We start from the raw sequence: 109,439 nt of genomic DNA on the forward strand, positions 1-109,439 counted from the left end.
CGTGCCGGAGAGGGTGGGCAGGGCCGTCGGGGCGCTCCAGGTGGCGAAGGTGTCGTAGCTGTCGCTGTAGTAGTACCTGCCGTCGCCGTAGCCGTCGAAGAAGATCCGCCAGGCGCCGGTGTCCAGTCGGACCAGGGACGGGCCTTCGCGGTAGCTGCCCCAGCCGGCCCAGTCGCCCGTCCGGCTGATGGTGTACGGGCCGTTGAGACTCGGCGCCGTGGCGTACTCGATGTACTTCGTCGTCTCGTTCTTCGTGAAGGCGTGGTAGACCGAGCCGGTCCTCACCACGAACGTGTCGATGTGGTTGGCGCCGAGGCCGGACAGGGCGACCGGTGAACTCCACGCCGTGAGCGCGGAGTCGGTCGCCGTCAGCCGGTACGGCGTGAAGATCCACTCGTTGTCCGTGGTGGAACAGGACACGATGACGTGGACGCTGCCGTCGCCGTCGACGAACCACTCGGGCGCCCAGGCACGGGACAGGCCGGCGATCGGGACGGTGTGGTCGTACAGGAAGGTCCAGTCGACGCGGTCGGCGCTGCGGGCGAAGCCGATGGTGGTGCTGACGTCCTGCCAGGTGTGCGTGGTGTAGGTGAGGTAGTAGAAGCCGTCGGTGTGCCGGAAGAGGCTGGCGTCGCGGATCCGGTTGCCCGGCGGTGTGTAGGCGGAGGCCTGGGCGAGGCGGAAGTCGGTGGCGTCGTCGGACTGGTAGACGTCGACCGTGCCGTCGTCGCTGTTGCGGAACGGCACGATGGTGTACCGGGTGGCGGAGCCGCCGGCGGGTGCGGCAGCGGCGGCCGTGCCGAGCAGTCCGGGCAGCGTGGGCAGGACGAGCGCCGAGACGGGGACGGCGGCCGCGGCGCGCAACAGGCTGCGCCGGGACGGGGTGGAGGGGTGGGGGGTCACGTGCGGCTCCTTGGTGCGACCGAATACCGAGGGATGAACGTTCGTCATGTCGAACATGGTTCGCCAAGTCGATCAGACGGTAGGGGTGGGGCAGGTGTGCGTCAATGGTTCGGACAGCGGTCCGGCAGTCCGCACGTTCCGCGCCAACTCCCTTGGGAGCAGATGACGTTCGCCGTCCCGTACCGGAGCGCGCCGCAAGACGTTACTGTTCGGTAGACAGCGCGCTCCCGGAGGTGTCCCGCATGCTGCCCGACCGTTCCCCCGGCCTCGCGGAATCCGCCCGTGCGCTGGCCGCCGGGGAGGTGACCTCGCGGGCGCTGGTGGAGGCGGCGCTGGCCCGGATCGAGGCGACACAGCCGACCGTCAACGCGTTCCGGATCGTGCGGGCCGAGGCCGCCCTCGCCGAAGCCGACGCCGCCGACGCCCGGTTGGCCGCCGGGGCCCGCGCACCGCTGCTCGGGGTGCCGGTGGCCGTCAAGGACGACATGGACGTGGCCGGCGAGCCGACCGCGTTCGGCTGCGACGGCGCCTTCCCGCCGGTCGCCGAGGACGGCGAGGCCGTACGGCGGCTGCGCGCGGCCGGAGCGGTGATCGTCGGCAAGACCAACACCTGCGAGTTCGGGCAGTGGCCCGTCACCGAGGGGCCGGCGTTCGGCGCGACCCGGAACCCGTGGAGCCTCGCCCACACCCCCGGCGGGTCGTCCGGCGGGTCGGCGGCCGCGGTCGCCGCCGGTCTGGTGCCCGCCGCGCTCGGCTCGGACGGCGCCGGATCGGTCCGCATCCCGGCCTCCTGGACCCATCTCGTGGGTATCAAGCCGCAGCGCGGCCGCATCTCCACCTGGCCGCGCGGCGAGTCCTTCCAGGGCATCACCGTCAACGGCCCGCTGGCCCGCACCGTCGCCGACGCCGCCCTGCTGCTGGACGCGGCGAGCGGCAACCACCCGCGCGACCCGCACCGGCCCGCGCCCGTCGACGCCCGCGCGGCGGCCGGCCGCAACCCCGGCCGGCTCCGGATCGCCCTCTCCCTCAAGCCGCCGTTCACCGCCCTGCCGGCCCGGCTCCAGCCGGACGTGCGGGCGCGGGTCGTCGAACTCGCCGGGAAACTGGCCGGCCTTGGTCACACGGTCGAGGAGGCCGACCCGCCCTACGGGCAGATCGGGCTGGCCTTCCTCCCCCGCGCCACCGTAGGCATCGCCGAACACGTGCGGGGCGCTCCGCACCCCGCGCTGCTGGACCGGCGCACCCGCGACGCCGCCCGGCTGGGCCGGCTGCTGGACGGGGCGCCGCTGCGGGCGGCCCGGCGGGCGGAGGCGGTCCTGCAGCGCCGTGTCGGCGGGTTCTTCCGGTCGTACGACGTCGTCCTCGCGCCGACGACGGCCGCTCCCCCGCCGCGCATCGGCGCGCTGCTGTCGCTGAGCGGCTTCGCGACCGACCGGGCGATGATCGCCGCCTGCCCGTACGCCTGGCCGTGGAACGTCCTGGGCTGGCCGGGCGTCAGCGTCCCGGCCGGCTTCGTCGCCGGCGGCCTGCCGGTCGGCGCCCAGTTGCTCGGCCCCGGCGGCAGCGAGCCGCTGCTGATCTCGCTGGCCGCACAGCTGGAGGCGGAGCTGCGCTGGCACGAGGCGTGGCCGCCGCCCGCCGCCCTCGACGCCGACTCCCCGGCCGCGTGAGCGAGTTCGGCCCATACCCGGCGACCCGCAACGGGTGACCCGTACCCGTTGACCCGCAACGGGTGACCCGTACCCGATGACCCGTACCCTGTGACCATGGACGATGCGTCGATGGTCGGGCTCGTGGGGCGGGTCACCGGAACGGTCGGACCCGGGCTCGTCGGCGAGGTGATGGTGCGGGTGCGGGGCGGGGCCGAGCACTTCCTCGCCCATCCCGCCCCCGGCAGCGGCCGTATCGAGCCGGGCACGGTCGTGATGGTCGTGGAGTACCTGCCGCCGCGGACGGTCTACGTCACCGAGGCGTACGACGGCTGAGCCGCGGACCGGCCGTCGGACGAGCCGGCTGCCGCCCGGGTGAGGGCGGCGCGCGGGCCCGTGCGTGTGGCCGTGTGTGCCTGCGCGTGTGCCTGCGCGTGTGTCTCTGCGTCAAGATTGCTACAAGGGTCCTTCGGTGTCTTCCGCCCCGGCCTCAAGCGGGAGCACACTCCCCCTCGTTCGGTGCCGACAGGGCACCATGCAAAGGGGGCGTATGCCGATGATCGTCGGCGTCGTGGCGGGGGTGGCGGCAGGCGCCGTCCTCGTCCTGATCGGTCTGTTCAAGCTCATGTGGCGGGTCGCGGAGCCCAACGAGGCTCTGATCATCTCGGGTTCCAAGCACCGCACCGAGGGCCTCGAGGAGGGCATGGGATTCCGCATCGTCACCGGGCGCGGCACGCTGGTGCTGCCCGGGGTGCAGGCGGTGCGCAAGCTCTCGCTCGACCTGAACGAGACCGAACTGCACGTGGACTGCGTGACCCACCAGGGCATTCCGCTCAAGGTGCGGGGCGTGGTCATCTTCAAGGTGGGCGACGACTTCGTGTCGATCGCCAACGCGGCCCGCCGCTTCCTGGACCAGCAGAAGCTGATGGCGGAGCGGGTGCACAACGTCTTCGCCGGTCATCTGCGGTCCATCGTGGGCGGGTTGACGGTCGAGGACATGATCCGCGACCGGGAGAAGCTCACCGGGCAGACCCGGGCCGCCTGCGGCACGGAGATGGAGAAGCTCGGCCTGATCGTCGACTCGCTGCAGATCCACGAGATCGAGGACCCGACCGGCTACATCCAGAACCTCGCCATGCCGCACGCGGCGGCCGTCCAGCGGGACGCGCGCATCGCGCAGGCCGAGGCGAACCGGCTCGCCACCGAGGCGGAGCAGCAGTCGTTCGCACGGATGGCGGAGGCCACCCGGGACAGCGAGATCCTGCAGGCCGGCTACCAGGCCGAGCGGGACAAGGCGGCGGCGAAGGCCCGGCAGGCGGGCCCGCTCGCCGAGGCCGGCGCCCGGCAGGAGGTCGTCGTCCAGGAGACGCGGGTGGCCGAACTGGAGGCGCACCGGCGCGAGCAGCAGCTCCAGGCCGACGTCCGCAAGCCCGCGGACGCCAAGGCGTACGAGAAGCGCACGCTGGCCGAGGCCGAGCGTGACGCGCGCATCTCGGCCGCGCAGGCGAAGGCGAAGGAGACGGAGCTCGCGGCGGCGGCCGAGGCGACCCGGGTCAAGGCGGCCGCGGGCGCCGAGGCGGAGGCGACCAAGGCCCGGGGTGCCGCCACGGCGGCGGCGACCCGCGCCACCGGTGAGGCCGAGGCCGCGGCGGCGCAGGCGAAGGGCCTGGCGGCCGCCGAGGCGACGAAGGCGCGGGGGCTCGCGGAGGCGGAGGCCATCAAGGCGCGGGCCGCGGCCCTCGCCGAGAACCAGGAGGCCGTGGTCGCCCAGCAACTCGCCGAGAACTGGCCGGAGATCGTCAAGGCCGGCGCGTCCGCCTTCGGCAACGTCGACAACATGGTGCTGCTCAACGGCGCCGACGGCATGGCCGACATGTTCGCCAAGGCGCTCACCATGGGCGGCACCGGACTCGGCCTCGCCCGCCAACTGCTGGCCTCGATGAACCAGAACGGGCAGCCGGCGAACGGCACTTCGGCCCTGAACGGGACCGCGTCCCCGCCCGCACGGAAGGTGCCGGTGGACTCCGACGAGGAGTGACGGAGCCTGACCTACGGGGACACCGGCGCACAGGTCACGGGGGCACCCTCTAAGGTGCCCCCGTGACCGCGTCTATCGATGAGAACGTCCCCGGCCGCCACGGCCCCGCCGCCACCACCGAGGCCGACCCCCGTCAGGTCGGCAGGGTGCGCACCGAGTACTCGCCCGCGCACGACGGCGACCCCGACCCCGGCGAGATCGTCTGGACCTGGGTGCCGTACGAGGAGAACGACGGCCGCGGCAAGGACCGGCCCGTGCTGGTCGTCGCCCGCGAGGCCGCCGGCACCTTCCTCGCCGTGCAGCTCACGAGCAAGCGGCACGACGGCGAGCGGGAGTGGGTGGCGATCGGCAGCGGGCCGTGGGACCGGTCCGGGCGGGACTCCTGGGTGGGCGTGGACCGGGTGCTGCGGCTGCACGAGGACGGGATGCGCCGGGAGGCCTGCGCCCTGGACCGGATGCGGTTCGACCTGGTGCGGCACCGGCTGCGCGAGCGCTACGGCTGGAGCTGACGCCCGATCACCATGGCTGAGGCTCGTCACGGCTGGAGCTGACGCCCGATCACGGCTGGAGCTGACGCCCGATCATGGCTGGAGCTGACGCTCCGGGAAGGACCGGACGAACGCCGCACGGACCGTCCGGTCCGGCGTGCGGTCCAGGATGCCGAACACCACGTGCTCGAAGGCCCCCGCGAACCGGCCGCCCGGCCCGAGCAGCGCCCGGAACGCGCCCGCGACCTGCGCCGGGTCGTTGCGGAACACCCCGCAGCCCCAAGCGCCCAGCACCAGCCGCCGGTAGCCGTGCGCGACGGCCGTCTCCAGCACCCGCCCGGCCCGCACCGCCAGCGCCCGCGGCAGTTCACCGGCCCGCTGCGGCGCCCTGCGCAGGACGACTCCCGCGTTCGGCGCCGCGGCGGTCAGGAAACCCGCGGTGTACGGCTCGTCCAGCAGGCGGCCGCGGTCGTCCCGGAAGACGGGCACGGCCGGTGAATGGATGACCCGGTCGGTGTAGAACGGGTCACGGTGGGCGCGGTGGTGCTCGTAGTACTCGGGCGCCCGCAGCAGGCAGGTGTACAGCGCGGACGCCCGGCACAGGGCCTCCTCCTGCGCCTGCGCGCCGCCCAGGTAGCCGCCGCCGGGGTTGCGGGCCGAGGCGAAGTTCAGCACGGCCGTGTCCGCGCCGAGGCGGCGGGCGGCCTCCAGACTGCTCTCGCCCGTGACCTCGACGAGCGTGCCGGTCCCGGCGGCCGGCGCCACCGGCACGGGCCCCGGGCCGTACATCCGGGTGCCGGCCCGCGCGGCCTCGACGGCCGCGGCGAGCGGCACCTCGTGCCCGCCCTGCGCGCGGTAGGCCCCGGCCGCCACGATCTGTTCCGTCTGCCGCGCGATGCCGCGCAGGCGCGCGCTCATGGCGCCACCCCCGTGGACGCCATGACCACGCCCCGCGCGCGCTCCCCCGTCGTGCTCATGCAGGCATCGTGGGTGATGCTGGTGATGCGGGGCAACCGGGTTTCCGGGGCCCCGAGAACGCCGGGGAAAGGCGTGGGAAACGGCGGGAAGGCGGAGATTACCGGGCCGGAAACACACGGGGACACACTCTTGTGCGAATAGACGCGACGGTTTTGGGTAGGACGGGTGCCGCCACCCGGACGCCTCACGGGGTGATCGGTGGCACCGTGGAATCTCAGGAGGAATCCCGACATGTCCGACTCAGTGAGCGACTGCGGTGACTGTCCGGAAGACCGCATCGCAGTCACCGACGCCGAGGTGGAGGCCCTGGTCCGGGGCATCTGCTTCAAGACCGGCCCACCACGTGTCCTCGGGGTCGAGGTGGAATGGCTCGTCCACGAGCTGCGCGCACCGCAGCTCCCCGTCACACCCGAACGACTCACGGCGGCCTACGCCGCACTGCGGACCGTGCCCCTCAGGTCGGCGTTCACCGTCGAACCCGGCGGCCAGCTGGAGCTCAGCTCGCCTCCCGCCGGCTCGCTGACGGAGTGCATCGCCACCGTCTCCGCCGACCTGGACGCCGTTCGCGCGGTCCTCGCCGAACACGGCCTCGGTCTCTTAGGCATCGGCCACGAGCCCTGGCACCCGCCGCGCCGGTTCCTGCGCCAGCCGCGCTACGACGCCATGGAGGCCTGCCTGGACCGGGGCGGTCCGGCCGGCCGCGCCATGATGTGCGCCTCCGCCTCCGTCCAGGTCTGCCTGGACGCCGGGTACGAGGAGCCCGGCCCGCTCGGGCACGGGCGGCGCTGGTGGCTGGCGCACCAGCTGGGCGCGGTCCTGCTGGCCGCGTTCGCCAACTCCCCGCTGGCCGCGGGCCGGCCCACCGGCTGGCGGTCGACCCGTCAGCTGCGGTGGATGGAGATCGGCCCCGGCCGGGCGGGCGCGCCACGCCTGAACGGCGACCCGCGGGACGCCTGGGCCCGGCACGTCCTGGACGCGCCGGTGATGTGCGTACGCCGCGACGGCGGGCCCTGGGACGTCCCCGAGGGACTGACGTTCCGGGAATGGACCAGATCCGGGACGCCGACCCGGGAGGACCTCGACTACCACATCACGACCCTGTTCCCGCCGGTCAGACCGCGCGGCCACCTGGAGCTGCGGATGATCGACGCGCAGCCCGGCGACGACGGGTGGATCGTCCCGCTCGCCGTGACGGCCGCGCTGTTCGACGACCCGGAGACCGCCGAGACCGCCTACCGGATGGTCAAGCCCCTGGCCGAACGGGCCACCGCCCGGCCCGCGCCGCACAACCCGCTGTGGAGCGACGCGGCCCGCCTGGGCCTGGCCGACCCGGAACTGCACGAGGCGGCCGTCGGCTGCTTCACGGCGGCACTGGAGGCCCTGCCCCGGCTCGGGGCCGGCGCCGAGGTGACGCACGCCGTCACGGACTACCTGGAGCGCTATGTCGCACCGGGCCGCTGCCCCGCCGACGACCTGCTCGACCACCTGCACGGCACCGGCCGTCGCAGCCACGGGAAGGACAGCCGCACATGACCGACCCCTCCCTCGACGCCGACGCGCTGCGGGAACGGACCCTGCTCACCCTCACCACGGCCCGCGCCCGCACCACGCTGCTGACCGGCTGCGTCGACGAGCCCGACCTGACCGCACAGCACTCGCCGCTGATGTCGCCGCTGGTGTGGGACCTGGCGCACATCGGCAACCAGGAGGAGCTGTGGCTGCTGCGGGCCGTCGCCGGCCGGGAGGCGATGCGCCCCGAGATCGACAGTCTCTACGACGCCTTCGAGCATCCGCGCTCCGAACGGCCCAGGCTGCCCCTGCTGCCGCCCGCCGAGGCCCGCGCCTATGCGGCCGAGGTGCGCGGCCGGGTGCTGGACGTGCTGGAGAACGCCGACTTCCACCGGACCCGGCTGACCCGGGCCGGCTTCGCCTTCGGGATGATCGCGCAGCACGAACAGCAGCACGACGAGACGATGCTGATCACCCATCAGCTCCGCAAGGGCCCGCCGGTCCTGACCGCCCCCGACCCGGACCCGTTCCCCCCGTTCACCGGACCGGCCGAAGTCCTCGTCCCGGGCGGCCCGTTCACCATGGGCACCAGCACCGAGCCCTGGGCGCTGGACAACGAACGCCCGGCGCACCGGCGGGAGGTGGCACCGTTCTGGATCGACACCACGCCGGTCACCAACGCCGCCTACCAGGCGTTCATCGAGGACGGCGGCTACGACGACGAGCGGTGGTGGACGGCCGACGGCTGGGCCCACGTCCGCCGGACCTCGCTGCGCGCCCCGCTGTTCTGGCACCGGGACGGCGGGCAGTGGCTCAGGCGCCGCTTCGGCGTCACCGAGGTGGTGCCGCCCGACGAGCCGGTCGTGCACGTGTGCTGGTACGAGGCCGACGCCTACGCCCGCTGGGCCGGGCGGCGGCTGCCCACCGAGGCCGAGTGGGAGAAGGCCGCCCGCCACGACCCCGCCACCGGCCGCTCGCGGCGCTACCCGTGGGGCGACGCGGACCCGGCGCCCGAGCACGCCAACCTCGGCCAGCGGCACCTGCGCCCGGCTCCGGCCGGCAGCTACCCGGCGGGCGAGTCGCCGCACGGCGTACGGCAGTTGATCGGTGACGTGTGGGAGTGGACGGCGAGCGACTTCCTGCCGTACCCGGGCTTCGAGGCGTTCCCGTACATGGAGTACTCGGAGGTGTTCCTCGGGCCGGAGTACAAGGTGCTGCGCGGCGGTTCGTTCGCCGTGGACCCGGTGGCCTGCCGGGGCACGTTCCGCAACTGGGACTATCCGATCCGGCGGCAGATCTTCAGCGGCTTCCGCACCGCCCGTTCGGAGACCGCCTGATGTGCCGTCACGTGGCTTACCTGGGACCGGAGGAGCCGCTCGGCCGACTCCTCGTGGAACCCCCGCACAGCCTGTACCGCCAGTCGTGGGCGCCCCGGCACCAGCGGTACGGCAGCGTCAACGCCGACGGTTTCGGGGTCGGCTGGTACGCCGACGGCGACCCGGTGCCCGCGCGGTACCGGCGGGCCGGGCCGATCTGGGCCGACCTGTCCTTCGCCGACCTGGCCCGGGTGGTGCGCAGCCGCGCCGTGCTGGGCGCCGTACGGGACGCGACGCTGGCCGGGGCCGACGCCGAGGCCGCGGCGGCGCCGTTCGCCGCGGGCACCTGGCTGTTCAGCCACAACGGCGCGGTCGCGGGCTGGCCCGGCTCGCTGGCGCCGCTGGCCCGGACGCTGCCCGCCGAGGACCTGCTGTCGCTGGAGGCCCGCAACGACTCGGCGTTCGTGTGGGCGCTGGTCCTCGCCCGGCTGCGCGGCGGCGACGACCCGGGCGAGGCCATGGCCGGCACGGTGCTGGAGGTCGCCGCGGCGGCCCCCGGCTCCCGCCTCAACCTGCTGCTCACCGACGGCGAGACGATCACCGCGACCGTCTGGGGCGACGCGCTCCACTACCTGTGGACGCCCGGCCGCGGCACCGTCGTGGCCTCCGAGCCCTACGACGACGACCCGCACTGGCAGCAGGTCCCCGACCGCACCCTGCTCGCGGCGACCCGCACCGACGTGCTGCTGACCCCGCTCAAGGAGCCGAGTGACGCCGTGACACCGGCACCACAGAAGGAGCCCAGTTCGTGAGCCCGTTCCTTGTCACCCGCACCCTGCCCGAGGACGCCACCGAGGCCGCCCTGCGCGCCGACGTCCAGCGCGGCCTGACCGCCACACCCAAGACGCTGCCGCCGAAGTGGTTCTACGACGCCCACGGCAGCGAACTGTTCGAGCAGATCACCGAGTTGCCCGAGTACTACCCGACGCGCGCCGAACGGGAGATCCTCCTCGCCCGCTCCGCCGAGATCGCCGCGGCGACCGGCGCCCGCACCCTGGTCGAACTGGGCTCGGGCTCCTCGGACAAGACCCGCCACCTCATCGACGCCCTGACCGGACTGCGCACCTACGTCCCGGTCGACGTCAGCGAGAGCGCGCTCACCCAGGCCGGCCAGGCCCTCATCGCCGAGCACCCGGCACTCGACGTGCACGCGCTCATCGCCGACTTCACCGCCCGTCTGGCCCTGCCGGAGACACCGGGCCCCCGGCTGCTGGCCTTCCTCGGCGGCACCATCGGCAACCTGCTGCCCGTCGAACGGGCCGCCTTCCTCGCCTCGGTCCGCGCCCTGCTCTCGCCCGGCGACGCGCTGCTGCTCGGCACGGACCTGGTCAAGGACGAGCGGGTGCTGGTCCGGGCGTACGACGACGCGGCCGGGGTGACGGCCGCGTTCAACAAGAACGTCCTGGCCGTCGTCAACCGCGAGCTGGGCGCCGACTTCGATCCCGGCGCCTTCGCCCATGTGGCTCTGTGGGACGCGGAGAACGAGTGGATCGAGATGCGGCTGCGCTCGCGCCGCGCGCAGACCGTGAAGGTGCCCGCGCTCGACCTGGCCGTCGACTTCGCGGCGGGCGAGGAACTGCGCACCGAGGTGTCGGCGAAGTTCCGGAAGGAGGGTGTGCGCGCCGAACTCGACACCGCGGGGCTGGAGCTGTCCCACTGGTGGACGGACGGCGAGGGCCGCTTCGCGCTGTCGCTGAGCCTGGCGCGCTGAGCCGGGCGCACTGAGCCCGCTGCCCCGCGCGGCCGCGCCGAGGACGCCCTCGGCGCGGTCGCGCCCGGTCGCGCCGTACGGCACGGTGGAATCAGGCGTGGCAGGTCCGTCACGCGGCGGAGAGGAGCAACCCGCATGTCGAACCACACCTACCGGGTCACGGAGATCGTCGGCACCTCGCCGGACGGAGTCGACGAGGCCGTCCGCAACGGCATCGAGCGCGCCTCGCAGACCCTGCGCAACCTGGACTGGTTCGAGGTGACGCAGGTGCGCGGCCGGATCGAGGAGGGGCAGATCGCGCACTGGCAGGTCGGCCTGAAGGTGGGTTTCCGGCTGGACGAGACGGACTGACGGAGGCGACCGGGAGACGGCTCGACGAGACCGACCGACCAGACCGACGGACCAGACCGGCCGACCAGACCGGCCGACCAGACCGGCCGACCAGACCGGCCGACCAGACCGACGTACCACACGGACGGACCAGACGAACGCCCCGGACGGACCGACCAGGGCCGACGACCCGGGCGAGCCAGTCGGACGAACGGACCAGACGGACGACCGGGCGGAGCGGTGAGACCGGTCGGGGCCGTCAGGTGCGTCCCTCCTGCTCCTGCGCCGTCTCCAGTTCCGCGGAGGGCGCGACCCACCGCGCCCGGACGACGGTGAAGCCCGCCCGCTCCGCGTCCTCGCACACCAGCTCGTCGTCGTCCACCAGCACCCGGATCTCCCGGGTGCCGGCGAGGCGGCGCAGGACCTCCAGCTTGGTCCGGCGGGCGGGCCTCCGGTCGCCGTCGCGCCGCATGTGGACCCGCCCCTCCGGCAGCCCGTGTGCGGCGAGCCAGTCGAGCGTGTCGCGCCGGAAGCCCTCGGGCCGGCCGGTCAGATGGACGACCTCGCACTCCTCCGCGCTCTCCCGCGCCAGCGCGACGCCCTCCGGGATCGGCGGATCCTTGGGCGCGGCGGCGAAGAAGCCGTCCCAGTCGCGGGGTCTCCGCTCCAGGTAACACTGCCGGTGTGCCGTGTCCGCGAGGGTGTTGTCCAGGTCGAACACGGCCAGTGGGCGTGGGCTGCTGTCGGTCACGGCGCCCACTGTAGAACCGCCCGGTGCGTCACGCCGACATACCCGTCGACGGCAGCGCGGGCGGCGCGGGCGCCCCGGCCGCCACCGGATCGTGGCGGATGCGGTCCGCCGGCAGCCCCAGCCCGGCCAGCCGCCGCACGGCGGCCGTGACCAGGCCGGGCGGCCCGCTGACGTACGCCGTGTGGCCGCTGAAGTCGCCGTGCGCGGCCAGCGCCTCGGTGACCGGCGCGTGCCCGGACAGGCCGGGGCCGTCGTCGATCACCGGGATCACCCGCAGCCACGGGCAGCGGCCCTCCAGCCGGGTCAGCGCCGGCGCGTCGTACAGGTCGTCGACCGTGCGGGCGCCGAGGAACAGGTGGACGGTGCGGCCCGGCCCGCGCCGTTCGGCCATGTCCTCCACCAGGGCTCTGGCGGTGGCCCAGCCGGTGCCCCCGGCCACGATGAGCACGTCGCGCGGGACGCCGTCGTCCAGGGTGGTCGTCCCCTGGGCGGGTCCCAGCCGCACGGTGTCGCCGACGCCGGTCCCCGTCACGAGGGCGTCGCTCACCCCGCCGGGGCCGGTACGCCGGACGTGGAACTCCAGTTCGCCACCCGCGCCCGGCAGGCCGGCCGGCGTGTACGGGCGCCAGGTGTGCGGCAGCAGGGGCGTCTCCAGGGTCGCGTACTGGCCGGGGCGGTACGGGTACGGCTCGGCGGGCCGCACGCGCAGCACCGCGAGGTCCGGGCGGCGGCGCTGGTGGTCGACGACCGTGCCGCTCCAGTAGGCCGGCTCCGCCAGCGCCTCGTCGGCGCCCTCCGCCATCGCCGTGGTGGCGAAGCGGACCATGCGCAGCCACGCCTGCTCCACGTCCACGCCCAGCCGGCCGCCCGCGGACCGGTGCAGCGCGTCGGCGAGTGCCTCCTCGAACACCCGGTGGTGCACCGGCAGCACGCCGAGTTTGCGGTGGCCACGGCCGAGCCGGGTGCAGAAGTCGGCCACCTCCTCGGGGCGGTGCAGGTTCTCGATCAGGTACCACAACGCCCGTTCCAGGTGGACCCGCTGGAACTCCATCGAGTCGGGGAACAGCTTCCGCAGATACGGGTGCCGCTCGAACATGACCTCGTAGAGGTGGGCGATGAGGCGGTCGAACGGCGTGACGTGCACCAGGTTCCGGGTGATCACCTCCTGGTCGGCGGCCCCGTCGTAGGCACAGGACCGACGGGCGGCAGGGCGCGGCGCGGGCGTCCGCGATCCCCTGGCGGCACGTGCCGCGCCGGGCGCGGGAGCGAGCAGCCGGTCACGCAGGCGCATGGCCTCCCGGCGCGCGAGCAGGGCGTGGTAGTCGGCGCTCATGCGCAGACCTTCTTCACGCAGGTGCCGCACGCCCCGCCGTCCGCCCCGCCGTCCGCCCCGCCGCCCGCGCAGGCGCCGGCCGCGACGGCGGCCCGCGTCGCGGACCTGGCCCGGCGGGCGTAGGAGAGGGCCATGTTGGACGTCAGCCCGGCCAGCAGCAGCCAGACCACCCCCAGCCAGGATCCCCGTGCGAAGGACACCGCCGCGGCGCCCGCGGCCAGGGCACAGACGATCGGGGTGATGACAACTGGGCGGAACATCGGCACTTTTCCTTCGGCTCCGGGGGTGCATACGCCATCGGGACGAGGCCAGAGGGCGTGATCGCATCACATCACCCGAAAGGATGGCCGGGGCGCTGCCGACAGACCCTGCGAAAGGGAGCAAAGCACCTTCGGAATGGTGCCGTTCGGCCCTGTCCGGGAATGGAATTCCGTGCTGTCAGCTCGCGCGGGCCAGCGAACGGGACCAGTCGACGGACAGCCGGTCGCCCTCGTCGGTGACGCGGGTGCCCAGCTCGGCGCAGGCTTCGCCGAGCCGGTCGGCGATCCAGGCGTACTCCGCATCGTTGGCGAGGCGGGTGTGGCAGTAGTCCAGGGCGACGGGAACGGCCTCCGTGCGCACGGGGCCGTGCTCGTCCAGGGTGACCAGCCAGAGCAGGCCGAGGTCGTTGCGCAGGGCCGGGTGAACGGCGTAGTCGTCGATGAAGTCGCCCAGGTCGTACAGGACGTGCCGGGTGAAGCCGTGGAAGACGTGGGCGGAGTGCCCGACGACGAGATCGGCGCCGGCCGCGGTGAGGACGGGTGCGGCGCCGCTGACGTGTGCGACGGGCCGGCTGGTCATGTTGGGGCCCCAGTGCACGCTGACCAGGACCAGGTCGGTCCGGGCGGCCAGGGCCCGGACGGCGTCGCTGAGCCAGGCGGGCACGTCCTCGTCCCACAGGTTCGCGTACGCCACACCGGGCCGGCCGGGGCCCGCGGCGTACTCGGGGGGATGGTCGGTGAACGCGAGGATCCCGATGCGCAGCCCGCCGGCCTCCAGGACGAGCGGGGCGCGGGCCTCCCCGACGTCGGCGCCCGCGCCGAGCGTCCGGATGCCGGCCCGGCCGAGGTGGTCCCGGGTGTCGAGGAGCGCCTCGGGGCCGTAGTCGAGGGCGTGGTTGTTGGCCAGGGACGCCACGTCCACGCCCAGGTCGGCCAGCACGGCGGCGGCCCGGGGCGGGGCGCGGAAGAAGAACGGCTTGCCGGGCACGTCGATGCGGGACCCCCGGTCCGACACGCAGCACTCGAGGTTGAGCAGGAACAGGTCCGCGCCCCCGGCGATCCGCTCGATCGCCGGGCTGAACAGGTGGTGCGGCTTCTTGTGGGCGAGTGTCTCGGCGACCCCGCGGCCCAGCATGGTGTCGCCCGCCAGGGCGATGGTGACGGCCATGGCTCCGCCTCCCGCGTCCGGTCCTCTCCGCGGGCCCGCCGCGACGCCGGAACGCGAAACCGGCGTGCCGAACGGCGTGCGCGCGGCCCTCCGCACCCAGTGTCACTCCAGACGGGCGGGAACGCGGCCGGACCGAAGGGGGCTGGCGCACCGGGCGCCCGCGCCCTGCGCCTGCTCCTGCTCTGGCGTCCGCGCCCCCTGGGCGGCAGGGCGACGCGGCCCCACTCGGCGAAAGAGCTCCCGCGCCGCCCCCCGCCGCGAACCGCGAGTCGACGCGGTCCCGTTCCGCGGAGGAGGCCCGCGCCGACACTGCGCCCGGCGCAGGACGCGGAACCCGAGACGCGTCGCGCCGGCCTCGCGGTGCTCGGCCACCGGGTGGGGTCCGGCACCGGGTCCCGGCTCGGCGCGGTCGTCGACTCCGCCGTACGCCACGCGGCCTGCCCGGTGTTCCGCGTCCCGCGGGCATGACGGCACCACGGCCCCGGGGCCCGTCTCCTTCCCGGTCCGGTTCCCGGACCGGCGACGTCGCCGTCACGCCTGGTGGCGCCGGTGGCCGGGGGCCGGCCGGCCCGCCAGGACGTGATCGGTGTTCAGATGGACCAGCCGGGGGCCGGGCGGCTGTCCCGCTCGTTCCCGGACGCGCCCATGCCCTCGACGTCCCGCTCGGCGATGGCCACCAGTTGCCGGCTCAGGTCGCCCAGCGCCCTGCCGACCGCCAGTTCGTCGCCGATCTCCGGCACGTCCGTGTCCGCGGGGTTGCAGTGCGCGGTCCCGCGGCCGGTGAGTGACGTGGTGCCGGTCTCCAGCACCGCGTGCGCCTTCGTCGTCCCCGCGTCCTCGAAGAGGTGGAGACGGACCTTCCATTCCTTGGTGTGCGGCATGGTCTCCTCCTGATGCCGACACGGTCCGATGCCGACACGGTCGGGGCCGAACCCTGATCCGGCCCGGGAGCTTCGGCTCTCGCTCCCGTATTCATGATCGGACGGCGGCGGCCCCGCGTCACGGGGCCGTTGGTCCCACACGGCCGGCGACCGGGACGCGAAGCCCCTCGGACCTGGGCGCGAAGCCCCTCACATGTGGCCGGGGGAGAACCCGGTCGGCTGCGGCTGGGTGTCGTCCAGGCTGTACGCGAGGCCGTCGACGACCGCCACGACGCCGTCCACGCCACCGGCGACCCGTGCCGCGAGCGCGGCGTCGCTGCGCCGCTCCAGCTGTCCGGTGAGGGTGACCACTCCCCCGCGGACACCGACCTCGACGGTGGCGGGGGGCCGGGAGAGCGCGCCGGCCACCTGGTCGCGCACGTCGCGCCGGAGCTCCTCGTCCGGGCGCAGGAAGACCCGGAGCAGGTCACCGCGGGTGACGATGCCGACCAGGCGGTCCTGCGCGTCGACCACGGGCAGGCGTTCCACGCCGTGCCACTGCATGGTGTGCGCGGCCTCCCGCACGGTCTGGCCGAGGGACGCGGTGACGGCGGGCCGGGTCATGAGGTCTTCCGCGGTCCGCGCGCGGGCCTTGACCGCCGCGGCGCGCGCGGACCGGGTCAGCGGCGGCAGGCGGAAGCGCCGGCCACGGCGTTCCCGGTCCTGCGCCGCTTGGTGCTGGAGCAGGTCGGTCTCGGAGATCACCCCGAGGACCCTCTCCTCGTCGTCCACCACGGGCAGCCCGCTGATGCGATGGTCCGCCAGCAGGCGGGCGACCGTCTTGAACGGCGTGTCGCCGGTGGTGCGCACGACCTCGCGGGTCATGACGTCGGTGATCCTGCGCTGCCTCATCGTCGTGTTCGTGTTCCTTCCGGGTCCGGGTCGGAGTCGGGGTCCGGGTCGGAGTCGGGGTCCGGGTCGTGTCGGGGTCCGGGTCGGAGCAGGAGCCGGTCCGGGTCGGAGCAGGAGCCGGTCCGGGTCGGAGCAGGAGCCGGTCCGGGTCGGAGCAGGAGCCGGTCCGGGTCGGAGCGGCGGCGGACGCCGCCGCGCTCAAGGGGCGGGCACCAGGAGGACCGGGCAGTGCGCGTGGTGCAGCAGGGCGTGCGTCACCGGGCCGAGCCGCGGACCGAGCCGCCGGCCGTGCCGCCGGTGCGCCGTGATCACGACCGCGTCGGCGGCGCGGGTGGCCTCGACCAGCGCCTGGGTCGCGCCGCCCCACACCGTGTCGGTCTCCACCTCGACCTCGGGGTACTTCCCGCGCAGCGCGGCGACGGCCCGCCCCGGCACGGCCGCCCGCCTCCGTACGACGGCGTCCGCGCCGGCCGCGGGAGCGGTTCCCGCGGGCACCGGCACGGCGCACGCGTGCAGGACCCGCACCCGGGCGCCCCGCAGCCGCGCCTCCTCGAAGGCGAATCGCGTGGCCTCGGTGTCCAGGTCGGTGGCCACGCCCACCAGCACGGTGCCGTGTTCCGGCCATCCGTACGCCGCCTCGCCGCGCACCACCAGCAGCGGGCTCGCGCAGTGGGCGGCGACCCGCCAGCCGACGGACCCGGCCGTCAGTCCGGTGATCTCGCCCCCGCGGCTGCCGATGACGGTCAGCGCGGCGTTGCGGCCCCGGCGCACCAGTTCCGCCGCGACGGGCTGCGGGCTCAGGGTCGCCGTCACGCGCTGCCCGGGAGCGCGCTCGCGGGCCTGCGCCACGGCGCTCTGCAGCACACCGTGGGCCCGGTCGAGGAGGGAGTGCGTGCCCTCGTCCGCGCCGGGCGGCGGTTCGGGGGTCCCGTGCCTGGCCCACGGCCAGCCGTGCAGGATCTCCAGCGGCGCCCGGCGGACCTGGGCCTCGGCGACCGCGCGGTCCAGCGCGCGTGCCGCCTCGGCCGATCCGTCGACGCCGACCAGGACGTGTCCGCTCAAGGGCGTCCGGGGGGCGTACTTGCCGTAGTCCCAGAGGGTCTTGTGCTCGTACGTCATGTCCACTCCTCGCCCCGGGCCGTCGCCGCCGCCCGTGTCGTCGCGGCTCCCGGTGTGCTGGTCCACCCCTCCCGTCACGTCCAGCCTTGTGCGGCGCGACCCGGGTTTCATGGGTCCAACGGGCACAAGCCACGCCGATCGGCCCACCCGCCCCCGTGCCCGTCGTACTCCCGTCCCAGTGGGTCTACGCGCCGCCCTCCGAGTGGGGCGTCGTATTCGAGATACTTTGACCGGGAAATTGGTCCGGACTTTTCACCGGGAGTCGCCCCGCGGACAGCCGGAAGGTCATCCAGGAATCCCCGTCCCGCACTCGGACATGCCAGATGCCCAACAAATTGACCCCCGCTGTTGATTGCGCAAAGACGTCACTGTCATACTCCGCTTCCGGCCTCGTCCTCACCCTCCGACAAGGCCCCGGGATCTTCACACCAAATCCCCGAGAACACCCCCGTGAATTCAGAGACCGAGTAATTCGGATTCACGGTCCCCCGACTGAGCCCGCACCTCACCAGCGCGTCCGTCCCTTCCCACCGCTCAGGGAAGCAGGACGCCCGACGGCTCCCCCGGAGCCGGTGCGGGCACGAAGCAGCGAAGAAGGTGCTTTTGTGCCCGAGCAGTCCGCATGGCCCGACGACTCGCCCGCCTACCAACGCGCACACGGCGGCCGGGTGGACCCGCCCCCTATTTCCGCCCATCCCGAATTCCGCTCGCTGCGCCATGCGCACCGGCGGTTCGGCGTCCGGGCGACGGTGTGGTCGGTCGGCGGTTTCCTGCTGTACGTACTGCTGTCGAGTTTCACGCCGGGCCTCATGAACCAGCCCCTGGCGGGTCACCTCACCCTCGGACTCGCCCTGGGACTGGGCCAGTTCGCCGTGATGGCGGTGACCGTGTGGGCGTACACGCGGCACATGCGCACCCGCGTCGACCCGCTCGCCCGCGGCGTGCGCGCGCACCTGCACCAGCACACGGCCCGCCGCGCCCACACGGCCGCGGCGCACGAGGCCGCCGGGCAGCAGCCGGACCAGGGGCCGAGGGGGTACCGCACGTGGTGACCACTTCCGCGGGCGCGGTCGACCGGTTCAGCATGCAGCTGACGTTCCTGCTGTTCCTGTCCGTGGTCGTCGTCACGCTGTTCATGGCCCTGCTGACCGCCCCGCACCGCGACGAGATCAGCGAGTTCTACCTCGGCAACCGGGGCATGTCCGCGCTGCGCAACGGCCTGGCCATGTGCGGCGACTACCTGTCCGCGGCGACGCTGCTGGGCACCACCGGACTGGTCGCCCTGACCGGGTACGACGGACTGCTGTACCTGGGCGGGACCACCGTGGCCTGGATGATGGTGGTGCTGCTGATCGCCGAACCCCTGCACCACGCGGGCAGGTTCACGCCCGGCGACATGATCGCCCTGCGTCTGCCCCGGATGCAGCGGCCGGTGCGGATCGCCCTGGCGGTGTGCACGCTGACCCTCACCACCCTCTACCTGGTGGCCCAACTGCTCGGCAGCGTGGCCCTGCTGACCCAGTTCACCGGCGAACCCGGCGCCACCACACGCACGTTGTGCATCGTCGTCATCGGCACCATCGTCATCGCCTACGCCTCCATCGGCGGCATGCCGGGAGCGACCGTCATCCAGATCATCAAGGCCGTGATGCTGCTGGCGGGGGTGGCGATCACCACGGTGATGGTGCTCCACCACTACCACTGGAGCCCCGGCGCCCTGCTCTCCGCGGCCGCCGACGGCAGCGGCGACGGCCGGCGCTTCCTGCAGCCCGGACTGCGCTACGGCGCCAGCACCTCCAGCAAGCTGGACTTCTTCAGCCTGGAACTGGCCATCGTCCTGGGCCTCGCCGCCCTGCCCCACGTGCTGATGCGGCTGCTCGCCCCGCGCACCGGCGCCGTACTGCGCACCTCCGTGGTGTGGGCCGTGGCCCTGGTCGGCCTGGTCTGCCTGGCGGCCGGCGTGCTCGGCCTCGGCGCCACCGCCGTCGTCGGCCGGGACACCATCGCCGCCACCGACCGCAAGGGGGACGCGGCCATCCTGCTGCTCGCGCACGCCCTGGGCGGCGGCGTCCTCACCGCGCTGCTGTCCTGCCTGGCGTTCGTCACCCTGCTCGCCGTCGCGGCCGGGCTCACCCTGGCCGCCGCCTCCTCCCTCGCCCACGACGTGTACGGCGAGGTGATCCGCAAGGGCCGGGCGACCGAGGCCGAGGAGCTCACCGTCGCCCGCCTGTCCGCGGTCGTCATCGGCGTCCTCGGCATCCTGCTGTCGCTGTTCTCCTGGCAGGCCAACACCGCGAACCTCGCCTTCCTCGCGTTCGCCATCGCGGCGTCCGCGATCCTGCCGACGATCGTCTACAGCCTGTTCTGGCGGCGCTTCACCGGGCAGGGCGCGCTGCTCAGCCTGTGGGGCGGACTGGCGTGCTCCGTCCTCCTCGTCGTGTTCTCCCCGGTCGTCTCCTCGACGCCGTCCTCGATCTACCCGGACGCCGACTTCGCCTTCTTCCCGCTGCAGAACCCCGGCATCGTCTCCATTCCGGCCGGTTTCCTGCTGGGCTGGCTCGGCACAGCGCTGACGGCGCGTCAGGAGGCCGTCGTGGAGGAGGAGTTCGAGGTGAGGATGCTCATCGGAAGCGAGTGACCCGGAAGCTCTTCGAAACATTCGAAAGATCGAATTCGTCAAACGATCCCACATCGACGCACCCCTCCTCGCCCTCAATGGCCGGATCACCACAACCACCCACCTGACCAGCGGAAAAGATCTCAGAGGAGAACAGGTCCGCCCCCCGCATCTTTCGCAACAGCTTCCGAAACTGTTGACAGTTGACAGGGGCAGACCAACACTGTTCGCCACTGGCAGAGGGCCCCGGCACCTACGGCCTCACCACCGGCCCCAGAGGACGAGGAGGAAGCACGCCCATGAGAGACGTACGCTTACGCAGCCGCTTCCGGCTGCTCCTCAGCAGCGTCTGCACCCTGCTGCTGGTCGCCGTCGCCGCGCTGGTCCTGCCCGGCACCGCGCAGGCGGACACGGTCGTCACCAGCAACCAGACCGGTACGAACAACGGCTACTTCTACTCCTTCTGGACCGACTCGCCCGGGTCGGTCTCGATGAACCTGGGCTCCGGCGGCGGCTACGGCACCTCCTGGAGCAACACCGGCAACTTCGTCGCCGGCAAGGGCTGGAGCACCGGCGGACGCCGGACCGTGAACTACTCGGGCAGCTTCAACCCGTCCGGCAACGCCTACCTCGCGCTGTACGGCTGGTCGCAGAACCCGCTCGTGGAGTACTACATCGTCGACAACTGGGGCACCTACCGGCCCACGGGCGCGTACAAGGGCACGGTGACCAGCGACGGCGGCACCTACGACATCTACGAGACGACGCGCTACAACGCCCCCTCCATCGAGGGCACCAAGACCTTCAACCAGTACTGGAGCGTGCGTCAGACCAGGCGGACCGGCGGCACCATCACCACCGGCAACCACTTCGACGCGTGGGCCGGTCACGGGATGAACCTCGGCAGCTTCAACTACATGATCATGGCCACCGAGGGATACCAGAGCAGCGGCAACTCCAGCATCACGGTGGGCGACACCGGTTCGGGCGGAGGCGGCGGGGGCGGGAGCAGCGGCTGCACCGCGACGCTCTCCGCCGGCCAGCATTGGAGCGACCGCTACAACCTCGACGTCTCGGTCACCGGCTCCGACAACTGGACCGTCACCATGAACGTCCCCTCCCCCGCCAAGATCCTCTCCACCTGGAACATCACCGCCAACTACCCCAGCGCCCAGGTACTCACCGCCAAACCCAACGGCAACGGCAACAACTGGGGCGTCACCATCCAGCACAACGGCAACTGGACCTGGCCGACCGTCTCCTGCACCACCGGCTGACCCCGCGGCGCGGCGCCGGCCGCCGCATCGCCGGCCGCCGCGCCGCCCGGCGCGGCGCCGCCGGACTCCTGCCGGCGGCTGGCCGGAATCGTGCGGGGGTCACCGCCGGCGCCTGGACGGCCCAGACCCCCTATGTAAGAGTCTTACCGTGCCCCCTGTGCGAATGACCGTCGCCGTGGCGACCGTGCTGCGGGTCTTCCTCGAAGACGTCGGCCGGCCCCGCTACGGCTACGAACTGATGCGAGTGACCGGCTTCCCCAGCGGCAAGCTGTACCCGATCGTGGCCCGGCTGCAGGCGGCCGGCTGGCTGGTGAAGGAACAGGAGGACATCGACCCCTCGGTGGCCGGCCGTCCTCCACGCCGTATGTACCGGCTCAGCCCCGACGGGACCGAGTCGGCCCGGCTGGAACTCGCCGCGCTCAGCGAGCGACTGCGTCCGCCCGTCGAGGCGGGCCGCGCTCTCCCGCACCCGCAGGGAGGTCACTCGTGAACGCGGCCCCCGCCGCGGCCGGTTTCGTGGTCGCCCTGGTGGGGGCGCTCGCGTACCTCGTCGTGTGCGACCTGTTCAGCCAGGAGATCCGCGCCCGTCTCTTCCGGCTGCCGTTCCTTTTCCTGCGGTTGGCCGCCCGCCGGCTGCCGCCGGACCAGCGTGCCGACATCTACGAGGAGACGTGGCTGCCTGATCTGCACTACATCCTGCGCGACGAGGAAGCGGGTCCGCTCACCCGGCTGGCCAGGGCCACCGGACACGCCCTGTCGCTGTGGCTCAGGCGCGGCGGTGTGCAGATGGCCGAGGCGCTCGCCGCGGTCACTCCCGTCCGGCTGGACGGCTTCGAGGACGTCCGGGCGCTGCCCCCGGGCCGCCGCCGGGAGTTCGCGGCGCTGACCGCGCGGTTGCGCGAACAGCTCGAGCGTCCGGCGGACCCGGACACCGCAGTGGGACTGCTCACGGCCGCGGTGACCGCCTGCGAGGCGTGCATCGACGACCGGGACGAGCACACCGCGAAGGAACTCGCGGTCGCCGCACGCCCGTTGGCGCACAGCCTGGATCCCGGCCATCCGGCCGTGCTCGGCATCCGCCGGGCCCATGCCCACGCCCTGCTCCAACTGGGCCGCTTCCGGCGGGCGGAGGCGCTGTTGCGTGAGCTCGGCGCGGACGAGGTCCGGATCTTCGGCCCCGGTGCGCCCGAGACGTTCCGGACGCGCCGCCTGCTGGGCTGGGCCCTGGTGGGCGAGGGCCGCTTCGCCGAGGCGGAGGCGCGGTTGCGGTCACTGGCGGCCCAAGTACCCGCCGACGAGCTGCCGTTGCGGCTGCACATCGAGTGCATGCTGTCCTGGACGATGGCCTGCCAGGGCCGGCGTGACGAGGCGGAGGACGCCTACGACTCGGTGATCGCCTTCAGGTCGCGCGAGCTGGGCGCCGGCCATCCCGACACCCTCGACGCCCGGCACTCCCAGGGGAAGATGCTGGTGCGGTCCGGGGACGCGGCAGGAGCGCAGGCGGTTCTCCGGCCGTTGCTGGCCGACCGCGCACGGATCCTGGGGCGCCGCCATCCGGACACCCTGGAGACCCGCAAGTACCTCGCCGTCGCCCGCGCCCTGGCGAGTCCGGGCCGCAGCGGCCTCGCGCACCGCGGGGCCGTCCGTGAACTCCGGCGCGTGGCACGGGCGCAGACGCGGCGGCACGGCCCCGGCCACCTCAACACCGAGGACACCCGGCAGTGGCTGGCGACGCTCACCGGATCGGCGGCGGGCCGGTGAGACTCGGACTCCTCACCGCGTGCCTGCCCCGGCTCTCCCTCGACGAGGTCGCGGCCTTCGCCTCCCGCACCGGCTACCAGGACCTGGAGGTGGCGGCCTGGCCGGCCGGCGGCACGCATCCGCATCACGCCGCCCATCTCGACGTCGCCGGTTTCTCCGGCGACGACGCGGCGCGCGTGCGCGAGCTGCTGGACCGGCACGGCCTCACCGTCTCCGCGGTCACCTACTGCGACAACAACCTGCACCCCGACCGCGCCGAACGCGACCGCGTCCACCGGCACCTGCGGGCCTGTGTCGACGCCGCGCGAGCCCTGGACGTCCCGTACGTCAACACCTTCGTCGGCCGCGACGTCACACGGCCCGTCGCCGACAGCGTCGAACTGGCCGAACGGATCCTGCCGCCGCTGCTGGACTACGCGGCCGAACGCGGCGTCCGGCTGCTCGCCGAGAACTGCCCGATGGAGGGATGGCATCCGGACGGGTATCCGGGCAACCTGGCCTACTCCCCGGAACTGTGGGACTGGATGGCCGACCTCGGCGGCGAGGGCCGCGGTTTCCTCCTCACCTACGACCCCTCCCACCTGGTGTGGCTGGGCATCGACCCGCTCGCCGCTCTGGACCACGCCCTGGACCGGGGCATGGTCGCGCACGTCCAGGCGAAGGACGTCGAGATCGACGAGGCCGCACGCACCCGCTACGGCGTCTTCGGCCGGACGGTGGGACGCCGCTCGCCCACGGACGTGGGATGGTGGCGCTACCGCGTCCCGGGGCGGGGCTCGATCGACTTCAACCGCCTCGTCGACAGGCTCCACGAGGCCGGTTACGACGGCGCCGTCGCGGTGGAGCACGAGGACCCCGTGTGGGGCGGCACGCCCGACCGGACGAAGACCGGGCTGCGGATCGCCGCCGATCACCTGCGGCCCTTCGTCGCCCCGGAACAGCCACGGCCGCCGTACGGCTGAGGGCAGATGACGACGGCCCGGCGACGGTGACGCCGCCGCCCGGTCCGGCGCCCGGCCCGCCGCTCCGGGTCAGCCGAACTGGCCCACCTTGTAGTCGCCGGCGGGCTGCCGGACGACGACGTTCAGGCGGTTGTAGGCGTTGATGACGGCGATGAGGGACACCAGGGCGGCCAGCTGGTCCTCGTCGTAGTGCTCGGCGGCGTTCGCCCACGCCTCGTCCGTGACACCGCCGGCCGCGTCCGCGATACGGGTGCCCTGCTCCGCCAGTTCGAGCGCGGCGCGCTCGGCGTCGGTGAACACCGTGGCCTCCCGCCAGGCCGCCACCAGGTTCAGGCGCGTCTGGCTCTCCCCGGCGTGCGCCGCCTCCTTGCTGTGCATGTCGGCGCAGAACCCGCAGCCGTTGATCTGGCTGGCGCGGAGCTTCACCAGTTCCTGCGTCGCGAGCGGCAACGGCGAGTCGGTGACGGTGCCGCCCGCCGCGTTGAGGTGCTTGAAGAACCGGCCCGCGACCGCGTTGGAGAAGAGGTTCAGGCGAGCTTCCATGATGAACTCCCTTGTAATGGTCGGTGCTTGCACTTCTCTGACGGAACGGCCGGGCGCGGTGTGACGCGGGCGGGTGTGACCTGCGTCTCCACTTCACGCAGCGCGGCCTTAGACTTGAAGAGTTCTTCAATTCACTAGGTGACAGGAGGGTGACCGGGATGCCGGTTCCGCTGTACGAGGCGAAGGCCGAGTTCTTCCGGATGCTCGGCCACCCCGTCCGCATACGCGTGCTGGAGCTGCTGCAGGACGGGCCGAAACCGGTGCGCGAGCTGCTCGCCGCGATCGAGGTCGAGCCGTCGAACCTGTCCCAGCAACTCGCCGTGCTGCGCCGCGCGGGCATCGTCACCGCCACCCGCACCGGGTCGACGGTGGTGTACGAGCTGGCCGGCGGCGACGTGGCCGAACTGCTCGCCGCCGCCCGGCGGATCCTGGCCACCCTGCTGACCGGGAGGCAGGACCTGCTGGACGAACTGCGCGCGACGGGACCGGCGCGTTGACCGTCGGCGGCCGGTTCCGGCTGCCGTGGCGGCAGGGCGGACAGCGGGCGGCCGTCGCACCCGCGCCACGGGCGGTCCACCGGCACGTCGCCTCCCTCACGCCGGGCCCGGAGACGGTGCGGCGCGCCCGGGAGGCGCTGACCGGGCATCTGCCCGCGGTCGGTGTCGCGCCGCGGTCGGCGTTCGCGGACGCGGTGCTGCTGGCGGCCGGCGAGCTGGTCGCGAACGCGCTGCGGCACGCCCCGCACACCCCGGTGATCGACGTGGGGCTGACGGTCGCGGCCGGGCAACTGGTCGTCGGCGTGGCCGACGCCGAGCCCCGGCTGCCGGACCTCAGCGAGGAGGGCATGGGCGCCGGGCTGCGCCTGGTGGCCGAGCTGGCCGCCGGTCACGGCGGCAGCGTCGGCGCGGAGCCCGCCGTCGACCACGACGGGAAGATCGTCCTCGTCCGCTTCGGCCTGCCGGCGGAGGCGGGAACAAACCCCTGGGGGTAGTGCGGGAACAAACCCCTGGGGGTAGTGCGGGAACAAACCCCTGGGGGTAGTGCGGGAACAACCCCCGGGGGTAGTGCGGGAACAACCCCCAGGGGTAGGGCAGGCACAAACCCCCGGGGGTAGGGCCGACCGGCCCTGGTGCCGGTCGCGTGCGGTCTGGCACGCTGTGCGGCGTTCAAGGGGGACTCTCCCCAATTGGACAATTACCGCCACCCGCACAAGCCCGGAAGGACTGCCCGAAGTGATCGCTGTGGTGGGACACTCCGACCTCACCGCGCCCACGCTGGCGATGCTGGAGGAAGAGCTGCGCAAGCGGCTGTCCGGTTTCGCGAGGGCGGGCAGGGCCGGGCTGGTGCGCGCCGGGCAGGGACTGCCGGTCGCCTTCGGCAGGGCCGCCCGCGCCGCGGGACTGGCCCTGGTGACCGTCCTGCCCTCCAGGAACGGCGTGCCCGAGGTGCTGCGGCCGGGCGATCGCAAGGCGGCCGGCGAGTTGCTGCTGCTCTCGGAGCAGGTGCGGCTGCTGGAGTACGACCCGTCCGACCGCGACGCGTGCGTCGGCGCGGACGAGAGCCTGCTGCGCTCCTGCGGGCGCCTGCTGGCGGTGTGGGACGGCTCCCCCTCCAGCGGCCGTGACGCGACCGCCCATCTGGTGGCCTTCGCCCGCAGCAGCGGCATGGACGTCGAGATCCTGTGGCCCGAGGGAGCCTGTCGCGTGGCGCAGGGCGCGAGGGCGTGGTGATCCCGCAGCTCCCCGCGTCCGGTTCGTCCCGGCGCATGGTCGAGCTGAGCCACGAGGAGGCGCTGAGGCTGCTGGGGACCGTCCAGCTGGGGCGGGTGGCGTTCAGCGAGCGGGCGCTGCCCGCGATCCGTCCGGTGAACCACCTCGTGGAGGGCGGCGACCTCATCGTGCGCACGCACGGCGGGGCCGCCCTGCTGGGGCGTGCGCTGCTGTCCGAGGTGGTGGCCTACGAGGCCGACGAGATCGACGCGACGACGCGGACCGGATGGAGCGTCGTGGTGACCGGGACGGCGACCCGGGTGGAGGACCCCGACGCGCTCGCCCGCTACCACCGGCTGCTCATGCCGTGGCTCGACGCGGAGTCGGGTCAGGTGATCCGCATCCGCCCGGTGATCGTCACCGGGTACCGGGTGGTGGGAGCGGAGCGCGGCTGATCCGCGACCGGTGGAGGGAGCGGGCCCGCGCGAGCGGCTCACCGCCGCCGCCCGGTGGGCAAGCGGGGGCCGGCGGGTTCGGCCCCCCATATGGAGTCACGCTCGCCCACCGGACCGGCGTACCGGTGCCGGAATGCAGACGGGACCGCGCTCTCGGCACCCCCACCGGGGGTCACGCCCACCGGTGAGCCGGGGCGCGGATGACCCGGCGCCGTACCGATGCCGGAGCGCGGACGGACGACCGTGGGCCCGGCGCACGCGGGAGAGCGGACCGGCGGCCGCGCGCTCGCGCTCGCTCGGCCGGGCGGCGCGGCGCGGTGGTCCGGGCGGTCAGGCGCCCGCGTGGTCCCCGGACGGCCAGCCGGTGGTGCACCACTCGTGGCGGCCCTCCACCTGTTCGCCGGGGTCCGCGCTGTGCGCGGCGCGGGCGGCGGCCAGGTCGGCGTGGACGGGGATCGGCGGGCAGTCGCCGGCCGGGACGAGGGAGCCGTCGGCCGGGATGGCGGCCAGCTCCAGGCGCCGGCCCGCCCGGGCGAGCCGGACGGCGGCCTCGGTGATCGCCAGCTGCCCCTCGGGCGACCAACTGCGCAGCTCCGTCAGGTCGACGACGACCGGGCCGGTGCCCCGGGCCAGCGCCCAGCCGACCGCGCCGCTGAAGCGGCGGACGGCCTCCGGGCCGAGGTAGCCGGCGACGGACAGGATGCCGATGTTCTCCTCGACGGTGTAGCGCCAGTCGATGGTCATGGTGATGAACTTCCTTGCGGGGGTTGCCGGTCGGGGTCTGCTGTCCGGTCGGTCAGAGCGGCAGGGTGATCCAGATGCTCTTGCCGCCGCCGTCCGCGTCGGCGCGGATCACGGCGGTGCCGCCCAGGCCGAGCGTGAGTTCCATGACGGTGGCGAGCCCGCCCGCGCCGTCGCCGGTGGCCGGTCCGGGCAGCGTGGGCCGGTGGGGGTGCCGGTCGTGGACGGCCAGGGCCAGGCAGTCGGCGCCGGCCGCGTAGATCACCGTGACCTGCGGGGAGCGGTCGGCGGCGTGCCGGACGCTGTTGGTGACCAGCTCGCTCAGGATCAGCAGGGCGGGGTCCACCGTGGGATGGTGCGGGTTGATCCCCCACTCGGCCAGCGCCAGTTCGGCCGTCTCCCGGGCGAGCCGGACGGCGGAGGGTTCCGCGGGCACCGTGAGGACGTGCCGGAAGGGCAGGGCCGCCAACTGCGCGGTCATCGCACGGCTTCCTCGTGGGAGGCCCCGCCCCGCCGGGCGGAGACGGCGGGCAGCACTCCGGAGAACTCCAGCAGGTGCCGGGCGCCCCGGATCGCCTCCGGGGTGGTGGCGTACTCGCGGCCGCCGGGGCACAGCAGATCCAACGCACCGACGGAGTCGAGGACTTGGCGCTGTTCGGCGCGTATGCCGGAGGCGACGACGAGGATGCCGCGCCGCTTCAGCTTCTCCACCGCGTCCTTCAGGACCAGCGCGCCGGTGGCGTCGATGGTGGACACCCGCGACATGCGCAGGATGACGACGCGCACGTCGGCGACCTCGGTCAGCTCCAGCAGGAAGCGGTGCGCGGCGGCGAAGAACAGGGGCCCGTCGATGCGGTACGCGACGATGTGCTCGGCGAGCAGGGCGTGTTCCTCGGCGCTGTGGTCACCGCGGTCGAGGGGGACCTGGTCGAGCCGGGCCTGCGCGGCCACCGCGCGCAGGGCGAGGGCGCCGGCCACGACCAGGCCGATGATCACCGCGTACACGAGGTCGAGGGCCAGGGTGGCGACGGCGGTCAGGACGAGGATCAGCGCGTCGGACCGGGTGGCCCGGGCCATCGCCCGCAGGGAGCCGACCTCGACCATCCGGATCGCGGTGGCCAGCAGGACGCCGGCCAGCGCGGCCAGCGGGATCTTCGAGACGAGGGGCGCCGCCGCGAAGACGATCACGGCGAGGATCGCGGCGTGGGTCAGCGCCGCCAGCCGGGAGCCCGCGCCGGTGCGGACGTTGACGGCGGTACGGGCGATGGCGCCGGTCGCGGGCACGCCGCCGAACAGCGGGGCGACGATGTTGGCCAGCCCCTGGCCGAAGAGTTCGCGGTCGGGGTCGTGCTGCTGACCCACCGTCATGCCGTCGGCGACCGAGGCCGACAGCAGCGACTCCAGCGCGGCCAGCGCCGCGACCGCGACGGCGGGGGCGAGCAGGGTCCCGAGCGAGCCGAGTTCCAGGAAGGACAGCGACGGGGCGGGCAGCCCGGCCGGCAGGTCGCCGATCGGCTTCGCCGCGTCCAGGTGGGCCAGCTGCGCCACGACGGTCGCCGCGATCACGGCGAGGATGGAGAACGGTACGGTCGGCCGCAGCCGGGCGCCGACCAGCATGACCGCGGCCACCGCGACGGCGAAGCCGGCCGCCGTCCAGTTCGGGGAGCCGACGAACGCCTCGACCGCCCGCCAGGTCACCACCAGCACCCGGTCGCCCTCCGGCTTCGGCACGCCGAGCGCGTTGGGGACCTGCTGCAGGCCGATCACGCAGGCGATGCCGAGGGTGAAGCCCTCGACGACGGGGGCGGGCACGTACCGCATGTACTTCCCGGCCCGCAGCAGGGCCAGGCCGACGAGCATCAGGCCCGCCATGAGGCCGACGGTGAGCACGCCGCCCGGCCCGTACCGGGCGACGATCGGCACGAGGACCACGGTCATCGCGCCGGTCGGCCCGGACACCTGCAGGTTGGACCCGCCGAAGACCGCGGCGAGCGCGCCGGCCACCACCGCGGTGGCCAGTCCCGCCTCCGCGCCGAGCCCGGAGGAGACGCCGAAGCCCAGGGCGAGGGGCAGGGCGACGATGGCGACGGTCAGGCCCGCCAGGAGGTCCCGGCGCGGGTTGCGCCGCATCTGCGTCAGATCGTCACGGCCGGGCAGCAGTGCGGCGAGCCGGGCCCACGTCCGGCCGGTTCGCGTGGGGGTCGTCATCGCGCGGCGACCTCGGCTTCCCGCAGCTCGGCCAGCAGTTCGTGCTGCCCGGACAGCATCTCGGTGAGGATGCGGCGGGCGGCCTTGAGCAGGTCGGCGACGTCGCCGCCGGCCAGTTCGTAGACGACCGTCGAGCCCTCCCGGGTGGCGGTGACGATGCCCGACCGGCGCAGCACCGCCAGCTGCTGGGAGAGGCCGGACGCCTCGACCTCGATGGCGGCGAGGAGATCCCGTACCGGTTTCGGCCCGCTCTGCAGCAGCTCCAGCACTCGGATACGGACCGGATGTCCGAGCATCCGGAAGAACTCGGCCTTGGCCTGGTACAGCGGAACGGACACGAACCCTCGGCTTTTCTGCGACGCCCCGTCTCGGGGCCGGTGCGTAAGAAGGCTGTGCCCGCGGCTACTACGAGCACAGCGAATACAGTATCTAACGAATTGCGAAATTTTGCAACTCTGCATCCCGGCGTTGCGCTTCCCGGAGGACCCCCGGCGTGCCGGGGCACCGTTCCTGGGAACAGGCCTATGTGACCGCGCTCACCGACGGCCGTACGCCGACGGGCCCCCGCGGCTGCCCCGTCCGGCCCAGGACGGGCCGGACGGCGGGGTCTGGAATGAGCACAGCACCAGAACGGCAGGACGAGAACACCGACGACACCAGGAGGCCTTCGTGCAGTTCGACGTGATCGTGGAGATTCCGCAGGGTTCCCGCAACAAGTACGAGATGGACCACCGACTGGGCCGCATCCGCCTGGACCGCATGCTGTTCACCTCGACCCAGTACCCGGCCGACTACGGCTACATCGACGGCACGCTGGGCCGGGACGGCGATCCGCTCGACGCCCTGGTCCTGACCGCCGACCCCACCTTCCCCGGGTGTGCCGTCGAGTGCCGGGCCGTCGGCATGTTCTGCATGAAGGACGAGCACGGGCCCGACGAGAAGGTGCTGTGCGTCCCGGCCCACGACCCGCGCTACGCCGAGGTGCAGGACATCGGCGACATCGCCGAGTTCGACCGGCTGGAGATCACCCACTTCTTCGAGGTCTACAAGGACCTCGAGCCCGGCAAGTCCGTCGAGGGATCGCACTGGGAGGGCCGGGACGCGGCGTACGCGGAGATCGAGGCGTCCCGGGAGCGGGCGGCCGGCGCCCACTGACGCTGTCCGGACGCGACGAAAGAACCGGGCTGCGGAAAATCGTGTCTTCGCGCCGGAAAATGTCGCTCGATCGGACGGCGGAAAAATCGTCCGGAAACAGCCCAGGGGCCCGCACCTAGGTGCGGGCCCCTGGCTCGCGACCGCGCGCCGAGAACTCAGGCGCGCGTCACGACCGTCCCTGGTGTCAGGCGGGAAGGATGTTCTCCGCCTGCGGGCCCTTCTGGCCCTGCGTGACGTCGAAGGTCACCTTCTGGCCTTCCTGCAGCTCACGGAAGCCCTGGGTGGCGATGTTCGAGTAGTGGGCGAAGACGTCGGCGCCGCCGCCGTCCTGCTCGATGAAGCCGAAGCCCTTTTCCGAGTTGAACCACTTCACGGTACCGGTGGCCATGTCAAATTCTCCTAAGGCAAGTGCTAGGGTGCCCGCACCTCGCGGGCCTCCTCATCGCTGTGATGATCACCTGCCCGAAAAATGGCAAGAATGGCAACCACGACTGCAACTGACGCCGAGCCTAGCACGGAACGAATCGGCGCCGCGGAAAATCCCCGGCCGGAAAAACCGGCCACGAAGCCGGGCCCCCTTTTCCCCCACCGGATTTTCTCCACTCCCGCGCCGTCAGGATTTTCCCGCCGCGGCTGCTCCGTCCGGCGGCCCGGCGGCGGCCGTCGTCCGCCCGCCGTCGTCCGCCCGCCGTGGGCCGGGTCCGGTGCGGCCGGCGGGTCCGGCTGTGCGGCACGGGCCAGGCCGCGCCGGTCGGGGTGGCTGCCCGGGGGGATGACGGCGCGTATCTCGACGTCGGCCACCAGTCCGCGCGTCGACACCACCCGCCACACCGAGGCCGCCAGCGCGTCGTCGCCGACGAAGGCGGGCGCCGTGCTGGCCGTTCCGGCGGCGCTCCGGTAGCGCAGCCGCACCGGCTGCACGGGGACCCGGGCGTCGAGCGCGGCCTGGAAGGCGGCGCGGCGGAAGGGGCCCTGGGCCCGCCCGCACCAGGTGCTGCCCTCGGGGAACACCGCGACCGCCCGGCCGTCACGCAGGGCGTCCGCGATGCGGGCGACCGTGCCGGGCAGCGCGCGCAGCCGGTCGCGTTCGATGAACAGGGCGCCCCGGGCGGCCAGCCGGCCCACGACGGGCCACCGCCGGATCTCCGCCTTGGCCAGCGTCCGGGCCGGGCGGACGGCGGCCAGCAGCGGGATGTCCAGCCACGAGATGTGGTTGGCGACCAGCAGCAGTCCGCCGGTGGGCGGGGCGGCGCCGGTGACCCGGACCCGGACCCCGGCGGCCCGCACGACGCACCGGCACCACCACCGCACCGGCCCGGCCGGCAGGTGCCCGCCGAGTGGCGACAGCGCGACGCCGGCGAGGACCAGGGCGAGGACCGCCGCGAGCCGCAGCGCGGCCCGTGCCGCGGCCACCGGCCGCGCCGGCTCCAGGCACGCCCCGGGAGTGCAGGGCGCGCTGGGCAGCCAGACGCTCATCAGGCCGGGACGAGGGAGAGGAAGTGCCGCAGATAGCGCGGGTTGACCCGGCGCATCGGCAGCAGCACGTACAGGTCGGCGACCCCGAAGTCCGGGTCGTGCGCGGGCCGGCCGCACACCCAGGCGCCGAGGCGGAGGTAGCCGCGCAGCAGCGCCGGCAGCTCGGCCGGGGCGGCGGGCGTCGCCTCGTCCGGGATCCAGGGCAGCAGCGGCCGTACCCGGTACTCCTCGGGTGCCAGGTGCTTGGTCCGCACCCGGTCCCAGGTCGCGGAGGCGAGCGCGCCGCCGTCGGCGAGCGGGACGGAGCAGCAGCCGGCCAGCCAGTCGTGGCCGCGGTCGACCATGTAGCGGGCGATGCCGGCCCAGATGAGCCCGATGACCGCGCCGTCCCGGTGGTCGGGGTGCACGCAGGAGCGGCCCACCTCGACCAGGCCCGGCCGGATGGCGTCGAGCGGGCCGAGGTCGAACTCGCCCTCGGCGTAGAGGCGTCCGGCGACCGCGGCGCGTTCCGGGGGCAGCAGCCGGTAGGTGCCGACGACCTGCCCGGTCGTCTCCTCGCGCACCAGCAGGTGGTCGCAGTAGGCGTCGAAGGGGTCGATGTCGAGGCCGGGCTCCGGGCCGGTCAGCAGGGCGCCCAGTTCCCCGGCGAACACCTCGTGCCGCAGCCGCTGCGCGGCGCGGACGCCGGACTCGTCGCGGGCGAGGGTGACGGTGTAGCGGGCGGGGGCCGTGGGCTGCGGGGGAAGGTCGAGTGCGGTGGCGCCGGTCATGGCTGTCTCCTGGTCGCGGGCCGGGTCGGCGAGGCGGGGAGCAGACCCGGGGCGTGCGATCTGCCGCCCCTGTTCTTCCGAGGCCGGCTGACCTTCGCGTGATCGGCGCCAGGAGTGCCGGTGTGAGGTTGTTGAACGGCTCGCGCGGTGCCCTCGGCGACCGCCGGAGGACGTCGAACCGCCCCCGCGAAACCCTCGGCAACCGCCAGAAGGCGTCGAACCGCCCCCGCGAAACCCTCGGCAACCGCCAGAAGGCGTCGAACCGCCCGCGCGGAACCCTCGGCGACCGCCGGACGTGCGAGACGGGGCCGGGGAGCACCACTCCCGGCCCCGCCCGTCCGCGCCCTCGGCGAACGTTCAGTGCGTGGCTGCTAGCGCCTCGCCGCCTTGCGGGTGGCGCGCAGCCACTCCTTGTTCATGCTGGTGATGGACATCAGCGGGATGCCCTTGGGGCAGGCGGTGGCGCACTCGCCGGTCAGCGTGCAGCCGCCGAAGCCCTCCTCGTCCATCTGCGCGACCATGTCCAGCACCCGCGTCTCCCGTTCGGGCGCGCCCTGCGGCAGCACGTTCAGGTGGTTGATCTTGGCGGAGGTGAACAGCATCGCCGCGCCGTTGGGGCACGCGGCGACGCACGCCCCGCACCCGATGCACTCGGCGTGCTCGAAGGCGAAGTCGGCGTCCGGCTTCGGCACCGGCGTGGAGTGCGCCTCCGGCGCGGAGCCGGTGGGCGCGGTGATGTAGCCGCCGGCCTGGATGATGCGGTCGAACGCCGACCGGTCCACCACCAGGTCCTTGATCACCGGGAACGCGGACGCGCGCCAGGGCTCGATGTCGATGGTGTCGCCGTCCTTGAAGGACCGCATGTGCAGTTGGCAGGTCGTGGTGCGCTCCGGCCCGTGCGCCTCGCCGTTGATGACGAGCGAGCACGCGCCGCAGATGCCCTCGCGGCAGTCGTGGTCGAAGGCGACCGGGTCCTCGCCCTTGAGGATGAGCTCCTCGTTGAGCGTGTCGAGCATCTCCAGGAAGGACATGTCGGAGGAGATGCCGTCCACCTCGTACGTGGACATGGTGCCTTCCGCGCCGGCGTTCTTCTGTCGCCAGACGCGCAGGGTGAGCTTCATGCGTAGCTCCGCTGAGTGGGGTGGACGTACTCGAAGACCAGGTCTTCCTTGTGCAGGACGGGAGCGTCGCCGGTGCCGGTGAACTCCCAGGCGGCGGCGTAGGCGAACTCGTCGTCCCGGCGGGCGGCCTCGCCGTCGGGGGTCTGGGACTCCTCGCGGAAGTGGCCGCCGCAGGACTCGGCGCGGTGCAGCGCGTCGAGGCACATCAGCTCGGCGAGCTCGAGGTAGTCGACGATGCGGTTGGCCTTCTCCAGCGACTGGTTGAACTCCTCGCCGGTGCCCGGCACCTTGATGCGCCGCCAGAACTCCTCGCGGATCTGCGGGATGCGCTCCAGGGCCTTGCGCAGCCCGGCGTCGGTGCGCGCCATGCCGCAGAACTCCCACATCAGCTCGCCGACCTCGCGGTGGAAGGAGTCGGGAGTGCGGTCGCCGTCGACCGAGAGCAGTCGCGTCAGCCGGTCCTCGGTCTCGGCCAGCACCTCCCGTACGACCGGGTGTTCGTCGGTGACCTCGCCCTGGTGCGGGTTGCGGGCGAGGTAGTCGTTGATGGTCGCCGGCAGCACGAAGTAGCCGTCGGCCAGGCCCTGCATCAGGGCGGAGGCGCCCAGCCGGTTGGCGCCGTGGTCGGAGAAGTTGGCCTCGCCGATCGCGAACAGGCCGGGGACGGTGGTCTGCAGGTCGTAGTCGACCCACAGGCCGCCCATCGTGTAGTGCACGGCCGGGTAGATCCGCATCGGCACCCGGTACGGATCCTCGTCGGTGATCCGCTGGTACATGTCGAAGAGGTTGCCGTACTTCGCCTCGACGGCCTTGCGGCCCATGCGCTCGATGGCGTCGGCGAAGTCGAGGTAGACGCCCTGTCCGCCGGGGCCGACGCCCCGGCCCTCGTCGCAGACGTTCTTCGCGGCGCGGGAGGCGATGTCGCGCGGGACGAGGTTGCCGAAGGACGGGTAGATGCGCTCCAGGTAGTAGTCGCGCTCGTCCTCGGGGATCTGGTTCGGCGGCCGGGTGTCGCCCTTGGCCTTGGGCACCCAGATCCGGCCGTCGTTGCGCAGCGACTCGCTCATCAGCGTCAGCTTGGACTGGTGGTCGCCGGTGCGCGGGATGCAGGTGGGGTGGATCTGTGTGAAGCACGGGTTGGCGAAGTACGCGCCGCGCCGGTGCGCCCGCCAGATGGCGGTGGCGTTGGAGTTCATGGCGTTCGTCGACAGGTAGAAGACGTTGCCGTAGCCACCGGACGCCAGGACCACGGCGTCGGCGAAGTAGGTGGAGATCCTGCCGGTGATCAGGTCCCGGGCGACGATGCCGCGGGCCCGGCCGTCGACGACGATCAGGTCGAGCATCTCGGTGCGCGGGTGCATCTCGACGTTCCCGGCGGCGATCTGCCGGCTGAGCGCCTGGTAGGCGCCGAGCAGGAGCTGCTGGCCGGTCTGGCCGCGGGCGTAGAAGGTGCGGGAGACCTGGACGCCGCCGAAGGAGCGGGTGTCGAGCAGGCCGCCGTACTCGCGGGCGAACGGTACGCCCTGCGCCACGCACTGGTCGATGATCTCGACGGAGATCTGCGCCAGGCGGTGGACGTTGGACTCGCGGGCCCGGAAGTCGCCGCCCTTGACGGTGTCGTAGAAGAGGCGGTGGACGGAGTCGCCGTCGTTGCGGTAGTTCTTCGCCGCGTTGATGCCGCCCTGCGCGGCGATGGAGTGGGCGCGGCGCGGGGAGTCCTGGTAGCAGAACTGGACCACGTGGTAGCCCTGTTCGGCGAGCGTGGCGCCCGCGGAGCCGCCCGCGAGGCCGGTGCCGACGACGATGACGGTGTGCTTGCGCCGGTTGGCGGGGTTGACCAGCTTGGCCTCGAAGCGGCGCTTGTCCCAGCGCTCGTTGATCGGGCCGGACGGGGCCTTGGTGTCGGCGACCGGCTCACCGGTCGTGTAGGCGGTGTAGGTCATGTCAGCTCACCACTCCGGTCATGACGCCCACGGGGACGGCGATGAAGCCGGCCGTGAGCAGCAGCGCGAGGACGTTCGCGACGGTCTTCAGGGCGCGGTCGCGGGCGCGGCTGCCGACGCCGAGGGTCTGGGCGGCGCTCCAGAGGCCGTGCCGGATGTGCAGGCCGAGCGCCAGCACCGCGACGATGTAGACGGCGTTGCCGTACCAGGTGGAGAAGGTGTCCACGACGTTCTGGTACGGGTGGCCCTCCTGGAAGCCGCCCGGGTGGGCGGTGCCGGTGGTCAGGTCGAGGATGTGCCAGACGATGAACAGGCCGAGGATGATCCCACCCCAGCGCATCGTGCGCGTCGCGTAGCTCGCCCGCGGCCTGGAGTGCACGTACTTGCTGGGTCGCGCCTTGATGTCGCGGCGGCTGAGCTGGTACGCGGAGACGGCGTGCGCCACGACCGCGACGACCAGGACGACGCGGATCAGCCACAGCGTCCACTCGTAGTGCATGAACGGTTCGCCCACGGTGCGCAGCCAGTGCGCGTAGTGGTTGAACTCCTGCGGACCGAAGAAGATCTTCAGGTTGCCGATCACGTGGGCGACCAGGTACAGGAGCATGATCACGCCGCTGACGGCCATCACCGTCTTCTTGCCGACGGAGGAGTCCCACACGGTGCGTGCCATGGACGGCCGTCGGTCCGTCCGCGTTGCCAGAGCCATGAGTCCTGACGTTAGGACCGAAAGACCCCATCGGTCCAAGACATGGTCCGCCTTGTTTCCATAGGCTGGCGCTATCGTACGAGTATGCAGCTCCAGCAACTCCAGTACTTCGTGGCCGTCGCCGAGACCCGGCACTTCACCCGGGCCGCCGAACTGGTGCACGTCGCCCAGCCGTCGCTGTCGCAGCAGATCAAGGCGCTGGAGCGGGAGCTGGGGGCCGACCTGTTCCTGCGGGCGCGCGGCAACATCAGCCTCACCGACGCCGGCGAGGCCCTGCTGCCGCTGGCCCGGCGGATCCTCGCCGACGCGGAGACGGCCCGCTACGAGGTGCAGGAGCTGGTGCAGCTGCGAGGCGGCCGGGTCCGTCTGGGCGCGACGCCGAGCCTGTGCACGGGCCTGCTGCCGGACGTGCTGCGCGCGTTCCACGACCGCTACCCCGGCATCCGGCTGCTGATCGAGGAGGGCGGCTCGCACGACCTGGTGCGGGAGCTCGCCCGCGGCGCCCTCGACCTCGCCCTGGTGGTGCTGCCGCTGCCCACGCCGTCGCCCGCGCTGACGACGGTGGAGCTGCTGCGCGAGGACCTGGTGGTGGTCTCCTCACCGGAGGCGTCGGCCCCCGGCGGAGCAGGCCGGCGGACCGTGCGCGTCGCCGACCTGGAGGGCGAGCGTCTGGTGATGTTCCGGCACGGCTACGACCTGCGCGAACTGACCGTGGCCGCGTGCCGCGCCGAGGGGTTCGAGCCGGACTTCGCGGTGGAGGGCGGCGAGATGGACGCGGTCCTCGGCTTCGTGCGGGCGGGCCTGGGCGTGGCCGTCGTACCCCGCATGGTCGCGGCCCGCTCGGGCCGCGGTCTGCGGGTCACCCCGCTGGCCCGCCCCGGCCTGCACCGCACCATCGCCCTGGCCCACCGCAGCGACGTGGCCCCGCCCCGGGCGGCACGCGAGCTGCAGCGGATGCTGCTGGAGCGGTGAGGCGACACCGGCCCGCGCGAACCCGGCGCGCTTGCCGGCATCCTGCCCCTCGCCGGACTACTGCCTCTCGCCGGACTACTGCTTCTTGAAGGAGCGGATCTGGTAGCTGCCCTGGAGGTTGCCCCCGTGTCCGGCGGGCGTCGATCCGACGCGCGCGTGGTAGTTGGTCTGCTTGTAGTACTGAACCCGGTGGCCGGTCCCGTTCCACACGGACAGCACCTTCTTGCCGTTGCGGATGAAGGAACACCGGTCGGCGGTGTTCGCGACCCTCTGCGCCGTCCACTGGCAGCGGCTGCCGCCGCCGCTCCAGCCGCTGTAGATGCAGAAGTGCCCCGGATCGCAGCGGAAGGCTGCGGCGCTGTCGCCGGTCGCCGGGGCGGCCGGAGCCGTGGCGGCGGATGCGGCGGGAGCTGTGCCGAGGGAGGCCGCGATGGCGAGCGAGGCGATGGCGAGCGCGGTGACACGGTGCATGGAGATCGTCCCCTTTCCATGGGATCCATGGGATCCACGGGATCCATGGGATCCACGGGTTTCGTCGATTCCGTCGGTGTCCCCGGCGGCACCCGGGCGACAGTCGCCAGTCTCGTGCGCCGGAAACGGCGGCCGTCAGGGCGTGCGCAGGGGCGCGAGAGGCACCCGCGGAGGCCGCCGCCACCTCCCCTCCGCCACATGAGCCGGGGCCTCCGGTGGCATCGGCGGCGGACCGCCCGCTCCCCCGAGGCGCCCGGCTCGCGCACCCCCACCCCACGCGCCGCCCGCCTGCTCCGGTGCCTCAGGCGAGGTCCGGCGCCACCGGTGTGCCCTGGTGGTAGTACAGGCGCCAGCCGGTCTCCTCGTCCTGCTTGCGCCACAGGGAACTGCGGCGGGCACGGCGGCCGTCGAAGACGGTCTCGTACGTCAGGTGCACCAGGCCGGGAGCCAGTACGACGCCCGTGATCGCCGACGGCTCGTAGCGGGGGCCGTCCGCCGAACTGCCCGGCATGTCGGGCAGCTCGGCGAGCGTCTCCAGGTACGTGTAGCGACGGCCCGAGGCGCCCACCTCCACGAACTCGGGGTCGAGCAGGCCGGCGGCCCCGGCGCGGGAGCGGACCGCGGGGTCCAGGAGGCTCAGTTCGCCCGCGATCGCCTCGCCCACGTCGTCGTCCGGTTCATACGTCACCCGCCCATGATCGCGTGCGGCGCCGCGGCGCGGGGCGGTGCGGGGCGTGGCGTCAGCCCGTCGCGTCGACCAGGGCCAGTTCGTGGAGGCGGTCCGGGGGGCCCGGACGCGCGTAGTACCAGCCCTGGGCCGTGTCGCAGCCCAGGATCCGCAGCTGCTCGGCCTGGGCGCCGGTCTCCACGCCCTCCACGGTCACCGCGAGGTCCAGGCTGTGGGCGAGCGAGACGATCCCCTCGACGATCTTCAGGTCGACGGGGTCGGCGGGGAACTGCTGCATGCTCTGGGTGAAGGAGCGGTCCAGCTTGAGGACGCTCACCGGCAGCCGGCGCAGGTTGGCGAGGTTGGAGTAGCCGGTGCCGAAGTCGTCCAGGGCGATGTCGACGCCCATCTCGGCCAGCCGGCGCAGCGGTTTGAGCAGGTCGTCGTCGGCGCCGATGAGCGCGGACTCGGTGACCTCCAGGCACAGCGCGTTCGGTTCGACGCCGGCCCGTTCGAGGATGTCCACGGTGTCCTGGACCAGGCCGGGATGCGTGAGCTGGCACGGCGAAAGGTTGACGTTGATGCGCAACGGCCCCGCGTCCGCCCCCGCCCCGTGCCGTTCACGCCACGCGCGGGCCTGCCGGATGGACTGCTCCAGCACCCAGCGGCCGAGCGGCACGATCAGGCCCGTGTGTTCGGCGAGCGGGATGAAACGGTCCGGGCCGAGGACGCCGTGCTGCGGATGCAGCCACCGCACCAGCGCCTCGGCACCGCGCACGCTGCCGTCGCCGAGGTGCACCAGCGGCTGGTACTCGATGAAGAACTCGCCCCGGTCCAGCGCCGTCGGCAGCGCGGTGGTCAGCCCGTGCCGGGTGATGACGCGGGCGTCGGCCTCGAGGTCGGCGAGCTCGAAGCGGTTGCCGCCCGCCGACTTGGCCCGGTACATGGTGATGTCGGCGCTGCGCAGCACCTCCGCCGGGCTGCGCTCCCCCGCCGGACCCTCGACGATGCCGATGCTGCCGCGCACGGTCAGCTCCCGGCCGTCGACGCTGATCGGGGCGATGAGGGCGTTCATGATGCGGGTGGCGAGCTCGTCGACCCCGCGCTCGGTGTCCGGGCCGGTGGTGAGCGCGACGAACTCGTCGCCGCCCAGCCGCGCGACCATCTCGCCGGGCGCGGTCGCACACGCCTGCAGCCGGTCGGCGACCTCGACGAGCAGCCGGTCGCCGGCCGCGTGGCCGAGGCTGTCGTTGACGGTCTTGAAGCCGTCCAGATCGAGGTAGCACAGCCCGAACCGCTGGCCCTCGCGGGCGCCGAGCGCCTTCTCCAGGCGTTCGAAGAAGAAGGTGCGGTTGGGCAGGCCGGTGAGCGCGTCGTGCGTGGCCTCGTAGCGCAGGCGCAGGTTGAGCAGCCGCCGCTCGGTGGTGTCCTCCATGAGGGCGAGCTGGTACTGCGGGTTGCCGTCGGGGTCGCGCAGCAGGGAGACCGTCAGGTTCGTCCACAGAACCGTTCCGTCAGACCGGTTGAACGCCTTCTCCACGTGGTAGTGCTCGCGCTCGCCGCGCACGAGTTCCTCGTAGAGCCGCCAGGTCTGCGGCGCGTCCTCGGGGTGCGTCCACTCCATGACGTTGCGGCCGCGGAAGCCCTGCGGGGGCTGGCCGAACATGCGCAGCAGCGCGCCGTTGACCTGCAGGATGTTGCCCTCGAGGTCGGCGATGCCGATCCCTATGGCCGCGCCTTCGAAGACCGCGCGGAACCGGGCCTCGCTGGCGTGCAGCGCCTGCGCCACCACGCCCTGCGCCGTCAGGGCGGCCGCCGAGATGGCCTCCTGCTCGGCCAGGGTCCGCTCGCGCAGCGCCTGCGCGAACCCGGCGGCCATGGCGTGCTGCAGCCGCGCCGAGCGGGCCCGCAGTTCCTCCTGGTCGCCGTCCTCGCCGCAGTACAGCACCAGGTAGGCGTCGACGCAGTCCAGGGTGCGGCTGAGGGCCTCCGGGTCGGTGCAGTGCGCGGTGACGAGGGCGGCGCCGACCGCCTTGCCCTGGTCCGCGTCGAGGGCCCGGGTGTGCAGGGCCTGGCTCAACCGCCGCGCCAGCGGCAGGAGCTGCTCCTCGAACTCGGGCCGGGTCAGCGACGTGGAGGTCACCGGGAACACCGCCCGGCTCCATATCGTCGCGAACCGGCGCACTCTGCCCTCCGGGCCGTCCGGTTCCTCGATCACGCCGTACGCCCCACGCCCGCGAAACCGGAGAAGGCGAAGGGGTCCTCGTCCTCCGGCGCCGTCTCCGGCCGCCAGAGCGGCATCGGCACCAGTCCCGGTTCCACCATGTCGTACCCCTCGAAGAACCGCGCGATCTCGTCGCGCGAGCGCATGATCAGCGGGTTGCGGATGTCCTTGTACACATCCACGGTGCCCGCGGCCCGCTCCTCCGGGAGCGGTATTCCCTCGTACGAGGCGTGAGTGAGGATCAGCAGACTGCCCGGCGCGAGCGCGTCGCGCAGGTGGGCCACCGCCTCGTACGGGTCGTCCTCGTCTTCCACGAAGTGCAGTATGGCAACCAGAAGCAGCGCCACCGGGCGCTTCGGGTCGATCAGCCGCTGGACTTCGGAACTTTCGAGTATCTCGTCGGGCTTGCACAGGTCGGCGGCGACGACGCCGCAGTCCTCGTTGCCCTGCAGCACCGCCTGGCTGTGGGCGACGGCGACCGGGTCGTGGTCGACGTAGACGACATGGGTGCCGGGAGCCGCCGCCTGGGCCACCTCGTGGACGTTGCCGAACGTCGGGATACCGGACCCGATGTCGAGGAACTGGGTGATGCCCTCGGCGGCCGCGAAGCGCACCGCGCGGCGCATGAACGCCCGGTTGGCCTGCATGATCTTGGGGAGTCCCGGCAGGAACTCCATGGCCTTGCGGGCCGCTTCCCGGTCGACCTCGAAGTTGTGCGAACCGCCCAGGTAGTAGTCGTAGATTCGCGAAACGCTCGGCACCGAGATGTCGATGCTCCGTGGGGCCCAGGCGGGACGCTCCATCTATCTCTCCAGGCGTAGGCGATCCGGTGTTCGAAGTGAGGCTACTGATCGCCTGCCAACAGGGCGAGAGGAAACGGAAATTGACCGTCCGTTCCCGGTCACTGCCTGCGGCATGTGCCGAATTGGCATACCACACACTCGCGACGAAAGATATCGGAGCCTTCCGCAAGATTCCGGTCCAGGACGAAGCGATACCACCATGTCCGGGCATGACGCACAACGGTCCGCCCCCTCCGTGCGGCGCGGAGGGGGCGGACGGTGGGTCGGGCGCGCTGCCCGGCGATCAGCCGTGGGGAGGCGACCGCTACTGCTTCGGCGCGCCGACCGGCTTTCCGTCGGGCGCGACGGCGTACCACGTGCCGCCGATGCCCTGACCGTTGGTGTCCCCGGGGTTCTTGTCACCGGAGAAGGTGTAGACGGGCCAGCAGTTGAGGGTCTGCTGCTTGACGCCGTCGGGCCGGGTGAAGCTCATCAGGCCCTTCTTCTGCACGCCCTTGGTGTCGTTCGTGTCCACCGGGCCGACCGCCGGCCACTTCTCCAGGCAGGAGCCGGTGCATGCGGACACGGGCTTGGGCCAGGCCTCGTCCTTCATGAAGCGGTAGACCGTGTGGCCGTTCTTGTCCACGACGATCTCACCGAGCTCGGGGTCGTTGCGGGTGGACAGTCCGGGCAGGGAGGCGAGCGTGGCCTTCTTGCCGTCCGGGGCCAGCGCGTACCACTTGCCGCCGACGCCCTGTCCGGCGATGTCCCCGGCCTTGGTGTCCTTCGCGTAGCGGTACGCGGGCCAGCCGCCGATGGTCAGCTGCTTGGTGCCGTCGGCCCGGGTGACCTCGCCGAGCAGGGACTTGTCGACTCCGGCGCCCGCGGTGGCGTCGTCCGCGGGCACGGGCGGCCAGGTCGTGGCACAGGCTCCGTCGCAGTTGGACTTGGGCGGCTCGGCGGTGTCCGCGTCGAAGCGGTAGAGGGTCAGGCCGGCGCCGTCGGTCAGCACCTTGCCCAGTTCCGGGTTCTGGGCGACGGACAGCTTGCCCGCGGCGGAGGTCTGGGTCGCGGAGCCCTGGCCGTCCGCACCGTAGCCGTTGCTGGGGCTCGCGCTCGCGGCGGCGCCCACGCTCCCGTAGTCCCCCGCCGCCGCCGTCGCGCCGACGTTCTGGGTGCCCGCCGACGTGGCGTTTTCCTGACCGCACGCCGTCGTCAGCGCCAGCACGGCCGCAGCGCTTGCCACGAGTGAGGCGCTCCGCCAGGAGGTCTTCATCGTCAACTCCCCGAAATCACATGGGTGTTGCAGCGCCCTGCTGCGCCGCCGCACGACACTGGGTACGCATGGAGCACGCGGTTGTGTTCAACCGCGGCACGAATTTCTTTCCGGGATCCGTGAGCCGGTGCGACATCCCGCGCAAGTGTCCACGACGAAGACATGTGGGCATGACCACCGCCAAACCGGTACAGCCCACGCATCCTCCCTTCGGGTCAACCCGCCCGGCGCGGCCGCATGCGACACCCCGCGGCGGCTCATGCTCTCCGTCGTGCATCGACCCGAACCGTCCCGATCCGGCCGCGCCGCGCGGACGTTGGCGTCGGCGACGCTGACCTGGCTGCTGCTGGGCGCCCCGGCCGGCGCCGCGTCCGCCGACGCCTGCGCGTACGCGTCGACCGGGCCGGGCGGCACCACCGCGGTGGCGGTCGCCGGAAGCGGCACCTGGCCGACGGCCTGGCCGACGCTCCCGGCCTGCCCGAAACCCCCGCCGACGCCCGCGCCGACCACCCCGAGCCCGACGCCGACACCCACGCCGACCAGGAATCCGGCCCCGCCCCCGAAGCCCCCGCCGACTCCGCCGGCCCGGCCGGCGCAGCCGCGGCCCCAGCCGCCCCCCGCTCCTCCGCCACCCACGCCCACGCCAACGCCACCCGCACCCGCGCCGCACCCGTCGGCGCCCGCTCCGAGACCCGCCCCGCGGCCCGCGGCCACACCGGCCCCGCGCCCGTCCGCGACTCCGGTGAGCTACCCCCGGTACCGGGCGCAGCCGCCCCGGCGGCCTCCCCACCACCGCCGGTCGCCCGTCACCTACGTCCTGCTCATCACCGCACCCGCCGTGATCGCCGTCGCCGCGCTGCGGCCGCGCTGACCCTCAGGAGGCACGTCTTGCCGGATTGGCTCGTTCTCACCCTCGCGATGCCGGCCGCCTGCGTCGCGGTGGTCGCCGTCACCCTTCTGCGCCACCGCACCGCCGCCGTCGACGAGGATCCCAGCGAGACCCCGGACGTCATCGAGTACATGACGATGTGGATCGGTGTGGTGTACGCCATCGTGCTGGGCCTGGCCATGGCCGGCGTGTGGGAGTCGCGCAGCGCCGCCCAGGACCATGTCCGCAGCGAGGCCGTCGCCCTGCACGAGATCTCCGAGCGCGTACGGGTCTACCCGGCCGGCGTCCGCGACCGCATCCGCGGGGACGTCGACGCCTACGTGGGGTACGTCGTCGGCACCGAGTGGAAGGCGATGGCGGACCACCACCGGGTCACCGGGCGCGGCAGCGAACTGCTCGGCCGCGTCCGCCGGGACGTCACCGACTACCGGCCGAGGACGGACTTCGAGGCCCAGGCCTACCAGCCCCTGGTCGACCAGGTCGCCGCGGCGGACGAGGCGCGCAGCGCCCGCGCCGACTCGCAGGGGGCGACGATGCCGGGGGTGGTGTGGTTCGGGCTCATCGGCGGGGCCGTGGTCACCGTGGGGATGGTGTTCGCGCTGCAGATCCGCAGCACCGCCCGCGAACTGGCGCTGGCCGGGCTGTTCTCCGCGCTGATCGCCTTCCTGCTGTTCCTCATCTGGGACTTCGACGCGCCCTACAGCCGGGGCCTGCCCGCGTCGGCCTCCCCGTTCCTGCACCTCTTCCCCCACGTCTCGGGCTGACGGACCCGCCCCGGCGCACCACGGGCACCCACGCGCACACCGAAGCACCACGGGCACCCACCCCCGCACCGGCACCCGCCCCGGGCGGGCACGCGGCCGGACACTCCGGCCGCGTGCCCGCCGGACGCACCGGACCCCCGGTCCCTCGAAGGGGAGCGGGGGTCCGGGGGTCCGGTGCGCCGGAGGGTTCAGATCTGCCGCTCCGAACGGCGGCGCATCCAGAACAGCCCGCCGCCGATGACAGCGGCCGCCACCAGCCCACCGCCGATCGCCAGGTCGGTCGGCGTCGCCCCACTGGAGCTGCTGCCGCCGAGGCCGCCGCGGACACCGCCGATGACGGTGAACGCGGCCGGGTTGGTCAGGGTCTTGCCGCCGCAGTTGACGGTGATGCTGTGCGTTCCGGTCCTCGCGTTGTTGCTGATCGTCGCCGTACCCTTCGCGGTCGTGCCGTCACGGCGGAAGCCGTCACCGTGCATCGAGCCGTCGTCGCGAATGGGTGTCAGCGTGACCGGCTGGACGAAGGCGTCCGAGGTGGCGGTGCCGCCGGTGGGGCAGCCGTCGACGGTGATGGTGAGCTGTCCCCCGCGGGCGATGACGCTGGGCAGGGCGACGATGTTGCTCGGGTTGATGTTCATGCCGTCCCGCGCGACCGCCGCCGGTGCGGCGAGCCCGAGGGCGGCGACCGCGGCGGCAGAGGCAGCCAGGGCACGAGTAGTACGCATGTGATCCTCCGCGGAAGACGCCCCGGGGCCCGTCCCCGGTGGATCGGCGAGAAAGCGCCTCCCGGAAATGACCCTCAGTTGCCGCGTGCGCGCCCGCATTTCGGGGATGGTCCGTCCTGGTGAGACAACACGCCGGGCGATGACCGCGCAATCGGATATCGGCGCAGGTCACGGACCGTCAGAAATTTCCTGTGCTCGGCAACTCGGATGGCTCACCGGGGAAGTGCGGGGCCACCCGTTCGCCTCTCCCCCGTCGCCGGTTCCGTGCGGCGGACATAGCTTTCTCGTATGCGCGAATGACGCGGCGACGGCCGCGTCGAGAGGGGAAGTCGAATGTCTGCGTTCGAGCTGGCCGAGGACGAGGAGGAGCTGCGCCCGAAGAGGCGTGCTCCTTGGGGCGTGATAGCGCTGGTTCTGCTGACCGGCCTGGCGCTCATTCGGAATGGTTCGGGGGAATTCGACATGGGTCCGCCGCAGCCCGCCTCGGCGGCCGCCGCGGACGGTCGCGTTCCCTCCGCCGCCCCCGCCTCGGTCCAGCCGCTGCCGTACTCCGCCCCCGACCGGGTGCGGATCCCGGCCATCCAGGTCGACGCCCCCGTCATGCCGGTCGGGCTCGACGTGGACGGCTGGGTGGCGGCACCGCCGCCGGAGGATCCCAATCTGGCGGGCTGGTTCACCGGCGCGGTCACCCCCGGCGAAAAGGGCACCGCGGTCGTGGTCGGCCACGTCGACAACCTGCAGGGCCCCGCCGTTTTCTACGGCCTGGGGGCCCTGAAGAAGGGAAATCACATCGAGGTCGCCCGCCAGGACGGAAAGACGGCCGTGTTCGAGATCTACGGCATCGAGGTCTTCGCGAAGAGCAACTTCCCCGGCGACCGCGTCTACGCCTCCAAGGGCACCCCGGAACTGCGGGTCATCACCTGCGGGGGCGGCTTTTCCAAGCAGAACGGATACGACGGCAATGTCGTCGTCTTCGCCCGCCTGACCGAGGTCCGCTGAGCGTTCCCCCGGCCGGGCGGGCGGAATCGGGATCACACGGCGTGCCGTCGCGGCACGGTGATGTGATAGCCGGAATTCAGCAGGTACGGCAGATAGTCGCGCAGCGCGCGGACACTCTGCGAGCGGTCGCCCCCGGCGTCGTGCGAGAGCACCACGACGCCGGGGGCGGCGCCGTGCTCGACCCGGTCGACGATGGCGCGCGTGCCGGGAGTGGTCCAGTCGAGGGTGTCGATGCTCCAGGCGAGCGGCTCCATGCCCAGTTCGGCGCCGATCTGGAAGACCGCGCGGTTCCAGGCGCCGTAGGGCGCCCGGAACCAAGCGGGCCGTTCTCCGCAGGCATCCTCGATGACGGCGCTGGTGCGTTCCATCTCCGAGCGGATCCCGGCGCGGCTCAGCTGGGTCAGCTGGGCGTGCGACCAGGTGTGGTTGCCGATCACGTGACCGGCGTCCGCCATCCTGGCCAGCAGATCCTTGTTGTAGGAGGCCATCTCCCCGCACACGAAGAACATCGCGTGCACGTCGTGCTCGGCCAGCACGTCCAGGACGCGCGGCGTGTACCGGGGGTCGGGTCCGTCGTCGAAGGTCAGCACCATGGTGCGGCCGGGTCCGGGCAGCCGCAGGAACGGCTCGTGCCGCACCACGGTCGGGCGGGGCGCGGCGCGCGGCGGGCCGTATCCGGTCAGGGGTTGGAGGCGGTAGGCGGACGGCTTGAGCGCCTCGCGGGCCCGCCGGGCCTGGGGGCCCGCCGGGCCGGCGACGGGAGCGGTGGACCCGGCCGGCGAGTCGCCTCCGCCGAGGGTGAGCACGCCGACCGTGCCGGCCGCGCCCAGCGCGGCGGCTCCGCCTGCGAGCAACAGCCCTCGTCGGGTGAGCAATTGATCCTTCTTCATGACTCATCAGTCGACCGGCCGTAGCCGGGCGCACCCCACCTACACCGATGCGGCGGTAGGAAAGCACTCACCCGGCTCAAGTATTCGGGTCATACGACGAACGCCGTCTTCCGTTCGGGTGAGGCGGGTTGGCCACACCCGGGAGGCGGAGGCCGCGCGGGGACGGTGACGAGGGGGCCGGAGACGGTGACGAGGGGGCCGGAGACGGGCAGTTCACGCGGGCCGGGGAAGGGGGCGTCGACGCCCGGTCTCGTCCCCTCCGGCGAGGCCGCGCGCCGACGGCGACGGCAGGCCCACGGTGATAGCGGGCCGCGGCGCGGTCTACGGGTGCCCGTTTCACCGGAGTTCGCGCATGGGCGGGGCGACGGGCCCCGCCGGCGGTTCTCCGCGGCGCAGGGGCGTACGGTCCGGCGGCCGGCCCCCGGTCCCCTGGCGTCCCGGTGCGCGCCGCGTGTGCCCCTCCTCCGGGGAGGATCCCGCGTGGCGGCCGGACCTGCGGCTTCCGCTAGCCTCGAAGCCGTGACGGAACAGCACTCGCACCAGTTCGAGCGGGGCACGGACGGGCCGAAGGTCATCGTGGTCGGCGTCCACGGCTCCGACTCCTCGCTCCGTGCCGCGGCGTACGCAGCCGGTCTGGCCAGGCGGCAGCACGCGCTGCTCGCCGCCGTGTACGTCCAGCCGGTCATGGCGGCGGGCGCGGCGACGGGGGCGCCGGTCGCCGACACGACCGACGAGATCGCGGAGGACCTGGTCAAGCAGATCCGGGAGGCCTCCCAGCGGCTCAAGGGGCTGTACGAGGTGCGCTGGGAGTTCCACACCTTCCGCGGCGACCCCTACACCGGCCTGGTGAAGGCGGCGGACGACCTGAAGGCGGACGCGGTGGTGGTGGGCGCCTCCGAACAGGCCGGCCACCGGATCATCGGCTCGGTGGCGGTACGGCTGGTGAAGGCCGGGCGCTGGCCGGTGACGGTCGTGCCGTGACCGGGCGCCGCGGAGCGTGGGCGGGAAGTCCGGCACGATCCGGCTGGACTCCTCCGGTCGCTCCATGTCCCCGCCGCACGGCCCCGCCGCCGCCCCGCCTCGCGGCCACCCCCGCCCAGCGGCCCCGCTAACGCGCCATCACGAGCCCGTCCTTCGCGGCGCCCCGGCTGAGCACCACGTCCCGGATCCGGTCCCGTACGCCCTGCAGCCCGGCGCCCTGGGCGATCGCCCGGTTCAGGTCGACCACCCGCCCGGCGTCCACGTCGAACCACTGCGGGACGAACTCCGCCTTGGTCACCTCCCAGCGCCCGCCCGGCCGGGCCGGCGGGGCGAAGGTGAAGCGGGCGACGCTCGACTGGTTGCCGCGCGGGTCCTGGGCGCCCTCGTGGTTGACCATCTCACCGGCGATCTGGTCGCCCATGCCGTAGACCACCCAGGTGCCGTTGACCTTCTCGTACGCCTGCGGGACGTGGGCGTGGGTGCCGAGGACCAGGTCGATGTCGGGGCGGCCGCCGGTGCGGGCGGCGGTGAGCTGCCGGGCCACGGTGAGCTGCTGCAGGTCGGGCTCGTCCTGCCACTCCGTGCCCCAGTGCACCGACACCACGACCACGTCGGCGCCCGCCCGGCGGGCGGCCCGGGCGTCCGCGACGATCCGGTCGCCGTCGATCAGGTTGACCGCCCACGGCTCGCCCTGCGGCAGCGGAATGCCATTGGTGTCGTAGGTGTACGAGAGGTGGGCCACCTTCGCCGTGCCCGCGCGCAGGACCGTGACGGCGTGCGCCTCCTCCTCGGTGCGGGCCGAGCCGGCGTGCCGGACACCCGCCCGGTCGAGGGCGTCGAGGGTACGGCGGATGCCGTCGGCGCCGTCGTCGAGGGTGTGGTTGGAGGCGGTGGAGCAGCCGTCGTAGCCGGTGTCGGCGAGGGCTTGGGCGACCTCGGGCGGGGACTTGAAGGTGGGGTACCCGGTGTAGTCGCCGTTCGCGCCGTACACGGTCTCCATGTGACACAGCGCCAGGTCGGCGCGGGAGACGACGGGCTTGATGCCGGCCAGCATCGGACGGAAGTCGTAGGCGCTGCCGCCGCCGTCGAAGCGGGCGCGCTCGATGATCGAGCTGTGCGGGAGGACGTCGCCGGAGGCGACGAGCGTGAACCCCTTGGTGACGGCGGACGGGGCCGGGCGTCCGGCCTTCACGGCCGGCGTGTGGTGCTGGGACTGACAGGCGGCGCCCGCGGCGAGCAAGGCCGTGAGGGCCAGGGCAACCTGTCGTCTGCGTGCAATCATCAGCTCACCCCACTGTGGTCATATTTACCCACGAATAGGTACGAAGCTGGCGGCCTTCCCAAACGGCCCGCGCCCCCCGATTAGCCCGTCCGGCGCGCGGACGGGGGTGCTCCGGGGATGCCCCGGAGGTGACCGGAACCGAACGGCCGGAGCGGAGGGAACCGTTCATCGAACCGTTCGTCGACGCGATCGACCGTCCGTCGCAGATCCCGGTACGGACCCTGTCCCGCGACCGCGCCCTGCGGTGCCATACGCGCATGACGGCCGTAACCACAATGACGAACGGGACGACCGCCGAGCACGAGATCGCCGCACTGCAGCGCGAGCACGGCCGGCCCCTCTTCGCCCTGCTGACAAGGCTCTGCGACGGCGACCGGCAACGCGCCGAGGACCTGGTGCAGGAGACACTCGTCCGCGCCTGGCAGCATCCCGAGGCGCTGCGCGCCGACGCCTTCGAGTCCGTACGGCCCTGGCTGCTCACGGTGGCGCGCCGGCTGGCCATCGACGCGCGGCGGGCCCGGCAGGCGCGGCCCGCGGAGGTCGGCGACGCCATCCTGGAGAACGCCCGGGTGTGCGCGGATCACGCCGAACGGGCGGCCGCGGCCCTCGATGTGCGGGAGGCTGTGAAGACACTCACTCCCGAACACCGTGAAGTCCTGGTGCTCGTGTACTTCCAGGGGGCGAGTGTGGCGGAAGCCGCCGAAACCCTCGGGATCCCGCCCGGTACCGTGAAGTCCCGCGCGTACTACGCGCTGCGCGCCCTGCGCCGGGTGCTTCCGGGTTACGCGGCCGACCTGCGCTGAAACCGAAGCCTGGGTCAAACCTCGGTAAAGCGCCTTGCTGAGGACCCCGGTTGAGTAATCGGCTGTCTTCATCCGTGTTCCGGACTGGGGGGGCCACGGGTTCCCGAGGGGGCCCGCGGCCGGGCGACGCGCACGCACCGGAGGAAGGCAGGAAGGGATGCTGCACAGAGGTCAAGAGGGCACGGACGGCACCGGCGACGGCGAACTGGCCGTCCCCATGGCCTGGTTGTACGCCGAGTACATCGCCGACGAGTTGTTGCGGACCGGCGATCTGATGCCGCCCACGTCCTTCGAGTTCCGCGCCGGACGCGACGCGCTCGCGCTGACCATCTTCCTCTCGGACACCGACCGCGAGCTCTGCGGCATCCGGGTGGTCTCGCAGCTGGAGACCTGGATGTCGCTGACCGCGTACGACCAGCCGTGGCAGGACTGGGTGCGCGAGGGCATGGCGCGGCTCGCCGCCGAGGCCGCCGAGCCCGGCGGCCCGGCACCCGACCTGGAGCTCGCGGAGGCGGCCTGGCGCTGGCTGGAGGAGACCGAACTGCTCGCGCCCGACCTGAACGCGGTCCCGGGCGGCGCCGCGGGGGCGGGTGAGGACGAGGGCCCGAAGGTGTGGACGAAGGCGTGGCAGCTCGGGCTGCCCCTCGGCCACCTCGCCATCCATCTTTTCTAGATTTTTTCCGCCCGGGACCAATCCGCGGGCCGGACCGCTCCGAATACCGGGGTTCTGCGATTCCTCGTGTGCCTTGAGTGATTCGGCGGTCTGGTCCGTACCGATGGGAGCAACGAGTAACCCCACCCGCACCCAACGGCACGAGGATTCGGCATGAGGTCCCTGGAGAGGCATCGCGACGTCGCCGCGTACGCGCTCGGCGTGCTGGACGAGGCGGATGCCTTCCGCTTCGAGGACCACCTCATGGAGTGCGCGCGCTGCGCGACTCACGTGACCGAGTTCGGCCCCGCCGCACGGCAGTTGATGCTGTACCGGCGGGCCACTCCGCGTTTCGTGCACCCCATGGCCCAGCCCGGTCCCCAGCTGCTGAACCGGCTGCTCGGCGCGGTGGCCGCCCGCCGCCGGGCCACCCGCCGGCGCCTGCTGTACGCCGTCGCCGCCTCGGTGGTCGCCGCCGTGGCCGGTCCCGGCATCGTGATGGCCGCGGCCGACGGCAACGACGACGACCAGGTGCGGATCGCGGCGACCGACCAGCGGTCGGGGGTCTGGGCGCAGGTGACGGTCGCGGACGAGGAGTACGGCACCGAGCTGGAACTCCAGGTGAAGGACGGCGCGGGCCCGCACTCCTGCCGCCTCGTCGTCGTCGCCCGCGACGGCTCCGAGCAGACGGTGACGAGCTGGACGGTCCCCGGCCCCGACGCCCGCCCGAACACCGTGCAGGGCACCTCGCCCCTGCGCAGCGACGACATCGCCCGCTACGAGGTGCGCACGGCCCAGGGCGAGCACCTGGTGACGCTCGAGCCGCGGTAGGCGCTCCGCTGGAGGTGCCGCGCCGTGCCGGCGAGCGGGCCTGCGGCGGGGCGGGCGTGCCGCACCGTCGTGGCCGGCCGCGCGGTTCCCGCGCCCCTTCAGCCGCTTCGGCTACTTCAGCAGCCGGGACATCCTCCGGTCCGCCAGTGGTCTGCCGCCCGTCTGGCAGGTGGGGCAGTACTGGAGGGAGGAGTCGCTGAAGGAGACCTCGCGGACGGTGTCGCCGCAGACCGGGCAGGGCTCGCCGGTGCGGCCGTGGACGCGCAGGCCGCCCTTCTTCTCCGCCTTCAGGCGGCCGGCCGCCACGCCGCGGGAGCGCTCGACCGCCTCGGTGAGGGTGGTGCGCAGCGCCCGGTACAGCCGCGCGGTCTCCTCGGGGGTGAGCGAGGCGGCCACCTTGTACGGCGACATCCTCGCGGCGTGCAGGATCTCGTCGCTGTAGGCGTTGCCGACGCCGGCGACGAGGCTCTGGTCGCGCAGGGCGCCCTTGAGTCGGCGCCGTTCGGACGTCAGCAGGGCGGCGAACGCCTTCTCGTCGAAGTCGGCCGCCAGCGGGTCCGGCCCCAGGCGCGCGATGCCCGGGACCTCGCGCGGGTCGCGGACGACGTAGACCGCCAGGCGCTTCTGGGTGCCCGCCTCGGTGAGGTCGAAGCCCTCGCCGGTCTCCAGCGCCACCCGCATCGCGAGCGCGCCCTTGCCGGGGCGCGGCGGCCCGTCGGGGAGCCGGTCCCTCCACTGCAGCCAGCCCGCGCGGGCCAGGTGGGTGACGAAGTGCGGTCCGCCGTCGGTCTCCAGGCCGAGGAACTTGCCGTACCGGTGCACGGCCGCCACCTCGCGGCCCTCGACGGCGGCGAGCGGCGGGTCGTACGTCTTCAGGACGCTGACGGCGACCGGCAGCACCCGGACGATGCGGCGACCGGACAGGTGCTGGGTCAGGAAGTCCTTGAGCGCTTCGACCTCGGGAAGTTCCGGCATACGTCCAGAGTGCCACCCAGCCCCGAGGCCGCCAGGCGGGCCCGGTCGAGGCGCCGACCGGGCCCGGCCACACCGCCAGGCAGACCGGCCACGGCACCGGACGGGCCCGGCCACACCGCCAGGCGGCAGGCGGGTCCCGCCGCGACATGGGACGGACCCGGCCTCACCGCCAGGCAGATCCAGCCACACCGCCAAGCGGCGGGTTCAGTGGTTGTCCCGGACCGCGAACTCGCACCACACGCACTTGCCGCCGCCCCGTGCCTCCACCCCCCACGCGTCGGCGAGCAGGTCGACCAGGAGCAGGCCGCGCCCGGAGACGCCGGACTCGCCCGCGTCCCGGCGGCGCGGCAGGGCGCTGGAGGAGTCCTCGACCTCGACGCGCAGCCGGCGCCCGCTGCCGATGAACACCCGCAGGGTGACGACCGCGGAGCCCTCGGTGTGCATGAGGACGTTCGTGATCAGCTCGTCGCTGACCAGTTCGATCTCGTCGGCGCGGTTCCGGCCGCCCCACACGCGGACCGCCGCCCGGATCATGCGCCGCGCCTCGGTGAGGGCCCCGGGGTCGCCGGGCGCCACCTGCTGCTGGAGCCGGCCGCCCGACTGCGGGGTCTCCAGGCCGCGGCGGCGCAGCAGGAGCAGGGCCACGTCGTCGTCGCCGCCGCGTTCCTCGGCGACGTCGATCAGGCGGTCCGCGAGGTCCCGTACGTCCTCGGGGCCGCTGCCGACGAGGGAGACCAGCGTCCGCATGCCGTCGTCGAGGTCCGCGCCCGGCTGTTCGACCAGGCCGTCGGTGCACAGCACGAGCGTGGTTCCGGGGTCCAGTTCCAGCGTCCCGACGGGGTACGCGAGGCTGTGGAACTCGGCGGACAGGCCGAGCGGCAGGCCCCCGTCGACGAAGACCCGGCGGCAGCCGCCGTCGGCGTCGCGGATCAGCGGGTCGATGTGGCCGGCCCGCACCACCTGCACGACCCCGGTCGACAGGTCGGCCTCCGCGTACAGGCAGGTCGCGAAGCGGTCGGTGTCCAGTTCGTGCAGGAAGACGGAGGCGCGGGCCATGACGGTGGCCGGGGTGTGGCCCTCGGCGGCGTACGCGCGCAGCACGATCCGCAGCTGGCCCATCACGGCGGCCGCGTGCGTGTCGTGGCCCTGGACGTCGCCGATGACGGCGCCGACCCGGCCTCCCCCGGAGGGGGTGCCCCCGGGCAGCGGGATCAGGTCGTACCAGTCGCCGCCGATGTCCCGGCCCAGCGCGGCCGACCGGTAGCGCACGGCCACGTCGGCGCCGCGCACGCTGGGGATGGTGCGCGGCAGCATCGCCTGCTGCAGTCCGGTCGCGAGGTCCTTCTCCCGCTCGTAGAACATGGCCCGCCGCAGGCTCTGCGCGATGCTGCTGCCGAGGGCGAGCAGGACGTTGCGGTCCTCGGGCGAGAAGCCGCTCCGGCCGCTGTAGAGCACGCCCATGACGCCGATCGGGCGGGCCTGGACGATCAGCGGGAGGTACGCGGCGGCGGTGATGCCCAGGCCGGCGATGTGGTGCCACAGGACCGGGTAGCGCTCGGCGAACTCCTCCGGCGACTCGATGAACCGGGGGGTGAGGGTGCGCACGACCTCACTCGTCGGACAGGGGTCGTCGAGACGGACGACGCGGGCCTCGGGCACGGCGCTCTCCGCGGGACCCTCGGCGATCACCCGGACGTGGTCCGCCTCCACCAGTCCCATCACCAGGCTGGTGGCGCCGAGGTGGGTGAGGCCGTGGGTGTCCTTGACGACGTCGATGACGTCCTGGACCGTGCGGGCGTGGGCGAGGGCGGCCGTGGTGAGCTGGACGACGTTGGTCTGCTCGCGCCGGGCCGCGTCCCCGGCGGTCTGCTCGCGGCGCGCCTCGCTGTCGGCGAGTTCCTCGGTGGCGTCGCGGACGATGCCGACGATCCGGCGCGGGCGGCCCGTCCCGTCGCGCCTGATGTAGCCCTGGGTGTGCGCCCAGCGCAGGCTGCCGTCCCGGCGGCGGATGCGGAAGTAGGCGCCGTAGTTCTCGCTGCCGTCCTTCATGGACCGGGCGACCAGGGCGTCGAGCCGGTAGGCCTCGACCGGCGGGACCCGGACGGAGAGGCTCTCGGGGTGGCCGTCGTACTCGTCGGGGCGCAGGTCGAAGACCTCGTGGGCCTGGGCGTCCATGTGGAGCAGACCGGTGTCCAGGTCCCAGTCGAAGCCGCCCATGCGGTTGAGCGCCAGGATCGGGTCCGGATGAGCGGGCCAGTCGTCCGGAAGGGAAAGGGCGCTCGCTCCCCGATCAGCCATGAGGCCACTTTGCCAGTATTCGCCCGTTTCTTCGACCGGGTGGAGGGCTTCGCCGTCATTGCCCTTCCCCTGCGCCCGCCCCGGCCGCCCCGCCCACCGGGTTACGCGGGCACGCCCCGGTCACACGGACGGTGACAGCGGGTTCGGACGGGACAATGGAGTGAGGAGCGCACGGCCGTGGACTGGTTCACCGCACCCGACTACTGGCTGAGCCGGCTGGTCTTCCAGCGGGCTCTGGCCGGCGTGTACCTGGTGGCGTTCCTGACGGCGGCGCTGCAGTTCCGGGCGCTGCTCGGCGGGCGCGGCATGCTGCCGGTGCCCCGCTTCGTCGCGCGGGTGCCCTTCAAGCGGGCCCCGAGCCTCTTCCACCTGCACTACTCCGACCGGTTCTACGCCTCCTGCGCCTGGACGGGGTGCGCGGTCTCCGCCGCGCTGGCCGCCGGGCTGGACTCGCTGCTGCCCCTGTGGGCGGGGATGCTGCTGTGGCTGGTGCCCTGGGCGCTGTACCTGTCGATCGTGAACGTCGGCCAGACCTGGTACGCGTTCGGCTGGGAGTCGCTGCTGCTGGAGGTCGGTTTCGTCGCCGTCCTCCTCGGCAACGACGAGGTGGCCCCGCCGGTCGTGGTGCTGTTCCTGCTGCGGTGGATCCTGTTCCGCGTCGAGTTCGGCGCGGGTCTGATCAAGATGCGCGGCGACGAGTGCTGGCGGAGGCTGACCTGCCTGGACCACCACCACGAGACACAGCCGATGCCCGGCCCGCTGAGCTGGTTCTTCCACCACCTGCCGAGGCCGCTGCACCGGGTGGAGGTGGCCGCGAACCACGTCACGCAGCTCGTCGTGCCCTTCCTGCTGTTCACCCCGCAGCCGGTCGCCACGGCCGCGGCCGCGCTGATGATCGTCACCCAGTTGTGGCTGGTGCTGTCGGGCAACTTCTCCTGGCTGAACTGGATCACCATCGTGGTCGCCCTGCCCGCGGTGCGGTTCCCGGCGCACGCGCCGTCCGTGCCCGGCGCCCCGCTGTGGTACGAGGTCGTGGTGCTCGCGGTCGCCGCGCTCCTGCTGGGCCTGAGTCACCGCCCGGCCCGCAACATGCTCTCCCGCCGCCAGGTCATGAACCGGTCCTTCGACCCGCTCCATCTGGTCAACACCTACGGGGCGTTCGGCAGCGTGAGCCGGGTCCGCCACGAGGTGGTGATCGAGGGCACCGCCGACGACGTGCCGCGCGAGGACTCGGACTGGCGGGAGTACGAATTCCGGGGCAAGCCGGGCGACCCCGGGCGCTGGCCGCGCCAGTTCGCCCCGTACCACCTGCGTCTGGACTGGCTGATGTGGTTCGCCGCGCTCTCCCCGGCGTACGCCGGCTCGTGGTTCGGCGCCCTGGTGGAACGGCTGCTGGAGAACGACCGCGACACCCTGCGGCTGCTGCGCCGCTCCCCCTTCCCCCCGGACCGGCCGCCCCGGTTCGTCCGCGCCCGCCTCTTCCGCTACGAGTACACGGACTGGCGCGAGTTGCGGAAGACGGGCGCGTGCTGGCGGCGGACGTACGTGCGGGAGTACCTGCCGCCGACGCGGCTGGCGGAGGCGGCGCGGAGATCCTGAACCCCGGCGGGACGGTGACCGGGTGCGGGCTGTGCGCATGTGTCGGCTGTGAGCGTGAATCGCCGGACATGACCGGGCAGTTCGTGTGAGGCTTTGCCCATGTACTCCGAAGACCCGCTGGCCGACCGGCTGCAGCTCGACCGGCCGCACTCGGCCCGTGTGTGGAACTACCTGCTGGGCGGCAAGGACAACTACGCCGCCGACCGGCAGGCCGGTGAAATGATCCTCCAGATGTTCCCGGACATCGCCCTGCTTGCCCGGCTCCAACGGCGCTTCCTGGTAAGGGCCGTACGCCATCTCGCCGGCGAGGCCGGGATACGCCAGTTCCTGGACGTGGGCACCGGCCTGCCCACGGTCGACAACACCCACGAGGTCGCGCAGCGCATCGCCCCCGAGAGCCGGATCGTCTACGTCGACAACGACCCCCTGGTCCTGGTGCACGCGCAGGCGCTGCTCACCAGCACGCCGGAGGGCGCCTGCGCCTACCTCGAAGCCGACGTGCGCGACCCCGAGGGCATCCTCGAGGCGGCGTCCCGAACCCTGGACTTCAGCCGACCCGTCGCGCTGACGATGCTCGGCATCCTCGGGCAGATCCCGGACTCCGACGACCCCGGTTCGGTCGTCTCCCGCTTCCTGGACGCCCTCCCGCCGGGCAGCTACCTCGCCCTCGCCGACGGCACCGACACCAGCGAGGCGCTCAACCAGGCGATCGCCGTCTACAACGCCAACTCCGCGAGTTCGTACCACCTGCGCAGCCCGGAGCGCATCGCGGGCTTCTTCGACGGCCTCGAACTCGTCGAGCCCGGTGTGGTCCCCACCTCGCAGTGGCACCCCGACCCGGTCGACGTGGGCCGCGCCCCGTCGGACGTCGACGCGATCTGCGGCATCGGCCGCAAGATCTGAGAGTCGCGCAGAGCCGCGCGCGGAGGGGCGCCCGCGATACGGCGCCGCCCCTCCGCCGCGCCTCCCCCGCCCGGGCGCCGTCCGGCGACGACCTGTCACCGGGGCCGTGCGGCGCGGGTGCCCCGGCCGGAGGCAGCGGCGCCGGGGCGCCGTCGGGTCACAGGCGGAACAGCGCCCACACCACCTTGCCGCCGCCGGTCCGCGGGCTCCACCCCCAGGTGTCGCTCAGCGCCGAGATGACCTGCAGGCCGCGCCCCGACTCGGCGAACTCGTCCGGCTCGGTCGGCATGGGGACCCGGTCGCTGTCGTCGGTGACGCCGCACACGGCGCAGGACAGGCGCTCCCACACGGCGACCCACAGCAGCGGTTGCGGGTCGGTGTCGCGGCCGGGCGGCCGGCCGTAGCGGAGGGCGTTGCTGACCAGTTCCGACACCGTGACCGTGACGTCGTCGAGGCGTTCCGCCGACGCGTTGTGTTCGAGCGCGGACCGCGTGAAGTCCCGCGCCACGTGCGCGGACCGGGGCACGGGCGGCACCAGGAGTACCGAACACCGGGTGGGGACGACGGCGTTGCCGGGCGCGACGGAGAGCGGATGCGGCTCCCCCGGCGCCGGGCGTCCCATGTCGTCGACGGCGTGGCACAGCCATTGCCAGGTCGCCTCGATCCGCAGCGAGTCTGCCGGTCGTACGACTTGCTCAGCGGACATCGCAACCCCTGAAACCGTGCCAAGAGAACTACGGAACGCGTCTACTCCCGTGCGAACTATCGTGCTCCGTCCGTTAGTTCGAATGCAAGTGCATCGGCAATTACCGCTGCAATTGCAGATGATCTTGCGAGCGTCATCGCCGTGGCGCTATCGTCCCGCACGACACCCCTTGGATGCAATTGACGATGCAATTGCATCGGATCTTGGGTCCACCGCCTGTGACTTCATCTCGAAGAGGCTTTGGATGCACCACGTGAGCAACGGCATGCCGGCGACCCTGCTGAGCGGAGTGGCCTGGCGCAAGAGCCATCACAGCAACCCGGAGGGCAACTGCGTCGAGCTCGCGGCACTCCCGGACGGCAGCGTCGCCATGCGCAACTCCCGCCACCCCGAAGGTCCCGCGCTCGTCTACACCGGCGCCGAGATCTCCGCCTTCGTCCGCGGTGTGAAGGACGGCGACTTCGACGGGCTGCTCCCCGGCCACTGAGGACGGCCGGCTCCGCGGACGGCCGGCTCCGCGGAGGGCCGCCTCCGCGGACGGCCGGCGGAAGCCCGGCCCGAACTCCCGGCCCGCTTTCGGCCCTTCACTCCCCGCAGCCGTACGGCCTCAAGGTGCTACCCTTCTTGGTCGAGTCCCGGACCATGCATATGCCAGCCGGTACGGCGGCCGAGGGGATGGACATGACTGCAGCTCAGCCGGAACCCGTTCCCTCCGGCCAGGAGGTCCTGAGCCTTCGGCGGGGCGGCCCGACCGTGCAGCGCGTCGTGCTGGGCACCCGCCTGCGCCGCCTGCGCGAATCCCTCAACATCAGCCGGGACGCCGCCGCTTCGGCGATACGCGCCTCGGACGCCAAGCTGTGCCGTATGGAGCTGGGGCGGGTCGGCTTCAAGACGCGCGACGTCGCCGACCTGTTGACCCTGTACGGCGTCCACGACCCCGGCGAGCGGCAGGAGTTCCTCGACTCGGCACGCCGCGCCAACGAACCCGGCTGGTGGCGCGCGTACGGCGATGCCTATCCGAGCTGGTTCGAGCAGCACCTGGGCCTGGAGGAGGCCGCGTCCCTCATCCGGACCTACGAAGTCCAGTTCGTGCCGGGCCTGTTGCAGACGCCCGAGTACGCCGAGGCCGTCGTCCGGCTCGGCCCCCGCGTCGCCGACCCGGACGCCGTCGAGCGCCGTGTCGCGCTGCGCATGAGCCGGCAGGAACTGCTCACCCGTCCCGACGCGCCGCGGCTGTGGGTCGTGGTGGACGAGGCGGCACTGCGCCGGCCCCTCGGCGGGACCGAGGTGATGCGCGCCCAGCTGGAGCGCCTGATCGAGGCCGCCGCGCTGCCGAACGTCACCCTGCAGGTGCTGCCCTTCCACGTCGGCGGGCACGCGGCGGCCGGCGGGCCGGTCACCGTGCTGCGCTTCCCGGTGCCCGACCTGCCCGACATCGTCTACCTCGAGCAGCTCTCCAGCGCCCTGTACCTGGACAAGCCGGAGGAGGTCGACCACTACCTCGCGGTGATGGACCGGCTGAGCATGGTGGCGTCCCCGGCCGCCGAGTCGGTGGCCTTCCTGGAACGCGTCCTGAAGGAGATGTGAGCCCGCGACCTGCGGCATGACTCTCGACGCGGAGGCCGCGGCGGTGCAGAGTGCTGTGCGTACTCACGAGTAACGCAAGCACCGCACCCCGAGGAGTTCCCGTGACCAGCTGGGCCGGGCGGACCGCCGCCGAGATCGCCGCCGCCGTACGCGAGAAGCGGGCCACACCCAGGGAAGTGGTGGCCGAGCACCTGGCCCGGATCGAGCGGCTCGACGGCCGCGTCGGGGCGTTCCGCGTGGTGCGGGCCGAGGCCGCGCTCGCCGAGGCGGACGAGGTCGCCGCGCGCGCCGATCTCGCCGAACTGCCCCTGGCGGGCGTGCCGGTGGCGGTCAAGGACAACCTCGCCGTGCGCGGCGAGTCCAACCGCGTCGGCTCCGCCGCGACCCCGGACACGCCCGCCGCCGAGGACCACGTCACGGTGGCCCGGCTGCGGGCGGCCGGCGCGGTCGTCGTGGGGCTGACGAACGTGCCCGAACTGTGCGTCTTCGGCACCACGGAGGGCGTCCACGGGACCGCCCGCAACCCCTGGGACCTGTCCCGCACGGCCGGCGGCTCCTCCGGCGGCAGCGCCGCCGCGGTCGCCGCCGGGATGGTGCCCCTGGCCCTCGGCAACGACGGCATGGGCTCGCTGCGCATACCGGCCGCCAACTGCGGCCTGGTCACCATCAAGCCCGGACACGGCGCGGTGCCCGCGGGCGTCAGCGACGGCGACTGGTTCGGCATGTCCGAGAACGGCCCGTTGGCGACCACGGTCGAGGACGTGCGCCTGATGCTCGCGGTCCTCGCCGGCGCCGAGGAGACGCCGTCGGCCACGCCGGGCACACGCAGGATCGCCGTCTCGCTGCGCTCCCCGCTGACCGGCATCGTGATCACCAAGCCGTACGCGGACGCGGCCCGGGAGGCGGCCGGCGTGCTGATGAAGGCCGGGCACCAGGTGCGGCGCGCCGATCCGCCCTACCCGCTGTCGCTGAGCACGATGTCGCTCGCCCACTGGACGGCCGGCACGGCGGTGGACGCCCAGGGTCTCGATCCGCGGCTGCTGGCCAGGCGCACCCGGGTGCACGCGGCGGTCGGCCGCCGCTTCCTGAAGGGCGTCCGCACCGGCGACGGCCGGGACCGGCTGCGCCGCCGTCTGGAGCCGTTCTTCGCCGAGCACGACGTGCTGCTCACGCCCGCGCTCGCCCGGCGCTCCCCCAAGTCGGTCGCCTGGCACGAACGGGGCTGGCTGCCCAACCTGCTGGCCAACACCAACTACTCGCCGCTGACCCCTCCGTGGAACCTCACCGGCTGGCCGGCGATGGCGGTCCCCTTCGGCACGCTTCCCTCGGGCGCCCCCTGTGCCGTGCAGCTGGTGGGCCTGCCGGGCACGGAGGCGGATCTGCTGGCGCTGGCGGAGCAGTTGGAGAAGCTGCACCCGTGGCAGCGCACGGCGCCCCTGGCGCGGGAGGCGGACGAGCCCGCCGCGGCCGGCTGAGGCGGCCGGTCCCGCGGGCCGGGGCAGGCGGCCGGTCCCGCGGGGCAGGCGGTCGGAAAGGGGTGGCAGGCCGCGAGTACGCCGTGCTTGCATGACCGCATGATGTCCACCGACCGCCTGTTCGCCTTCGCGGCGCTGTCGCTGCTGTTGATCGTGGTCCCCGGGCCGAGCGTGCTGTTCGTGATCGGCCGGGCGCTGGCGCAGGGGCGCCGCGCCGCGCTGACCACGGTCGTGGGCAACACGCTCGGCGCCTATCTGCTCGTGGTGGCCGTGGCCGTCGGCATCGGGTCCGTCGTGGAGCGCTCGGTGCTGGTCTTCACGGTGCTGAAGCTGGCCGGCGCCGCCTACCTGGTCCATCTCGGCGTCAAGGCGTGGCGGCACCGCGGTTCCCTGCGGGCCGCGTTCGCCGGTGACGGGGACGGGGCGGTGGCCCACGGCGGACTGCGCACGTTCTGGGAGGGGTTCGCGGTCGGCGTGACCAACCCGAAGACCATCGTGTTCTTCGCGGCCGTGCTCCCGCAGTTCGTCGACCGTGACAGGGGTCACGTCGCCCTGCAGATGCTGCTGCTCGGGCTGGTGTTCAACGCCATCGCGCTCGCCTCGGACAGCGTCTGGGGCCTGGCCGCGGCCACCGCCCGCGACTGGTTCGCCCGTTCCCCGCACCGCCTGTCCATGGTCGGCGGAGTGGGCGGCCTCACCATGATCGGCCTGGGCGTGACCGTCGCCGTGACGGGCCGCAAGGACTGACCGCTGCCCGGACGTCCGCGGCGGCTTCTCCGACCCGCAGGGGCGTGGTACGGCACGCCCGTGCGGTCGGCGATCGCGAGGGTCCTGCCGGAGTCAGTCGACGCTGGGCAGGATGTGGGGCTCGGCGAGGTCGTCCTCGTAGCCGGCCAGGCGGATCGGGGCGGAACGGGCCCACACGTCGAGGCTGCCGAGCTCTCCGGGCCGGCGGCCCGCCCGCTCCGAGCGTTCCTTGGGACGTTGATCGCGATTCGTCTTCTCCGGTGTCACCGCGCACTCCTTATGTGTCGGGTCACCCTCGGGGCGGGCCGGCCGGTCTACGGTCCGGCGCTGGACGCCCACTCGGGTTCGTTGGGAAAGCCGTTCGGACGCGGTGGCGCCGGTCTTTCGTAGGAGATCAGGCCGTTGTCGACCCGCTTGCCCCAGGGACGGACGTGGGTGTGGATGGGACCCGATGGTTCTGCCCGTCAGCACTAGATTAACCAAATGAGCAGGCGCCTGCTCGATGGGGCTGAAAACTTGACGTTACTGTCTGAATTCGTCCCCGTTCATCCAGCGTTCCATCACTCGTCGGGAGTACATCTCCGCCGCCAGGGCAGCGCCTGTCCGGTCGTCCGGCAGTTCAGGTCCCGTTGGCCGGACCGCAAGCCGGCCATGCTCTGCTGACGGGCGGCAACGGCTTGCCCGGCGGGAGGACCGACGCATGGAGCCGCGGAGTGTCGAAGAGCTGATGGATCTGCTGTACGCCTGCCGGAGCGACGTACGCCGGCACGCGCTGCGGACCGCCGCGCTGCTGCGCCGCAGCCGGCCCGCCGACAAGGAGCTCCAACTGGCCGGCCTCCTCGGCGCCGTCGCTCCGCCGCCGTGGCCCGGCGAGGCGTCGGCCCGCGCGGACCGCGCGGCCGACGCGGTGCGGTCGCTGCTCGGCGAGCGGGTGGCCCGTCTCGTGCGCGGCCGGCACGGGCCCGAGGCCGGGTGGGACGACGACCTGCCGCGCCTGCGCCAGGCGGACGAGGAGGCCCATGGCGCGGTGTTCGACGCGGGCGTCCTGGAGGACTGGCGTACGGTCCTGGAACTCGTCGCCGCACGCAACTCCCGCCTCGGCGCGTATGACTGACGGCGCGCCAGAATTGCGGGACCGTGAGTTGCGAGCGCCGCGGACGGCGGGAGACGGGGACGGACGGCGCGTTCGCGCGAGCGCGCCGTCCGTGACCGTCCGCCGGCCGGGCCACCGCCTCGCCCTCGGCGGTGGCGGCGGCCGGCTCAGGGGAACAGCGCGATCCCGACGAGGATCACGAGAACGATGAAGGCGATCAGCCCGGCCGTGGCCCACGGGCCGCGGTGCTTGATCGGGCGGGCCGGCCCGCCCCCGCGCGGCCGGTCCTCCGGCAGCACGGGGTGCTCGGGCCGGTCGCTGGCGTAGAACTCCTCGTCCGTCGGGTAGCGGTTTCGCGGGTCGTCGAACGCCCGCGGATCGATTTCACGTGGACTGGCCATGACTCACTCCTGGCGGGGAGGTTGCGCAGGCCGGGTTCCCGCCGGGCGCCGGAGCCACACGTCGGGTCGGCGGATCACCACTTCCCGGGCGCGTAGTCCTTCAGGAAGACGCCGTACAGGTCCTCGCCCTGCTCGCCGCGCACAATCGGATCGTAGACCCGGGCCGCGCCGTCCACCAGGTCGAGCGGAGCGTGGAAGCCCTCCTCGGCCAGACGGATCTTGTCCGGGTGCGGGCGCTCGTCGGTGATCCAGCCGGTGTCGACGGCGGTCATCAGGATGCCGTCCTTCTCGAACATCTCCTGGGCGCTGGTGCGGGTGAGCATGTTGAGGGCGGCCTTGGCCATGTTGGTGTGCGGGTGGCCGGCGCCCTTGTAGCCGCGGTTGAAGACGCCCTCCATCGCGGAGACGTTCACGATGTACGTCCGCCGGGCCGCGGCGGCCGCCATCGCCGGACGCAGACGGCTGATCAGGATGAACGGCGCCGTCGAGTTGCACAGCTGCACCTCCAGCAGCTCGACCGGCGTCACCTCCTCCACCGTCTGTATCCAGCTGTTGGTGTCGTGCAGGTCGGGGACGAGCCCGCCCGCGTCGATGGCCGTGCCGGCGGCGATCCGCTCCAGGGACGCGGAGCCCGAGACCAGAGCCAGGTCGGTGACGTCCTGCGCGGTCAGCGCGCCGCTGCCCGCGACCGGCAGCGCGGCCACGGCGCCGGAGCCGAAGGTGCCGATCACCTCGGCGGCGGGCAGCTCGCCGGCCGGCAGCGGGGCGGACTCTGCGGCGACCAGCTCGCGGTAGGCCTGCGGGGAACGCCGTACCGTCTGGGCCGCGTTGTTGATCAGGATGTCCAGCGGGCCCTCGGCGGCGACCGAGTCGGCCAGCGCGACCACCTGGGCCGGGTCGCGCAGGTCGATGCCGACGATCTTCAGGCGGTGGATCCACTCGTCGCTGTCGGGCTGCGCCTTGAAACGGCGGACGGCGTCGTTCGGGAAGCGCGTGGTGATGGTGGTGTGCGCGCCGTCGCGCAGCAGCCGCAGCGCGATGTACATGCCGATCTTGGCGCGGCCGCCGGTGAGCAGCGCGCGCTTGCCGGTGAGGTCGGCGTGGGCGTCGCGGCGGGCCCGGTTCTCGGCGGCGCACTTCTGGCAGAGCTGGTGGTAGAAGTAGTCGACCTCGACGTAGCGCGCCTTGCAGATGTAGCAGGAGCGGGGGCGCTGGAGCACCCCCGCGATCCTGCCCTCCTCGGTGCGCGAGGACGGCAGGATGCCCTCGGTCTCGTCGTCGATGCGCTGGGCCGAGCCGGTGGCCGTGGCCTCCGTGACCGCCTTGTCGTGGGCGGTCTTGGCGGCCCGGCGCTCCTGGCGGCGGCGCTGCTTGACCGTGCGGTAGATACCGGCGGTCGCCCGGCGCACGGCGATCGCGTCGGGGTGGTCGACGTCCAGCTTGTCGAGCTCCTCCAGCACGCCGAGGCAGACGGCCAGCCGCTCGGGGTCGATGCCGGGCCCGTACCCGGCCTCGTCCATGGTCGCCGAGCCGTCCTCTGTCACCGTCATCGCGCTGCCGTTCCCTGTTTCACCCGCGCAGCGCTCCGACCGCGCCCGCCTCCGAACGGAGGATTTTACTTCAGCGCCGGGCCATTCCCGCAAACCGGTGACGGTCAAGGGCAGCAGGCGTCGTTGAGGCTCGCCACCTCCTCGGACACGGCCGCGGCCAGGCGGTCCAGGTCCCAGACGGCCTCGGCGTCCGCGACGAGCCCGTAGTGGACGTGTCCGCGGTACGTCGAGATCGCGACCGCCAGCGACTGGCCGCGGGCGAGCGGGGCGTAGGGGTAGACCTCGGTGACCGGGTTGCCTCCGAGCTTCAGGCCGAGGCTGGGCAGCGGCACGCTGGTGACGAGGATGTCGAACCAGAGCCGGGCGGCCTGGCCCATCAGCGGTCCGCCGAGCCGGTGGCCGAGCGCGGGGACGTGGTCGGCGAGCAGCGCGACGGCGCCCGCGCCCCGGTGTGGGCCGGCGTCCTTGTTGCGGTCCATGGCCGCGCGGACCGCGCCGAGCCGGGCGAGCGGGTCGGGGTCGCCGACGGGGAGCCGTATCAGGTAACCGGAGAGCCGGTTGCCCTGTGGGTGCGCGGTGCGCGGGCGGCGCCTGGAGACGGGGATCAGGGCGCGCGGCGCGACGCCCTCGCTGCCGTCGCCGCGCTCGTCCAGCCAGCGCCGCAGGGCACCCGCGACGACGGCGATGAGGACGTCGTTGACGGTGCCGCCGACGGACTTGCGCACCTGGTGCACGTCGTCGAGGTCGATGCGCACGCCGGCGGTGCGGCGGGTGCCGGTGGGCCGTGCGGTGAACGCGGACGAGGACCGGGTGGCCAGCGTCGACAGGGCGACCGAGGCGCCGATGTCGAGGGCGCGGCCCGCGTCGGACAGGACGTCGCGCATCCGGCCGGGCAGATCGCGCACGTCGGGCAGCAGGCGGCGGCCGGGCTCCTCCGGGCGGGGCCGGGGCGCCGGGAGGTCCATCGGGTCCAGGACGGCGGCGGCGAGCGTCAGCGCCCGCAGGCCGTCGGCGAGGGCGTGGTGGAACTTGAACAGGACCGCGAAGGAGACGCCGTCCTGCCCCGGCAGCACGTGGGCCTCCCACGGCGGCCGACCCCGCACCAGCGGGCGTTCCATGAGCCGGCCCGCCACGGCCTGGAAGTCGGCGGTGGGGGCGTGCAGCCGGACGTGGTTCAGCGGGTCGAAGCCGGGGTCGGGCTCACGGGCGGCGCCGCCGAAGGAGAGCGGCTGCCAGACGTCCCGGATGCGCATGCGCAGGCCGGGCACCGCGGCGGCCCGGGCGGCGAGCAGGTCGGCCGCGTGGGCGCCGGCCGTGGGCGAGTGGGCCGAGAAGACGCCGAGCGCGCCGAGGTGCATGGGGTGCTCGGCGGACTCCATGTTCCAGAACGCAAGATCGAGAGGAGCGAGCAGGTCAGAAGTCAATGGCTTGCCTCGCATCGACGAAGGGTGGACCAGCAGTCAAGCCCCTCACCGTGATTACGGTCAAGTACGATCACGCTACGCTCAGTTAACACCAGATTAAGTCCGGCCCCTCCGAAAGGGGCGGGACTCATGAGGTACCTGTGGTGACTTCGGCGGCGGAGGGGCGTGCCCGGGGTGACGAAACCCACTCCGACGGGTGCGGGCCGACCGTGGAACCGGGCGGCCGCGCGGAGCGGGGTTCCACCGGGCCTACGGCACCCGCTGTCCCTTGCCCAGCGCGATCACGCCGCCCTTGGAGACGGTGTACAGCTCGGCGTCCCGCTCCGGGTTGACGCCGATCGTCGCGCCGGGCGGGACCTCGACGTTCTTGTCGAGGACGGCCCCGCGCACGATCGCGCCCCGCCCGATGTGCACGTTGTCGTGCAGGATCGAGCCCTGCACCACCGCGCCCGGGTCGACCACGACGCCCGGCGACAGGACCGACCGGGTGACCTGCCCGCGGATCAGGCAGCCCGCGCTGATGATCGACTCGCTGGCGATGCCGCCGGCGTTGAAGCGGGCCGGGGAGAGCTGGTTGGAGTGGGTGTAGATGGGCCACTGCCGGTTGTACAGGTTGAAGGCGGGACGCTCGGCGATGAGGTCCATGTGGGCGTCGTAGTAGGCGTCGAGGGTGCCCACGTCCCGCCAGTAGCCCTGGTCCCGGGTGGTCTCGCCGGGGACGTGGTTGGCGCTGAAGTCGTACAGGTGCGCCTCGCCGCGGTCGGTGAGCTGGGGCAGGATGGAGCCGCCCATGTCGTGGACGGAGTTCTCGTCCTCGGCGTCCCGGTGCAGGGCCTCGATGAGGGCCTTGGTGGTGAAGATGTAGTTGCCCATCGACGCGAACACGCACTCCGGGTCGTCCGGGAGGCCCGGCGGGTCGGCGGGCTTCTCCAGGAACCGCTCCACCGTCTGCCCGTCCGAACCCGGGCTGATCACGCCGAACGAGGACGACTCGGTGCGCGGCACGCGGATCCCCGCGACCGTCACGCCCGCTCCGCTGTCGATGTGCTGGGCGAGCATCTGCCGCGGGTCCATGCGGTAGACGTGGTCGGCGCCGAAGACCACCACGTAGTCGGGCTGCTCGTCGTGGACCAGGTTCAGGGACTGCAGGATCGCGTCGGCGCTGCCCAGGTACCAGCGCGGGCCGAGGCGCTGCTGGGCCGGGACCGGCGTGACGTAGTTGCCGAGCAGGCTGGACATCCGCCAGGTCGTGGTGATGTGGCGGTCCAGCGAGTGCGACTTGTACTGCGTGAGCACGCAGATGCGCAGGATGTCGCCGTTGACGAGGTTGGAGAGGACGAAGTCGACGAGACGATACGTGCCGCCGAAGGTGACCGCGGGTTTGGCGCGGTCGGCGGTCAGCGGCATCAGACGCTTGCCTTCTCCGCCCGCCAGGACGATTCCGAGCACCGAAGGACCACCACGACGCATGGCCGCTCCCCTCACACCGGTTGACCCATGCCTGCCCCTGAGCAGGGCACAGTAAGCCTGTTCGAGGATCTTCCCGCCGTTGTGTTCCGGCTTCGGGTCCTGCCTATTCCGGCTTCGGGTCCCGCTTCAGGATCTTCTCGTACAGCCCGACCGTGCGCCGGGCGACGGCGTCCCAGCCGAACTCGTGCACCGCGCGCTCCCGCCCGGCCTCGCCCATCCGCCGCGCGGCCTCCGGGTCGCCCAGCACCGAGTCCAGCGCCCGCGCGAGGTCCGCCTCGAAGTCGTCGCCCGGGGAGACGAGTACCCCGGTCCTGCCGTCCTCCACGACCTCGGGGATGCCGCCGACCCGGGAGGCGACGACGGGCGTGCCGCAGGCCATCGCCTCCAGGTTGACGATGCCGAGCGGCTCGTAGACCGAGGGGCAGACGAACGCGGCGGCGTGCGTGAGCAGCTGGATCACCTCGGGGCGCGGCAGCATCTGCGGGATCCAGTGCACGTGTTCGCGCACCCGGCTCAGCTCCGCGAACAGGTCGCGGAACTCCCGGTCGATCTCGGGCGTGTCCGGGGCGCCCGCGCACAGCACCACCTGCGCGGCCGGGTCGATGTCGCGTACCGCCCGCAGCAGGTGCGGCACGCCCTTCTGCCGGGTGATGCGGCCCACGAAGAGGAGGTAGGGGCGGCCGCGGTCGAGGCCGATCCGGTCCAGGACGTCGGTGCCGTGGTCGGGCCGGTAGAGCGTGGTGTCGATGCCGTTGTGCACGACGTGGACCCGGGCCGGATCGAGGGCCGGGTAGCAGGCGAGGATGTCGTCGCGCATCGCGCCGGAGACCGCGATCACCGCGTCGGCCGCCTCGATCGCGGTGCGCTCGGCCCAGCCGGACAGCGCGTATCCGCCGCCGAGCTGCTCGGCCTTCCAGGGGCGCAGGGGCTCCAGGGAATGGGCGGTCATCACGTGCGGGATGCCGTGGAGCATCTTGCCGAGGTGGCCGGCCAGGTTGGCGTACCAGGTGTGGGAGTGCACCAGTTCGCGGCCCTCGACGGCGGCGGCCATCGCCAGGTCCACGGAGAAGGTGCGCAGCGCGTCGTTGGCGGTGTCGAGGGCGCCCCAGGAGCGGTGGCGTACGACGCCCACGCCGCGGCCCTCGCCCCAGCAGTGCACCTCGAGGTCCACCAGGGAGGCCAGCTCCCGGGCGAGGAACTCGACGTGGACACCCGCGCCGCCGTACACGTCCGGGGGGTACTCCCGGGTCAGCAGTCCCACTCGCACCCGCAACCCCCTGGTCTCAGCGGCCGGTCCCGTTCATGGTCACTCATGAGGTGCCGCGTGCGGAAGAGCGCGGGGCTCGTGGGAAGCAACAGTCACCGCACACGCCCGCTCCGGGTACCCGGTAGTACAGGCAGCAGCTCCGCCGCCGGAACGCGGTCCCGGTCAGGGTGCCGGTGCCGGCCAGCAGGGGGTGGGCGAGCAGGCCGGCGGTGAGGGAGCGGGCGCGGGCCGCCGCGTCGGGGCGGCCGTGGGCACGGGCCCACCGGTCCAGTTGGCGGGCGGCTCCCGCCAGGGCGGAGGCGGCGTTGCCGCGCAGCAGGCCGGACGCGATCCGGTGGCGGGCGCGCAGCGCCGCGGCCAGCGGTTCGAGGTGGGCGCGCAGCACGGCGTCGGCGACGGTCGCCGGGTCCGCGGGCAGCGGGCGCGCCTCCCGCAGCCACAGGTCGTCGGGGACGCCCGCGGCGGGGTCCCAGTGCAGCAGCCGCGGGTCGGGGTCGGGTATACGCCCGTACAGGGCGGCGCAGCCCAGTGTCACCGACCACAGCCGGGCGGCGAGCCCCTGCTGGGCCACCGAGGCGGCGACCCGTGGCTCGGGGGCACGCAGCGCGTTCCTGACCTTCTCGACACGGAAGTCCAGGGGGTCGCCCGACCGCACAGGCCGGTTCGCGTAGACGTCCGCGAGCGGCGCCGGCGTCCCGGGCGGTGTGCCGCCCGCGCGCAGGACGAAGTAGCCGCCGAGCGGCCGGAGCGCGGTGAGTCCGGGGTCGAGGTCCACGACACGCAGTAGTACCAAGGCCCTTAGGGGACGCCACCAGGGGGGCCGCACCTGGTGTCACCCACCTGAGGGAGGACAGGGTCCGATTCGTACTCCATCGGCAGTAGGACCCAATGCGTGCTCAGGGACGACGACGGGAAGAGCCGGAGACGGCATCGTGTTGGTCATGATGGCCGACCGTTCGTCGCGCAGGGGTCACCGCCCCCGCCTCACGCAGAGGAGCAGCTGATGAGCGCCCTCGCGTTGTCCGTGCTCCTGTCCTTCGTCTCCGCCGTCGCGTACGCGGGCGGGGCGATCGTGCAGGAGCACGTCGCGGTGTCCTCTCCCGAACGGCAGTACGCGCCGCTGCGCCGGCCGGGCTGGTGGGCGGCGGTCGCGCTGAACGGCCTCGGCGGACTGCTGCACGTGGTGGCCCTCGCCTACGGGCCGCTGAGCCTGGTGCAGCCGCTGGGCGCGCTGACCATCGTGTTCGCGCTGCCCATGGCCGCGCTGTTCGTCGGCCGCAGGGCCGGCTCGGCCGCCTGGCGGGGCGCGATCATGGCGACCGTGGGCCTGGCCGGGCTGCTGTCGCTGGTCGGCGCCTCGGAGGCGCAGTCGCTGAGCACCGCGCAGCGGGTGACCGTGGCGGTGGTGTCCGGCGGCGCGGTCGTGACGCTGATGATCGCGGGCCGGGCCGCCCACCGGCACCCCGCGGTGCGCAGCATGCTGCTCGCCACCGCGTCCGGCGTCGCCTTCGGCATGTCGTCGGTGTTCACCAAGACCGTGGCGGTCGACTGGGCCGGCGGGAGGTCCCTGGCGGAGCTGCCGACCCTCGTCCTGATCGGCGTCCTCGCCACCGCGGGCGTGCTGCTCTCGCAGGCCTCCTACCGGGGCGCGGGTCTGGCGGCCCCGCTGGCCACGCTGACGGTGGTGAACCCGGTGGTGGCCGCGGCGGTCGGCATCACGATGTTCGGCGAGACGTTCCGGTACGGCACCACGGGCACCGCGCTCGCCCTGAGCTGCGGCGTGGTGGCGGCCGGCGGCCTGATCCTGCTGACGACGGAGCGCCTGACGCGCACCGCCGCCGAGACCGAGGCGCCGCTGCCCGAACCGCCGCTGGCCGAGACGCGGCTGCCCGAGACGCGGCTGGCCGAACCTGTCGGGCCGGTGTCGGCGCAACCGGCTCCCGTCCGGCCGGTCCTCGCGGAGCCGGTGCCCGTCGAGCCGGTGTCGGCGGAACCGCTCGTGGCAGGACCGGTCATGGCCGAACCACTCGTGGCGGAGCCGGTCGTGGCGGAACCGGTCGTGGCGGAGCCGGTGCTCGTCCGGCCGCTGCCCACGGAGGAACTGCTCGCCGTGCTTCCCGAACAATCGGCGCCGGCGCTGCGCGAGGACGTCGCGCTTGCGGCGGAGCCGGCCGCGTCCTCCTCCGCCGCCACCGCGGACGACGCCGTCGTGGCCGTGGCGGCCGAGGGTGCCGACGACACCGCTGCGGGCTCCCGCTACCACGGCCCCTTCTACGGAGGCGCCTACATCCCGATGCTGCCGGTCCTGCCGGTCCGGGAGCGGCGCCGGGAGCGCGTCAGATCCTGACGCCGCCGGCCCTGAGATAGGCGAGCGGGTCGACGTCCGAACCGAAGCCGGGCCCCGTCCGCACCTCGAAGTGCAGATGCGGGCCCGTGACGTTGCCGGTGGACCCGGAGCGTCCGATGCGCTGGCCGCCGCTCACGCTCTGCCCGGCCTTCACGGAGATCGCCGACAGGTGCGCGTACTGGGTGTAGCGGCCGTCGGCGTGCCGGATGACGACCTGGTAGCCGTACGCGCCTCCCCACCCGGCCGTGACCACGTGGCCGGCCGCGACCGCCTTCACCGACGTGCCGGTGACCACGGGGAAGTCGATGCCGGTGTGGTAGCCCTTCGACCAGGAGGAACCGGCCACGCGGTACCCGGTGCCGATGTGGCCGCTGACCGGGGCGACCAGGGAGTGGCCGGCGGTGGTCTTCTCCTCGGTGGCCGGTGACGCCTTCTTCGCCTTCTTCGCCGGGGACTTGGTGCCGTCGTGGCTGGTGTGCGTGGCCGGCGCGGCCTTGGCGTGCAGGTTCAGCCGCTGGCCGGGCAGGATCAGGTCGGGGTCCGCGCCGATGGTCCGGCGGTTGCCGGCGTACAGCCGCTGCCAGCCGCCCTCGACGTGCTCGGTCTCGGCGATCGTGGAGAGGGTGTCGCCGCGGACCACGGTGTACATCTCCGCCGTGCCCGCCCGGGACTGGGGCGTGGTCTGCGGCCGCACGTCGGAGGTCTTGCTCGTGGACGGATGCGCCTGCTTCGCCTCGGTGGAGCCGCCGAGGACGTGGACGTCGGGGGTGTCTCCGCCCCTGGCCAGTCCGGCCCGCACCGAGCACGCCGGCCAGGCGCCGGGGCCCTGTCCGTCCAGCACCTTCTCCGCGACGGCGATCTGCTGGTCCTTGGTGGCCAGGTCGGCGCGCGGGGCGTACTTCGCGCCGCCGTACGCCTCCCACGTGGACTGGGTGAACTGCAGTCCGCCGTAGAACCCGTTGCCGGTGTTGACGTGCCAGTTGTTCGTGGACTCGCACGCGGCGACCTTGTCCCAGGTGGCCACGTCGGCGGCGTGCGCGGTGCCGGTGCCGATCAGCGGGAGCGCCATCCCGGCGCCGCCCGCGGTGACGGTGAGTGAGGCGCGGTTGATCCTGTTCGGCTGGTACCGGCGGTGCCGGCCGCGTACGGCCATCAAAAGCCCCCTACGACTGCGTCAGGAGGGCCAAAAGTAAGCGCCGCGAACTGGCCATGACAAGACGGCAAATCGGCCGCTCTGCCGCCCGAGCGCCCGGAAATCGACCCCGGTCGGGAAACGGCTGAGGCGAGTGGGGCCCGCGTTGCGTATCTGGGGGAAGCCACGAACGGCCGGTACGTGCGGTCGGCCTCGCCGCAAGCCAGGATGTCCGTGCGGCGATACTTGGCGGGCAAGGCCGGCAACACCGGATACGAATGCCGAATACAGGATCCTCGAGGAGCCAACCGAATGAGCAGTTCAGCGCAGATCGGCGTCACGGGTCTCGCGGTCATGGGCCGCAACCTCGCCCGCAACTTCGCCCGCAACGGATACACCGTCGCGGTGCACAACCGGACGGCGGCGCGCATGCACGCCCTGGTGGAGGAGTTCGGGAGCGAGGGGGACTTCGTCGCCGCCGAGACCGCGAAGGAGTTCGTGGCGGCGCTGGAGCGGCCGCGGCGCCTGGTCGTCATGGTGAAGGCCGGCGAGCCGACCGATGCGGTGATCCGGGAGTTCGCGCCGCTGCTGGAGCCCGGCGACATGATCATCGACGGCGGCAACGCGCACTTCGCCGACACCCGGCGCCGGGAGCGCGACCTGCGCGAGCAGGGCATCCACTTCGTGGGCATGGGCGTCTCCGGCGGTGAGGAGGGCGCGCTGAACGGGCCGAGCATCATGCCGGGCGGGCCGAAGGAGTCGTACGACTCGCTGGGCCCGATGCTGGAGAAGATCTCCGCGAAGGCGGCCGACGGGGCGCCCTGCGTCACGCACGTCGGCCCCGACGGCGCCGGCCACTTCGTGAAGATGGTGCACAACGGCATCGAGTACGCCGACATGCAGCTGATCGGCGAGGCGTACCAGCTGCTGCGGGACGTCGCCGGGTACTCCCCCGCCCAGATCGCGGAGATCTTCCGCACCTGGAACCGCGGCCGCCTGGACTCCTACCTGATCGAGATCACGGCCGAGGTGCTGTCCCACGTGGACGCGGCGACCGGCAAGCCGTTCGTGGACGTGGTGGTCGACCAGGCCGAGCAGAAGGGCACCGGACGCTGGACCGTCCAGATCGCCCTCGACCTCGGTGTGCCGGTGTCCGGGATCGCCGAGGCGGTCTTCGCCCGCTCCCTGTCCGGCCACGCGAAGCTGCGCGAGGCCTCGCGGGGGCTGGCCGGCCCGAAGGCGTCGCCGATGGGCGAGTCGGAGGCGGCCGCCTTCGCCGACCGGGTGGAGCAGGCGCTGTACGCGTCGAAGATCGTGTCGTACACGCAGGGCTTCCACGAGATCGCGGCGGGCAGCGAGGAGTACGGCTGGGACATCGACCTGGGCGCGGTCTCCGCGATCTGGCGCGGCGGCTGCATCATCCGCGCGGCCTTCCTGGACCGGATCCGCGCCGCGTACGACGCCCGCGCCGACCTGCCGAGCCTGCTGTCCGACGAGACGTTCGCGCGGGAGATCGCCGAGGCGCAGGACGACTGGCGCGAGGTCCTGATCGCCGCGACCCGCCAGGGCGTGCCAACCCCCGGTTTCGCCGCGGCCCTCGCCTACTACGACGCCCTGCGCGCCGACCGCCTGCCCGCCGCGCTCACCCAGGGCCAGCGGGACTTCTTCGGCGCGCACACCTACCGGCGCACGGACCGGGAGGGCTCGTTCCACACGCTGTGGGGCGGGGACCGGTCGGAGGTCGAGGCGTAGCCGAGGCGTAGCCGAGGCGTGACGGCCGACGGGCCGGGCGCGGCGGGCGGCGTGGCGCCGTCCGCCGCGCCCGGCCCGGTCTGCCTCGGCTCGGCTCGACCCAGCTCAGCTCAACGGGGGTCCGGGCTCCGGGTTCGGAACCGGCTCGGGGCCGGGCGGGATCGGGGACGGCGACGGCTCCGGGACCGGGCGGGGGCCAGGCGGCGGAGCCGGCGGTTCCGGGGGCGTGGGCATCGGCCCGGGCGGCGGCTCCGGTGCCGGGACCGGCGACGGGTACGGGTCCGGGGTCGTGGGCTCCGGGTCCGGCGCGGGTTCCGGCGGAACGGGATCGGGGTACGGCTCGGTCATCGTGTCCTCCGGCCAGTCGGTCGACATCGGCTCTGGACTACTCCCCCGCCTACCCGACGGCCGCGCCGCCACTCACCCGCGCGCGGGACGTAAAGAGCCCGGGTGGGCCCGGGTGGGCCGACCCGGGGTCAGAAGCGTCCCGGATGCGCCGCCAGCCACTCCTTGGCCGCCCGCCGCAGCTCCGGGGCGGCGGGCGGGGCCTGGTCCGGGTGGCGTTCGGCCCACTTGGTGACGTACGGGCACAGCGGCGCCACGACGACGCCCTCGCGCGCGGCGATGGCGTACAGCTCGTGCGCCAGCGCGCCCGCGATGCCCTTCCCCTCGTGGGCCGGCTCCACGATGGTGTGCACGGGGACCAGGGCGTGCCCCGGCGATTCGAGGACGAAGTACTCGATGCGGCCGGCGACTTCGCCGTCCGCGCCGCCGACGACGGCTTCCAGGCGGTCGGCCGCCCGGTCGTCGCGGATCTCGATGTCGCTCATGGGCACGCTCCGGGTGACTCGGCGGATCAGGCCGGTACGGCCTGCGGGCTGCGCTCCTGGTCCGAGCCAGGCACCGGTTCCGACGGGTCGGCGCCCAGGGCCACGATCCGGTTGTCGCGGTCCACGTGCACGACCCGCGGCTCAAGCGCCCGCGCCTCGGCGTCGGTCACCTGAGCGTAGCTGATGATGATCACCAGGTCCCCGGGGTGCACGAGATGGGCCGCGGCCCCGTTGATCCCGACGACCCCGGAACCGCGCTCCCCCTCGATGACGTACGTCTCGAGCCGGGCGCCGTTGGTGATGTCGACGATGTGCACCAGCTCACCGGGCAGCAGGTCGGCGGCGTCGAGCAGCTCGGCGTCGATCGTCACGGATCCCACGTAGTGCAGGTCGGCCTGGGTGACGGTGGCGCGGTGGATCTTGGACTTGAACAGGGTACGCAGCATTCGGGACTCCTGGAAGACGGCTCCCTGCCTGCTTGCTGCAGGTCAAGGGCGGTCTTCACTGTACATCGGCATGCCTGCGCCCGAGGGCTTTCAGAACATCGTGCGCCGGGGCGAGCAGGTTTCACACCTGCGCAGTCCGCGCTTGGGCGTTCGCCGTGTTCCGGGGCTCCTCCACGTTCAGCCCTTCTTCGATCTCCCGCCGGAGGGTCGGGGAGGCAGCGGGCCACGCACAAGGTGCGCCGGCAGCGCCACCCCCGGGCCAGGGCCGGGGGTGGGAGGCTCTGTTCGGATACACCCGCCGCCCGTGCCGGGACTCCGGCTCAGCCGCGGGGCGCGGATGCAGGCGCCAGGTGGGAGTGGAGCGCCCTGCGCGCCGCCGTCTTCGCAGTGTCCACCACACCGCGGTCCTGGAGGAGCCGACCGGATGCCAGTGCGCCGTCGATCAGCAGACCCAGGTGACAGGCGAGCGCTGCCGGGTCCTCGACGCCGGCCTGGTGGCTCAGCTCGGTCAGCCACTCCTGCCGTCGGCGGGTGTGTGCGCTGGTGGCCGCGTGCGCCTGGCTGCCGGGTTCGGCCTCGACCGCGGCGCTGACGAAAGGGCAGCCGAAGAAGCCGTGCCGGTCGAAGGATGAGAGGAGCGCGTCGAACACCCCGGCGATCCGTTCGGCGGGAGAGGGTCCGGCGGCATCGGCCGCGGTCTGGAGCCGGTGCATCCAGGAGTCGTCCGTACGGCGCAGGTAGGCAGCGATCAGCTCGTCCTTGGTACGGAAGTGGGCGTAAAGCGTGGACTTGGCCACGCCCGACTCCGCGATGATCTGGTCCACCCCGACGCCGCGAAGCCCGTGCCGGTGGAAGAGCTCGCCCGCGGTGTCGAGGATCTTCCGCTCCGTGTCGGTCTTCCGTACCCGGGTCGCCATGGAAGACAGACTAGTACGTTTTTGGCTTGCCCCGGTGGGGGTCGGACGGCCGCGGCGTGCGGTCCAGCGAGGTGGGTTCCATGACGGCTGCAGGAACTGGCGCGCACCGCGGCCGATGAAGGCCATGACGTCCGGACGCGATGACCGTCGCGGCCGGGCGAGAGCCAGTGTGATGCCGGGCACGTCCGTCACCGGCACTGCGGCCACCTCGCGCGGCAAGCGGTCGGACACAGCCGGCCCCACGACCGTGACGAGACGGCCGAGCGCCACGCGGTCGAGAATCTCGTCCAGGGCCACCGGCGGACAGCTGTCTCCGGGCAGGGTGCCCGCGCCCCGGGGGGTGAAAGCGGCTGAGCGTCCGGTCGATCCGGGCCAGGGTCCGGGATGCGGCTGTACCCGTGCGCGGGCCGGATCTTCCTGGGGCCGCCCCACACCGACCCGCCGGAGGCCGTACGGCCTGTTCCGGGCCCGCTCGCGCTGCGGACCTCCACGCACGAACGTTCCGGAAGGAGACGGGTCGCTGTCCGCCGTGACCGAGATGTGCGTGATGCCTCGGGTCAGCAGGTGCCGGCTGGTCGCGCCGTCGGGGTCGGCCGGCACAGGGGGACCACGACCGCAGGTCGACCAGGTGCGCAGCCGCCGACGGGCCGCCCACCGGCTCCGTACCCCGCGATGCGCAGGGGTGCGCGGAACCGGGAGCCCGGACGTCCGCTGTGTCGGTCAGGACGTCGGCCGCCCGGCCGGACGCCGGTACACGCCGTGCCAGTAGCCGTAGGCCAGTTCCCGGGCCACCACGGCGTCCTCGCCGCCGTCGCCTCCGACCGCCTGCCGGGTGATGACCGCGCCGCCCCCCTGGACGATCACGCTGGCAGCGAGACGGGGGTCGATGTCGGCCGGCGTGCGCCCGGCCCGCTGCTCCTCTCTCAAAATCGTCACCAGGTTGTCGACGAAGCGGTTCTGGTGGTCCGCCCAGGAGTCGCGGACCACGGGGTCGTACGCGGCCACCTCGTGGATCGCCGACAGCAGAGCCGCGTGCTCGCGGTAGTGCCGGATGATCAGCTCGTAGGTGCGGGCGAGGCCCTCGGCGCCGCCGTCCGGGGCGCTGGGCCTCCAGGCCGCCGCGATCTCGTAGCTCTGTGACCTGAGGGCACCGCTGACCCGCAGCAGTACGTCCACCTTGTCGCGGAAGTACAGGTAGAACGTGGACCGTGAGATCCCCGCCGCCTTCGCGATCTGCTCCACGCTCAGTTCGGTGTAGGTGAGGCCGTCACGCAGGAGTTCCTCGAGGGCGGACACAATCCGTTCCTCGAGCGCGGTCCGCCGGTCGGCCGCGGTGGAGCGTCGTCGCGTGGTGGAAGCCATGCCGCCATCCTACGGAGCCGTCGGGGCGGCTCCGGCCAGGATGGCGGCGCCTTCGGCCTCCGGACGGCCGGCCCTTCACACCATGAGGCTCACCCGCTCGTCGACGTCCAGCAGCGACTTGCCGTACGCCTCCAGGCCGACGCCCGGGACCAGGCCCGCGTGGCGGGCCGCGACATCGGCGTCGCGCCGGACCCGCTGCGGTGGATGGGTGTCGGCGAACGCGGACGAGCCGTGCGTGTTCAGCAGGATTCCGATCGCTTCGACAACCTGTTGGGCCGCATAGCCGGCCTGGGCCCTGACAGGCGTACGCGCCGCGTAGTCCAGGGGGCCCACGGGGGCTGCCCGGTCCACCGCGCCGACCGCCTGACAGGTGTGCAGCCGGGCCGTCTCGAGCTTCGGCGCCGCCTCCGCCACCTGCGTCTGGACCCCGACGGAGTCCGCCTGCCGTGCATGGGTGGTGAAGGACAGCGGCTTGGTGGCGGCCGCCTCCAGAACAGCGTCCAGGGCCGCCCTGCCCATCCCGAGGAGTGGTCCGATCAGGCACAGCAGCAGCATGGGCCCGAACGTGGAGCCGTACAGCGTCTCCTCCGGCCGGGAGCGAACATGCACCCCCTCCGCGGTCGCGGGTACCGACAGCGCACGGTGCTCGGGGACGAAGACATCCCGCGCGATGAGCGTGTTGCCGGCCGTGCCCTTCATACCCGCCATGTGCCAGGTGTCCTCGATCGTGAGGTCGTCCGCGGGGATCAGGACCAGCGCCTGGTCGACGACCGCGCCGTGGTCGTCGTTGAGCAGTGCCCCGACCGCGGCCCAAGTGGCATAGGGTGCGCCGGAGTTGTACGACCAGCGGCCGCTGACCGGCCAGCCGCCCGGCGTCTTCTCCCCCATGCCCGTCGGAGCCGCCACACCCGTCACGCGCGCGTCGGAATCGGCGCCGTGCCGGTCCAGGCGGACGAGCCGTCGGCCGTGCCGAGCGTCTGCGACACCTCGGTCAGGGTGCGCAGATCAGTCTCGAGACCGCCGTAGCGCTTGGGGGTGAGCAGGCGGAAGACACCCGCCTCCTCGAGTGCGTCTGTGACCGGCGCCGGGACCACCCGATCCGTCTCACCGCATCCGGCCTGCTCGCGCGGCGACGGCCGCAGGGCGGCGGCGCGAGCCACGAGTTCGGCTTTGGCCTTCTGCCTCGACCGCGTGTCGGACTCGACGTCGGAGTCGCTGGGCACCGGGTTCTCCTGCGCGGTTGCGGACTCGAGGGGATGACCCGGGGTACCGGGGGTATCAGCGAGAACCCGGCCTCACCGGGACGACTCCGACGCGATCTTCGTCAGCAGTTCCGCGAACCGCCCAGGCATCGACAGGAACGGCGAGTGGCCGCTCGCCATGCGGTGGACCGCTCCGGCCCTGGTGGCGAGTTCCTCCTGGATCCGCGGCGGCAGCGCCTGGTCCTGCTCGCAGACGATGTACGTCGAGGGGATCGTGTGCCACCCGGCAGCGGTCACCGTGTCGGCGAAGGACCTCATGCTCTGCGGTACCAGCCGCGCGGCGGCCGCCTCGGCGTCGGCAGCGGGGGCGTCCGCGTAGAACAGCGGAACCGGCTGATCGGGAACGGCCTGGAAGCCGTCGGGGTCCGACGGCACGGGTGCGCCGTGACGGCCCAGAAGGCTCTCCCCGACCTCGAGCTGGTACGCCGCGAGGTAGACGGTATGTGTGACGTTTTCCGCTTCCGCGACGGCCTGGGTGACCGGTACACCCCCGTAGGAGTGAGCGACGACGACCACCGGGCCGTCGATACGCGCCAGTTCCCGAAGCAGCACTTGCGCGTCGTCCTGGACGCCCGCTTCTCCCCCGGCGCTGGGCAGATCGACGGTGCGGGTTTCCCAGCCGTCGGCGAGAAGCAGGGACGTCAGCCCTTCCCAGCACCACGAGCCGTGCCACGCTCCGTGCACCAGAAGGAGGGTCGGACGGGATGTCTCATCAGCTCTCACGAACAGTCCACTCTCAAGATCGGACGACTTACCGCGCTGAACAGCGCCCGCCCCGAGCCTAAGCAGCTTTGGACACACTGTCCAACAGCAAGTCCGATGGAATATGATCCCGCTAAACGAACAGACAGTTCTGTTCGGTCAGGAGGCCGTGGCATGGTGAAGCAGCCAGGAAGACGAGGCCGGAGAAGAGGGTTCTCGGTGCGGCGGTCGAAGCCGACCTGGACTCGCAGGCCCAAGCCTCACCGTGCAGCACGCCCAGCGGCATCACGCCCGGCCGGCCGAGCTGAGCGGACAAGCCGGCGCCGCCGCCTCAGCCGGGCTCGCCCAGCAGCTCGGACTCCTGATCGACGGCGCACTGGCCTCGGGGTGTCTGCTCCAGGACCGCGCCGTCGTGGCGGAGGCCAAGTCCGCCGCGCGCCTGCTCGTCGCCGCCCACCCCCCGCAACACACCCCAGCACTTCCGCACCGGCAATCCGCACCCACCCAGCGACAGGAAAGAGACACGTCATGCGCGCAGTGGTTCTCCGAGAGTTCAACACACCGCTGGTCCTCAGCGAGATCGACAAGCCCACCGCCGGCCCGGGTCAGGTGCTGGTCAAGGTCAAGGCCAGTGGTGTCAACCCGCTGGACGCCAAGATCCAAGCAGGCAGGGCCCCCCACGCCAGGCGCGTACTGCCGGCCGTCCTCGGCCTGGACCTGGCCGGCGTGGTCGAGCAGGTCGGCGCCGGGGTCGACGGCTTCGCCCCGGGCGACGAGGTCTTCGGCATGACCGGTGGTGTCGGCGACGTGCAGGGCTCACTGGCCGAGTACGCCGCTGTGGACGCGCGTCTGCTCGCCCGCAAGCCGGCCGCGCTCACCCCGCGCGAAGCCGCGGCCCTGCCACTGGTCGCCATCACGGCCTGGGAGGGGCTGGTCGACCGGGCACGGGTCGGCGCGGGACACAAGGTCCTCATCCACGGCGGAGCGGGCGGAATCGGCCACGTCGCCGTGCAGATCGCCCGGGCCCGCGGTGCCGAGGTCTTCGCCACCGCCTCGCCGGCGCGGCTGGAGACCGTCGAGCGCCTGGGGGCCACCCCGATCGACTACACATCCACCCGTGTGGAGGAGTACGTCGCCGAGCACACCGGCGGGGAGGGCTTCGATGTCGTCTTCGACACCGTCGGCGGCTCGGTGCTGGACGACTCCTTCACGGCGGTGCGCACCTACACCGGCCACGTGGTGAGTGCCCTGGGCTGGGGCACCCACAGCATCGCGCCGCTGTCCTTCCGCGGGGCGACCTACTCCGGCGTCTTCACCCTGCTGCCGCTGCTGACCGGGCGCGGACGGGAGCATCACGGGGAGATCATGCGGGAGACGGCCGCCCTCGCCGACTCCGGGGCGCTCGCACCGCTGCTCGACCCCCGGCGGTTCACCCTCGCCGACACAGCCGACGCCCATGCGGCCGTGGAGAACGGCACCGCGCAGGGCAAGATCGTGATCGACGTCGGCTGACACGGTCGCGCTCATCAGAAGACGCCGACCTCGCGGTCGGCGCAGCCGGGCTTCTGACGGCGTGGACCGCGGAGGGCTGAGCGCTGTCGAGGACCGCGCGGGTCGCCGACGCGGCGCCCCGCGGTCCGGCCCCTCTCGGGTCGGTCCGTTCCGTCCGCGACGGCCTCGGACGCTTCTCGCCCCAGGACGGGTGCCGCCCCTCCCACCGTCCGGACGATCAGGTCGGCGGCGTGGACGAGGCTCGGGACGCCGAGGCCGGGCTCGTACCCAGCCGCACTTGCTCTCGCCCGGCCGCGGCAGGCGGTGGCGGTGCATTCCGGACGTCGGCCTCCTCGCGCGCCTCCTGGAGCGCGGCCGTCACCTTGCAGGACGGGCCCGCATTGCAGGACGGGCCCGAAACAGCGGCCTGGCCATGTCATTGCCCAACGCGCCCATGCCTTCGTCATCGGTCGGGCGCGGAACGACAACGTCGCCGAAGGATCTCGCACGCTGCCGGGAGTTCTTCGCCGACGGCAGGTCCCCGGGCCCGGCTCACCCGGCATCGTGCTCAGCTGATCGCCCCGCGCCGCCCGCCCGGACCCCGGAGCCGCGCGGATGACGGATCCCGGGATTGGGCCAGCCGTCTCAGTGAGCGGTGGAGGCGCTCAGGTACCGTTCGGCGGGCCGGGAGCTGGAGAGGTTGCCGCTCAGCGTCTGTCGCGCGGACTGACAGTCGTCCCACGGCGCCACGTCGGGCAGTGCCGGGATGGTCACCGACTCACCGGCGTCCAGCCCGGCCAGCGCGGCATCGACCATGTCGTCGGCGGCCCCCTGTACCGAACGGCCGGTCTCGCGTGTGATCCGCTCGGCGACGGCGTCCAGCCTGTTCCGGTGGCGCGCCACGAGGATCAGGCCGTGTCCGCGCCGGGCCATCCGGTCGGCGTACAGCGCACCGATGCCGACGACGCCCCGGTGATCAGCGCGGTTCCCCGAGGTGTGTTCATGAGGTCGTCGCTCTTTCGAGTCGGAGGTCGCTGATGTCGATCGACACCAGCAGGTCGCTGTAGACCGGTGAGCCGTTCGCGTCCCGCCTGTAGGCCCGACGGACGGTCGGGAACCGGAGTCCGTCCGCCTCGACGACGTCGTGCACGTACTGCGCGGCGGCGAATCCGCCGGCCACGTCCACGTGGTAGTCGTGCCGGCGCAGCAGGTTGTCCTGGCCGAAGTAGAAGTCCTGAACGTCGCTGTGTCCGGCGATGTGCGCCGGGAAGGTGGCGCGCAGGCCGCGCCAGCGCTCACCGTTCTCCCACCAGGGTTCGATCTCCGAGACCTCGAAGCCGGGCATGGCGAGCAGGAACGGAGTGGTCAGGTAGGTCCACAGCGCGTACCCGTTGAAGTAGGCGCGGTGCAGGGGATCCCACGGCGTGTGCATCCCGTGGCCGTCGAACGACGTCCGCGGGGCGGTGCGCTCCGCCACGGTCCGACCGTCCAGCTTCTCGATGGCGACGCGGTCCGGGGTGAAGTCGGTGCGCTGGTCCGGCGCGCCGAACGGCTGGACGGAAGCATGCTGCACGTGTGCCCGAACGGTCATCTGCCGGGGATGCGGGTCCTGTACCAAGCCCTTCATCCCCCACAGCACGCCACCCGTGACGATCGTCGCCCGCACCGTGTGCACCTCGCGCCAGCGTCCCATACCTCCGTGTGCCGAGAGCACCTCGCGCAGCAGCGGGCTTGCTTGCGGATCCTGCGGTTGTACCGCCATGGCATGTCTCCGTTCGTTCGTCGGGTGGGGTGAGGTCGGCCAGAGCGGCGGCTCAGCGGTCCCACCCTCTGCGGCGACATAACCGTAAGCCTTTCATTTATGTCACGCAAGAAAGGGCACAACGCAACCGACTAGACTTTGCCTATGTCCTACGCAGCCACTGAACGGTTTGGCGTGGAGCCCGCTCCCAACGGGCTCGCCCTGGTGCAGGACCTGCTCAACACCATCGGTGTGGGCGGCCCTGGCTATCCGGACCTGCTGGCGAAGGTGGACCGTGCGCAGGACTGGCTGGACACCGCCCTGGAGCAGTGGTCACGGACGACCGGAGGCAGTCCGCCGCACGACATCGCAGTCACGGAGCGGGACCTGCCCCGACTGCGGGCACTACGCGACCGGCTGCGCGGAATCCTGGAGCACCCGAGCCCGTCGGGCCCGGCTCCGGAACCGACCGGCTCACTGCGGCTCAGCCTGTCCTCCGACGGCCGGATCGAGGCGCATCCGGAAGGGCGGGGCGTCGGATGGGTCACCTCGGCCCTGTTGAGTGAGATGTACGACGCGCAGCGCAACGACACCTGGCGGCGGCTGAAGACCTGCCGTTACGAGAAGTGCGCCGTGGCCTTCTTCGACCGCTCACGGAACAACAGCGGGGTCTGGCACGACGTACGCGTGTGCGGCAACACGGTCAACCTGCGCGCCTCCAGGGCCCGTCGCAGGCAGCAGTCCTGATCACCGGGCAGCGCCGCAACTCGAACCGGCGGGCTGATGCCGTGCCGCATGCCTGCCCTCCGACGATGGAGCCGGCTGACCGGGCCGCACGTGCCGGCACGGGGTCAGTCCGCCTCCAGCAGCAGCGAATCGAGGCTCTCCCAGTCCAGCAACTCGCTCTCGCAGCCGCCCGGAACGAGTTCGTAGGTGGAGTCCAGCCACTGCCGTATCTCGGTCAGGTCCGCCTCGAACGTGGCCTGCCCCTCGGGCCGGTCGAGGCTGAGGCAGAGACGTCGGCCGGCTCCACGCCGCTCATGCTCGGGCCAGACCCGGAAGTCGCCCTCACCGCTGGGCTCCCGGGTACCCACGTCGAGCAGGTCACGGCCCACCACCCAGGTCACAGGAGATCCCCACCAGCGGCACCATGTCCATGCTCACCACGAGCGGATCATTCACGCTGTACCGGAGCCGAGGGGTGAACAGGCGGTACAGGGTAGTTCGGAGCAAGCTTCGGCTCGGACATCTCCTCGGCGCGGACCATGCCTTCGGCCGATCACCCCGATCGGGCGCGGACCGGTGCCACAACGCCCCTACGCAGCGGACGCCGGGCCGGTCCGGGGACCTCGGGCCGGCAGTCCGCCGCCCGCGCCGACCTGCCTCCACCCGAGAACGCCGCCGGCAGCGACGCCGTTGCCACCCCTTGACATCAGCGTCCCGCTCGCCGGGCCGTGCACGTACAGCACCGCGGGCAGGCGGCCGGTCTCGGGGGACGCACGATACACACCGCGACGGTGCCCATCGGCCCGCCGGAGACCGCGACCCAGTGCTCGGTCACCTCGGGTCCGCCGAACCGTGCGGTCTGCATCTCCTCCACCGCCCTGCGCCCCTCCGCCGGCGGCAGGTCGGGCAGGAACGGCGGAGCGGCGGTGGCTTCGGCGAACTCGCGCGCGGCCGGCTCGAGAACGGGTTCCGCCGGTTTGGGGACCTCATGGGACATCGCCCTCCTCGCCAAGTAGCGGCCTCGCTCGGCGACCTGCCGGTTCCCATGAAGGCCCCGGCACGAGGCAGGTCCGCGCGGCTCCTCCAGGAGCGGTGTCCACCGCTCCGAGAAGGGCCCCGGTCAGGACCTCCTCGGTGGTCCGTGGTCGCGAACGCGTCGAGATTCTCGTGGGGCGCGACGGCCACCACGTCGCCGACGGGCGCGAGGGCGGGGTGGAACTCCGCGATCCAACTGCCGGCTTCGAACATCCTGTTGTCGAACGTCATCCGGTGGATACCGGCCGGGTGCCTCCAGTTCGCGTATTCCCCGTCCGAGAAGGACATCGGCGAGAAGAACGCCGGGAAACCCTTCTCCCGGAACCCGCCGAGAAGCCGCTTGAGATTCTCGAACGCGCACCCGCCGACGCCCTGACGAGGAGACCGGCAGGACACCGAGCGTCCGGCCACGGCCACCCGCCTCGGCCTCGCCGACACCATCTTCCGCCGCGACTCCCCCGACGTCTGTACAGACCTGACCACCGCCGCGAAAACCCCGGTCGGCACGAACGGCACCGACGCCTGAACCGAGCGACCGCAGGCAGCGCGCGGCTGCGAGGCGACAAACGCGACCTTGCTGCGTCTGAGGCTGCCTTGGCTGCCCTTCAGGGCCTGAGCTTCGACAACGACCGCCTCCTCGCCGCCCTCCACGAGGTACGAGCCGTCACGCTCCTGCTCCTGCACACCCACGCTGACCGGCTGACCCACGACGCGTGTCAGCTGTCCACGGTGATACGAACGGTGTCTGCGGATGTGCCGGTGGAGCCGTCCAGGGAGGCGAGCAGACGCAGGCGGTCCTCGGAGTCGCTGCCGGGGCGGGCGTGGTAGGTGACGAGGGTCTGTCCTCGGGTGCCGGGGATCAGCAGTTTCTCGTAGTGCAGTTCCAGGGCACCGACCTGGGGGTGTTGCAGTCGGCTGGTGCCGGTGGCCTTGTGCTTGACGTCCTGGCGTGCCCAGAGTTTCCGGAAGCGGTCGCTGCGGACGGAGAGCTCGCCCACGATCTCGACGAGACGCGGATCGTCGATGTCCGGTCCGGCGACGGACCGCAGGTAGGGCACGATGCGAGCGGTCATCTCCTCCCAGTCGGCGTGCAGGGCGCGCAGTTCCGGTTCCAGGAAGGCGGCGAGGATGCTGTTGTGGCCGGGTGCGTTGAAGGGGGAGAGAGCGACGGCCAAGGGGTTGGCGGCAAGCACGTCCATGTAGGTGCCGTGGACGTACGCCGGGGTCAGCGGCCAGGTGCTGATCAGGGTGCGGATGCCGTCGCCGGCCTTCTCGGGGCGGCGGGAGCGCCGGCGACGGGTGCGGAGGTCAGCGGCGAGTCGGAGGAGGTAGGCGGTGGCTTCCTCGTCCAGTTGCAGTGCGCCCGCGATGCTGACCAGGACCTGTTCGGAAGGGTGCCGGTCCCGGCCCTGCTCCAGGCGCACGTAGTAGTCGGAGCTGACGCCGGCGAGGAAGGCGACCTCTTCCCGGCGCAGGCCCGCCACGCGCCGTTTGCCGGTGTCGGGGATCCCCGCCGAGGCGGGCTGGACGAGTTCCCTGCGGGCGCGCAGATACGTGGCCAGGGGGCCGGGGGCACCAGTGGCTGTCATGCGTTCCAGGGTAGGCAGGTGCTGCCCCGACCGGGTGGCCCTGCCAGTCCCAGTCTCAGCCGGTCCTGGGCGGCCTGCCACAGCTGCCGCACAGTGGCAGGGCACGGCCGAGATCGACGGAACCGGTCGATGGGCGGTGTCTGCGTCGGATGCGACGGACCAGGTCCAGCCGTGCTTCCGCAGCCGCCTCCCGATCGAGGAGCACTCATGCCTGAGCTTTTCCGTGGCCCATTCGACCGCCACTCGACCGCTTCGCAGGTGATCGACGGTGTCGACCTGTCCGGCAAGCGTGCCGTGATCACCGGCGCCACCTCCGGCATCGGAGTGGAGACCGCCCGTGCGCTGGCGTCCGCCGGCGCCGAGGTCACACTCGCGGTCCGGCGGCCCGATGCCGGCGAGGAGGTCGCGGCCCATGTGCGGGCCACAACGGGCAACGACACGATCCACGTCGCCCGGCTGGACGTGGCGGACCTGGACTCGGTGAACACGTTCACCGCCGGCTGGGCCGGCCCCCTGCACATCCTGGTCAACAACGCCGGGATCATGATGCTGCCCGAGCTGGAGCGGGGCAGCGGCGGCCACGAGCAGCAGTTCGCCACCAACTACCTGGGCCACTTCGCCCTGGCCCTGGGGCTGTACCGGGCACTCGCCGAAGCGGACGGCGCACGCATGGTGACCGTGTCCTCCAGCGGCCACCTGTTCTCCCCGGTCGTCTTCGACGACCTCGACTATCGTTTCCGCCCCTACGACGCACTCGGCGCCTACGGCCAGTCCAAGACCGCCGAGGTGCTCCTGGCCGTCGAGGCGGACAGGCGCTGGTCGAGCGAGGGCATCCGGGCGAACGCGTTGCACCCCGGGGCGATCGCCACCAACCTGCAGCGGCACACCGGCGGGCTGAAAACCCCCGAGCCCTACCGCAAGACCGTCGAGCAGGGCGCGGCCACCTCCGTCTTCCTCGCCGCCTCCCCGCTGGTCGAGGGCCTCGGCGGCCGCTACTTCGAAGACGTCAACGAAGCCCCGCAGGTGACCGCACGGCCCACGGAACTGGGTGTGCCGGGAGTGGCCGCCTACGCACTCGATGCCGCGAACGCCGAACGCCTGTGGGACCTCGGCACCACCATCCTGCGCCGGCCCTGAGCCCCTGTCCGGTCGCAAGAGGGCGCACCCCGAGGAGCAGCGGCAGAGTCGGCGTCACCGGGATCGGCGACGCCCAGCGGGCACTCCCGCGGTGGTCGTGCCCGACCTTCGGGCTGTCCTCGCCGCTGCCGTGGCCGGGGCGGGAGTGACCGTCCTGCCGACGTATCTGTGCGCGGCCGAGCTCGCCTGCGGGCACCTCGTCAGACTGCTGGACGTGGAGGTGCCGCCTCTCAACACCCTCTTCCTGGCGGTGCGCCCGGGAACCGAGGAGAACTCGGGCGTAGGGGTGGTCCGCAGCCGCCTGCTCATGCAGGCCCGCCTGTGGTGACCGTCTGGCGGGAACGGGTGGCTCACCGGCGTGCCCGTCGCCGGGTCGCCGGCCGGCCATGGGCCCAGTGATGCCGTACCGGTGTCGGCCCGCCGGGATGCGGTGGCGCTGCCTCCCGTGCGACGCACGTGCCGCCGGATCACGGCGGGTGCGTGCCGGGCTGCGGGGAACGGCGGTCAGCCGTCGGATGGAGAGGCGACGACCAGCCCGGCCGCGGCGAGCGCGGCACGGTCCCAGGCGGGCGCTGTCCAGGAGCGGCCGGCACTCAGGGTGGCTCCGCCGAGGAGGGCCCGAGGCCGACACAGAAGGCGGCGGCCGACAAAGGCCTGCGTCGGGTGGCCGTTGCGGGGGTGATGAGGGCGGCAGAGGTGGGTCGTCGTCATCGTGCCCCGGGGTGTGGGCCCACGGTGCGGCGGCAGCGGGCCGGGGCGGGTGGCCCTCACCGGCGGGGGTTGAGGGCCACCCGGGCCGTGTCCCGGCCGGGTCGGTGGCGCGGGACACGGCCCGGCGGATCAGTCCTGCGGGAAGTCAGCACCCCGGGAGACCTGCTCCCAGGCGGCGAACTCCTCGCGCATGGCGTCCAGTCCGGCGAGCGCCGTGTCGTAGGCGGCCGAACCCAGCAGCAGGCGGTGCGGCGGGGTGGCGGCCTCGACCGCGGTGATGATCGCCTGAGCGGCACGGGCCGGGTCGCCGGGCTCCTGGCCGTTGCCCGACCGGAAGGCGGCCCGCTGGGCGCCCGCCGTGGGGGCGTAGTCGGCGATCTCCTCGGTCTGCGAGGTCTCCTGGGCGGATCGGCCGGCCCAGTCGGTGCGGAACATGCCCGGCTCGATGAGCATGGCCCGGATGCCCAGCGGCTCGGTCTCCTGCCACAGGGATTCGGTCAGGCCCTCCACCGCGAACTTCGTCGCGTTGTAGTGCCCGACGGCGGGGAAGGCACGCAGGCCACCGATGGAGGAGAAGTTGACGATCATGCCGGTGCGGCGCCGGCGCATGCCGGGCAGCACGGCGCGGGTGACGTCCCACAGGCCGAAGACGTTGATCTCGTACATGCGGCGTACTTCGGCCTCGTTGCTCTCCTCGACGGCGGCGAAGTAACCGATGCCCGCGTTGTTGACGAGCACGTCAATGCCGCCGAACGTGTCCTCGGCGGCCTTCACGGCGGATCGAACCTGGGCCGGGTCGGTGACGTCCAGGGCCACGGCGAGTGCGCGGTCGTCGTGTCCGGCCACGATGTCGCTGATCTGCTCGGGGTTGCGGGCGGTGACCACGGCCCGGTCGCCGCGGTCGAGGACGGCGCGGGCCAGGTAGCGGCCGAAGCCGGTGGAGCAGCCGGTGATGAACCAGGTCTTCATGGGCAGTTGCAGCCTTTTCTGCGTGGTGGCACACGAGCGCCCACGCAGAGCGGGAGCGTCGCGGTGCCACGGAGGGAAGGTGTTCGGTAGCCGGGCCGGAAGGTTCTCCGGCCCGGTGCGGTCCGCCGGGCGGCCGCTGCATCCAGCACACCAGTCCCGCCGGGGGGCGCGGGTGCCGATGCGGTGCCCTGTCCAGCCCGGGACGCCGCTTCCTGGGTCCGCCAGACCCCCCTTGCGTCTGCTGCCCGGTCCGCCGGGCGGTGCATCCTTGACGCATGGCCGCCCGCAACACCGACCTCGCAGACTTCCTGCGCACCCGCCGCGCCGCGATCGACCCCGCCTCCGCCGGGATACCCCAACGCGGCGCCTACCGCCGGGTGCCCGGACTGCGCCGTGAGGAGGTGGCCCTGCTGGCCGGAGTGAGCACCGACTACTACACCCGGCTGGAACAGGGCCGACAGGTCAGCCCCTCCGACGCGGTGCTGGAGGCCGTCGCCTCCGCCCTCCGCCTGGACCAGGCGGAACGCGCCCACCTCTTCCACCTCGCCCGGCCCAGGACAGGCCAGGGGCGCCGTACCCCGCCCACCGTCCAGCGAGTGCGCCCGGCCGTGCAGCGCATGCTCGACTCCCTGACCGACCAGGCCGCCTTCGTCCTGGGCCGCCGCACCGACGTGCTGGCCACGAACCACCTGGCGCGTGCCCTGCTGGCGGACTTCGACGCGATGCCGCACCGCGAACGCAACCTCACGCGCTGGGCGATCCTCGAGCCGGCGGCCCGCGCGCTGTACACCGACTGGAACACGGTGGCCGCCGAGATCACGGGCATGCTGCGGCTGGACGCGGGCCGCCGTCCCGACGACCCTCGCACGGCCGAGTTGGTCGGTGAACTCGCCATGAAGAGCGAGCACTTCCGCCGCTGGTGGGCCGACCACCGCGTCGTGGAGCGCACCTGGGGGTCCAAGCGCTTCAACCATCCTCTGGTGGGCGAGCTGAGCATCGACTACGAGGCCCTGACCCTTCCCGGTGAGCCGGATCAGACCCTCTTCCTCTATCTGCCCGCCGACGACGCCGTCTCCGGCGACGCCTGGCGGCTGCTGGCCAGTTGGCACGCCGAGAACCGGACGCGGACGGCCACCGGGAGGCAGACCGCAGGCTGAGCGGGTCGACCGCGGTGCGGCGCGAGCTCCCGGGGCCCACAGGCCACCAGGCGACAGCCCGTTGGGCGGTGCTCGGTCCCACGAAAGGCCGACGCTCCCGCGAGCCGACCGCGGCGGTTCCTGATGCCTCCCGACCGCACAGCACCGGCCGGAGGGCGTCACACGATGGGGCCCGGGGAAGACCGGGGCTCTCGGCACCGTCGTGGGCGTGGCGGGAGTCCGCTGTGGGCCGGGGATCGGAAGCGGTGTCAGGGACAGCGGTGCCGTCGGCTGCAGGGGTGCCGTCGGCTCAGGGAGCGACCAGTCACCGCTCCGGCGCCGAGCAGGACCTCGACGGCGCGTCGGGCGCAGTCCGGCGCAGTCCGGCGCAGTCCGGCGCAGTCCGGCGCAGTCGGGCGCAGTCGGGCGCAGTCGGGCGGCAGCGTACGCGCGGCGATACGGTGCCCTGCGTGGACCGGGGCGCGGGGGACGCGGCGGACACCGCGGGTGCGGCCGGAGTCCTCCCCCACACCGCCGGGCCGGCGGGACCAGCGACTCGTCCTGGTCGATCACCTGCTCGGCCTCGTCCGGGGACGACCGATCTCCCGGGCGAGAAGCACACTGCCGCCGGCGTGAGTCGCACAGTTGCTGCCCGGGGTCCTGGAACGGGCTCGTGGCGAAGGGGGCCGAGTGCGTGGCGACAGGGACGCGGAGACTGCGGTCTGCGCGCTGCCGAGTCGCAGCGCGGAGGGCGCCCTTGCCGGTGCCGAGGACCCGGTCGCCCCGGTGCCGACCGGCCTGTGCCCGGTCGAGAGCTGCGTCCGTGCGGACGGCCGGCTGTGACTCGGCTCTGACCGCTCACCGGTCATCGGAAACGCAGAGGCCGAGCACGGCCCGCACGGTGGCGCGGGCCGAGTCGGGGGTGTGGGCCCGCCCGGCGAGGTGGTCGGCGGAGACGGCGCCGAGCAGCGCGGACACCAGAGGCTCGGGGTCGGTGCAGGCGGGCAACGCGCCGCGGTCGCGGGCCCGCTCCAGGGTGGCGCGCAGGGCGGCGCGGCGCGGGAGTACGGCGTGCTCGCGGAAGTGCCGTAGCAGTGCGGGGGTGTGGGGTTCTTCGGCGAGGCAGGTGCCGATCAGGGCCATGCCGTGGTTGCTGTGCAACGCGTGGGCGAAGTCGTCCAGGTGAATGGCGAGTTCGGTGTGCAGATCGGCGGCCGGGGGTGGCGTGGCGCAGGTGCGCAGGCCCCCGAGGGCGGCTGCGGCCAGTGCGGCCTTGGTGCGGTAGCGCAGGTGGATGGTGGCCTTGCTGACACCTGCCGCTCGCGCCACGGCGTCCAGGGTCATCCGGGCAAAGCCCTGCTGGGCCAGGAGCGCCAGCGTGGCGTCGAGGATGGCGGCCTGCTTTCCGGGGCAGCGGGGGCGGCCCGCGGTGGCGCGGCAGCGGTCGTTGTCCGTGGAGCGCATGGACGCCACTTTACAATACCGAACGGGTCGGTTTAGTTTTTTGGCAGTCGTCCGGCGAAACCCGCCCGGCACGCACACCGCACGTCCCGAAAGGAACCCTCATGCGTTACGCCGTCCTCGGCACCGGCACGGTCGGCCGGACCGTCGCCGCCAAGCTCGCCTCCCTCGGCCACGAGGTCACCGTCGGCACCCGCGACCCGCAGGCCACCCTGGCCCGGACCGAGCCCGACGGCTACGGCAACCCGCCATTCGCCCAGTGGCAGCCGGAGCACCCGGAGGTGCGTCTGGCCACCTTCAACGAGGCCGCCGCCTCGGCCGACATCATCGTGAACGCCACCAACGGAGCCGCCGCCCTGGCCGCCCTGGAGGCCGCGGGAGCTGACAACCTGGCCGGCAAGGTGCTGCTCGACATCGCCAACCCGCTGGACTTCTCCCAGGGCATGCCGCCGTCGCTGAACCCGGTCAACACCGACAGCCTCGGCGAGCAGATCCAGCGCGCCTTCCCCCAGGCCAAGGTCGTCAAGACCCTCAACACCATGAACACCCTGGTCATGGTCGACCCGGCCCGGGTCCCCGGCGAGCACCACACCTTCGTCTCCGGCGACGACGCCGACGCGAAGAAGGCCGCCACCGACGTGCTGGTCTCCTTCGGATGGCCGGCCGAGAGCATCATCGACCTCGGCGACATCACCACCGCCCGCGGCACCGAGATGCTGCTGCCCATCTGGCTGCGCCTGTGGGGCGCGCTCGGCCACGCCGACTTCAACTTCCACATCGCCGGCGCCCGCACCGGGGCCTGACGTCAGGCCCCGGCCGGGCCGCGGCGGCGGCCCGGCCGGCCGAACCGAAGAGGACCGACCCGTTGAACGGCAAGCTCCTGCACAGCGTCGCCTTCACCCAGCTGCCGGCCGACCCGCGGCCGCGGCTCGACGCGGTCGAGCGATTCGGCTTCGGCCCAGGTCCTGGCCCGGCGCGCGGACCCATGGCCTTCGGCCTGGTCGCCGTTTTCGACGACGAACCTGCCTTCCACGCCTACGTCACCCGCCCGGCGCGTGCCGAGGTCGCGGCCCTGACCGGGTCGGTGTCCCGCGACCTGGCCGACGGCGTCCGGATCGCACGGTGACGGCCCCAGCCGCCCATCCCTTCTCACCCACCCGAGGACGCACCATGAAGACCGGCATCCATCTGGTCTCCTACGACGTGCCCGGCGGCACCGGCGCGATCGCGCCGGTCCTCGCCGAGACGGCCGGCCTGGTCGAGGAGGCGGAGATCTCCTCCCTGACGCTGATGGACCACTACCTGCAGGTCGCCGGCATGGGCCTGGGCGAAACGGACGCCCCCATGCTCGAGGGCTACACGGCACTCGCCTTCCTGGCCGCACACACCCGCGCCGTACGGCTGCATCTGCTGGTCACCGGGGTCACCTACCGGCACCCCGGCCTGCTCGCGAAGATCGTCTCCACCCTGGACGTGCTGTCCGGCGGCCGGGCCGCGCTCGGCCTCGGCGCGGCATGGTACGAACGCGAGCACCGGGCCCTCGGCGTGCCCTACCCGCCACTGGCCGAGAGGTTCGAGCGGCTGGAGGAGACCCTGCAGATCGTCCGCCAGATGTGGAGCCGGGAGACCGGCCCCTACCAGGGCGCCCACTACCGGCTCGCAGGAACGATCAACTCGCCCCAGCCCCTGACCCGGCCCCACCCACCGATCATGATCGGCGGCGGAGGGGAGCAGAAGACCCTGCGCCTGGTCGCCAAGTACGCCGACGCCTGGAACCTGCCCGTCCAGCCGGGCACCGGCCCGGACGCCTTCCGGACCAAGCTCGACGTGCTGCGCGGACACTGCGACCGCGAAGGCCGCGACTTCGACACGATCACCAAGTCGGTGATGTACGTCGGGACCCCGCCGTCGGACCCAGCGACCACCGACGCCTTCATCGAGGAGATGACCGCCCACGCCGCACTCGGCGTCGAGGAAGTCCACCTGATGCCCTGCGGCCCCGACCCCCGACCCGTGATCGCCTACCTCGGCGAACACGTCGTCCCGCACCTCGCCCGACTCTGAACCACCCCACCCACCACCCGGACGTCTGGGAACCCCTGCCCGATGACCACCAACCGCACCCTCGTCCTGCTCGCCCACCCCGACCTCGCCCGGTCCCGCGTCAACGCCACCCTGGTCGAGGCCGTACGCGACCTCGAGCACGTCACCGTCCACGACCTCGCCGCCGTCTACCCCGGCGGCCGCATCGACATCGCCCGCGAGCAGCGGCTGCTGCTCGAACACGGGACGATCGTCTGGCAGTTCCCCTGGTACTGGTACTCCATGCCCGGGGTGCTGAAGACCTGGATAGACGAAGTCCTCACGTACGGCTTCGCCTACGGCACCGGCGGCACCGTCCTGCACGGCAAGACCCTGCAGCTGGTCACCTCCACGGGAGGCCCGGAGACCTCGTACACCGCCGACGGCCACAACCGGTTCACGATGGGCGAGTTGCTCGCGCCGATCCGGGCGACCGCCCAGCTGACCGGCATGCGTCTGGCGGAGCCGCTGGTGCTGTTCGGCGCCCGTACAGCGTCCGAGGAGGACCTGGCCCTGCACGCCAAGCGGTACCGCCGGCTCCTGGAAGGCTGACGGGAACGCTTCGCGATGACGACAGGCCCTGCCGCGGCACCACCCGGACCGACTGCACGGAAGCAGGACCGAAGGGATCTTCACCGGAGCGCCACGGCCAGGAAGGCCCGCTGCGGGCCCCGCGACGACCGCGGGGCATATCCCGGACCGAACCACTCGGTGCGTGTACCCCGTATCCTGCGGCAATGGGCGAGACAACCATGAACAAGGGCGCGGGACGGCCGCGGTCCGCCGAGAAGGACGCGGCGATCCTCCGCGCGGCCCTGGAGCTGCTGGCGTCCCACGGTTACACCCGTATGAGTCTGAGCCAGGTGGCCGCGTCCGCGCAGGTCAGCAAGTCCACCATCCACCTGCGCTGGAAGACCAAGGCGGATCTGCTGACGGCGGCCCTCGCCGCCGTGCGCATGGTGGACGCCCCGCCCTCGACCGGCACGACACGAGAGGACCTGGTGGCGATCCTCGATGACTTCGCGGCGACGGTGCGGCGCGTGCGCGGCATGGCCCTGATCGGCACCTGCCTGGCGGAGGAGGCCCACACCCCCGATCTGCTCGCCCTGCTGCGCGAACGCACCGTGCTGCCTCGCCGGGCCCTGCTGCGCGAGGTGCTGGAGCGAGCGCGGCTTCGGGGAGAGATCGCCCAGGACGCCGATCTGGAGACGGCCGTCTCCGCGCTGCTCGGACCCTTCTACGCCGACTACATGGCCGGCCGCGGCGGCCGTCAGGAGTGGGCCGAACAGGCCGTTGACCTCGTGCTGGCCGGGCTGCGCACCCCCGACGCGTGACCCCGGACGGGTGACCCCGGCCGAGCGGCGCGACCGGGAGAAGCGGTTCACGATCGCGACTGGACCGGCGCACGGTCCTGGTGGCCGGGTGTCCAGAAGGCTGGGCCGAGAAAGTCTGGTGCCGTCGGTCCTGGAGGTACTCGGCCCCGACGCCGCCCGCCTGGCCGTCACCGACGACGTCGAGCGCTTGACCTGCCGTCCGTCACTCACCTTCCGTCAGTGGGTCGAGGAGAACACCGGTCGCTTCTGACCGTCCGGGTCCGGGCACGGCGTTCGAGCATCGCTCCTTTTCGATCGCTGACGTGCCACGCCTCGGTCCTGCGCTGAACGCTCGGGGTACGGTGCGCCGCGCACCGGCCGGCCTGTGCGCGGCGCACCCGCCGTGAGCCCCCCGCCAGCACGCTGCCGGTCCCAGGCCGGGGCCGGCAGCGTGGAGTCGTCGCGCAGGCCGGGACGGGCCGGTGAGCAGCCCCGCAGTCCGCCTGACGGGCAGTCAGGTGGCGAGTCGTCCATTGCTCCGGCACGCGCGGCTCCTCCAGGCGGAGGTGGCCGGCCCCGCCGTGGAGGGTAGAGGCCGGTGACGCCGGCGGATTTCCGTCCGGCGGGTGGCGCCGGTCGTCACAGGCGGCGAGCGGGTCGTCGGGCTCTTCCACATCCGGTACCACGCGGGACGGCCGGCCGCCGGCCGGGCTGTTTCAGCCGACCGGCCGCGGACGGCCGTCGCCCGTCAAGGCGGCGACCAGGTCCGTCACCTCCGGCCGGTGGTCGTCAGCCCGCCAGGCGATGGCCAGTTCGGCCTCGGGCAGCCCTCGTACCGGCCGATAGACGAGGTCAGGGCGCTGGTACAAGCCGACGTTGCCTTCCGCGATCAGCGCCACGCCCTGCCCGGAGACCACTGCCTCGAAGACCTCGTCAGGTGAGGCGGCCTCCGCGCCGACCCGAGGTTCCCGGCCGCCTCGGGCCGTGGTCGCCAGCCAGAAGTCCCGCAGCGGGCCCGCGCTTCGGGGCAGTGCGATGACGGGCTCGTCGGCGAGCTCGGCGAAGTCGACCTCCGGCCGGTCTGCGAGCCGGTGCCCCACGGGCAGCGAGACCCACAGCCGTTCCCGGGCCAGGGTGCGGGTCACGAGGTTCTCGCCGGGCAGCGGCAGCCAGACGAAGGCCAGGTCGGAGCTGCCATCGGCCAGGCCCGCGGTCGGATCCTCCCAGGCCACCAGTCGCAGAACGATCTGCCAGCCGCGCTCGCGAAAGCCGCTGAGCACATCGCGCTGCAGATCCCGGCCGACCGCGGTCTGCATGCCCACGGTAAGTGCGACGGCAGGCCCGGCCGCCCGCGCCACCCTGAGCGCGTCCTGCCAGGCTCCCAGCAACGTACGCGCCCGAGCCAGCAACGCCTCCCCCTGCGCGGTGAGCGTCAGCCGGCCGGGGTTCCGGTCGAACAGACGGAAGCCCAGCTGCCGCTCGAGCACCCGGATCTGCTTCGACAGCGCAGGCTGGGAGACATAGAGCCGCTCGGCGGCGCGGGTGAAGTGCAGCTCCTCGGCCACGGCCACGAAATACCGGAGGTCGCGCAGATGGACGTCCATATCCAAAGGTTATGGCAAGAGGTCTTGGACTCGGTGACCGACCGTACCGGAGGGTGGAGGCACCGGCCGGAACCCCGGCTGGTGCCTCGATCCCACTGGAGAAAGCCCCCATGGCCACTCTGCCCACCCGCCGCCTGGCGACCCTGGAGACTTCCGCGATCGGATTCGGCGCGATGGTGCTGTCGCCCGGCATGTACGGGGAGATCGACGACCGCCGCGCGGTCGCCGCCCTGCGCGCCGCTCTGGACGAGGGCGCCACCCTGATCGACACCGCGGACGGCTACGGTCCCGACGGGCACAACGAGTGCGTCGTCGGCCAGGCGGTGCGCGGCCGGCGCGAGGAGGTGGTGATCGCCACGAAGTTCGGCTTCCGCATCCCCGAGGGCGCCCAGGCGCACCGCTTCCCGGTCTCCTACGCCTTCGGTGAGCTGGCCGTCAACGCCGAGCCCAAGTACGTGCGCGGCTACGCCGAACAGTCGCTGCGCAACCTCGGCACGGACGTCATCGACCTGTACTACCCGCACTTCCCCGACCCGCAGGTACCGCTGGAGGAGACCGTCGGCGCCGTCGCCGAACTGATCGCCGACGGCCTGGTGCGCCATCTCGGCCTGTCCAACGTCACCGCCGAGCAGCTGCGCCGGGCCCACGCGGCCCACCCGGTCGCCGCCGTCCAGGTCCAGTGGTCGATGTGGCAGCCCATCGACCCCGAACTGCACGCGGCCGCCCGCGAACTCGGCGTCGGCCTGGTCGCCTGGAGCCCGCTCGGCGGAGGCTTCCTCACCGGAACCGTCCAAGAGGTCGCCGAGGGCGACTTCCGCCGCAACCTGCCCCGCTTCGAGCCGGCCAACCTGAAGACCAACTACGACCGCTACGCCCCGCTGCGCGGCATCGCCACCGACCTCGGACTCACCCCGGCCCAGCTGGCCCTGGCCTGGCTGCTCCACCAGGACGAACACGTGGTCCCCATCCCGGGCAGCCGCACCCCCGCCCACATCGCGGAGAACCTCGCCGCCGCGCGGGTTCGGCTGCACCCCGACACCCTGGCCCGGATCGACCAGGCGCTCAGCCGGTTCACTCCCGAGGGCACGGGCACGCTGCTCGGCGACTGAGGGCACTCCGCACCACCTGCCGGGAGCCGTACGAGCGCGGGGCCGTCCGACCCCGCGCGGGCAACTCCCCTGGATCAGCCCCACCGCGATCGGATACGGCCAGGTCACGCCCACACAGCGGGGTGACGTCGACGTCCGGCTCGGGGCCGGCCCGCCCGGTGCCCGGGCCACTCGCTCTTCCGGGCCGCCACAGGCGAGCGCCCCGGAAGGGGACGGGGCACAGTCCGCCGTCACCGCGATCTATGATGCCTCGGGTCAGCCGGTGCGGACAGGTCGCGCCGTCGTGGTCGCCCTCCGCAGAGGGACCACGGCCGAAGGTCGACCAGGTGCACATGCCGCCGCCGGGCCGACCTTCGGCTCCGTCCCCCGCGATCCGCGGGGGGTTCGCGGAACCGGGAGCCCGGACGTCCGCTGCCTCCTCGCCCCGACGGGCGGCCGTACGTTGGGATGAGGTGGTCACCGTGCTCAAGACGGATGTCCGGCTGGAGTGGTTCGTGTCGTTCCTCGCGGTGGTCGACACAGGCAGCTTCGCCGCCGCGGCCGAGGCGACGCACCGCTCGCAGCCGCGGGTGAGCATGCATGTCGCGGCGCTGGAGCGGGAAGCCGGCGTCGCACTGTTCGACCGGCGCAAGCGTCCCGTCGCCGTGACCGAGGCGGGCGCCGCGCTCGCCGAGCACACCCGCCGCATACTGGGCGAACTGCACTCGGCCGAGGAGGCCATGGCCGCCCGGCGCGGTACCGCGCGCGGCGTGGTGACGCTCGGCAGCTATCCCAGTCCGAGCGCCGCGTTCGTGCCTCGCGTCCTCGCCAGGCTCGCCGTCACCAACCCCGACATCGAGGTGGTCCTCTCCGACCACTCGATCCCGGTTCTCGACGAGGCGTTCACCGCCGGGAAGATCGACGTGTGCCTGCGGCCTCTCACGCCGCCTCCTGCCTCGAAGTCACTGCGATGCCAGGTGCTCTGGCACGAGGCCCTGGTAGTCGTACACCCCCTGGAGCACCCTCTGGCCGGCCTTCCCGAGCCGTTGCCGGCAACCGCCGTCGTCCAGTACCCGGTCATCACCATCGGCCGTGCGGAGGGCCTGGCCTTCGAGTGGTACGCGTTCTTTCGCGAACACGGGCAGGACCTCCAGCCGGTGCACACCACCAACCAGCCCCAGACGGTGGTCGGGCTCGTCAGGGAGAAGCTGGGCGTAGGCGTCATGAACGCCTTGGCCGCGCAGGTCTCGGACACCACGGGGGTCGCGGTGCGCCGCCTGGAGGGAAGCGGCGGTCGCCGGGTCGCCGCCTTCTGGGACGCCTCCCGCCCCCTGACACCTGCCGCGCGCACGCTGTTCCGCCACCTCGGCACCGCCCCCATCCCGGACGGGACGGAGCCGCCGCCGGCCGAGGACGACTCCGTCGTGGCATGACGGGGGTGGCCTCGGGCCTGCCCGGGCCGCAGCATCAGCGATGCGAATGCAGACATTCGAAAGGCGTGCTTAACGCGCACGACACCCACGCCTAACCTCTTCTCACGGACGAACCACACCGCTTCCGGGTCTGCTGCACGAAGGGACCCTTCCGTGACCCGGGCGGCGGCGTGGTCGTCCGGAACGACGGCAGGTGCTCCGCGTCCCGCGCGGCGCGACCCCTGTCCGGCAGGAAGTCCGAGCACACGAGGAGACCGCGGCCTCGGCGCCCCCAGAGCCGAAATCGGCCGCTCACCGGCGTCGCCCTCGGCTTCGTCCCCTCTTTCGCCGTCCCCACCCGGTCGCCTTCGCCCGGCCGTATCCGCTCAGGAGGATCGATGTCTTCTTCGGCTGTCCAGAATGACGGGGTAAGACCTCAAAGCAACATTTCGCCGCCCGGCCGAACGCGCTTCAGCGGCAAGCGCTGGTCGGTCATATCCGTGGTCTTCCTCGGCACCGCGATCAACTATCTCGACCGGGCGAACCTCAGCATCGCCCTGCCCTACATGTCGGACGACCTGAACCTGTCCAGCACCGCCTCCGGCGTGCTCCTCGGCGCGTTCTCCCTGACGTACGCGCTGATGCAGTTCCCGGCCGGCTGGCTGGTGGACAGGGTGGGTCCGCGCAGGCTGTACGGCTACGCCGTGATCCTCTGGTCGTTGATCACCATACTGGTGGGCGCCGCCACCGGTCTGATCGTCCTGGTGCTGCTGCGCATGCTGCTGGGCGTCGGGGAATCCCCGGCGTATCCGTCGAGCGCGAAGATCGTCTCAAGATGGTTCCCCCAGCGGGAACGCGGTCTCGCCTCCTCGATCTTCGACAGCGGCGCCCGGATGGGCAGCGCCGTCTCGCTGCCGCTGATCACCGGTGCCATCGCGCTGCTCGGCTGGCGCGGCGCGTTCGTGGCGGCCGGTCTCGTCGGCCTGGCCTTCGGCGTCTTCTGGCTGCGCTTCTATCGGGACCCCGAGGACCATCCGCGACTGTCCGCGGCGGAACGCTCCTACATCGAGTCCGACCAGGAGGGCGGGGCCGGGGACGGGCGCGAACCACTGCCCTGGCGCAAGCTGTTCGCGTACCGCACCACCTGGGGCATGATGCTGGGCTTCTTCTGCCTCTCCTTCGTCCTCTACTTCTTCATCACCTGGTTCCCGTCCTACCTGGTCAACGAGCGCGGCTTCGACCTGCTGAAACTCGGGTTCTTCGGCATGATCCCGGCACTGTTCGCGATGCCCAGCCAGTGGCTCGGCGGACTGCTCCAGGGCAGGCTGATCGCCCGCGGCCACGATGTCTCCTTCGCCCGCAAGGTGCCGCTGGTCAGCGGTCTGCTCATGGCGTCCGTGATCGTGTTCGCCGGAGCCGCGCCCAACGCGGCAACCGCTCTCATCCTGCTCACCGTCTCCTACTCCGCACTGACCTTCGCCGCCTCCAGCCTGTGGGCGCTGCCGTCCGACGTGGCCCCCACCCCCGGCAACGTGGCCTCGCTCGCCGGCATTCAGGGCTTCGCGTCCAACTTCGCCGGTTTCCTCAGCCCGATCGTGGTGGGCGCGCTGCTCGACGCGAGCGGCGGCTCGTACGGCGTGCCGCTGACGGTGGCCGGTTGTGTGGCGATCGCGGGCGCTCTCGTCTACGGCCTGGTCATCGGCCGCATCGCACCCTTGGGAAGCACCAAGTGACCTTCCTCGACGCACTGAGGGACGCGGGCTGCGTGGCGGTGCTGCGCAGTCGGTCCGCAGCCGACGCGGTGACCACCGCGCACGTCCTGGCGGAGGCAGGGGTCCGTGGCATCGAGCTGACCTTCTCCGTGCCGGGCGTGCTCGGCGCCGTGGAACGGCTGCGCGCGGAACTGCCCGGTGACGTCCTGGTCGGCCTCGGCACCGTGACCAGGCCCGCCCAGGTCAAGGACGCCGTGGCGGCCGGATCCCAGTTCCTGGTCAGTCCGGGGACGGACGCGGTGCTCGGCCGGGCGCTGGCGGGCAGCGCGGTGCCCTTCCTGGCCGGGGCGCTGACGCCCAGCGAGGTGATGGCGGTCGCCGCGTACGGCCCGGCCGCGGTGAAGCTCTTCCCGGCCTCCGCCGTCGGTCCCGGCTACCTCAAGGCGCTGCGCGGACCCTTCCCCGAGCTGGCGATCGTCCCCACCGGCGGAATCGGCACCGACAACGCCGCCGACTGGATGCGCGCCGGAGCCCTGGCCGTCGGCGCGGGCGGCTCGCTCGCTCCCGCCGACGCCACCCCCGAGTCCCTCGAGCGGGCCCGCGAGACGGCCACCGCCCTGCTGGCCCGCATACACACCGTCCGTACGTCCCCCCGCCCTGGAGCTCCCTCGTGAAGGTCGTCATCACCGACTCCGAATACCCCGACTTCGACATCGAGCGAGCCGTGCTGGAGGAGGCCGGACTGACCGTGGTCCGCGCCCAGGCCCGCACTCCGGAGGAGGTCGCGAGGGCCGCCGAGGGCGCCGGCGCACTCATCGTGCAGTGGGCCGAAGTCACCGACGAGGTGTACGAGGCCGCGCCCACTGTCGGCCTTGTCTCCCGCTACGGCGTCGGCGTCGACAACTTCGACGTGGCGGGCGCCGAAAGACGCGGCGTCTGGATCGCCAACGTCCCCGACTACGGCACCCAGGACGTCGCCGCTCACGCCTTCGCCGGTGTCATGGCAGGCGTCCGCCACCTCAAGCAGTACGACGCGCTGAGCGCCCGGGGCACCTGGGACTACCTGGCCACCGGAACCGTCCGTCGGCTCTCCTCGCTGACCATCGGCGTCCTCGGCCTCGGCCGCATCGGCCGCACCCTGGCCGCCGGTGCCGCCCCCTGGTTCGGCAGGGTCGTCGCGTACGACCCCGCGCTGCCGGACGCCTCCTGGCCTCAGGCGATCGAACGGGTCGGCCTGGACGAGGTGTTCCAGCGCTCCGACGTCCTCTCCCTGCACCTCCCGCTGAACGACGAGACGCGGCACATCGCCGACGCGCGGCGCCTCGGCCTCATGCCGCGGGGCGCGATTCTCGTCAACACGGCGCGTGGTGGCCTCGTGGACGAGCAGGCCCTGCACACCGCCCTGGAAACCGGGCAACTCGCTCTCGCCGCCGTGGACACCTGGACCGACGAACCGGTCCCGGCGGACCACCCCCTGGTCGGCCACCCCAGGGTGATCGCCTCCCCGCACGCCGCCTGGTACTCGCAGGAGGCCGAGGAGGAGGTACGGCGCCGTGCCGCCCTCAACGTCGCCACCTGGTTCCGTACCGGCAGGCCGGACCACGTGGTCGTCGCCGGCACGCGTGCGGCCCGGGGTCCGGCCGACTGACCAGCACGCCGGCGGAACAGCCGTTCCGCCGGCAGCAGTTCAACCCATTTCTTTCCGCACACGACATTCCAGGAGCACACCATGCCGGCCAGCTACCCGCAGGACGTCATCGAAGCCTTCCGCGGCATCACCACCGCCTCCATCGCCGACGCCGTGGAGAAGGTCGGGGTGCGCGGCTACCTCGACGGCGCGATCAAGCCCGTCATCCCCGGAAAGATCGTCGGCCCGGCGGTCACGGTCCGCGAGGTGCCCGCCGAGCACGCCGAGGCCCCCGTCCACGCCCTGCAGGCCATCGACGAGTCCGCACCGGGCAGCGTCATCTGCATCGCGGCCGACGGCGCCGACGTCGCCGTCTGGGGCGGCCTGATGACCGCGGGCGCCGTCGCCAACCAGCACGCCGGCGCGATCCTCGACGCGGGTGTGCGCGACGTCGAGGAGATCAAGCGGGACTTCGGCTTCCCGATCCAGGCCCGCGGCGCGGTACCCGCCACCACCCTCGGCCGCATCAAGACCGTCTCTCTCAACGAGCCCGTCGTCCTCGGCGGCCTGACCGTGGAGCCCGGCGACCTGATCGTCGCCGACAGCGACGGCGCCGTCCGTGTACCGGCCGAGCACGTGGAGGCGGTCCTCCGCCTGGCGACCGAGATCGAGGAGCGGGAGAAGGAACAGACCAGACTCATCCTGGCAGCCGGTTCGCTCCGCGAGGGCCTGGCCAAGTACAACAGGATCTGAGAACACACGCGATGACCACCGCACCGAACACACCCGCCGACATCCTCGCGCTCGGCGAGGCGATGCTGGAGTTCAACGCCGACGCCGACGGAGCCCTGGAGACCGCCGAGTCCTTCTCGGTCGGCTACGGCGGCGACACCTCCAACGTCGCCGTCGCCGCGGCCCGTTCCGGCGGCCGTGCCGCGTACATCACACGCGTCGGCGACGACGCCTTCGGCACCGTACTCATGCGGCTGTGGGAACGCGAGGGCGTCGGCACCAGCCATGTGACACGCGAGCCGGGCGGCCGTACGGGCATCTACTTCATCGCCCGCGGTCCCGCCGGACACGGCTTCACGTACTACCGTGCCGACTCCCCGGCGAGCCGGCTGAGCCCGGCCGACGTCCCCGAGGAGGCGATCGCCGCGGCGAAGCTGCTGCACGTCACCGGCATCACCCAGGCGATCAGCACCACGTCCTGCGACGCGGCCTTCCACGCCATGGCCGTCGCCCGCGCGACGGGCACCCTGGTCACGTACGACCCCAACCACCGGCCCGCGCTGTGGTCGCGGGACCGGGCCCGCGCCGTGATCCTGCGCAGTCTGGAACTGTGCGACATCGCCCTCCCCAACATCGAGGAGGGCCGGATGCTCACCGGGCAGGAGAGCCCCGAGGCCGTGCTGGAGGGGCTGCTGGCCCGCGGCCCGAAGGTCGTCGTACTGAAGATGGGCGCGGAAGGCGCGCTCGTCGCCGACGGCGCCGAGGTGACCCGCGTCCCGGCACACCACGTCACCCCCGTCGATGCCTCGGGCGCCGGCGACACCTTCGACGGGGCGTTCGCCGCCCGCCTGGTGGAGGGCGTCCCGGCGGTGGAGGCCGCCCGGTACGCGGTGGTGGCCGCGGCCCTGACCACCACGGGGCACGGCGCCGTGAGGCCGATCCCGCACCGTGCCGACGTGCTGAGCCGACTGTCCCCTTCCGTGGATCGCCGCACCTCCGGCGGAACCCCGCACAAGGAGTCGCCGGCCTGAGGCGACGTGCGTTCGTCACCGAGGGGAAGCCCGTCGGTCGCGGGTTTCTCCTTCGGCGGTCGCGAGCTCGTGGCGGTCGACCTGCCGAAGGAATGCCGCCGAAGCCACTCAGGCGGGCCGCCGCGGCCGCACGGGCGTGGTGCGTGGTCTGGTCATGGTGCGGGCGATGCCGACGAGGGTGCCGACGGCTTCACCACGGTCGTCGCGCCGGGTCAGCAGGCACATCTCCAGCGGGGGCACTTCCTCCGCGATGGCAGCGAAGGTGACGTCGTCATCGCTCAGCGGCTGCTCGGGGACGCAGAGCGTGTATCCGCGGCCTGCCGCGACGCTGGCCATGGCCATCTCGTGACCGTGCACGCCGGGCCCGAGTCGTGGCTGCAGACCGTGCGCGTCGAACAGGGCGAGCAGATGGGCTCTCAGCCCGGCCGCGTCGGGTGCGGAAGGCAGCAGCAACGGGCGGCGCGCGAGCTCGGAGAGCGAGACCGTGCGTTTGCGGGCGAGCGGGTCGTCCGCGGCGAGCAGGGCGCGGACAGGCGCCACGCGCAGCCGGTGTACGGCGAGACCGCGTACCGTCTTCCGGTCGGGTGGTGTGTAGCCGATGCCGGCTGTGATGCGGCGGTCGGTGAGCGCGTCGACCTGCGAGGCCGTGCCGAGATCGGCGACGCGGACGTCGGCGTCCGGACGCGCGGTGAGGAAGTGGCGCAGCACGTCGGCGGCGAGCCCGGCGAGCCCGGTGGCGACCCCGAGCCGAACCGGCTCGCCGTCGGCCTGAACCGCCGCTCGGGTCGCGGTGGTGACGTCGTCGACGGCCTGCACCGCGACGGCGGCTCGGGCGACGAAGACCTCACCGGCCTTCGTCAGGCTGACTCCGGCCGGTGATCGCTCGAACAACTTCACCCCGAGCTCGCGTTCGACGGCGTTGAGCTGCTGCGACAGCGACTGCATGGCGATGTGCAACGCCCGCGCCGCCGCCCGTATGTTGCGGTGCTGGGCGATCGCCAGAACGTATCGCAGCTGCCGTGCCTCCACGCGCGTCTCCTCGCCGCCGGGGCGCGGGTGCGGCTCAGTCGAGCGCGACCCACACCGTCTTGTGCTGCGTGTAGGACTCGAACGACTCGATGCCGTGCTCACGGCCGTAGCCGCTCATCTTGAACCCGCCGAACGGTGCCGCCGGGTCGTACAGGTGCCAGGTGTTGATCCACACCGTACCGGCGTCGATGCGGTGGGCGACGCGCACCGCTTTGGCGATGTCGCGGGTCTGGACGCCGGACGCGAGCCCGAACGGGGTGTCGTTGGCGATGGCCACGGCGTCGTCCTCGTCGTCGAACGGAATGATCGGCAGCACCGGGCCGAAGATCTCCTCCCGGCTGATCCGCATCGTGTTGTCGGCGTCGGCGAACAGGGTGGGGGCGATGTAGAAGCCCTTCCCGTCGACGGGAGCCGTCGTGCCGCCCGCGACGAGGCGGGCCTCGTTCCGCCCGATACCGATGTACTCCCTGACCTTGTCGTACTCGGCACGGCTGGCCACCGGGCCGAAGTCGGTCGCCGGGTCGAACGGGTCGCCGGTGCGCGCGTCGGCAGCGAGGGCGGTGAGCCGTTCGACCATCTCGTCGTAGACCGGGCGCTGCACGAGCAGCCGCGACCCGGCGACACACACCTCACCCTTGTTCCAGAAGATCGCGTAGAAGGCGGTGAGTGCTGCCTTGTCGAGGTCGGCGTCCGCGAAGACGATGTTCGGGCTCTTGCCGCCGAGTTCCATCGTCAGGTGTTTGAGGGTGTCGGCCGAGGCGCGGATGATGCTCTGCCCGGAGGCGGTGGAACCGGTCAGTGCGATCTTGTCCACGCGTGGATCGGTGACGAGGGCGTTCCCGACGGTGGAACCGGGTCCGGTCACCAGGTTGTACGTCCCGGCGGGAACGCCGGCTTCCTCGAGGATCTCGGCGAGGGTGATCGCGGACAGGCTGGTGTCGCTGGCCGGCTTGTGGATGAAGGTGTTGCCGGCTGCGAGCGCAGGCGCGATCTTGCTGACGGTGAGGATCAGCGGGAAGTTGAACGGGGTGATGGCGGCGACGACGCCGAGCGGCTGCCGACGGGTGTAGGCGAGGACGGGGCCGTCGTGGCGGACCGGGTTGACGTCCTTGACCGCGCCCTCGAGCTTCGTCGCCCACCCTGCGTAGTAGCGGAACATCCGCGCGATGTGCGGGATGTCGATCGTGGTGACGTCGCGCCACAACTTGCCCATGTCGACGACTTCCCGGTAGGCGAGTTCGTCGGCGCGGGCCTCGATCAGTTCGGCCGCGCGCAGCAGGATCGCGGCCCGGTCCTCGGGCTTGGTGCGCCCCCACGGGCCGTCGAAGGCGGCACGGGCCGCGGTGACGGCATCCCGGGCGTCGCCCTCGGTGCCCTTCGCTATCCGCGCGACGACTTGTTCGGTGGCCGGGTTGACGGACGGGAAGGTCTCACCGGTGGCGGCCTGGCGCCAGGTGCCGCCGATGAACAGCTTGCCGTCAGGGATGTTGCGTCCGGTGGGTCGGAGCGTGTCGGAGGTTGTGCTGGTCACTGCTGGCTCCCGGTGTACACGCGCTCGACCTCGCTGCCGGGGTGGGCGGCGAGGTCCCAGAACGCCTCGGCGATGCGGTCGGGGTCGAAGTCGGTGCCGGGCGCGATGAACCCGGCGATCGTGACGGTGCGGACGGTGACGCCGACCGGAGCGAGGTCCTCGGCGAGGGCGTACGCGGCGGCGCGTACGGCCGCCTTGCCGACCGACAGGACGCCGTGGTCGCCGCTGGGGTGGAGCGCGAGCCCGCCACCGGTGAGCAGGACGGTGCCGTGATGGGTCCGCAGGTCCGGCAGCGCGGCCTGCACAGCGGCGACCGCCGAGTGCAGGTTGACCTCGCCGGCGGAGCGGAGAGTGTCGAGGCCGACCTCGGAAAGCTTCGGTCCCCACATCGCCGCGTTGTAGCTGAGCAGGCTGATCGGGGTCCTTGCGGACAGCTTTTCGACGGCGGACGCGATGCTGGACGGGTCGGCGGCGTCCGCGGTCTCGACGGTGACGGTCCGGCCGAGCTGCCGGATCTCGTCGGCGAGCTGCTGAAGGCGTTCGGCGTCGCGTGCGACGAGCCCGACGTCGAGCCCGTTGCGTGCGTAGGTGAGGGCGAGCGACCGGCCGAGGCCGGGCCCTGCGCCGATGACGACGGCTTGCGTCGCGGATGTGGTCATGGGGGTGCTCCGTGTACGTGTTCGGTACGTGTCCTGGTCAGGCGGCGCTGAGCGCGCGGTGGAGTTCTGTCTCGGTCGAGGTGACGTCGTAGGTGGTGCTGCCGGGCGCTGCCGGCGAGGGGCTCGCTGTGGACGGGAGTGAAGCCGAGCTGGTCGACGAGTGTGCCGACCTGCTCGACGCAGGCCGGGGCAGCACCGGCCACGGGCGGCGCCCGGCGCTCTCTCCGGTTGTCGCCGGGGCGGGCATCGCTACTGATCTGCCACGGCGACGGCGCGGTCCGGTGTCTGCGCCACGAGGGTCCGCAGGATGTCAGGGCGGCGGGCGGTGGCGACGAGCGCATCGCCCTCAGCGGGAATCCGCCGGGCGAGCGCGTGCCCGAGCCCGCTCGGGCAACCTGTGACCAGCCGTGCCTTCATCGTGCCTCCTCCGTTCAGCCTGTCTTCGACAACTGAACGGAGCAAGGGCCGCTTCCCTGTCGGTGACAGACATTGCCTGTCACCGACAGGGGCAGCCTGGCAGGCGTGTGCTGCGGCAGGTGCCGGTTCGGCCCGGCGCTCGCGGGCTCCGCCACGGTGAGCGGGGCGGGCCGGTGGTGTCGTTTCTGCGGCCCTCTTTGCGGTGTTCCGGCGTCGCTGCGAGGACGTCGAGGAACGCGTGAGCGAGGTCCCGCCGTTCGTCCGTCCTCGTCGCTCGTGGGGTTTTCGCCAGGTCACGCACGTGCGGCTGCCGGAGATGATGCGGCCGCGGCGGACGGGTGCGGCCGAGCTGATCGGCACCACCCATCGGGCGGCCGCGACGAAGAGGGCGCAGATGCACGCGGTGTCGCGATGAGCCTTCGCCGGGCGAGTGATGGACGCATGCTCACGCAGAGAGTCGTCCGACAGGGATGGGCGCGATGGGTGTCACCAGTCGATGCCGCTGCCGTAGACCTCGCACCAGACGGGGTCGAGGTCGATGCCTCCGCGAGCGACACGTTCGCTCGCCGTGTCGGCCAAAGCGCGTGCCATTTCGACTGCCGCAACTGCGCTGGTGCCGTCCTCGATCTTGTAGATGCAGGTGAAGCTGCCTCCGTCGGCTCTGTGGAGAGCACGGAACGCCACTACGTAGACTTTTCCGAACATACCGGCTTCTTCCTCTGCGACTCGCGCTGTGACACGAACCGGTGTCGTCTGAACCGTGGAGGCGCAGCCTGTGATCCACGTGCAGCCGGGGCGGCGGCCGACGGATCTGGCTCCTGCCACCGTCGCAGCCCCCTGACCAGCCGACAGTCAGACGCTCTCGGCCCGGCTGAAGAGAACCGCGACAGCGCTCATCGTTCGTCATCCCGTTCGGTGGGGCCT

116 protein-coding genes (1 of these 116 only partly in view) are annotated in these 109,439 nt (G+C 72.7%); 56 read left to right on the plus strand and 60 right to left on the minus strand.

Annotation, left to right across the window (positions count from 1 at the left end):
- Positions 1-903: the 5' portion of a glycoside hydrolase family 43 protein gene (locus tag ACH4ZX_RS15010; RefSeq protein ID WP_398272228.1), read on the minus strand. The gene continues 486 nt to the left of window position 1, outside the view; the window shows 903 of its 1,389 coding nt (coding positions 1-903); its start codon is at positions 901-903; its stop codon lies beyond the left edge, outside the window.
- 242 nt (positions 904-1,145) lie between these two features.
- On the opposite strand from ACH4ZX_RS15010, the gene ACH4ZX_RS15015 reads away from it, so the two are divergent.
- The 4 genes from ACH4ZX_RS15015 to ACH4ZX_RS15030 all read left to right on the plus strand — a co-directional run bounded on the left by ACH4ZX_RS15015 (position 1,146) and on the right by ACH4ZX_RS15030 (position 5,099).
- On the plus strand, positions 1,146-2,573 hold the full coding sequence (locus tag ACH4ZX_RS15015) for an amidase (RefSeq protein WP_398272230.1): 1,428 nt from the start codon (positions 1,146-1,148) through the stop codon (positions 2,571-2,573).
- A gap of 96 nt (positions 2,574-2,669) precedes the next feature.
- Positions 2,670-2,888, plus strand: coding sequence for a hypothetical protein (locus ACH4ZX_RS15020; RefSeq protein ID WP_324786014.1), 219 nt, complete (start codon positions 2,670-2,672; stop codon positions 2,886-2,888).
- A 214-nt stretch (positions 2,889-3,102) separates the two neighbouring features.
- Positions 3,103-4,590: an SPFH domain-containing protein gene (locus tag ACH4ZX_RS15025; protein WP_398272232.1), complete on the plus strand. Its 1,488-nt coding sequence runs from the start codon at positions 3,103-3,105 to the stop codon at positions 4,588-4,590.
- Between the two features lie 62 nt (positions 4,591-4,652).
- Positions 4,653-5,099 (plus strand): type II toxin-antitoxin system PemK/MazF family toxin, encoded by a 447-nt coding sequence (locus tag ACH4ZX_RS15030; protein ID WP_398272234.1) that lies wholly within the window; start codon positions 4,653-4,655, stop codon positions 5,097-5,099.
- A gap of 72 nt (positions 5,100-5,171) precedes the next feature.
- Here the strand turns inward: ACH4ZX_RS15030 and ACH4ZX_RS15035 are convergent, their stop codons facing one another.
- A complete protein-coding gene (locus ACH4ZX_RS15035) occupies positions 5,172-5,996 on the minus strand; it encodes a TIGR02452 family protein (protein ID WP_398272235.1) in 825 nt (274 codons plus the stop codon).
- A gap of 291 nt (positions 5,997-6,287) precedes the next feature.
- On the opposite strand from ACH4ZX_RS15035, the gene egtA reads away from it, so the two are divergent.
- The 5 genes from egtA to ACH4ZX_RS15060 all read left to right on the plus strand — a co-directional run bounded on the left by egtA (position 6,288) and on the right by ACH4ZX_RS15060 (position 11,003).
- Complete coding sequence (gene egtA / locus ACH4ZX_RS15040) at positions 6,288-7,589, plus strand: ergothioneine biosynthesis glutamate--cysteine ligase EgtA (RefSeq protein WP_398272237.1); 1,302 nt, start codon at positions 6,288-6,290, stop codon at positions 7,587-7,589.
- Complete coding sequence (gene egtB, locus ACH4ZX_RS15045) at positions 7,586-8,902, plus strand: ergothioneine biosynthesis protein EgtB (protein WP_398272239.1); 1,317 nt, start codon at positions 7,586-7,588, stop codon at positions 8,900-8,902. The genes egtA and egtB overlap by 4 nt, the downstream gene beginning before the upstream one ends.
- Entirely contained in the window at positions 8,902-9,693 is a 792-nt protein-coding gene (egtC, locus tag ACH4ZX_RS15050) for an ergothioneine biosynthesis protein EgtC (RefSeq protein ID WP_398272241.1), read from the plus strand. The genes egtB and egtC overlap by 1 nt, the downstream gene beginning before the upstream one ends.
- Complete coding sequence (gene egtD, locus ACH4ZX_RS15055) at positions 9,690-10,652, plus strand: L-histidine N(alpha)-methyltransferase (protein ID WP_398272243.1); 963 nt, start codon at positions 9,690-9,692, stop codon at positions 10,650-10,652. Before egtC ends, egtD begins: the two co-directional genes overlap by 4 nt.
- A 135-nt stretch (positions 10,653-10,787) precedes the next feature.
- Complete coding sequence (locus ACH4ZX_RS15060; protein WP_324786006.1) at positions 10,788-11,003, plus strand: dodecin; 216 nt, start codon at positions 10,788-10,790, stop codon at positions 11,001-11,003.
- A gap of 238 nt (positions 11,004-11,241) precedes the next feature.
- Here the strand turns inward: ACH4ZX_RS15060 and ACH4ZX_RS15065 are convergent, their stop codons facing one another.
- The 7 genes from ACH4ZX_RS15065 to ACH4ZX_RS15095 form a co-directional block, all read right to left on the minus strand.
- Entirely contained in the window at positions 11,242-11,733 is a 492-nt protein-coding gene (locus tag ACH4ZX_RS15065; RefSeq protein WP_398272245.1) for a hypothetical protein, read from the minus strand.
- Between the two features lie 28 nt (positions 11,734-11,761).
- Positions 11,762-13,066 carry a globin domain-containing protein gene (locus tag ACH4ZX_RS15070; RefSeq protein ID WP_398272247.1) on the minus strand — a complete coding sequence of 435 codons (1,305 nt, stop codon included), beginning with the start codon at positions 13,064-13,066 and terminating at the stop codon, positions 11,762-11,764.
- Entirely contained in the window at positions 13,063-13,326 is a 264-nt protein-coding gene (locus tag ACH4ZX_RS15075) for a hypothetical protein (protein ID WP_398272249.1), read from the minus strand. The genes ACH4ZX_RS15070 and ACH4ZX_RS15075 overlap by 4 nt, the downstream gene beginning before the upstream one ends.
- Before the next feature lie 178 nt (positions 13,327-13,504).
- Complete coding sequence (locus ACH4ZX_RS15080; RefSeq protein WP_398272251.1) at positions 13,505-14,494, minus strand: CapA family protein; 990 nt, start codon at positions 14,492-14,494, stop codon at positions 13,505-13,507.
- Positions 14,495-15,084: 590 nt separating this feature from the next.
- The gene (locus tag ACH4ZX_RS15085) at positions 15,085-15,375 is read right to left on the minus strand and encodes a DUF1876 domain-containing protein (protein ID WP_398272253.1); all 291 of its coding nucleotides are present in this window, start codon (positions 15,373-15,375) and stop codon (positions 15,085-15,087) included.
- A 189-nt stretch (positions 15,376-15,564) separates the two neighbouring features.
- The gene (locus tag ACH4ZX_RS15090) at positions 15,565-16,266 is read right to left on the minus strand and encodes a CBS domain-containing protein (RefSeq protein WP_398272254.1); all 702 of its coding nucleotides are present in this window, start codon (positions 16,264-16,266) and stop codon (positions 15,565-15,567) included.
- Positions 16,267-16,464: 198 nt separating this feature from the next.
- Positions 16,465-17,385: a universal stress protein gene (locus ACH4ZX_RS15095; RefSeq protein WP_398272256.1), complete on the minus strand. Its 921-nt coding sequence runs from the start codon at positions 17,383-17,385 to the stop codon at positions 16,465-16,467.
- Positions 17,386-17,990: 605 nt separating this feature from the next.
- Here ACH4ZX_RS15095 and ACH4ZX_RS15100 point away from each other — a divergent pair.
- From ACH4ZX_RS15100 to ACH4ZX_RS15125, 6 genes are all read left to right on the plus strand, one after another.
- A complete protein-coding gene (locus ACH4ZX_RS15100) occupies positions 17,991-18,437 on the plus strand; it encodes a DUF485 domain-containing protein (RefSeq protein WP_398272258.1) in 447 nt (148 codons plus the stop codon).
- Entirely contained in the window at positions 18,431-20,023 is a 1,593-nt protein-coding gene (locus ACH4ZX_RS15105) for a cation acetate symporter (RefSeq protein ID WP_398272260.1), read from the plus strand. The genes ACH4ZX_RS15100 and ACH4ZX_RS15105 overlap by 7 nt, the downstream gene beginning before the upstream one ends.
- A gap of 278 nt (positions 20,024-20,301) precedes the next feature.
- Positions 20,302-21,279: a glycoside hydrolase family 11 protein gene (locus tag ACH4ZX_RS15110; RefSeq protein WP_398272261.1), complete on the plus strand. Its 978-nt coding sequence runs from the start codon at positions 20,302-20,304 to the stop codon at positions 21,277-21,279.
- 163 nt (positions 21,280-21,442) lie between these two features.
- Entirely contained in the window at positions 21,443-21,769 is a 327-nt protein-coding gene (locus ACH4ZX_RS15115) for a PadR family transcriptional regulator (protein ID WP_398272263.1), read from the plus strand.
- Positions 21,766-23,040: a tetratricopeptide repeat protein gene (locus ACH4ZX_RS15120; protein ID WP_398272264.1), complete on the plus strand. Its 1,275-nt coding sequence runs from the start codon at positions 21,766-21,768 to the stop codon at positions 23,038-23,040. Before ACH4ZX_RS15115 ends, ACH4ZX_RS15120 begins: the two co-directional genes overlap by 4 nt.
- The gene (locus ACH4ZX_RS15125) at positions 23,001-24,002 is read left to right on the plus strand and encodes a sugar phosphate isomerase/epimerase family protein (protein ID WP_398272266.1); all 1,002 of its coding nucleotides are present in this window, start codon (positions 23,001-23,003) and stop codon (positions 24,000-24,002) included. The genes ACH4ZX_RS15120 and ACH4ZX_RS15125 overlap by 40 nt, the downstream gene beginning before the upstream one ends.
- A 69-nt stretch (positions 24,003-24,071) precedes the next feature.
- Here ACH4ZX_RS15125 and ACH4ZX_RS15130 read toward each other — a convergent pair whose 3' ends face one another.
- A complete protein-coding gene (locus tag ACH4ZX_RS15130) occupies positions 24,072-24,545 on the minus strand; it encodes a carboxymuconolactone decarboxylase family protein (RefSeq protein ID WP_398272268.1) in 474 nt (157 codons plus the stop codon).
- 158 nt (positions 24,546-24,703) lie between these two features.
- On the opposite strand from ACH4ZX_RS15130, the gene ACH4ZX_RS15135 reads away from it, so the two are divergent.
- The 4 genes from ACH4ZX_RS15135 (at position 24,704) to ACH4ZX_RS15150 (ending at position 26,709) form a co-directional block, all read left to right on the plus strand.
- Positions 24,704-25,042, plus strand: a complete 339-nt coding sequence (locus tag ACH4ZX_RS15135) for a metalloregulator ArsR/SmtB family transcription factor (protein ID WP_324785993.1) — start codon at positions 24,704-24,706, stop codon at positions 25,040-25,042.
- A complete protein-coding gene (locus tag ACH4ZX_RS15140) occupies positions 25,039-25,536 on the plus strand; it encodes an ATP-binding protein (RefSeq protein WP_398272270.1) in 498 nt (165 codons plus the stop codon). Before ACH4ZX_RS15135 ends, ACH4ZX_RS15140 begins: the two co-directional genes overlap by 4 nt.
- Before the next feature lie 241 nt (positions 25,537-25,777).
- Positions 25,778-26,275, plus strand: coding sequence for a hypothetical protein (locus tag ACH4ZX_RS15145; protein ID WP_398272272.1), 498 nt, complete (start codon positions 25,778-25,780; stop codon positions 26,273-26,275).
- Positions 26,269-26,709 carry a pyridoxamine 5'-phosphate oxidase family protein gene (locus ACH4ZX_RS15150; protein ID WP_398272274.1) on the plus strand — a complete coding sequence of 147 codons (441 nt, stop codon included), beginning with the start codon at positions 26,269-26,271 and terminating at the stop codon, positions 26,707-26,709. Before ACH4ZX_RS15145 ends, ACH4ZX_RS15150 begins: the two co-directional genes overlap by 7 nt.
- Before the next feature lie 330 nt (positions 26,710-27,039).
- Here ACH4ZX_RS15150 and ACH4ZX_RS15155 read toward each other — a convergent pair whose 3' ends face one another.
- From ACH4ZX_RS15155 to ACH4ZX_RS15170, 4 genes are read right to left on the minus strand one after another with little or no spacing between them, the layout of a single operon-like run.
- Positions 27,040-27,453 carry an STAS domain-containing protein gene (locus ACH4ZX_RS15155; protein WP_351898815.1) on the minus strand — a complete coding sequence of 138 codons (414 nt, stop codon included), beginning with the start codon at positions 27,451-27,453 and terminating at the stop codon, positions 27,040-27,042.
- Positions 27,454-27,505: 52 nt separating this feature from the next.
- On the minus strand, positions 27,506-27,931 hold the full coding sequence (locus ACH4ZX_RS15160; RefSeq protein WP_398272275.1) for an ATP-binding protein: 426 nt from the start codon (positions 27,929-27,931) through the stop codon (positions 27,506-27,508).
- The gene (locus ACH4ZX_RS15165) at positions 27,928-29,658 is read right to left on the minus strand and encodes a SulP family inorganic anion transporter (RefSeq protein WP_398272277.1); all 1,731 of its coding nucleotides are present in this window, start codon (positions 29,656-29,658) and stop codon (positions 27,928-27,930) included. The genes ACH4ZX_RS15160 and ACH4ZX_RS15165 overlap by 4 nt, the downstream gene beginning before the upstream one ends.
- On the minus strand, positions 29,655-29,996 hold the full coding sequence (locus ACH4ZX_RS15170) for a metalloregulator ArsR/SmtB family transcription factor (protein WP_351898806.1): 342 nt from the start codon (positions 29,994-29,996) through the stop codon (positions 29,655-29,657). The genes ACH4ZX_RS15165 and ACH4ZX_RS15170 overlap by 4 nt, the downstream gene beginning before the upstream one ends.
- Positions 29,997-30,327: 331 nt before the next feature.
- Here ACH4ZX_RS15170 and ACH4ZX_RS15175 point away from each other — a divergent pair, with 331 nt between their 5' ends.
- On the plus strand, positions 30,328-30,813 hold the full coding sequence (locus ACH4ZX_RS15175; protein ID WP_360750341.1) for an inorganic diphosphatase: 486 nt from the start codon (positions 30,328-30,330) through the stop codon (positions 30,811-30,813).
- 184 nt (positions 30,814-30,997) lie between these two features.
- Here the strand turns inward: ACH4ZX_RS15175 and ACH4ZX_RS15180 are convergent, their stop codons facing one another.
- From ACH4ZX_RS15180 to ACH4ZX_RS15205, 6 genes are all read right to left on the minus strand, one after another.
- Positions 30,998-31,201, minus strand: a complete 204-nt coding sequence (locus ACH4ZX_RS15180; protein WP_042152846.1) for a cold-shock protein — start codon at positions 31,199-31,201, stop codon at positions 30,998-31,000.
- Between the two features lie 23 nt (positions 31,202-31,224).
- Entirely contained in the window at positions 31,225-32,289 is a 1,065-nt protein-coding gene (locus ACH4ZX_RS15185) for a lysophospholipid acyltransferase family protein (RefSeq protein WP_398272280.1), read from the minus strand.
- Positions 32,289-33,059 (minus strand): GNAT family N-acetyltransferase, encoded by a 771-nt coding sequence (locus ACH4ZX_RS15190; protein WP_398272281.1) that lies wholly within the window; start codon positions 33,057-33,059, stop codon positions 32,289-32,291. Before ACH4ZX_RS15190 ends, ACH4ZX_RS15185 begins: the two co-directional genes overlap by 1 nt.
- Positions 33,060-33,430: 371 nt before the next feature.
- Positions 33,431-34,180, minus strand: coding sequence for a succinate dehydrogenase/fumarate reductase iron-sulfur subunit (locus tag ACH4ZX_RS15195; protein ID WP_398272283.1), 750 nt, complete (start codon positions 34,178-34,180; stop codon positions 33,431-33,433).
- Positions 34,177-36,123, minus strand: coding sequence for a fumarate reductase/succinate dehydrogenase flavoprotein subunit (locus ACH4ZX_RS15200; RefSeq protein WP_398272285.1), 1,947 nt, complete (start codon positions 36,121-36,123; stop codon positions 34,177-34,179). The genes ACH4ZX_RS15195 and ACH4ZX_RS15200 overlap by 4 nt, the downstream gene beginning before the upstream one ends.
- A 1-nt stretch (position 36,124) precedes the next feature.
- Positions 36,125-36,796 carry a succinate dehydrogenase gene (locus tag ACH4ZX_RS15205; RefSeq protein WP_398272286.1) on the minus strand — a complete coding sequence of 224 codons (672 nt, stop codon included), beginning with the start codon at positions 36,794-36,796 and terminating at the stop codon, positions 36,125-36,127.
- A gap of 120 nt (positions 36,797-36,916) precedes the next feature.
- Here ACH4ZX_RS15205 and ACH4ZX_RS15210 point away from each other — a divergent pair, with 120 nt between their 5' ends.
- Positions 36,917-37,804 (plus strand): LysR family transcriptional regulator, encoded by an 888-nt coding sequence (locus ACH4ZX_RS15210; RefSeq protein ID WP_398272288.1) that lies wholly within the window; start codon positions 36,917-36,919, stop codon positions 37,802-37,804.
- A 75-nt stretch (positions 37,805-37,879) separates the two neighbouring features.
- Here the strand turns inward: ACH4ZX_RS15210 and ACH4ZX_RS15215 are convergent, their stop codons facing one another.
- From ACH4ZX_RS15215 to ACH4ZX_RS15235, 5 genes are all read right to left on the minus strand, one after another.
- Positions 37,880-38,275 carry a peptidase inhibitor family I36 protein gene (locus ACH4ZX_RS15215; RefSeq protein WP_398272290.1) on the minus strand — a complete coding sequence of 132 codons (396 nt, stop codon included), beginning with the start codon at positions 38,273-38,275 and terminating at the stop codon, positions 37,880-37,882.
- Positions 38,276-38,576: 301 nt separating this feature from the next.
- Positions 38,577-38,963 carry a DUF4440 domain-containing protein gene (locus tag ACH4ZX_RS15220; protein WP_398272292.1) on the minus strand — a complete coding sequence of 129 codons (387 nt, stop codon included), beginning with the start codon at positions 38,961-38,963 and terminating at the stop codon, positions 38,577-38,579.
- Between the two features lie 52 nt (positions 38,964-39,015).
- Complete coding sequence (locus ACH4ZX_RS15225) at positions 39,016-41,160, minus strand: putative bifunctional diguanylate cyclase/phosphodiesterase (RefSeq protein ID WP_398272293.1); 2,145 nt, start codon at positions 41,158-41,160, stop codon at positions 39,016-39,018.
- Positions 41,157-41,969, minus strand: coding sequence for an SAM-dependent methyltransferase (locus ACH4ZX_RS15230; protein ID WP_398272295.1), 813 nt, complete (start codon positions 41,967-41,969; stop codon positions 41,157-41,159). Before ACH4ZX_RS15230 ends, ACH4ZX_RS15225 begins: the two co-directional genes overlap by 4 nt.
- 304 nt (positions 41,970-42,273) lie before the next feature.
- The gene (locus ACH4ZX_RS15235) at positions 42,274-43,224 is read right to left on the minus strand and encodes an SCO0930 family lipoprotein (RefSeq protein ID WP_398272296.1); all 951 of its coding nucleotides are present in this window, start codon (positions 43,222-43,224) and stop codon (positions 42,274-42,276) included.
- A 742-nt stretch (positions 43,225-43,966) separates the two neighbouring features.
- Here ACH4ZX_RS15235 and ACH4ZX_RS15240 point away from each other — a divergent pair.
- Complete coding sequence (locus tag ACH4ZX_RS15240) at positions 43,967-44,095, plus strand: hypothetical protein (RefSeq protein WP_398272298.1); 129 nt, start codon at positions 43,967-43,969, stop codon at positions 44,093-44,095.
- A gap of 17 nt (positions 44,096-44,112) precedes the next feature.
- The gene (locus ACH4ZX_RS15245; RefSeq protein WP_398272300.1) at positions 44,113-44,877 is read left to right on the plus strand and encodes a hypothetical protein; all 765 of its coding nucleotides are present in this window, start codon (positions 44,113-44,115) and stop codon (positions 44,875-44,877) included.
- A gap of 188 nt (positions 44,878-45,065) precedes the next feature.
- Here ACH4ZX_RS15245 and ACH4ZX_RS15250 read toward each other — a convergent pair whose 3' ends face one another.
- On the minus strand, positions 45,066-45,599 hold the full coding sequence (locus tag ACH4ZX_RS15250; RefSeq protein WP_398272302.1) for a hypothetical protein: 534 nt from the start codon (positions 45,597-45,599) through the stop codon (positions 45,066-45,068).
- Between the two features lie 333 nt (positions 45,600-45,932).
- Between ACH4ZX_RS15250 and ACH4ZX_RS15255 the strand changes: the two genes are divergently transcribed.
- Complete coding sequence (locus tag ACH4ZX_RS15255) at positions 45,933-46,598, plus strand: class F sortase (protein WP_398272303.1); 666 nt, start codon at positions 45,933-45,935, stop codon at positions 46,596-46,598.
- Between the two features lie 32 nt (positions 46,599-46,630).
- Here the strand turns inward: ACH4ZX_RS15255 and ACH4ZX_RS15260 are convergent, their stop codons facing one another.
- Positions 46,631-47,488, minus strand: coding sequence for a polysaccharide deacetylase family protein (locus ACH4ZX_RS15260; RefSeq protein WP_398272305.1), 858 nt, complete (start codon positions 47,486-47,488; stop codon positions 46,631-46,633).
- Between the two features lie 519 nt (positions 47,489-48,007).
- Between ACH4ZX_RS15260 and ACH4ZX_RS15265 the strand changes: the two genes are divergently transcribed.
- Positions 48,008-48,469, plus strand: coding sequence for a universal stress protein (locus tag ACH4ZX_RS15265; protein WP_398272307.1), 462 nt, complete (start codon positions 48,008-48,010; stop codon positions 48,467-48,469).
- Positions 48,470-48,596: 127 nt separating this feature from the next.
- Here the strand turns inward: ACH4ZX_RS15265 and ACH4ZX_RS15270 are convergent, their stop codons facing one another.
- Positions 48,597-49,751 carry a CapA family protein gene (locus ACH4ZX_RS15270; RefSeq protein WP_398272308.1) on the minus strand — a complete coding sequence of 385 codons (1,155 nt, stop codon included), beginning with the start codon at positions 49,749-49,751 and terminating at the stop codon, positions 48,597-48,599.
- Between the two features lie 257 nt (positions 49,752-50,008).
- Between ACH4ZX_RS15270 and ACH4ZX_RS15275 the strand changes: the two genes are divergently transcribed.
- From ACH4ZX_RS15275 to ACH4ZX_RS15285, 3 genes are all read left to right on the plus strand, one after another.
- Complete coding sequence (locus ACH4ZX_RS15275; RefSeq protein WP_360750418.1) at positions 50,009-50,554, plus strand: sigma-70 family RNA polymerase sigma factor; 546 nt, start codon at positions 50,009-50,011, stop codon at positions 50,552-50,554.
- A 157-nt stretch (positions 50,555-50,711) separates the two neighbouring features.
- Positions 50,712-51,227: a hypothetical protein gene (locus ACH4ZX_RS15280; RefSeq protein ID WP_398272310.1), complete on the plus strand. Its 516-nt coding sequence runs from the start codon at positions 50,712-50,714 to the stop codon at positions 51,225-51,227.
- Positions 51,228-51,380: 153 nt separating this feature from the next.
- Positions 51,381-52,037 (plus strand): zf-HC2 domain-containing protein, encoded by a 657-nt coding sequence (locus tag ACH4ZX_RS15285; RefSeq protein WP_398272312.1) that lies wholly within the window; start codon positions 51,381-51,383, stop codon positions 52,035-52,037.
- A gap of 111 nt (positions 52,038-52,148) precedes the next feature.
- On the opposite strand, the gene ACH4ZX_RS15290 is transcribed toward ACH4ZX_RS15285, so the two are convergent.
- Positions 52,149-53,012, minus strand: coding sequence for an Fpg/Nei family DNA glycosylase (locus ACH4ZX_RS15290; protein WP_398272313.1), 864 nt, complete (start codon positions 53,010-53,012; stop codon positions 52,149-52,151).
- A 204-nt stretch (positions 53,013-53,216) separates the two neighbouring features.
- Positions 53,217-55,310, minus strand: coding sequence for a SpoIIE family protein phosphatase (locus tag ACH4ZX_RS15295; RefSeq protein WP_398272315.1), 2,094 nt, complete (start codon positions 55,308-55,310; stop codon positions 53,217-53,219).
- 177 nt (positions 55,311-55,487) lie between these two features.
- Between ACH4ZX_RS15295 and ACH4ZX_RS15300 the strand changes: the two genes are divergently transcribed.
- Together ACH4ZX_RS15300 and ACH4ZX_RS15305 are read left to right on the plus strand one after the other, a co-directional pair.
- Positions 55,488-56,909 carry a lipase maturation factor family protein gene (locus ACH4ZX_RS15300; RefSeq protein ID WP_398272317.1) on the plus strand — a complete coding sequence of 474 codons (1,422 nt, stop codon included), beginning with the start codon at positions 55,488-55,490 and terminating at the stop codon, positions 56,907-56,909.
- Between the two features lie 99 nt (positions 56,910-57,008).
- Positions 57,009-57,812 carry an SAM-dependent methyltransferase gene (locus tag ACH4ZX_RS15305; protein ID WP_398272319.1) on the plus strand — a complete coding sequence of 268 codons (804 nt, stop codon included), beginning with the start codon at positions 57,009-57,011 and terminating at the stop codon, positions 57,810-57,812.
- 157 nt (positions 57,813-57,969) lie between these two features.
- Here ACH4ZX_RS15305 and ACH4ZX_RS15310 read toward each other — a convergent pair whose 3' ends face one another.
- Positions 57,970-58,518 carry an ATP-binding protein gene (locus ACH4ZX_RS15310; protein WP_398272321.1) on the minus strand — a complete coding sequence of 183 codons (549 nt, stop codon included), beginning with the start codon at positions 58,516-58,518 and terminating at the stop codon, positions 57,970-57,972.
- Between the two features lie 244 nt (positions 58,519-58,762).
- Here ACH4ZX_RS15310 and ACH4ZX_RS15315 point away from each other — a divergent pair, with 244 nt between their 5' ends.
- The 4 genes from ACH4ZX_RS15315 to ACH4ZX_RS15330 all read left to right on the plus strand — a co-directional run bounded on the left by ACH4ZX_RS15315 (position 58,763) and on the right by ACH4ZX_RS15330 (position 62,327).
- Positions 58,763-59,005 (plus strand): DUF397 domain-containing protein, encoded by a 243-nt coding sequence (locus ACH4ZX_RS15315; protein ID WP_398272322.1) that lies wholly within the window; start codon positions 58,763-58,765, stop codon positions 59,003-59,005.
- A 194-nt stretch (positions 59,006-59,199) separates the two neighbouring features.
- Positions 59,200-60,105: a helix-turn-helix domain-containing protein gene (locus tag ACH4ZX_RS15320; protein ID WP_398272324.1), complete on the plus strand. Its 906-nt coding sequence runs from the start codon at positions 59,200-59,202 to the stop codon at positions 60,103-60,105.
- Positions 60,106-60,206: 101 nt separating this feature from the next.
- Positions 60,207-61,580 carry an amidase gene (locus ACH4ZX_RS15325; protein WP_398272326.1) on the plus strand — a complete coding sequence of 458 codons (1,374 nt, stop codon included), beginning with the start codon at positions 60,207-60,209 and terminating at the stop codon, positions 61,578-61,580.
- A gap of 99 nt (positions 61,581-61,679) precedes the next feature.
- Positions 61,680-62,327 carry a LysE family translocator gene (locus tag ACH4ZX_RS15330; protein ID WP_398272327.1) on the plus strand — a complete coding sequence of 216 codons (648 nt, stop codon included), beginning with the start codon at positions 61,680-61,682 and terminating at the stop codon, positions 62,325-62,327.
- Positions 62,328-62,420: 93 nt separating this feature from the next.
- Here ACH4ZX_RS15330 and ACH4ZX_RS15335 read toward each other — a convergent pair whose 3' ends face one another.
- On the minus strand, positions 62,421-62,594 hold the full coding sequence (locus tag ACH4ZX_RS15335; protein ID WP_249834998.1) for a hypothetical protein: 174 nt from the start codon (positions 62,592-62,594) through the stop codon (positions 62,421-62,423).
- Between the two features lie 433 nt (positions 62,595-63,027).
- Here ACH4ZX_RS15335 and ACH4ZX_RS15340 point away from each other — a divergent pair, with 433 nt between their 5' ends.
- Positions 63,028-63,441, plus strand: a complete 414-nt coding sequence (locus tag ACH4ZX_RS15340; protein ID WP_398272328.1) for a hypothetical protein — start codon at positions 63,028-63,030, stop codon at positions 63,439-63,441.
- A 146-nt stretch (positions 63,442-63,587) separates the two neighbouring features.
- Here the strand turns inward: ACH4ZX_RS15340 and ACH4ZX_RS15345 are convergent, their stop codons facing one another.
- From ACH4ZX_RS15345 to ACH4ZX_RS15370, 6 genes are all read right to left on the minus strand, one after another.
- Positions 63,588-63,821, minus strand: coding sequence for a hypothetical protein (locus ACH4ZX_RS15345; protein WP_398272330.1), 234 nt, complete (start codon positions 63,819-63,821; stop codon positions 63,588-63,590).
- 74 nt (positions 63,822-63,895) lie between these two features.
- Positions 63,896-65,371, minus strand: coding sequence for an SDR family NAD(P)-dependent oxidoreductase (locus tag ACH4ZX_RS15350; protein ID WP_398272332.1), 1,476 nt, complete (start codon positions 65,369-65,371; stop codon positions 63,896-63,898).
- Positions 65,372-65,475: 104 nt separating this feature from the next.
- Positions 65,476-66,795: a wax ester/triacylglycerol synthase family O-acyltransferase gene (locus ACH4ZX_RS15355; RefSeq protein WP_398272465.1), complete on the minus strand. Its 1,320-nt coding sequence runs from the start codon at positions 66,793-66,795 to the stop codon at positions 65,476-65,478.
- 249 nt (positions 66,796-67,044) lie between these two features.
- Positions 67,045-68,265: a glucose-1-phosphate adenylyltransferase gene (gene glgC / locus ACH4ZX_RS15360; protein ID WP_398272333.1), complete on the minus strand. Its 1,221-nt coding sequence runs from the start codon at positions 68,263-68,265 to the stop codon at positions 67,045-67,047.
- A gap of 103 nt (positions 68,266-68,368) precedes the next feature.
- Positions 68,369-69,532, minus strand: coding sequence for a glycogen synthase (glgA, locus tag ACH4ZX_RS15365; RefSeq protein WP_398272335.1), 1,164 nt, complete (start codon positions 69,530-69,532; stop codon positions 68,369-68,371).
- 43 nt (positions 69,533-69,575) lie between these two features.
- Positions 69,576-70,307 carry a (2Fe-2S)-binding protein gene (locus ACH4ZX_RS15370; protein WP_398272467.1) on the minus strand — a complete coding sequence of 244 codons (732 nt, stop codon included), beginning with the start codon at positions 70,305-70,307 and terminating at the stop codon, positions 69,576-69,578.
- 228 nt (positions 70,308-70,535) lie between these two features.
- Between ACH4ZX_RS15370 and ACH4ZX_RS15375 the strand changes: the two genes are divergently transcribed.
- A complete protein-coding gene (locus ACH4ZX_RS15375) occupies positions 70,536-71,879 on the plus strand; it encodes a DMT family transporter (RefSeq protein ID WP_398272337.1) in 1,344 nt (447 codons plus the stop codon).
- Here the strand turns inward: ACH4ZX_RS15375 and ACH4ZX_RS15380 are convergent.
- Entirely contained in the window at positions 71,869-73,032 is a 1,164-nt protein-coding gene (locus ACH4ZX_RS15380; RefSeq protein WP_398272339.1) for a transglycosylase family protein, read from the minus strand. The genes ACH4ZX_RS15375 and ACH4ZX_RS15380 overlap by 11 nt on opposite strands.
- 291 nt (positions 73,033-73,323) lie before the next feature.
- On the opposite strand from ACH4ZX_RS15380, the gene gndA reads away from it, so the two are divergent.
- A complete protein-coding gene (gene gndA / locus ACH4ZX_RS15385) occupies positions 73,324-74,763 on the plus strand; it encodes an NADP-dependent phosphogluconate dehydrogenase (RefSeq protein ID WP_398272340.1) in 1,440 nt (479 codons plus the stop codon).
- 476 nt (positions 74,764-75,239) lie between these two features.
- On the opposite strand, the gene ACH4ZX_RS15390 is transcribed toward gndA, so the two are convergent.
- The 8 genes from ACH4ZX_RS15390 to ACH4ZX_RS15425 all read right to left on the minus strand — a co-directional run bounded on the left by ACH4ZX_RS15390 (position 75,240) and on the right by ACH4ZX_RS15425 (position 80,751).
- Positions 75,240-75,593: a GNAT family N-acetyltransferase gene (locus tag ACH4ZX_RS15390; protein ID WP_398272342.1), complete on the minus strand. Its 354-nt coding sequence runs from the start codon at positions 75,591-75,593 to the stop codon at positions 75,240-75,242.
- 26 nt (positions 75,594-75,619) lie between these two features.
- Positions 75,620-76,039, minus strand: coding sequence for an aspartate 1-decarboxylase (gene panD, locus ACH4ZX_RS15395; protein WP_398272344.1), 420 nt, complete (start codon positions 76,037-76,039; stop codon positions 75,620-75,622).
- 320 nt (positions 76,040-76,359) lie between these two features.
- A complete protein-coding gene (locus ACH4ZX_RS15400) occupies positions 76,360-77,253 on the minus strand; it encodes a TetR/AcrR family transcriptional regulator (protein ID WP_398272346.1) in 894 nt (297 codons plus the stop codon).
- Between the two features lie 423 nt (positions 77,254-77,676).
- On the minus strand, positions 77,677-78,318 hold the full coding sequence (locus tag ACH4ZX_RS15405) for a TetR/AcrR family transcriptional regulator (RefSeq protein WP_398272348.1): 642 nt from the start codon (positions 78,316-78,318) through the stop codon (positions 77,677-77,679).
- Between the two features lie 75 nt (positions 78,319-78,393).
- Complete coding sequence (locus tag ACH4ZX_RS15410) at positions 78,394-79,224, minus strand: acyl-CoA dehydrogenase family protein (protein ID WP_398272349.1); 831 nt, start codon at positions 79,222-79,224, stop codon at positions 78,394-78,396.
- Positions 79,225-79,229: 5 nt separating this feature from the next.
- Positions 79,230-79,541: an acyl-CoA dehydrogenase family protein gene (locus ACH4ZX_RS15415; RefSeq protein ID WP_398272351.1), complete on the minus strand. Its 312-nt coding sequence runs from the start codon at positions 79,539-79,541 to the stop codon at positions 79,230-79,232.
- 72 nt (positions 79,542-79,613) lie between these two features.
- On the minus strand, positions 79,614-80,264 hold the full coding sequence (locus tag ACH4ZX_RS15420; RefSeq protein ID WP_398272352.1) for an alpha/beta fold hydrolase: 651 nt from the start codon (positions 80,262-80,264) through the stop codon (positions 79,614-79,616).
- Positions 80,265-80,613: 349 nt separating this feature from the next.
- Positions 80,614-80,751: a hypothetical protein gene (locus tag ACH4ZX_RS15425; protein WP_398272354.1), complete on the minus strand. Its 138-nt coding sequence runs from the start codon at positions 80,749-80,751 to the stop codon at positions 80,614-80,616.
- Between the two features lie 59 nt (positions 80,752-80,810).
- Between ACH4ZX_RS15425 and ACH4ZX_RS15430 the strand changes: the two genes are divergently transcribed.
- On the plus strand, positions 80,811-81,794 hold the full coding sequence (locus ACH4ZX_RS15430; protein ID WP_398272356.1) for a zinc-dependent alcohol dehydrogenase family protein: 984 nt from the start codon (positions 80,811-80,813) through the stop codon (positions 81,792-81,794).
- Between the two features lie 624 nt (positions 81,795-82,418).
- On the opposite strand, the gene ACH4ZX_RS15435 is transcribed toward ACH4ZX_RS15430, so the two are convergent.
- Both ACH4ZX_RS15435 and ACH4ZX_RS15440 read right to left on the minus strand, forming a co-directional pair.
- The gene (locus ACH4ZX_RS15435) at positions 82,419-82,706 is read right to left on the minus strand and encodes a hypothetical protein (protein WP_398272357.1); all 288 of its coding nucleotides are present in this window, start codon (positions 82,704-82,706) and stop codon (positions 82,419-82,421) included.
- A 67-nt stretch (positions 82,707-82,773) separates the two neighbouring features.
- On the minus strand, positions 82,774-83,535 hold the full coding sequence (locus tag ACH4ZX_RS15440) for a hypothetical protein (protein WP_398272359.1): 762 nt from the start codon (positions 83,533-83,535) through the stop codon (positions 82,774-82,776).
- 144 nt (positions 83,536-83,679) lie between these two features.
- Here ACH4ZX_RS15440 and ACH4ZX_RS15445 point away from each other — a divergent pair, with 144 nt between their 5' ends.
- Positions 83,680-84,261, plus strand: coding sequence for a CGNR zinc finger domain-containing protein (locus ACH4ZX_RS15445; RefSeq protein WP_398272360.1), 582 nt, complete (start codon positions 83,680-83,682; stop codon positions 84,259-84,261).
- A gap of 104 nt (positions 84,262-84,365) precedes the next feature.
- Here the strand turns inward: ACH4ZX_RS15445 and ACH4ZX_RS15450 are convergent, their stop codons facing one another.
- The 3 genes from ACH4ZX_RS15450 to ACH4ZX_RS15460 form a co-directional block, all read right to left on the minus strand.
- Positions 84,366-84,641: an SsgA family sporulation/cell division regulator gene (locus ACH4ZX_RS15450; protein WP_398272362.1), complete on the minus strand. Its 276-nt coding sequence runs from the start codon at positions 84,639-84,641 to the stop codon at positions 84,366-84,368.
- 305 nt (positions 84,642-84,946) lie between these two features.
- A complete protein-coding gene (locus ACH4ZX_RS15455; RefSeq protein ID WP_398272363.1) occupies positions 84,947-85,237 on the minus strand; it encodes a hypothetical protein in 291 nt (96 codons plus the stop codon).
- 754 nt (positions 85,238-85,991) lie between these two features.
- Positions 85,992-86,864, minus strand: a complete 873-nt coding sequence (locus ACH4ZX_RS15460; RefSeq protein ID WP_398272365.1) for a helix-turn-helix domain-containing protein — start codon at positions 86,862-86,864, stop codon at positions 85,992-85,994.
- A 207-nt stretch (positions 86,865-87,071) separates the two neighbouring features.
- On the opposite strand from ACH4ZX_RS15460, the gene ACH4ZX_RS15465 reads away from it, so the two are divergent.
- Positions 87,072-88,001 carry an SDR family NAD(P)-dependent oxidoreductase gene (locus ACH4ZX_RS15465; protein ID WP_398272367.1) on the plus strand — a complete coding sequence of 310 codons (930 nt, stop codon included), beginning with the start codon at positions 87,072-87,074 and terminating at the stop codon, positions 87,999-88,001.
- Entirely contained in the window at positions 87,943-88,329 is a 387-nt protein-coding gene (locus ACH4ZX_RS15470) for a LysR substrate-binding domain-containing protein (RefSeq protein ID WP_398272369.1), read from the plus strand. Before ACH4ZX_RS15465 ends, ACH4ZX_RS15470 begins: the two co-directional genes overlap by 59 nt.
- Before the next feature lie 512 nt (positions 88,330-88,841).
- On the opposite strand, the gene ACH4ZX_RS15475 is transcribed toward ACH4ZX_RS15470, so the two are convergent.
- Positions 88,842-89,681 carry an oxidoreductase gene (locus ACH4ZX_RS15475; protein ID WP_398272370.1) on the minus strand — a complete coding sequence of 280 codons (840 nt, stop codon included), beginning with the start codon at positions 89,679-89,681 and terminating at the stop codon, positions 88,842-88,844.
- A gap of 275 nt (positions 89,682-89,956) precedes the next feature.
- On the opposite strand from ACH4ZX_RS15475, the gene ACH4ZX_RS15480 reads away from it, so the two are divergent.
- Together ACH4ZX_RS15480 and ACH4ZX_RS15485 are read left to right on the plus strand one after the other, a co-directional pair.
- Positions 89,957-90,838: a helix-turn-helix transcriptional regulator gene (locus tag ACH4ZX_RS15480; protein WP_398272372.1), complete on the plus strand. Its 882-nt coding sequence runs from the start codon at positions 89,957-89,959 to the stop codon at positions 90,836-90,838.
- A gap of 669 nt (positions 90,839-91,507) precedes the next feature.
- Positions 91,508-91,660 carry a hypothetical protein gene (locus ACH4ZX_RS15485; RefSeq protein WP_398272374.1) on the plus strand — a complete coding sequence of 51 codons (153 nt, stop codon included), beginning with the start codon at positions 91,508-91,510 and terminating at the stop codon, positions 91,658-91,660.
- A 15-nt stretch (positions 91,661-91,675) separates the two neighbouring features.
- On the opposite strand, the gene ACH4ZX_RS15490 is transcribed toward ACH4ZX_RS15485, so the two are convergent.
- Positions 91,676-92,281, minus strand: a complete 606-nt coding sequence (locus tag ACH4ZX_RS15490) for a TetR/AcrR family transcriptional regulator (protein ID WP_398272376.1) — start codon at positions 92,279-92,281, stop codon at positions 91,676-91,678.
- A 101-nt stretch (positions 92,282-92,382) separates the two neighbouring features.
- On the opposite strand from ACH4ZX_RS15490, the gene ACH4ZX_RS15495 reads away from it, so the two are divergent.
- The 6 genes from ACH4ZX_RS15495 to ACH4ZX_RS15520 all read left to right on the plus strand — a co-directional run bounded on the left by ACH4ZX_RS15495 (position 92,383) and on the right by ACH4ZX_RS15520 (position 95,944).
- On the plus strand, positions 92,383-93,081 hold the full coding sequence (locus ACH4ZX_RS15495) for an NADPH-dependent F420 reductase (protein ID WP_398272378.1): 699 nt from the start codon (positions 92,383-92,385) through the stop codon (positions 93,079-93,081).
- A gap of 62 nt (positions 93,082-93,143) precedes the next feature.
- Positions 93,144-93,404, plus strand: a complete 261-nt coding sequence (locus ACH4ZX_RS15500) for a hypothetical protein (RefSeq protein ID WP_398272379.1) — start codon at positions 93,144-93,146, stop codon at positions 93,402-93,404.
- A 44-nt stretch (positions 93,405-93,448) separates the two neighbouring features.
- Positions 93,449-94,342 (plus strand): LLM class F420-dependent oxidoreductase, encoded by an 894-nt coding sequence (locus tag ACH4ZX_RS15505; protein ID WP_398272381.1) that lies wholly within the window; start codon positions 93,449-93,451, stop codon positions 94,340-94,342.
- Between the two features lie 42 nt (positions 94,343-94,384).
- Positions 94,385-94,912: an NAD(P)H-dependent oxidoreductase gene (locus tag ACH4ZX_RS15510; protein WP_398272383.1), complete on the plus strand. Its 528-nt coding sequence runs from the start codon at positions 94,385-94,387 to the stop codon at positions 94,910-94,912.
- Between the two features lie 185 nt (positions 94,913-95,097).
- Positions 95,098-95,694, plus strand: coding sequence for a TetR/AcrR family transcriptional regulator (locus ACH4ZX_RS15515; protein WP_398272384.1), 597 nt, complete (start codon positions 95,098-95,100; stop codon positions 95,692-95,694).
- A gap of 118 nt (positions 95,695-95,812) precedes the next feature.
- Positions 95,813-95,944 carry a hypothetical protein gene (locus ACH4ZX_RS15520; protein ID WP_398272386.1) on the plus strand — a complete coding sequence of 44 codons (132 nt, stop codon included), beginning with the start codon at positions 95,813-95,815 and terminating at the stop codon, positions 95,942-95,944.
- A gap of 445 nt (positions 95,945-96,389) precedes the next feature.
- Here ACH4ZX_RS15520 and ACH4ZX_RS15525 read toward each other — a convergent pair whose 3' ends face one another.
- Positions 96,390-97,277, minus strand: a complete 888-nt coding sequence (locus tag ACH4ZX_RS15525) for a LysR family transcriptional regulator (protein ID WP_398272387.1) — start codon at positions 97,275-97,277, stop codon at positions 96,390-96,392.
- Between the two features lie 110 nt (positions 97,278-97,387).
- Between ACH4ZX_RS15525 and ACH4ZX_RS15530 the strand changes: the two genes are divergently transcribed.
- From ACH4ZX_RS15530 to ACH4ZX_RS15560, 7 genes are all read left to right on the plus strand, one after another.
- Positions 97,388-98,386 (plus strand): aldo/keto reductase, encoded by a 999-nt coding sequence (locus tag ACH4ZX_RS15530; protein WP_398272389.1) that lies wholly within the window; start codon positions 97,388-97,390, stop codon positions 98,384-98,386.
- A 461-nt stretch (positions 98,387-98,847) separates the two neighbouring features.
- Positions 98,848-99,798 (plus strand): LysR family transcriptional regulator, encoded by a 951-nt coding sequence (locus ACH4ZX_RS15535; RefSeq protein WP_398272391.1) that lies wholly within the window; start codon positions 98,848-98,850, stop codon positions 99,796-99,798.
- A 377-nt stretch (positions 99,799-100,175) separates the two neighbouring features.
- The gene (locus ACH4ZX_RS15540) at positions 100,176-101,510 is read left to right on the plus strand and encodes an MFS transporter (RefSeq protein ID WP_398272393.1); all 1,335 of its coding nucleotides are present in this window, start codon (positions 100,176-100,178) and stop codon (positions 101,508-101,510) included.
- Positions 101,507-102,163 (plus strand): bifunctional 4-hydroxy-2-oxoglutarate aldolase/2-dehydro-3-deoxy-phosphogluconate aldolase, encoded by a 657-nt coding sequence (locus ACH4ZX_RS15545; RefSeq protein ID WP_398272394.1) that lies wholly within the window; start codon positions 101,507-101,509, stop codon positions 102,161-102,163. The genes ACH4ZX_RS15540 and ACH4ZX_RS15545 overlap by 4 nt, the downstream gene beginning before the upstream one ends.
- Positions 102,160-103,137 carry a C-terminal binding protein gene (locus ACH4ZX_RS15550; RefSeq protein WP_398272396.1) on the plus strand — a complete coding sequence of 326 codons (978 nt, stop codon included), beginning with the start codon at positions 102,160-102,162 and terminating at the stop codon, positions 103,135-103,137. Before ACH4ZX_RS15545 ends, ACH4ZX_RS15550 begins: the two co-directional genes overlap by 4 nt.
- Positions 103,138-103,218: 81 nt before the next feature.
- On the plus strand, positions 103,219-103,869 hold the full coding sequence (locus ACH4ZX_RS15555) for an RraA family protein (protein ID WP_398272397.1): 651 nt from the start codon (positions 103,219-103,221) through the stop codon (positions 103,867-103,869).
- A gap of 11 nt (positions 103,870-103,880) precedes the next feature.
- Positions 103,881-104,879 (plus strand): sugar kinase, encoded by a 999-nt coding sequence (locus tag ACH4ZX_RS15560; protein WP_398272399.1) that lies wholly within the window; start codon positions 103,881-103,883, stop codon positions 104,877-104,879.
- Positions 104,880-104,987: 108 nt separating this feature from the next.
- Here ACH4ZX_RS15560 and ACH4ZX_RS15565 read toward each other — a convergent pair whose 3' ends face one another.
- From ACH4ZX_RS15565 to ACH4ZX_RS15585, 5 genes are all read right to left on the minus strand, one after another.
- A complete protein-coding gene (locus ACH4ZX_RS15565) occupies positions 104,988-105,908 on the minus strand; it encodes a LysR family transcriptional regulator (protein WP_398272401.1) in 921 nt (306 codons plus the stop codon).
- Positions 105,909-105,942: 34 nt separating this feature from the next.
- Positions 105,943-107,439, minus strand: coding sequence for an aldehyde dehydrogenase family protein (locus ACH4ZX_RS15570; RefSeq protein WP_398272402.1), 1,497 nt, complete (start codon positions 107,437-107,439; stop codon positions 105,943-105,945).
- Positions 107,436-108,098, minus strand: coding sequence for an SDR family NAD(P)-dependent oxidoreductase (locus ACH4ZX_RS15575; protein ID WP_398272404.1), 663 nt, complete (start codon positions 108,096-108,098; stop codon positions 107,436-107,438). Before ACH4ZX_RS15575 ends, ACH4ZX_RS15570 begins: the two co-directional genes overlap by 4 nt.
- Before the next feature lie 249 nt (positions 108,099-108,347).
- A complete protein-coding gene (locus ACH4ZX_RS15580; RefSeq protein WP_398272406.1) occupies positions 108,348-108,515 on the minus strand; it encodes a hypothetical protein in 168 nt (55 codons plus the stop codon).
- A 486-nt stretch (positions 108,516-109,001) separates the two neighbouring features.
- Complete coding sequence (locus tag ACH4ZX_RS15585; protein WP_398272407.1) at positions 109,002-109,220, minus strand: hypothetical protein; 219 nt, start codon at positions 109,218-109,220, stop codon at positions 109,002-109,004.
- Positions 109,221-109,439: the final 219 nt, after the last annotated feature.

The sequence above is a fragment of the Streptomyces sp. NPDC020490 genome (assembly GCF_044335305.1).
In the GTDB taxonomy this organism is placed as follows: Bacteria; Actinomycetota; Actinomycetes; order Streptomycetales; family Streptomycetaceae; genus Streptomyces.

Bases quoted from the DNA above. Each gene is read 5' to 3' on its own strand.
- panD (WP_398272344.1), bottom strand. From the start codon at position 76,039: ATGCTGCGTACCCTGTTCAAGTCCAAGATCCACCGCGCCACCGTCACC.
- ACH4ZX_RS15270 (WP_398272308.1), bottom strand. From the start codon at position 49,751: ATGATTGCACGCAGACGACAGGTTGCCCTGGCCCTCACGGCCTTGCTC.
- ACH4ZX_RS15455 (WP_398272363.1), bottom strand. From the start codon at position 85,237: ATGTCCCATGAGGTCCCCAAACCGGCGGAACCCGTTCTCGAGCCGGCC.
- ACH4ZX_RS15230 (WP_398272295.1), bottom strand. From the start codon at position 41,969: ATGGAGCGTCCCGCCTGGGCCCCACGGAGCATCGACATCTCGGTGCCG.
- ACH4ZX_RS15275 (WP_360750418.1), top strand. From the start codon at position 50,009: ATGACGGCCGTAACCACAATGACGAACGGGACGACCGCCGAGCACGAG.
- ACH4ZX_RS15390 (WP_398272342.1), bottom strand. From the start codon at position 75,593: ATGAGCGACATCGAGATCCGCGACGACCGGGCGGCCGACCGCCTGGAA.
- ACH4ZX_RS15560 (WP_398272399.1), top strand. From the start codon at position 103,881: ATGACCACCGCACCGAACACACCCGCCGACATCCTCGCGCTCGGCGAG.
- egtC (WP_398272241.1), top strand. From the start codon at position 8,902: ATGTGCCGTCACGTGGCTTACCTGGGACCGGAGGAGCCGCTCGGCCGA.
- ACH4ZX_RS15060 (WP_324786006.1), top strand. From the start codon at position 10,788: ATGTCGAACCACACCTACCGGGTCACGGAGATCGTCGGCACCTCGCCG.
- ACH4ZX_RS15310 (WP_398272321.1), bottom strand. From the start codon at position 58,518: ATGTCCGCTGAGCAAGTCGTACGACCGGCAGACTCGCTGCGGATCGAG.
- ACH4ZX_RS15110 (WP_398272261.1), top strand. From the start codon at position 20,302: ATGAGAGACGTACGCTTACGCAGCCGCTTCCGGCTGCTCCTCAGCAGC.
- ACH4ZX_RS15480 (WP_398272372.1), top strand. From the start codon at position 89,957: ATGGCCGCCCGCAACACCGACCTCGCAGACTTCCTGCGCACCCGCCGC.
- ACH4ZX_RS15315 (WP_398272322.1), top strand. From the start codon at position 58,763: ATGCACCACGTGAGCAACGGCATGCCGGCGACCCTGCTGAGCGGAGTG.
- gndA (WP_398272340.1), top strand. From the start codon at position 73,324: ATGAGCAGTTCAGCGCAGATCGGCGTCACGGGTCTCGCGGTCATGGGC.
- ACH4ZX_RS15405 (WP_398272348.1), bottom strand. From the start codon at position 78,318: ATGGCTTCCACCACGCGACGACGCTCCACCGCGGCCGACCGGCGGACC.
- ACH4ZX_RS15090 (WP_398272254.1), bottom strand. From the start codon at position 16,266: ATGAGGCAGCGCAGGATCACCGACGTCATGACCCGCGAGGTCGTGCGC.
- ACH4ZX_RS15530 (WP_398272389.1), top strand. From the start codon at position 97,388: ATGGCCACTCTGCCCACCCGCCGCCTGGCGACCCTGGAGACTTCCGCG.
- ACH4ZX_RS15290 (WP_398272313.1), bottom strand. From the start codon at position 53,012: ATGCCGGAACTTCCCGAGGTCGAAGCGCTCAAGGACTTCCTGACCCAG.
- ACH4ZX_RS15495 (WP_398272378.1), top strand. From the start codon at position 92,383: ATGCGTTACGCCGTCCTCGGCACCGGCACGGTCGGCCGGACCGTCGCC.
- ACH4ZX_RS15200 (WP_398272285.1), bottom strand. From the start codon at position 36,123: ATGACCTACACCGCCTACACGACCGGTGAGCCGGTCGCCGACACCAAG.
- ACH4ZX_RS15475 (WP_398272370.1), bottom strand. From the start codon at position 89,681: ATGAAGACCTGGTTCATCACCGGCTGCTCCACCGGCTTCGGCCGCTAC.
- ACH4ZX_RS15075 (WP_398272249.1), bottom strand. From the start codon at position 13,326: ATGTTCCGCCCAGTTGTCATCACCCCGATCGTCTGTGCCCTGGCCGCG.
- ACH4ZX_RS15340 (WP_398272328.1), top strand. From the start codon at position 63,028: ATGGAGCCGCGGAGTGTCGAAGAGCTGATGGATCTGCTGTACGCCTGC.
- ACH4ZX_RS15490 (WP_398272376.1), bottom strand. From the start codon at position 92,281: ATGCGCTCCACGGACAACGACCGCTGCCGCGCCACCGCGGGCCGCCCC.
- ACH4ZX_RS15185 (WP_398272280.1), bottom strand. From the start codon at position 32,289: ATGAGCGTCTGGCTGCCCAGCGCGCCCTGCACTCCCGGGGCGTGCCTG.
- ACH4ZX_RS15525 (WP_398272387.1), bottom strand. From the start codon at position 97,277: ATGGACGTCCATCTGCGCGACCTCCGGTATTTCGTGGCCGTGGCCGAG.
- ACH4ZX_RS15085 (WP_398272253.1), bottom strand. From the start codon at position 15,375: ATGCCGCACACCAAGGAATGGAAGGTCCGTCTCCACCTCTTCGAGGAC.
- ACH4ZX_RS15255 (WP_398272303.1), top strand. From the start codon at position 45,933: ATGTCTGCGTTCGAGCTGGCCGAGGACGAGGAGGAGCTGCGCCCGAAG.
- ACH4ZX_RS15460 (WP_398272365.1), bottom strand. From the start codon at position 86,864: ATGACAGCCACTGGTGCCCCCGGCCCCCTGGCCACGTATCTGCGCGCC.
- ACH4ZX_RS15160 (WP_398272275.1), bottom strand. From the start codon at position 27,931: ATGACCGCGCAGTTGGCGGCCCTGCCCTTCCGGCACGTCCTCACGGTG.
- ACH4ZX_RS15190 (WP_398272281.1), bottom strand. From the start codon at position 33,059: ATGACCGGCGCCACCGCACTCGACCTTCCCCCGCAGCCCACGGCCCCC.
- ACH4ZX_RS15555 (WP_398272397.1), top strand. From the start codon at position 103,219: ATGCCGGCCAGCTACCCGCAGGACGTCATCGAAGCCTTCCGCGGCATC.
- ACH4ZX_RS15305 (WP_398272319.1), top strand. From the start codon at position 57,009: ATGTACTCCGAAGACCCGCTGGCCGACCGGCTGCAGCTCGACCGGCCG.
- ACH4ZX_RS15285 (WP_398272312.1), top strand. From the start codon at position 51,381: ATGAGGTCCCTGGAGAGGCATCGCGACGTCGCCGCGTACGCGCTCGGC.
- ACH4ZX_RS15260 (WP_398272305.1), bottom strand. From the start codon at position 47,488: ATGAAGAAGGATCAATTGCTCACCCGACGAGGGCTGTTGCTCGCAGGC.
- ACH4ZX_RS15215 (WP_398272290.1), bottom strand. From the start codon at position 38,275: ATGCACCGTGTCACCGCGCTCGCCATCGCCTCGCTCGCCATCGCGGCC.
- ACH4ZX_RS15130 (WP_398272268.1), bottom strand. From the start codon at position 24,545: ATGGAAGCTCGCCTGAACCTCTTCTCCAACGCGGTCGCGGGCCGGTTC.
- ACH4ZX_RS15025 (WP_398272232.1), top strand. From the start codon at position 3,103: ATGCCGATGATCGTCGGCGTCGTGGCGGGGGTGGCGGCAGGCGCCGTC.
- ACH4ZX_RS15080 (WP_398272251.1), bottom strand. From the start codon at position 14,494: ATGGCCGTCACCATCGCCCTGGCGGGCGACACCATGCTGGGCCGCGGG.
- ACH4ZX_RS15195 (WP_398272283.1), bottom strand. From the start codon at position 34,180: ATGAAGCTCACCCTGCGCGTCTGGCGACAGAAGAACGCCGGCGCGGAA.
- egtA (WP_398272237.1), top strand. From the start codon at position 6,288: ATGTCCGACTCAGTGAGCGACTGCGGTGACTGTCCGGAAGACCGCATC.
- ACH4ZX_RS15445 (WP_398272360.1), top strand. From the start codon at position 83,680: ATGTCCTACGCAGCCACTGAACGGTTTGGCGTGGAGCCCGCTCCCAAC.
- ACH4ZX_RS15295 (WP_398272315.1), bottom strand. From the start codon at position 55,310: ATGGCTGATCGGGGAGCGAGCGCCCTTTCCCTTCCGGACGACTGGCCC.
- ACH4ZX_RS15035 (WP_398272235.1), bottom strand. From the start codon at position 5,996: ATGAGCGCGCGCCTGCGCGGCATCGCGCGGCAGACGGAACAGATCGTG.
- ACH4ZX_RS15505 (WP_398272381.1), top strand. From the start codon at position 93,449: ATGAAGACCGGCATCCATCTGGTCTCCTACGACGTGCCCGGCGGCACC.
- ACH4ZX_RS15540 (WP_398272393.1), top strand. From the start codon at position 100,176: ATGTCTTCTTCGGCTGTCCAGAATGACGGGGTAAGACCTCAAAGCAAC.
- ACH4ZX_RS15250 (WP_398272302.1), bottom strand. From the start codon at position 45,599: ATGCGTACTACTCGTGCCCTGGCTGCCTCTGCCGCCGCGGTCGCCGCC.
- ACH4ZX_RS15210 (WP_398272288.1), top strand. From the start codon at position 36,917: ATGCAGCTCCAGCAACTCCAGTACTTCGTGGCCGTCGCCGAGACCCGG.
- ACH4ZX_RS15585 (WP_398272407.1), bottom strand. From the start codon at position 109,220: ATGTTCGGAAAAGTCTACGTAGTGGCGTTCCGTGCTCTCCACAGAGCC.
- ACH4ZX_RS15020 (WP_324786014.1), top strand. From the start codon at position 2,670: ATGGACGATGCGTCGATGGTCGGGCTCGTGGGGCGGGTCACCGGAACG.
- ACH4ZX_RS15345 (WP_398272330.1), bottom strand. From the start codon at position 63,821: ATGGCCAGTCCACGTGAAATCGATCCGCGGGCGTTCGACGACCCGCGA.
- ACH4ZX_RS15440 (WP_398272359.1), bottom strand. From the start codon at position 83,535: ATGGCGGTACAACCGCAGGATCCGCAAGCAAGCCCGCTGCTGCGCGAG.
- ACH4ZX_RS15320 (WP_398272324.1), top strand. From the start codon at position 59,200: ATGACTGCAGCTCAGCCGGAACCCGTTCCCTCCGGCCAGGAGGTCCTG.
- ACH4ZX_RS15095 (WP_398272256.1), bottom strand. From the start codon at position 17,385: ATGACGTACGAGCACAAGACCCTCTGGGACTACGGCAAGTACGCCCCC.
- ACH4ZX_RS15580 (WP_398272406.1), bottom strand. From the start codon at position 108,515: ATGAAGGCACGGCTGGTCACAGGTTGCCCGAGCGGGCTCGGGCACGCG.
- glgC (WP_398272333.1), bottom strand. From the start codon at position 68,265: ATGCGTCGTGGTGGTCCTTCGGTGCTCGGAATCGTCCTGGCGGGCGGA.
- ACH4ZX_RS15235 (WP_398272296.1), bottom strand. From the start codon at position 43,224: ATGAAGACCTCCTGGCGGAGCGCCTCACTCGTGGCAAGCGCTGCGGCC.
- ACH4ZX_RS15380 (WP_398272339.1), bottom strand. From the start codon at position 73,032: ATGGCCGTACGCGGCCGGCACCGCCGGTACCAGCCGAACAGGATCAAC.
- ACH4ZX_RS15510 (WP_398272383.1), top strand. From the start codon at position 94,385: ATGACCACCAACCGCACCCTCGTCCTGCTCGCCCACCCCGACCTCGCC.
- ACH4ZX_RS15435 (WP_398272357.1), bottom strand. From the start codon at position 82,706: ATGGCCCGGCGCGGACACGGCCTGATCCTCGTGGCGCGCCACCGGAAC.
- ACH4ZX_RS15180 (WP_042152846.1), bottom strand. From the start codon at position 31,201: ATGGCCACCGGTACCGTGAAGTGGTTCAACTCGGAAAAGGGCTTCGGC.
- ACH4ZX_RS15465 (WP_398272367.1), top strand. From the start codon at position 87,072: ATGCCTGAGCTTTTCCGTGGCCCATTCGACCGCCACTCGACCGCTTCG.
- ACH4ZX_RS15375 (WP_398272337.1), top strand. From the start codon at position 70,536: ATGAGCGCCCTCGCGTTGTCCGTGCTCCTGTCCTTCGTCTCCGCCGTC.
- egtB (WP_398272239.1), top strand. From the start codon at position 7,586: ATGACCGACCCCTCCCTCGACGCCGACGCGCTGCGGGAACGGACCCTG.
- ACH4ZX_RS15205 (WP_398272286.1), bottom strand. From the start codon at position 36,796: ATGGCACGCACCGTGTGGGACTCCTCCGTCGGCAAGAAGACGGTGATG.
- ACH4ZX_RS15280 (WP_398272310.1), top strand. From the start codon at position 50,712: ATGCTGCACAGAGGTCAAGAGGGCACGGACGGCACCGGCGACGGCGAA.
- ACH4ZX_RS15350 (WP_398272332.1), bottom strand. From the start codon at position 65,371: ATGACGGTGACAGAGGACGGCTCGGCGACCATGGACGAGGCCGGGTAC.
- ACH4ZX_RS15470 (WP_398272369.1), top strand. From the start codon at position 87,943: ATGCCGCGAACGCCGAACGCCTGTGGGACCTCGGCACCACCATCCTGC.
- ACH4ZX_RS15135 (WP_324785993.1), top strand. From the start codon at position 24,704: ATGCCGGTTCCGCTGTACGAGGCGAAGGCCGAGTTCTTCCGGATGCTC.
- ACH4ZX_RS15115 (WP_398272263.1), top strand. From the start codon at position 21,443: ATGACCGTCGCCGTGGCGACCGTGCTGCGGGTCTTCCTCGAAGACGTC.
- ACH4ZX_RS15155 (WP_351898815.1), bottom strand. From the start codon at position 27,453: ATGACCATCGACTGGCGCTACACCGTCGAGGAGAACATCGGCATCCTG.
- ACH4ZX_RS15015 (WP_398272230.1), top strand. From the start codon at position 1,146: ATGCTGCCCGACCGTTCCCCCGGCCTCGCGGAATCCGCCCGTGCGCTG.
- ACH4ZX_RS15575 (WP_398272404.1), bottom strand. From the start codon at position 108,098: ATGACCACATCCGCGACGCAAGCCGTCGTCATCGGCGCAGGGCCCGGC.
- ACH4ZX_RS15430 (WP_398272356.1), top strand. From the start codon at position 80,811: ATGCGCGCAGTGGTTCTCCGAGAGTTCAACACACCGCTGGTCCTCAGC.
- ACH4ZX_RS15070 (WP_398272247.1), bottom strand. From the start codon at position 13,066: ATGAGCGCCGACTACCACGCCCTGCTCGCGCGCCGGGAGGCCATGCGC.
- ACH4ZX_RS15330 (WP_398272327.1), top strand. From the start codon at position 61,680: ATGATGTCCACCGACCGCCTGTTCGCCTTCGCGGCGCTGTCGCTGCTG.
- ACH4ZX_RS15165 (WP_398272277.1), bottom strand. From the start codon at position 29,658: ATGACGACCCCCACGCGAACCGGCCGGACGTGGGCCCGGCTCGCCGCA.
- ACH4ZX_RS15515 (WP_398272384.1), top strand. From the start codon at position 95,098: ATGGGCGAGACAACCATGAACAAGGGCGCGGGACGGCCGCGGTCCGCC.